The sequence below is a fragment of the Mesorhizobium sp. YR577 genome (assembly GCF_900116595.1).
Classification (GTDB): domain Bacteria; phylum Pseudomonadota; class Alphaproteobacteria; order Rhizobiales; family Rhizobiaceae; genus Mesorhizobium_M.
In genome coordinates this window covers 57,672-173,014 of record NZ_FPBI01000004.1, presented here as the reverse complement: position 1 = coordinate 173,014, position 115,343 = coordinate 57,672, and the positions used below count along the sequence as shown (strand labels likewise).

Below are 115,343 nucleotides of genomic sequence, written 5' to 3'. Positions count from 1 at the left end.
TGCCGACGGCGATGTGCTGGATGCCTTCGCCCTTGTATTTGCGCAGATACTCTTCGATCTGGCTCTTGTCGTCGGTGGATTCGTTCAGCGGGATGCGAATCTTGCCGCAGGGCGAGGTGATGGCGCGGCTGATCAGCCCGGTCATCTTGCCGGCAATGTCGAAGAAATGGATCTGCTTGAAGCCGAACAGTTCGCGGTAGAAGGCCCACCATTTGTCCATCTGGCCGCGATAGACATTGTGGGTGAGGTGGTCGAGATAATAGAAGCCGACGCCCTCCGGCCGAGGGTCGCGCTCGCCGAGCCATTCGAATTCGGCATCATAGGCCGAACCCTTGGCGCCGTACTTCTCGATGAAATAGAGCAGCGAGCCGCCGATGCCGACGATGGCCGGCACGTCCAGCGTCTTGTCGTCGCCGTCATAGGGCGTCGCGCCCTTGGCGACGGCGTGGTCATAGGCATGCTTTGCATTCACCACCCGCCAGGCCATGGAAGGTGCGCAGGGGCCGTGTTTCTCCACGAACTTCATGCCGTAGGAGCCGGGTTCGGCATTGAGCACGTAATTGATGTCGCCCTGACGCCAGATGGTGATGTTTTTCGTCCGGTGGCGGGCGACCGGCTTGTAGCCCATGCGCTCGAACAGTTCGGAAAGCTTTTCAGGCTCCTGATGGGCGAATTCGACGAATTCGAAACCGTCGGTGCCGGCCGGATTGGCCTCGCTGATGGTGGCGGGCGGTGCGTCGTGCGGGAAGGGACCCATGATTGCCTCCTGTCGGCTCAAGAGCCGGAATCTCAGTGTTCATGCATGATAATCCCGATGGCGTGCATTGTGCTTGCATTCGGGTGCCCGAAATGATGAAAATGTGCGTACATCATGCAAGAATGATCGGAAAGTTATGGATAGTACGCGTCTTGATCAGTTTGATCGCAAGATATTGTCATTGCTGCAGGCCGATGGCAGGCTCACCAACAACGACCTTTCGGAGCGCGTGAACCTGTCGCCGTCGCAATGTTCGCGGCGGCGTCAGAGGCTGGAGGATGATGGGTTCATCCAGGGTTACCGCGCCGTGCTTGACCGCGACAAGCTCGGTTTTTCGCTGGTCAACGTCATCTCGGTGACACTGGCCACGCACAATCGCGACAACGCGCAGCGTTTCTCCGATCTGCTTTCAAGGCTTCCCGAGGTGCAGGAGGCGCATGCGCTGACCGGCGAGATGGATTACATCCTGAAGGTGGTGACGCCGGACCTGAAATCGCTGGCCGATTTCGTCAACGGCGTGCTTCTGCCGCACGAATCCGTGCAGCATGTGAAGACGGCTATCGTCTTGCAGACTTTGAAAGAGACTTCGGCCCTGCCGCTTTGAGGGCAGGGCGCGCGAGCCTCAGCCTCTGAACGGCTGGGCGGCCATGAACAGATTGGTCGAGCGTGCGCCCGAGCGGCAATAGGCGAAGACCGGGCCTTCCAGTTCGTCCAATGCCTTGGCCATGGCTTCGGCATCGGCAGGCGTCACCGGCTGGCCGCTGACGAGCGGGATATGACGAAAGGGCAGGCCCGCAGCCTCGGCGGCCTTGCCGATTTCGGATGCGGAAGGCTGGCCCGGCTGTTCATCGTCTGGGCGATTGCAGATGATGCTCTTGAAGCCGGCGGCCTTGATGGTGGCGATTTCGTCGGTGCTGATCTGCCCCGACACCGAGTAGTCGTCGGAGATCTGGCGATATTCCATGGTCGTCCCTCGTCAACGCTTGTTTGCATGCAGCATATAGGCTGCGCTGCCTTTTCGCGACACTCCTGCGATTGCATTTTTTCGGTTGCAACCGCTCCACGGTTTCATCCGCCGGGTTGATTGAAGAAAATCCTTCGAAGACAGCTGGTTGGCGACGAAACCGGAATCAGTTTGCTAATTGATTTCGAGCAGCCCGGCAGCTCCCATGCCGCCACCGACACACATGGTGACGACCGCATAGCGCACGCCGCGACGCTTGCCCTCGATCAGCGCGTGGCCGGCAAGCCGCGCACCGCTCATGCCGTAGGGGTGGCCGACCGCGATGGCGCCGCCATCCACGTTCAGCTTGTCGGGGTCGATGCCGAGCTTGTCGCGGCAGTATATGACCTGCACGGCAAAAGCCTCGTTGAGTTCCCAGAGCCCGATGTCATCGATTTTCAGGCCGTGGCGCTGGAGGAGGCGCGGCACCGCGAAAACCGGGCCGATGCCCATTTCGTCCGGCTCGCAGCCGGCGGCAACGAAGCCGCGCAATGTGCCGAGCGGCGTCAGGCCGCGCCTTTCCGCTTCCTTGTCGCTCATCATCACGCAGGCCGAAGCACCGTCGGAAAGCTGGCTGGCATTGCCGGCGGTGATGACGTGGCCTTCGCCGCGGACAGGCTTCAGACCGGCCAGTCCTTCGGCAGTCGTGTCGGCGCGCGGACCTTCGTCATGGGCAAGCTCGACCTCGCGGTGGGAGACTTCCTTGGTCTCCTTGTCGACCACGGCCATCGTCGTCCTGATCGGCGCGATCTCCTTGTCGAAACGCCCGGCTTCACGGGCGGCGGCCACGCGACGCTGGCTTTCCAGCGCATATTCATCCTGCGCCTCGCGCGAAATGCCGTAGCGCTTGGCGACGATCTCGGCCGTGTCGATCATCTGCATGTAGATGTCCGGCTTGATTGCCATCAGTTTCTCGTCGATCAGGCGGAAATTGTTCATCTTTTCGTTCTGGACGAGGCTGATAGATTCCAGTCCGCCGGCGATGCCCGCCGTGACGCCATCGTTGCGGATGGCATTGGCGAGAACGGCCATCGCCTGAAGCCCGGAAGCGCATTGGCGATCGATGGTAGTGCCGGCAACGCTGACCGGCAGGCCGGCGGTAACCAGGGCGCGGCGGGCGATGTTCAGCCCGGTCGTGCCCTGCTGCAAGGCGCAGCCCATCACCACATCCTCTATCTCGCCACCTTCGATCCCGGCACGGGCGAGGGCGGCGGCGATTGCATGGGCGCCAAGCGTGGCGCCGGGCGTGTCGTTGAGCGCGCCACGATAGGCCTTGCCGATCGGCGTGCGCGCGGTGGATACGATGACGGCGTCTGCCATTTCTTTCTCCTTGAGTTCTGGGTCGCGCCGATCAAGCGTCGTCGGAAAATTTGCCGATCTCGGCCGCTTTTTTCAGCAACGGCGAGGGCTTGAACGCATCGTCACCATTGCGGGCATACCAATATTCGAGACGATCGACGATTTTCGAGATGCCTTCCAGCCCGGCCCAGAACATCGGGCCGCCTTTGCCGATCGGGAAGCCGTAGCCGTTGACCCAGACGATATCGATGTCGGATGCGCGCGCGGCGATGCCTTCCTCGAGGATTTTCGCGCCCTCATTGATCATCGGATAGAGCGTACGCTCGTTGATCTCCTCGGCCGAAATCGTCCGGCGCTCGATGCCACGTTCCCTGGCCTTGCTCTCGATGAGCGCCTGGACTTCAGGATCGGGTATCGGCGTGCGCGAGCCGCTTTCGTAGAGATAGACGCCTTTGCCCGTTTTCTGGCCGAAGCGTCCCTGTTCGCAAAGCGCGTCTGCGATGATCGCGGTCTTGCCGGTCGCCTTGCGGTTGCGCCAGCCGATGTCGAGGCCGGCAAGGTCCCACATCTGGAACGGCCCCATCGGCCAGCCGAAATCGGCAAACACCTTGTCGATCTGTTCCGCAGAAGCGCCTTCGAGCAGCAGATTTTCCATATCCTGACCGCGCGCGGCAAGCATGCGGTTGCCGACGAAGCCGTGGCAGACGCCGACGACCACCGGCACCTTGGCTATCTTGCGGCCCACGGCAAGAGCGGTCGCCAGAACGTCCGGAGCCGTTTTTGCGCCGCGCACGATTTCGAGCAGCTTCATGACATTGGCCGGCGAGAAGAAATGCAGGCCGAGGAAATCCTGTGGCCGGCTGGTGGAGGCCGCGATCTCGTTGACGTCGAGATAGGAGGTGTTGGTGGCCAGGATCGCGCCGGGCTTTGCCACCGCATCGATCTTGCCGAACACTTCCTTCTTGACCGACATTTCCTCGAACACGGCCTCAATGATCAGGTCGCAATCGCCAAGGTCGGCGTAGTCCGTGGTGGTGGAAAAGGCGGCAAGGCGCTTGGCCTTGGCTTCTTCCGTCAGCGAACCGCGCGATACCGAGATGGAATAATTCTTGTCGATCATGCCGAGGCCGCGCTGAAGCGCTTCCTGGCTCATTTCGAGCAATGTTACCGGAATGCCGCCATTGACGAAGGCCATGGCGATGCCGCCGCCCATCGTGCCGGCCCCGATGACGCCGACGCGCTTGACGTCGCGCGGCTTCACGTCCTTGCCGACGCCCGGAACCTTGGCCGCCTCGCGCTCGGCGAAGAACAGATGCCGCTGGGCGCGCGACTGGTCGCTGGAAATGAGTTTCGTGATGAACTCGCGCTCCCGGGCATAGGCCTCGTCGAAGGGCAGGGTGACGGCGTTGCGGACGGACTGGGCGCAAGCGATCGGGGCTTCCAGCCCGCGTGCCTTCTTGGCGAGTTCGGCAGCCTGGCTGTCGAAGGCAGCGAGATCGACGTTTTCGATCTTGTCGTTGCGGTCGCGCACGGCCAGCAGTGAGCCGCCTTCGGCCACTTTCTGCCGCGCGAAGGCGACGGCATTGGCAACCAGATCACCCTCGATGACAGCGTCGATGAGGCCGCTTGCCAGCGCGTCCTTCGCGCCGATCGGCGTGCCGGAAACGATCATGGAAAGCGCCTTTGACGCGCCGACGAGACGCGGCAGTCGAACCGTGCCGCCACCGCCTGGAATAATGCCGAGCTTCACTTCAGGCAGGCCAAGCTTCGCGCCGGCATCGGCGACGCGGAAATGGCAGCCGAGCGCCAGTTCCAGCCCGCCGCCGAGCGCCGTGCCATGAATGGCGGCAACTGTCGGCTTTTCGATGGTTTCAAGGTTGGCGATCAGGTCGCGCAGTTCCGGCTTCTGCATCGGCTTGCCGAATTCCGTAATGTCGGCACCAGCAATGAAGGTGCGCCCCGCGCAGGCAAGAACGATCGCTGCGACCGAACTATCCTCCTGCAGCGCGTTGAACGCTGCGAACAGAGGCTCGCGAACGTGAAAACTCAGCGCATTCACCGGCGGATTGTCGATGGTCACGATGGCAATCTCGCCGTCGCGGGCGATGGTCACGGCATTCGTCATGCAAAGAAACTCCCTGGCGGCGCAGCAAGCGCCTCATCCTCAAACCGATCGCGTTTTGCGGGAGTTTTTGCGAGCGCACAAGATGCGTGACCTCCCATCAGCGACATACTACCGAGTATGTTGAAGACGGGAGGCCCGGTCAATCGCCTTGGGAGGGCGAAGGCGTAATTCAGCCGGCGGAAGTTTTCAGCGAGCGCTCATGCCGCCCCTGCCCAGCTCGGAAAGGCGTCGGGCAGGGCCAATCCATCAGTGCGTTTCGCCGGAACCGCCGACCGCGACGATGTTGAAGGGCTTGCCTTCGACGGCGATATCCTTCGTCTTCGCGAAGTTTTTCGCGTCGATGACGTGGAGCGTGCTCTTCAGCGGGTCGGTGACGAAGATGGCATCGCCGGCAACCGCGATGCGCGGACGCGGATCGCTCCAGTGGCCGTCCATGCTGTAAGGCTCGGTCAGGGGTAGCGACTTGGTGATCGCGCCCGAAACCACATCGAGTTGGTGGAGCATGCCGTCCTCGGTGAAGACATAGGCGAATTTCGGCCGCACAGGATCGACGGCGAAATGCACGCGCCGCGTCGGAAGTTCGATCCGCCGGAAGGCGTCCTTGCTGGTCGGATCGATCAGCACTACGGCGCTCGGGCCGTAATTGCCGAGGAAATATTGCAGGCCCCGGCCGCCGACCAGCGTCGTTGATTTCCCCTCGGGCAGCGTTTCCGAATAGGGCAGGAACCCGATGGAGGGCTCCTTGTCGCCGCTGGTTGCGATCAGCAGGCCCTTGGCGCAGGCGATGGCGAGGATATTGCCGGAGGCGGCTTCGCCATGAAGGTCCGGGCAGGCATGCACGTCACCGACCTGTTTGCCCGAAGCATCGACGACGCGGATGCCGACCGGCAGTTCGTCGGGCTTGTCCTTGTTGGGTTCGGTCAGCAGAACGTGGCCGTCGAACGCCACCGCAAGGCCGTGATGCGGCGCGTCGGTTTTTGTTTCGCGAGTATTCGCCTTGCCGTCGAGAACATCCTTCTCGCTGGTCACGCGGGCAGTGCCTTCGCCATCGAAGAACAGCGCGATATCGCCGCCATGATCGACAAAATGCGAGGGCTTCTTGCCGGCAAACTCAACGTCCAGCAGTTTCGCATCCTCGACCTTCAGGTCGCCATGGTCGCCGTGATCGCCGATGGAAATGCCGCTGGAGATCGCCTGCACGACGTCGCCCTTGCCCTGCACGGCAAAGATCGTTTTGCCGCTATCGCTGCGGGCGAGGCTGGCAGGAACCTTGGTCGCGAGTTTGTCGAGCTCCTTGCCGCTCGTTACATCGAGCACGCGCACGATAGGCTCGCCATGATCGGAGATGAACAGCCGCCATGCGGTGTTTTCCTCGGCGAAGGATGCAGTGGCTGCGATGCCAACGAGGAGAGCGGCGACTGATGCCGTCTTGAGCAGATGAAGCATGGTCTTCCTTTCATAATGTAATAACATAACAATAATGCTTCCGAGAAAGGCGGGAGCGCGTCCCGCCTGTCAGGGGATTGTTGCGAGGCCGTCGTTCAACCGCGATCGTGAGAAAAGATCGTTACTTATCAGTCGGTTGGAGAACGAACCTGATTCAATTTATGTGGATCGGCTCTCAGCTCCCGAGGATCGCGCCTTTGATGGTCGTGATGTTGTTGCGCATCATGTCGATATAGGTCGAGGCTGGGCCGTCCTTGGGCGACAGCGCGTCGGAGTACAGAGTACCCCCGACCTTGAGGCCGGTTTCGGATGCGATCTGCTCGATCAGCCGCGTGTTGGTGATGTTTTCCACGAACACCGCCGAGGCCCTGTCGTCCCGAACCTGCCTGATCAGCGCGGCAACGTCGGCAGCCGAAGGTTCGGCTTCGGTGGAAATGCCTTCGGGCGCCAGGAAGGTCAGGCCGTATTCATGCTCGAAATAGCCGAAGGCGTCGTGCGAGGTGATGATCGTGCGCTTGCTCTCGGGTATCGAGGCGATAGCCGCTTTTACCTCTCCTTCGGTTTCCGTCAGCTTCTGCGTATAGGCGTCCGCGTTGGCCTTGTAGGTGTCGCAGCCAGCCGCGTCGGCGGTGCAGAAGGCGTCGGCGATGTTCTTCACATAGATCTTGGCATTGGCGATCGACTGGAAGGCATGCGGGTCGGTATCGCCGTGATGGTGGGCGTGACCGGCGGCTTCGCCTTCTTCCTCTTCCTCGAATTCCTCCTTCATCTTGATCGGTTCAACGCCCTTGGTCAGTTCGACGACGGTCGCCCTGGTGGCGCTGGCCTCGATTAGGCGCTGAAGGAAGCCCTCGAAATGCAGGCCATTGACGAGAACGACGTCTGCCTTGGACATCGCCACAGCGTCTGCCGGCTTCGGCTCATAGACATGGGCGTCGCCGTCGGGGCCGACGATCGTGGTCAGTTCGATGCGGTCGCCGCCGACATTTTTCGCAAAGTCCTCGATGACGGAGAAGCTGGCAACGACCTTCAGCGGTTCGGCGAAGGCGGAAGCCAGGCCGAAAGGAGTTAATGTTATAACGCTCATGAGGGCGGCAAGCCGGATGGTCTTGAGCATGGATAGATCTCCTTGATGTTGATCAGGCGGTTCTGTGGCGGTGGTGGCGCAGGCGCGTGTTGAAGACGCCGCGCGTGCCGAAGATGGTCGAGAAGAAATAGACCACGCCGGCGGAAAGTATGATGGCCGGACCCGAGGGCAGGGACTGGTGATAGGAAATCAGCAGTCCGGCGATGCAGGACGCAAAGCCTATGAGGATCGCCAGCGCACACATGCGCTCGACGCGCGCCGTCCAGAAGCGGGCGGCTGCGGCCGGCAGCATCATCAGCCCGACCGAAAGCAGCGTGCCGAGCGCCTGGAACCCGCCGACCAGATTGAGCACCACCAGGCCGAGAAAGATGAAGTGCACCGGCGTGCCGAGGCGGCTGACTGAGCGCAGGAACAGGGGGTCGAGGCATTCGGCGATGATGGCGCGCCAGAAGATCGCCAGCGTCAGCAAGGTTGTTCCGCAAATCATGGCGATCAGCGTCAGCGCCTCGTTGTTGAGGGCAAGCACGGTGCCGAACAGCACATGCATGAGATCGACGCTCGAACCCTTGATCGAAACCATCAGAACGCCGAGCGCCAGCGATACCAGATAGAAGGCGGCCATAGAGGCGTCCTCCTTCTGAATGGTGAAGCGCGAGACGACGCCTGCACCCAGTGCGACGACGACGCCGGCGATAAGGCCGCCAATCGTCATCGGCAGGATTTGCAGGCCGAACATATAGAAGCCGACGGCCGCACCCGGCAGGATGGCATGGGCCATGGCGTCGCCGGTCAGGCTCATGCGCCGCAGCATCAGGAAGACGCCGACCGGGCAGGCCCCGAGCGAGAGCATCAGCGAGCCGGCAAGCGCGCGCTGCATGAAGCCAAATTCGACGAAGGGGGCGATCAGGAAATCATACATGGTGTTGCTCAGGCCGCCCTTGGACCGGATTCGTGGTCATGTTCGCGGCTCTCGCCATGGTCGTGATGATGGTGGCTGTGATTGTGGGAATGCACGTGGTCATGATCGTGCGCTTGGCCGTCCGGCTCGCACCAGGGCGCGTTGTCGTGCCAGGCTTCGTCGAAGCGGCGCGCCCGCAACAGGTTTTCCGGGCGCAAGGTCTCCTTCGTTGCGCCCCAGGCAACAGGCTGGCGCGCCAGAAGCAGCGTTTCGGGGAAATGCTCCCGCACAAGCTCAAGGTCGTGAACGACGACCATCACCGTGCGGTTTTCGCCATGCCAGCGTTTGATGAGCAGGATCAGGTCGCCGACGGTCTTGGCGTCCACCGCGTTGAAAGGCTCATCGAGCAGGATCAGGTCGGCGTCCTGCACCAGCACGCGGGCAAACAGCGTGCGTTGAAGCTGGCCGCCGGAAAGCGTGTCGATCGGCCGCTTTTCGAAACCTTCGAGCCCGACCGCCATCAATGCCTTGGCAACGTCGTCGCGGTCGTCCTTGGTGAAGCGCCCGAGCAATCCCCGGCGCGGCCACAGGCCCATGGAAACGAGATCGACGACACGGGCAGGGAAGGAGCGGTCGAGTTCCGATTGCTGCGGCAGATAGGCGATACGCGCGCCCTTGGTGTTGAGGCAGGTTCCGGCCATCGGCTTCAGCACGCCGACGATACCCTTCATCAGCGTCGATTTGCCGGAGCCATTGGCGCCGACGACAGCGGTCAGCGAACCGGTCTTCACCGCTCCGCTCAGATGGTGGACCGCCGGGTGGCTGTTATAGCCAAGCGTCAGGTCGCGAAATGTCAGGCAGGCGTCGGTCATGGAACCATCTGGAACTGGTGCGATCTTGCGATCGATGGCCTTGGATATGTGATGTTATTACATTAGTCAACGATAGGCCGGGCAAATGCGGTGGATTCATGGCGCGCCCGCTCGCCGTCCACAGTGGACAGGCATATCTCACTGATTTGCCGTGGCTGGCTCTTGCCGCGCGGCGGGCCGAAACTTAAGAGGCTGTTCGAACTCGCCCTTATGGGCAAGACGAAGTTGGCGGGCTGCCTTTGGAGAGGCGCGCGGCAACGAACCAAGGAAGGAAGAAAGTCCATGACCATCCGCCGCATCGATGTCGGTCCGCGCATGAGCGACATCGTCATTCACAACAACACGATTTATCTGGCGGGCCAGGTCGGCAAGCCCGGCACCAGCGTCACCGAGCAGACCAAGGATATCCTGGCCTCGATCGACGAGCTGCTCGCCAAGGCCGGCTCGGACAAGACGAAGATCCTTCAGGCGATCATCTGGCTCGCCGACATGAGCACCTTCGCCGAAATGAACGCCGTGTGGGATGGCTGGGTGCCGCAGGGCAACACGCCTGCTCGTGCTACCGGCGAGGCCAAGCTGGCTGCCCCGGAATACAAGGTCGAGATCATCATCACGGCCGCTGCCTGATCAGGCTGACAGGCACGTCTCGCGCCGCTGCGGTAGCGCGAGACGTGCCTGAAACCTCTTTGCCGAAATTACGGCGTCCGCCGAGCGGCATCGCGTCCTGGACTGGGTTCATGAGCGTGCTCAACTGCGGACCGCGAACCGCAAAAAAAGCCAGGATTCGCATCCTGTCATTATCGGTTGATCCAATTGACATTTTTTTGACAGGGAAATGTCCGACACATTTCCACGAAGGCCCATATTGCAAGGCAAAATAATATTTTAGCCGACGTGTGATGCAACCAATCGTATTCCGAATGGTTCTGGCCATATAATGGCTGCGTTGCGAGACGCGGCACCCTTTTTGTTGAGCGGATTTAATATTGATGAACGTTCAGACTGATCCTGCCGCGTTGGAGGAAAAGACAGTTGCAATTTTTCCGGCGGTTGCCGAGCAACCCATACGTTCGAACTACCTTCCAGAAGACCGCCTGAGGGCATTGGGCGAAAGCCTCGCCCGAAATGAAGTGACCGACTTCTACGGTCTCAAGCCTTTCGACTTCCAGGCCCGCAACCGCGAGAACGCGGAGAAGATCCTCGCCGTTTACCGCGCCACCAATGCAGCGCAGGCCAAGGGCGACGCCATAACGCCGGCCGGCCAGTGGCTTCTGGATAACAATTATCTGGTCGAGGAAACGATCTTCCAGATCAAGCGCGACCTGCCGCGCCGTTTCTACCGCGAACTGCCGACGATGACGCTTTCCAACGGCGTGGTCGTGCCGCGCGCGCTCGTGCTGGCGTGGGTCTATGTCGCGCATTCCGACAGCACCGTTCTGGCCGACATGTTCAAGGCGCTCGTCGACGGCTATCAGTCGGTCGAGCCGATGCATATCGGCGAATTATGGGCGCTGCCCTCGCTGCTGCGCTTCGTGCTGATCGAGAATTTGCGCCGGCTTGCCGTGCGCGTGAACAGGGCGCACGAGATGCGCCAGATCGCAAACGACGTCGCCGACCGGGTGCTCGCTTTCGTCGATGGCGACGATCGCAAGACGATCCTGTCGAGCTACACCGAGCACGCCCGCGACACCACCTTCGCCACGCAGCTTCTCCACCGTCTGCGCGACGGTTCGCAGAATTCGGGCAGGGCGCTTGTCTGGCTCGAGGACCAGCTCGAAAAATCCGGCTCCGACGCCGAAGAGATCATCATCAAGGAACACCAGACGCTGTCGAGCGGCAACGTCACCACCGGCAATATCATCAAGGGCCTGCGGCTGCTCAACGATGTCGACTGGACGATATGGTTCGAGTCGGTCAGCCCGGTCGACGGGTTGCTGCGCGAGCGCAGCAATTTCGGCGAACTCGATTTCCAGTCCCGCGACCAGTATCGCCAGGCAATCGAGGATCTGGCGCGGCGGTCCAAGCGCAGCGAATATGATGTCGCCGAGAAGGCGATCGACATGGCCGAGCAGGCCGGTGAGCCGGGCGATCCCAAGGCTGCCAACTGCAACGATGTCGGATTTTTCCTTGTCGGCCCGCGGCGGCTCGAACTGGAGAAGGAAATCGGCTTCAGGCCGGACTTCGGCCTGAGGCTTCTGCGTGCTTTCAAGAGCACCGGCTGGGCGGGCATCGTCGTGCCGGTTTTCGCGCTGACCGTCCTGCTTCTGACGATGTCGGGCTTTGCGCTGGCGGGGATCGGCCTTTCGACCCCTGCGATCATCCTGATGCTGGTCCTGTTCTGCGTGCCGGCGAGCGAAGGCGCGATGGCGTTCTTCAACACCATCGTTCTGCTGTTCCTGAAGCCGACGCGGCTGGTCGGCTACGAATTCAAGGAGGGCGTGCCGGCCGAGGCGCGCACGCTGGTGGTTGTGCCGTCCCTGATCGGCTCGCGCGACGATGTCGAGGAAAACATTCGGCAGCTCGAAGTGCATCACCTGGCCAACATGGAAGGCGAGATACATTACGCGCTGCTGTCGGATTGGCCCGACAGCGAAAGCGAGCAGACCTCCGGCGATCTCGAAATCCTCAACTATGCCCGCGCCGAGATCACCAAGCTCAACCAGCGCTATCCCGTCGAAGGCGCGCCGCTGTTTCATCTGTTGCATCGGCGCCGGCTCTACAACCCGTCGCAAAAAACGTGGATGGGCTGGGAGCGCAAGCGCGGCAAGCTGCACGAGTTGAACCTCCTGCTGCGCGGCGATGGTGACACGACGTTCCTGCCGCCGGACGCTCCGCTGCCGGAAGGCGTCGTCCATGTCATGACGCTCGATGCCGACACCAAGATGACCCGCGATGCGGTGAAGCGTCTGGTCGGCAAGCTTTGCCACCCGCTGAACCGGCCGGAATTCGATGCCGACCATCGTCTCATCACAGCCGGCTACGCAATCCTGCAGCCGCGCGTGACGCCGTCGCTGACCAGCGGCGACGAGGCTTCGTTCTTCCAGCGCGTATTCTCGGCCAATCGCGGCCTGGATCCTTACGTTTTTGCCGTGTCGGACCTCTATCAGGACGTATTCGGCGACGGAACCTTCACGGGCAAGGGCCTCTACCATATCGACGCGATGGAAGCGGCGCTGCGAGAGCGTATCGCTGAGAATTCCATCCTCAGCCACGATCTGCTCGAAGGCGCGCTGACACGTTCGGCGCTGGTTACCGACGTCGAGGTGGTCGAGGACTATCCGACGCGCTACTCGGTCGATGCTTCGCGCCAGCATCGCTGGGCGCGGGGCGACTGGCAGCTTCTTGGCTTCATCTTCGATCCGAAGTCCGGTGTGCCCGCGCTTTCCCGCTGGAAGATGGTCGACAATCTGCGCCGCACGCTGACACCGATCTTCTGGGTCATGTCGTCGATCGGCGGCTGGACGTTGCTGCCCTTCACGCAGGCTGCTCAATGGCAGGCGCTGCTCATTCTCAGCCTGTTCATGGCACCGACCTTCGACATCGTAAACTCGCTGATGCCGAAGAGCCGCGATGCGACCGCACGCGGCCATTTCAGCGCGATTTCCCGCGACGTCGCCTTCGGCACTGCCATGGTGGCGCTGCGTGTGGTGTTGATGGCCCACAGCGCCTGGATGATGGGCGATGCGATCGTTCGCACGCTTTACCGGCTGTTTGTCAGCCGGCAAAACCTTCTTGAATGGCGCACCGCCTCGCAGGCGCACAAGACCGGCGGCAACGATCTCCTGTCTTATTACAGGATGATGCGTGGCGCGGTAGTCATCGCCATTGCCGGCCTGGCCATTCCGGTGGCCGCGGATTCGACCGGCAGCTTCGTCGCCTTCTTCTTTGCAATCTTCTGGGCCGGCTCGCCGGCTTTCGCCTGGCTTATCAGCCGGTCGGCCGAAACCGAGGACAGGCTTCGCATTTCCAGGCACGATGTCGACCGGCTGCGCATCGTCGCGCGGCGCACATGGGCGTATTTCGAAACCTATGTGAATGCCGACAACAACATGCTGCCGCCTGACAATTTCCAGGAAACGCCGCATCCCGTCGTCGCCAACCGGACGTCGCCGACCAATATCGGCGTCTATCTCCTGTCGGTGGTTTCAGCGCGCGATTTCGGCTGGATCAGCCTTGCCGATGCCGCCGAGCGCATCGACCAGACGATGAGCACCATCGAGCGCATGGGCCGCTATCAGGGCCATCTCTTCAACTGGTACGACACCACGACGCTGCGTCCGCTTTATCCGCTCTATGTGTCGAGCGTCGACAGCGGCAATCTCGCCGGCCATCTGGTCGCCGTCGCTGCCGCCTGCGCCGAATGGGCGGAAGCGCCTTCCGTGCACCTTCAGGGCGATTTCGACGGCCTGCTCGACGCGGTCGCGGTTCTCGACGAGAGCCTCGACGAACTGCCAGACGATCGCCGCCAGCTGCGGCCGCTGCGCCAGCGGCTGCGCGACCGCATCGACGGCATGCGCCGCGCGGTCGAGACGATCAAGCAGCAGCCCGAAATGGCGTCGATCCGCACCATCAACCTGGCAGTGCTGTCCGGCGAGTTCCGCAAGCTGGCAAGCGCCATCCATACGGAAGTCGGTTCCTCGAAAAGCGAAGTGCTGACCGAATGGGCGGCCAAGCTGGAAGCTGCCTGCGAAGCGCATGTCCATGATGCCCACAGTGACGAGAAGTCGATCGAGGCCCTGCGCGCCAAGCTGAAGAACCTTCAGGAACGTGCGCGCCGCTTTGCCTTCGAGATGGATTTTTCCTTCCTGCTCCGCAAGGACCGCAAGCTGCTGTCGATCGGCTACCGCGTCGAGGAACATCAGCTCGACGAAAGCTGCTACGATCTTCTTGCATCCGAAGCACGCCTGACCAGCCTGTTCGCCATAGCCAAGGGCGACATCCCGACCGAGCATTGGTTCAGGCTTGGCCGGCCGCTGGTCGAGATCGGCTTCAAGGGAGCCCTGATCTCCTGGTCGGGCTCGATGTTCGAGTATCTGATGCCGCCACTGGTGATGAAGGAGCCGCAGGGCGGCCTTCTCAACCAGACCAGCAAGCTGGTGATCCGCCGCCAGATGCAATATGGCCGCTCGAAGCACATTCCGTGGGGCATTTCGGAAGCCGCCTATAACGGCCGCGACCGCGAGATGACCTATCAGTACACCAATTTCGGCGTGCCGGGCCTCGGCCTGAAGCGCGGTCTGTCGCACAACACGGTGATCGCGCCCTACGCAACGGTGCTGGCCGCACAGTTCATGCCGCATGAGGCGGTGCAGAACCTCGAGCGCCTGCGCAAGATCGGCGCGCTTGGCCGTTACGGCTACTACGATGCCGTCGACTTCACGCCGCAGCGCGTGCCGGAAGGCACCGACCATGCCGTCGTCTACAACTACATGGCGCACCATCAGGGCATGTCGATCGTGTCGGTCGCCAACGCCATTTTCGAAGGCCGCATGCGTGACCGCTTCCACAGCGATCCGGTGATCGAGGCTGCCGAACTGCTGCTCCAGGAAAAGGCACCGCGCGACATCCCGGTGACCACGGTGCGCACCGAGGCCGACGAGCGCGGCAAGGCCGAAACGGTCGAGCACAGCGCCGACACGCGGCTGGTGATCGAGCCTGCGCGTGCACTGCGTTCGACCAATCTCATGTCCAATGGCCGCTATTTGGTAATGGTGACGGCGACCGGCTCGGGCTACAGCCGCTGGAACGATCTCGCCATCACCAGATGGCAGGCCGACCCGACCGAGGACCGGTTCGGCACCTATCTCTTCCTTCGCGACATCGATACGGGGGAGTGGTGGTCGGCGACGACGGAGCCGAAACGCGCCGAATCCGAGCACGCCCAGACGCTTTTCTGCGACGACAAGGCGACCTTCATAAAGTCGGTCGGCACGCTGCGCTCCGAGGTCGAATGCATCGTCGTCTCCGAAGGCAACGGCGATGGCCGGCGCATAACGATTGCCAATGACGGCAATGTCGACCGCCACATCGAAGTCACGTCGTATGCCGAATGGGTGCTGGCGCCCGAAGCCAACGACAGCGCGCATCCCGTATTCTCGAAGATGTTCGTCGAGACCGAGATATCGGATAACAACAGCGCCATCTTCGCCACGCGGCGCAAGCGCGAGGCCAGCGAGCCCGATGTAGCGGCGGCGCATTTCATCACCGATGCCTCGGGCCTGACCCGCGACACGGAAGCCGAAACCGACCGCCGCGCCTTCATCGGCCGCGGGCGCAGCATCGCCGATGCCGCTGCCTTCGATCCCGGCGCAAAGCTTGGCGGGCATTCCGGCTTCGTGCTTGATCCTGTCATGGCCTTGCGCCGCCGCGTGCGCGTGCCGGCCAACAAGAAGGTCTCGCTCACCTTCTGGACCATCGTCGGCGCCAATCGCGAAGAGATCGACGGCACGATGACCCGGCTCGATCACGCCGAAAGTTTTTCGCGCCAGGCTATGCTGGCATGGACGCGCTCGCAGGTGCAGACGCGCCATCTCGGCCTCAGCCTTGCGGATGCTGCCAATGTCCAGAAGCTTGCCCGCTATCTGCTCTATCCCGATCCCTTCCTGCGCGTGCCGGCCGAAACCGTGGCCTCGGGCCTAGGGCGGCAGTCGGCCCTGTGGCCAATGGCGATTTCGGGCGACTACCCCATCTTTGCTGTCAGGATCGGCGATGTCGCCGATCTCGAGATCGTCGCGCAGGCTCTGCGCTTCCAGGAATATATGCGCACGCGCGGCCTCGTTGCCGATCTGGTGATCGTCAACGAACAGGCGTCTTCCTACGTGCAGGACCTGCAGCAGTCGATCGAATGGCTCTGCGACAACAGCCGCATGCGCGGCAAGGAACTCGGGCCGCGCCAGCATATCTTTGCGGTGCGCCGCGACCTCATGGACGAGACGTCCTACAAGACGCTGCTGGCTTCGGCGCGCGTAGCGCTCCACACCCGCAACGGCACGATCTTCGACCAGATCGAGCGAGCGGAAGCCGCCGCATTGCAGGCGCGCGATGCGCTGATGGCAACAGAAGCTCTGGCTCTGACCGACGCTTCCGCAGAAGCGCAGTCGACGGCACCGTCGCGCAAGCCTGTCGTTGCTGACGGCAAGGGCCTCGCTCTCTGGAACGGCTTTGGCGGCTTCGACCGCGACGGCCGCGACTATGTCGTGCGGCTTGGCGGCCAGAAGTCGACACCGCAGCCGTGGATCAACGTCATTTCCAACGCGTCGTTCGGCTTCCACACCTCAGCCGAAGGCGCATCCTTCACCTGGAGCCGCAACAGCCGAGACTTCCAGCTCACGCCCTGGTCCAACGACCCGGTCAGCAACCGTCCCGGCGAGGCGATTTACATCCACGACCTTGCCAGCGGCAAGGCGTTCTCGCCCTTTGCCGGCGTGCTGCGCGATCCGTCGATCGTCTACGAGGCCCGCCACGGGCAGGGCTTCTCAGTCTTCAGCGCGACCCGCGGCTCGCTTTTCGCCGAAGTCACGCAGATCGTCGATCCGGCGGACCCGGTCAAGATTTCACGGCTGCGCCTCCGCAACTCCGGTGCGGTGCCGGCCCGGCTGCGCATCTATGCCTATGCCGAGTGGGTGCTCGGCACCAACCGCGCGAAATCCGCCCCGACGATCGTACCATCGCAGGATGCGGCGACCGGCGCGCTTCTGGCGAAGAACGCCTACAGCCTGGATTTCGGTGACCGTGTCGCCTTCCTGGCGAGCGACGGCGATGCGCAATCGGTGACGACCGATCGCAGCGAGTTCATCGGCCGAAACGGCACCGCCGAGGCGCCGCATGTCGTAACCGGCGGGCTGGCGCTGTCCGGCAAGGTCGAGGCCGGCACGGACCCGTGCGCGGCGATCGCGCGCGATATCGAAATACCTGCGGGCGGCGAGGTCACCATCCTCTTCCTGCTCGGCGATGCCGGTTCGCCGGAAGAGGCCAGCACCTTCGTCGCCAAGCATCGCAAGCGCGATTTCGACAAGCGCTTGGCCGAGAACGACAAGGAGTGGCGCGGCTTCCTCGACACCATCCAGGTCGAGACGCCCGACGCGGCGCTGAACGCCATGGTCAACCATTGGCTGCCTTACCAGAGCGTAGCCTGCCGCATTCGCGCACGCTCTGCATTCTACCAGGCAAGCGGTGCATTCGGCTTCCGCGATCAGCTGCAGGACACGCTGGCGCTGCTGATGCACGATCCGCAGCTGGCATATGACCAGATCCTGAATGCCGCGCGCCGGCAGTTCGTGGAAGGCGACGTCCAGCATTGGTGGCTGCCGCGCACGGATGCGGGCGTCCGCACCCGGATTTCCGACGATGTGGTCTGGCTGGGCTATGCGACGGCGCATTATGTCAATGTCACCGGCAACACATCCATCCTCAAGGAGAGCATTCCCTTCATCGAAGGGCCGGCCTTGCACGACGGCGAGCACGATGCGTTCTTCACGCCCGAGAAGTCGAAGAAATCGGCTACGCTTTATGAGCACTGCGCCCGCGCGCTCGATCTCGCCATCCAGCGCACCGGAGCCGACGGCCTGCCGTTGATCCTGGGCGGCGACTGGAACGACGGCATGAACCGCGTCGGCGAGGAGGGCAGGGGCGAGAGTGTGTGGCTCGGCTGGTTCCTGTTGAGAACGATCGGCGATTTCGCGCCGATCGCCCGCGAACAGGGCGACACCAAGCGCGCCAACAAGTGGGAAAAGCACGCCCGCAGCCTGAAGCAGGCGCTGGAGACGGCTGGCTGGGACGGCGAGTGGTATCGCCGCGGCTCGTTTGACGACGGCTCTCCGCTCGGTTCGCGCAGTTCCGAGGAATGCCAGATCGATTCGATCGCCCAGTCCTGGAGCGTGCTTTCGGGCGAAGGCGACCCCGTGCGATCGAAGACGGCCATGGACTCGGCGATCAAGCAACTGGTCGATGACGAGCTCCAGATCGTCAAACTCTTCACCCCGCCCTTCTCGAAAACCGAAAAGAATCCCGGTTACATAAAAAGTTATCCGCCGGGCGTGCGCGAAAATGGCGGCCAATATACCCATGCCGCCACCTGGTTTGTCATCGCACTGGCCGAAATGAGGCGGGCAGACGACGCCTGGCGCTGCTTCAGCATGCTCAATCCGGTCAACCACGCGCAGGATGAGGATGGCGCCGAACGCTACCGCGTCGAGCCCTATGTGGTCGCCGCCGATGTCTATTCGGAAGGCGAGAAAGGCGGCCGTGGCGGCTGGACCTGGTACACCGGGTCGGCGGGCTGGCTATACCGCGCGGCGGTGGAAAACATCCTCGGAATCCGCAAACGTGGCTCGCACCTTACGATTGATCCTGTTTTGCCGAGTGAATGGGATGGTTATTCAGCTACCGTTCATATTGGGGGCTGTAATTATCGCATCCGTGTGACGCGCGACAAAGCCGTGAAAGCGGTGACGGTCGACGTCAATGGAAAGCGATCGAAAGGTGCCTCGTTCGAGTTGCGAACGACTGGCGAAAATGAGGTGACTGTTCGGATTCCGTCCTGAAGAAAAGAATATTTCCAGGTCGGAACCAAGGTTAAATCATCTGCCATGATTTTGCCGCAACGGTGCCATTTTTCATTAAAACTCAATTCCTTAGGCGATCACGGCAGATTACGGGGCGTTGCCCGATGTTGTTTCGAAAAAACGGAACTGAGGCTGTATGTGAACATTGTCTTGCGGTGCAGCAGACAATGTTGGGACGAGCAATGGAGCGCTGCACGGTTTTTGTTCTCACGGAGTGAGTTTCGTGTCATTGCTTGAAATCTACTTTCGCGCACTTCGGTATCTTTCTACCGAAAAAAAGCGTGTATTTTTCATCTGCGCGGCCAATGTCGTCCTGGCCATCGTAACCATTGCCGAACCAATCATGTTCGGCCGTGTCATCGATGCCATCTCCGACAAGCGCGAGGTTTTCTCAACGCTGATGCTCTGGGCCGGGCTCGGGGCATTCAACATTCTCGCCTATGTGCTCGTCGCTCGTGGCGCTGATCGGCTGGCGCATGCCCGCCGTGCCGGAGTGCTTTGCGAGTCCTTCGAACGCGTCATCACCATGCCGCTGTCGTGGCATCAGGTGCGGGGAACGTCCAACGCCCTGCACACGATGCTTCGTGCGGTAGAAACGCTGTTCAGCCTCTGGCTTGAATTCATGCGCACGCATCTGACCACAGCCGTGGCGCTGCTGCTGCTGATCCCCACCGCCGTTTCGCTTGACCTGCGCATGTCGCTGGTGCTGCTGGTGCTCGGTACGCTGTACCTCATCATCGGCCGCGTCGTCATGCACAAGACCAAGGACGGGCAGGCCAAGGTGGAACGTCACTATCACGAGGTGTTCTCGCATGTGACGGACTCGGTCAACAACGTTGCTGTGCTGCAGAGCTACAATCGCTTCAACGAGGAAGCCCAGCGGCTGCGCAAGCATGTCGGCGATCTGATCCAGGCACAGTATCCGGTGCTCGACTGGTGGGCGCTTGCAAGCGCGCTCAACCGCCTTGCCTCGACGATCTCGATGATGGTCGTGCTGATGATCGGTGCCTTGCTGGTTTCCCGCGGCGAGCTGCGCATCGGCGATATCGTTGCCTTCATCGGCTTTGCGACGCTGCTGATCAGCCGTCTCGACCAGATCTCGCAGTTCGCCAACCAGATCTTCGACTCCCGCGCCAAGCTGGAAGCCTTCTATGAACTGGAAGACTCCGTGGCTGACCGCAAGGAGCCGGAAGGCCTGCGCGACATGAACAACATCACCGGCCACATCCGCTTCGAGGATGTCAGCTTCGAGTTCCCGAATTCGGGGCAGGGCCTGCAGGACGTTTCCTTTGAGGTCCAGGCCGGTCAGACGGTTGCCATCGTCGGCCCGACCGGTGCTGGCAAGACCACGCTGATCAATATGCTCCAGCGTGTTCACACGCCGCAGGAAGGCCGCATCCTGATCGACGGTATCGACGTCAAGACTGTCACCAAGAAGTCGCTGCGTCAGTCGATCGCGACGGTGTTCCAGGATGCCGGCCTGTTCAACCGGTCGATCGAGGAGAACATCCGCATCGGCCGCGAGGAAGCGACCTACGCCGAGGTTCATGCCGCAGCCGAAGCCGCTGCCGCGCAGGATTTCATCCTGTCGAAGAGCGAAGGCTACGACACCAAGGTTGGTGAGCGTGGCGGCCAGCTCTCCGGCGGTGAACGCCAGCGTATCGCGATTGCCCGCGCCATCCTCAAGAACGCGCCGATCCTGGTGCTCGACGAGGCAACCAGCGCGCTCGATGTCGAGACGGAATCGCGGGTCAAGGAAGCCATCGACGGCGTTCGTCAGGGCCGGACCACCTTCATCATCGCGCACCGGCTCACCACCGTTCGCGATGCCGACCTGGTCCTCTTCATGGACAAGGGACGGATCGTGGAGATGGGTGGCTTCGCCGAACTGTCGGCCACCAACGGCCGCTTCGCCAGCCTGCTTCGCGCCGGCGGCCTGCTGACCGACGAGGACGTGCGCGCCCTCAGCCACGTCTCGCAGGCTGCTGCCGCGGCCTGATTGGTCGGATAGAACTATGGGAGGTCGTCCTGCGGCGACCTCCCGCATTGCCCGGACGCTCGGACCGGGCTAATTAGTTCCCATGAGTGAAACGAGCGCGCGGCCCGGCCGCTTCATCGATCTTGCCAATCCAACCCGCTTCTTGGCGCTTGCCGACCGGCTCGTGCCCTGGCTGGCGGGTCTTTCGATTCTTCTGCTGGCGTTCGGCCTCTATCTGGGCTTCGCGGCGCCCGAGGATTACCAGCAGGGCACCACCGTCCGCATCATGTATATCCACGTGCCTTTCGCCTGGATCGCGATGATGTGCTACTCGCTGATGGCGTTGGCTGCACTCGGCACGCTGGTCTGGCGCCATCCGCTAGCCGACGTCTCGCTCAAGGCCGCTGCACCCATTGGCGCGGCCTTTACCGCGCTGGCGCTGATCACCGGCTCCATCTGGGGCAAGCCGATGTGGGGCACCTGGTGGGTGTGGGACGCGCGTCTGACCTCGGTCTTCATCCTGTTCCTGATGTATCTCGGCATCATCGCGCTGACTCGCGCTTTAGATGACCCCGCACGATCGGCGCGCGCCGCCGCCATCATCACGCTGGTCGGCTTCATCAACATCCCGATCATCAAATTCTCGGTCGACTGGTGGAACACGCTGCATCAGCCGGCGTCGGTTTTCCGCCTCGGCGGCCCGACCATCCATCCGAGCCTGCTCTGGCCGCTGATGATCATGGCGCTCGGCTTCACGGTGCTGTTCTTCACGCTGCACCTGATGGCGATGCGCACCGAGATCATGCGCCGCCGCGTAACCGCGATGCGCTACATCGCAGCGCGCCGCGCCGACCGGAAACCTGCCTGAATTTCAGTCTGGGTTGTGCGTCCTTCGAGGCTCGCTGCGCTCGCACCTCAGGATGAGGGAGGTTGGTGCTATGATGATGATTAGGAAGGCCGGCGCTATTCTTCGCTCAGATTCCGCTGCCATCCTACCGGATGAGCCAGCTTTTCAGAAATTGGTCTGAAACGCACCGACCTCCCTCATCCTGAGGTGCGAGCGTAGCGAGCCTCGAAGGACGCACCCCGATCAGATAGCTAAAACGCCTTGAACGTCAGCGTCGTCAGCGAGCGCACGATGCCCGGTACGTTGGCGACGTTCTCGTTGATGAATTTGCCGATATCGACATCGTCCTCGATATAGATTTTCATCAGCAGATCGTAGTCGCCGCTGGTCGAATAGAGTTCGGAAGCCACCTCGCGCTCGTAAAGCTGGTCGGCCACGGCATAGGTCTGGCCGGGCGTGCATTGCAGCTGGACGAATACGGTTTGCATGGAACCTCCGGATACTTCGTATGATGGGGCAATGCCCGCGAGCCTTCTTTACACGCCGAGCAGGGTCCGCACCAGCCTGTGGTCAGGATCGGCAAGCCCATCGATGACATCGAAATGATGCTTGCCGGCGTCTTCCACGCTCGACACGCTAACGTCGAAACCACTCCAGAGATTTTCCAGAAGCGCATTCTGCCGCCGGAATTCCGGGCGCTCGGCCGAGCCGACCCAGCAGGTGATGTCGATGCCGTCGAGCGGTTCGAGTAGGGCAGCACTTTCCGCCCGCGCTTCGGCAAGGTCCAGGCGCTGGGTCTCGTTCATCTTGGTTTTCATCAGCGGCCGCAGATCATGCAGGCCGGAAATCGATACCGTCTTCTTGAGCCGCGCAAGCACGTCGGCGCCGAGCGGAGAGGTCGAGGTGTTCATGCGGCTGACCAGATGGCCACCGGCGGAATGTCCGGTGAGATGGATCGGCCCTGCCACTTCGCTTGCCGCCGCAGTTATCGCCGCACCGACCTGCCTCGTGATGTCGGATATCCGCGCTTCGGGGCATAGCACATAGGACGGCATTGCCAGCGCAAAACCATGGGCAAGCGTCCCTTGCGCGAGGTGCGACCAGGCCGATTTGTCGAACGACATCCAGTAACCGCCATGGACGAAGACGACGAGCCCCTTGGGCGTGCCCTCCGGCAGGAACAGGTCGAAACGGTTGCGTAGATGCGGGCCGTAGGAAATGTCTTCGCGCAGGCGGTTTGCCGCGCGCAGATCATCACGGAATGCCGACGCCATCACCTGCCATTTGCCGGGAAACGCACTGGCGTCGGGGATGTAAGCGCCGTTGGAATAGGCGTCGCTCCAGTCCGTGATCGAATTTGCCGACATTCCCTGCCTCGCTGCGCTGGCGCCTTCAGCGGCGCACCATCCCGTTATTGACCATCTTGCCCGACCGTCCCGCAAGAGCGGAAACCTGCCGGCTTGTTGATCTAGCCAGAAGCAGCTTCTGCGAACCACCGATTAATTTCAAGCATGAAATTTCATGCTTGAAATTATCGGGACAGGGTGCCATCCTCTCATGGTCAATCGGAGTTGGTGCTGATGAAGATCGCCTGTCTCGGGGGAGGGCCAGCCGGCCTCTACTTCGCAATCAGCATGAAGTTGCGCGATCCGGATTCCGAGGTCGTCGTCATCGAGCGCAACAAGCCGGACGACACCTTCGGCTGGGGTGTCGTGCTTTCCGACGAGACCTTGACCAACCTCGCCGCCAACGACCCCGTCAGTGCCGCCGCCATCCGCTCGCATTTCGCTTATTGGGACGACATCGCCGTCCATTTCAAGGGCACGAAAACCGTCTCGACCGGCCACGGCTTCTGCGGCATCGGCCGCAAGCAGCTTCTGATGCTGCTCCAGGAGCGGGCGCGCGAACTCGGCGTTGAGCTGCGCTTCCAGGCCAATGTCGAAAGCGTCGCTGCCTATGCCGCCGAATACGATCTCGTCGTCGCTGCCGACGGCCTGAACTCAAAGGCGCGAAGCGAATTCGCCGCCGAGTTCGAGCCGGATATTGACGTGCGCGCCTGCAAATTCGTCTGGCTCGGCACGCATCAGAAATTCGGCGATGCCTTCACCTTCATCTTCGAGGAGACCGAGCACGGCTGGGTCTGGGCGCACGCCTACCAGTTCGACAACGACACCGCGACCTTCATCGTCGAATGCAGCGCCGAGACCTGGGAAAAGTTCGGCTTCGGCGAGATGAGCCAGCAGGAGAGCATCGAGGTTTGCCAGCGCATCTTTGCAAAGCATCTCGACGGTCACGTGCTGATGACCAACGCGAACCATATTCGCGGTTCGGCCTGGCTAAGTTTCCCGCGCGTCCTGTGCAAGCGCTGGTCCTACAAGAACATCGCGCTGTTGGGCGATGCGGCGGCGACCGCGCATTTCTCGATCGGATCGGGAACCAAGCTGGCGCTTGAAAGCGCTGCCGCCCTTGCCGAATTGGTGCACACGGAAAAGACGCTCGAGCAGGCTTTCGCGCGCTACGAGGACGAGCGCCGCATCCAGGTGCTGCGCCTGCAGTCGGCAGCGCGCAACTCGCTGGAATGGTTCGAGGAGGTCGAGCGTTATTTCGATCTCGATCCCGTCCAGTTCAACTATTCGCTGCTGACCCGCTCGCAGCGCATTAGCCACGAAAACCTGCGCCTGCGCGACAAAGCCTGGCTGGAAAGTGCCGAAGGCTGGTTCCAGGAAACGGCCGGCGCGCCGCAAGGCACGCGCCGTGCGCCGATGTTCGCGCCGTTCAAGTTGCGCGACATGGAGCTGAAAAACCGCGTCGTCGTCTCGCCGATGGCGCAGTACAAGGCTGTCGACGGCACGCCGACCGACTGGCATCTGGTGCATTACGGCGAGCGCGCCAAGGGCGGGGCAGGGCTGCTCTATATAGAGATGACCTGCGTCAGCGCCGAAGGCCGCATCACGCCCGGCTGCCCCGGCTTCTACGCGCCCGAGCACGAGGTCGCGTGGAAGCGCATCGTTGATTTCGTGCATGCCGAGACCGAAGCGAAGATCTGCGCCCAGATCGGCCACTCCGGCCGCAAGGGTTCCACTCGCGTCGGCTGGGAAGGCACCGACAAGCCGTTGAAGGACGGCAACTGGCCGCTGATGTCGGTTTCGGAATTGCCTTGGTCTTCGGAAAACCAGACGCCGAAGACCATGACGCGCGCCGACATGGATCTTGTCCGCGACCAGTTCGTGGCCGCGGCCGAAATGGCAGACCGCTGCGGCTTCGACATGCTCGAAATCCACGCAGCACACGGCTATCTGCTGTCATCCTTCATCACGCCGGTGACCAACAACCGCACCGACGAATATGGCGGCTCGCTGGAAAACCGGATGCGCTATCCGCTGGAAATCTATCACGCCGTCCGCGAAGTCTGGCCGCGCGAAAAGCCGATCTCTGTGCGCATCTCGGCCAATGACTGGGTCGGCGAAAAGGGCGTGACGCCGCAGGAAGCCGTTGAGGTCGCAAAAATGTTCCAGCAGGCTGGCGTCGACATCTGCGACGTATCCGCCGGCCAGACAACCGAGCTTGCCCGCCCGGTCTATGGCCGCATGTTCCAGACGCCGTTCTCCGACCGCATCCGCAACGAAACCGGCATGGCGACCATGGCTGTCGGCAACATCTACGAGCCCGACCACGTCAACTCGATCCTGCTTGCCGGCCGTGCCGATCTCGTCTGCCTCGCCCGCCCGCATCTGACCGATCCCTATTGGACACTGCGCGCCGCCGCCTCGCTCGGCGACACCGTCGAGGCCTGGCCCGACCCCTATCAGCCCGGTGGCGACCAGATTCGCCGCCTGGCCGAACGCGCCGCCGAGATGGCGGCACAGGATCGCGCCGTATGACCGACCTCACGGGAAAGCGCGCATTGGTGACGGGTGGCGGCTCGGGAATGGGCGCTACGATCGCCCGGGCGCTTGCCGATGCCGGCGCAACGGTCGTGATATCCGGTCGCCGCATGGAGCCGCTTGCCGATGTCGCGGCATCATCGCAACGCATCGTCGCCATGACCGCCGATGTAACCGACGAGGCGTCCGTGAAGGCACTGTTCGAGCGCATCGCCCGTGAAGTCGGCGAACTGGACATCGTCGTCGCCAATGCCGGTGCCGCCGAAAGCGCGCCCTTCCACCGCACCAGCCTCGATCTGTGGCGGCAGATGCTGGACGTCAATTTGACCAGCGTTTTCCTGACCTTCCAGCAGGCGCTTGCCGGCATGATGAAGCGCAGGGAGGGTCGGCTGATCGCAATCGCCTCGACCTCCAGCCTGAAGGGCTACCCCTATGTTTCGGCCTATAGCGCCGCCAAGCATGGCGTCCTCGGGTTGACGCGCTCGCTCGCGCTGGAACTCGCTGACACCGGCATCACCGTCAACGCCGTCTGCCCCGGCTTCACGCTGACGCCGATGCTCGAACGCTCGATCGAGACCATCGTCGAAAAGACCGGTAAGGGCCGCGACGAGGCCATTGCCACGCTGACGAAGACCAATCCGCAGCGCCGTTTCGTGTTGCCGGAAGAGGTGGCGCAGAGCGTGCTTTATCTCTGCGGGCCGCATTCGGCCTCGGTAACGGGGCAGGCCCTGTCCATTTCGGGAGGCGAAGTATGAGCATGCCGCAACCGGACGAAGCGCCCGATATGGCGAGGCAGCGCCTGCGCGTCTGGCTGAGACTGCTCAAGGCGACCAGGCTGGTCGAGGCCACCGTGCGCGAGAACCTGCGCGTTGAATTCGATACGACCTTGCCGCGCTTCGATGTGCTGGCAGCGCTCTATCGTTTCGAGTACGGCTTGAAGATGAGCGAGCTTTCGGCCGCCCTTCGCGTGTCCAACGGCAATGTCACTGGCATCATCGAGCGCCTGGTGACCGACGGGCTGGTGCTGCGCGTGCCGGTGGCCGGTGACAAGCGCGCGACGCTGGTTCGGCTGACCAAGAAGGGCAACGAAGAGTTTTCGAAAATGGCGGCGGCGCATGCGACGTGGGTCAGCGCCATTCTGGAAGAGCTGCCACCGGAAGCCTGCGAGCAGATGATCGGCCATCTCGATACCATCGGCAATTCGCCGAAACTGACAGCAAAGGTGAATGGCGATGACTGATATGGCGGGCTACGTCGCGAAACATTTCCGCTGGCGCGTCGAGGACGGCGTCGCCGTCATCACGCTCGACCGGCCGGAGCGCAAGAACCCGCTGACCTTCGACAGCTATGCCGAACTGCGCGATGCGTTCCGCGCGCTCGCCTATGCCGACGACATCAAGGCCGTGGTTTTCGGCTCCAATGGCGGCAATTTCTGCTCGGGCGGCGATGTCCACGAGATCATCGGCCCGCTGCTCGACATGGACATGAAGGGCCTGCTGCGCTTCACCCGCATGACCGGCGACCTGATCAAGGCGATGGTCAATTGCGGCAAGCCGATCATCGCGGCCGTCGACGGCGTCTGTGTCGGCGCCGGCGCCATCATTGCCATGGCTTCCGACATTCGCCTAGCCACGCCGGAAGCCAAGACGGCGTTCCTGTTCACCCGCGTCGGCCTTGCCGGCTGCGACATGGGCGCCTGCGCGATCCTGCCCCGCATCATCGGGCAGGGCCGTGCATCGGAACTGCTCTACACCGGCCGCGCCATGAGTGCGGAGGAAGGCGAGCGCTGGGGCTTTTACAACCGCATCGTCGAGCCTGCATCGCTCGACGCCGAGGCTCTGGCATTGGCGAAACGCCTCGCGGATGGCCCGAATTTCGGTCACATGATGACCAAGACCATGCTCAATCAGGAATGGTCGATGTCGATCGAGCAGGCGATCGAGGCCGAAGCGCAGGCGCAGGCGATCTGCATGCAGACACTGGACTTCAAGCGCGCCTACGACGCCTTCGTCGCGCACCAGAAACCCGTTTTCCAGGGCGATTGAGATGCCGGATCGCAGCTTTCTCGACTGGCCGTTTTTCGAAGACCGTCACCGGGCGCTGGCTGATGCGCTCGAGGCGTGGGCCGCCGCCAACATCAGGCATGGCGACCACGGCGATGTCGATGCCGCCTGCCGCGAACTGGTGGCAAAACTGGGCGAAGGCGGCTGGCTGACCCACTCGGCCGTCGATCCGGAAAACGCCGAAAGCGGGCTCGATGTCCGCAGCCTCTGCATCATCCGCGAGACGTTGGCTCGTCACGATGGGCTTGCCGATTTCTCCTTCGCCATGCAGGGGCTCGGCACCGGAGCGATCTCGCTGTTCGGCACGCCCGGGCAGAAACGCGAATGGCTGACGAAAACCCGCGCCGGCAAGGCGCTGTCGGCCTTTGCGCTTAGCGAGCCGAAATCCGGCTCCGACGTCGCCAATCTCGATCTCGCCGCGCGCGAGGATGGCGACTCTTACGCGCTCGACGGCGAAAAAACCTGGATCTCCAACGGCGGCATCGCCGATGTCTATACGGTGTTCGCCCGCACCGGTGAGGGGGCGGGCGCCAAGGGCATTTCGGCGTTTATCGTGCCTGCCGATACGCCCGGTCTGTCGATTGCCGAGCGGCTGGAAGTGATCGCGCCGCATCCGCTGGCGCGGCTGTCCTTCCAGAACTGCCGCGTACCGAAGTCCGCCATGCTCGGCAGACCGGGGGAGGGGTTCCGCATCGCCATGTCGGTGCTCGACGTGTTCCGCTCGACGGTCGCTGCCGCCGCACTCGGCTTTGCCCGCAGGGCACTGGATGAATCGATCGCGCGTTCGACCTCGCGCGAATTGTTCGGTGCGCCGATGTCCGAATTGCAGATGGTGCAGGGTCACATCGCCGACATGGCGCTCGACATCGATGCGTCAGCCCTTCTCGTCTACCGCGCCGCATGGCTGAAGGATTCCGGCGCTGCCCGCGTCAGCCGCGAAGCGGCAATGGCCAAGCTCTATGCCACCGACCGCGCCCAGAGCGTGATCGACAAGGCCGTGCAGATCCATGGCGGCGATGGCGTGCGCAAGGGCAGTGTCGTCGAAAGCCTCTACCGCGAAATTCGGGCGCTGCGCATCTATGAGGGCGCCTCGGACGTGCAGAAAATCATAATAGCCAGGCAAACACTGGCGAGGGGATAATATCAAATGCTGGGACCATCGGCGCATACCGACACTTTCACACGTGACAACCTGCCGCCCGATGATGAGTGGCCGGATCTATTGCTCGACGGCTTCGACTATCCGGAGGTGCTGAATGCCGGTGTCGAATTCACCGATGCGATGGTCGCCAAGGGTTTTGGCGACAATACCGCGCTGATCGGCAATGGCCGCCGTCGCACCTACAAGGAACTGACCGACTGGTCGAACCGCATCGCCCATGCGCTGGTCGAGAATTACGGCGTAAAGCCCGGAAATCGTGTGCTGATCCGCTCGGCCAACAACCCGGCCATGGTCGCCTGCTGGCTCGCCGCCACCAAGGCAGGTGCCGTCGTCGTCAACACCATGCCGATGCTGCGCGCCGGCGAACTCGGCCAGATCATCGACAAGGCCGAGGTCGAGTTTGCGCTCTGCGACACGCGCATCAAGGACGAACTCGTCGCCTGCGGCAAGGACAGCCGCTTCCTGAAAAAGGTCATCGGCTTCGACGGCACCGCCAATCATGATGCCGAGCTCGACCGCATCGCGCTCGACAAGCCGGTGAAATTCTCAGCCGTGCCGACGGGCCGCGACGATGTCGCGCTGCTCGGCTTCACCTCGGGCACGACCGGCGAACCCAAGGCGACGATGCATTTCCATCGCGACCTGCTGATCATCGCCGACGCCTATGCCAAGGAAGTCCTGGATGTGCAGCCGGACGACGTCTTCGTCGGTTCCCCGCCACTCGCATTCACATTCGGCCTTGGTGGATTGGCGATCTTCCCGCTGCGTTTCGGCGCTGCCGCAACCTTGCTCGAACAGGCGACGCCGCCGAAGATGATCGAGATCATCGAGACCTACAAGGCGACGATCAGCTTCACCGCGCCGACCGCCTACCGCGTCATGCTGGCGGCGATGGAGGAGGGCGCCGATCTGAGCTCTCTGCGCATTGCGGTTTCCGCCGGCGAAACGCTGCCCGCGCCAATTTACGACGCCTGGATGAAGAAGACCGGCAAGCCGATGCTCGACGGCATAGGCGCGACCGAGATGCTGCACATCTTCATTTCCAACCGCCTCGGCGATTCCGCGCCCGGCTCCACCGGCAAGCCGGTCGGCGGCTATCAGGCGAAGATCGTCGATGACGAGATGAACGAGATGCCGCGCGGCGAGATCGGCAGGCTTGCGGTGCGCGGGCCGACCGGTTGCCGCTATCTCGCCGACAAGCGGCAGGCGAAATATGTCCGCGATGGCTGGAACCTGACCGGCGATTCTTTCTACCAGGACGAGGCCGGCTATTTCCATTTCGCCGCCCGCTCCGACGACATGATCATCTCGGCCGGCTACAACATCGCGGGGCCGGAAGTGGAGGCAGCGCTCCTCAGCCACGATTTCGTCTCCGAATGCGCGGTCGTCGGTGCCGATGACGAGGAGCGCGGCCAGATCGTGCAGGCGCATATCGTGTTGGCGGCTGATGTGCCGGCGGATGCCGCGACGATCAAGGCGTTGCAGGATCATGTCAAGCAGGTGATCGCGCCTTACAAATATCCGCGCTCGGTCAAGTTCGTCGACGCCCTTCCCAAGACGGCGACAGGCAAGATCCAGCGCTTTGCACTGCGCGGCAGGACCGTCAACTGAGCGGAAGAGGAGTAGGTGCCATCACCGATCAGCTTCCCTTTCGTCAACGGCTCTCGTGGCTCGAAAGACGCAAAAGCCTGTTGATTTCTGTGCCTGTCTGAGGCTGGTTGTTTAGAGATGCCGGAAATAAGGGTTAAACCCGTTGCCCGGCGAATATCGGCAAAGGAGGATTGCCGAAAACGGGGCGCAGTTCGTTTCAAGCTGGGAGGCTTGTCGGGATTGGCGCTCTTCTGTAGGACCGGACCAGGGCTGGAAAATGGGCGGCGGGCATGTCTTCAAGGCGTGACGTCGGGTTGACCGGCCGGTTCATATTCCCGGTTTGGCGCATCAAAGTGTCAAGACGGCAAGTCTCATACGCAACATTCGGAGGAAACTATCATGAAACGTATCACCAAACGGCTTCTGGCAACCGCCATGGTCAGCACCGCCATTCTGGCAGGCGCAGCATCGGCCCATGCCGATGTGAAGATCGGCTTTCTCGGCGGCTTCACCGGCCCGATCGAAAGCATGCTGCCGCCGATCTTCGAGGCGGCCAAGCTGGCGGTCAAGGATGTGAACGACCAGGGCGGCATTCTCGACGGGCAGAAGCTCGAGATCATCTCCGGCGACTCGACCTGCGCCGACGCCACGGCTGCATCGAACGCCGCCGACCGCATGGTCAATTCCGAGAAGGTGACGGCTCTCGTCGGCCCGCTCTGCTCGGGCGAGACCATCGCTGCCGCCAACAATGCTGCCATTCCCGGCGGCGTGCTGCTGATTTCGCCGGCTGCCACGTCTCCGGCGCTGACCACGCTCGACGACAAGGATCTGGTGTTCCGCACCACCTCGTCCGACGCTTACAGCGGCGAAGTGCTGGCCAAGATCCTGAAGGACAAGGGCACCGACAACATCGCCATCACCTATGTCAACAACGACTACGGCAAGGGTTTTGCCGACGCGCTGGAAGGCGCGTTCAAGACGCTCGGCGGCACCGTCTCGGCCAAGGAAGCGCATGAAGACGGCAAGGCCGACTACCGCGCCGAAGTCGGCTCGCTGGCGGCTTCCGGCGCGGACACGCTGGTCGTGCTCGCCTATGTCGACGGCTCCGGCTCGACCATCATCCGCCAGGCTCTCGAAGGCGGCGACTTCTCCAAGTTCGCCGGCGGCGACGGCATGGTCAGCGACGCGCTGGTCAAGAATGTCGGCGAAGGCAAGGTCGACGGCATGGTCGCGACCCGCATCGGCAACTCGGTCAGCCCCGGCACGGAAGTCTATGCCAAGATCGCCAAGGATGCCGGCCTCGACCCGAACGCCAATTTCGGCGCGCAGTCCTATGACGCTGCCTTCCTGATCTCGCTGGCGATCCAGAAGCTCGGCAAGGATTCGCGCGAAGGCTTGAGCGCAGCGCTGCGCGAAGTCTCCTCGGCTCCAGGCGAGGTGATCCTTCCCGGCGAATGGGAGAAGGCCAAGAAGCTGATCGCCGAAGGCAAGGACATCAACTATGAAGGCGCTGCCGGCAGCCACGAGTTCGACAAGAACGGCGACGTGCCGGGCAATGTCATCGAGATGGTCGTCGACGGCAAGGGCTTCAAGGAAGCGGCCAAGTAAGCCTTTCGAGGCGCGAGGTCCGGGCTCGCCCGGACCTCCTTTAAAAAATCGATGCGCGAGACTGCCGGCTATGGGGATAGCGGGGGAACGGTCTCGACGGCGTCCAAGAATGAAAAATGTAGTCTAGTGGGGGTGGCGTGAGCTCGCTCATCGAAGTCAGGAACGTCAGCAAACGCTTTGGCGGTGTGCTGGCCGTCGATAATTGTTCGCTCAAGGTCGAGCGCGGCACGATCACCGGCCTGATCGGCCCCAACGGCGCCGGCAAGACCACCATGTTCAACATGGTGGCGGGTGCGTTCGCGCCGACCTCCGGCTCGATCTGGCTGGACGGCAAGGACGTGACCGGCATGCCGGCGCACGAACTGTTCGAGCACGGCCTGTCGCGCACATTCCAGATCGCACAGGAATTCTCGCATCTCACATCACTGGAAAACCTGATGGTGGTGACTGCCGGCAAATCCGGCGAGTCCTTCTTCGATGCCTGTTTCCGGCGCGGCAAGGTGGTGCGCGACGAACTGGAAACCCGGCGCAAGGCGGAGGAAATCCTGCAGGTCCTGCGGCTCACCCATGTCAAGAACGAGAGCGCCGGCAATCTTTCCGGCGGCCAGAAGAAGCTTCTGGAACTTGGCCGCGTAATGATGGCCGACCCGCAGGTGGTGCTGCTCGATGAGGTGGCTGCCGGCGTCAACCGCACGCTGCTCAACGATCTGGCCTCCGTGGTCGAGACGCTCAACCGCGACAAGGGGCTGACCTTCTTCGTCATCGAGCACGACATGGACCTGATCGCGCGGCTTTGCGATCCCGTCATCGTCATGGCGGCTGGCTCCGTCATGGTGCAGGGGCCGATGGCCGAAATCCGCAAGAACCCGGAGGTCATCGAGGCCTATTTCGGTGGCGCGCCGGTGGGGGATGCCGCATGAGCATTCTGAAGATGACGGATGTCCACGCCGGCTATGGCGGGGCGAATATCCTGAACGGCGTCAATATGGAGATCGGCGCCAACGAGATCGGCGTCATCGTCGGCCCCAATGGTGCAGGCAAATCGACGTCACTCAAGGCCCTTTTCGGCCTCCTGACCATTTCGGAAGGCAGCGTGATCTTCGACGGCAAGGACGTGACCAACGCAAAGCCCGAAAATCTCGTGCGCGGCGGCCTGTCCTTCGTGCCGCAGGAGTTCAACGTCTTTCCGGCGATGACGGTGCGCGAAAACCTCGAAATGGGCGCTTATGTCCGCAAGGACGATTACCGCCATCTCATCGAAAAGATGTTCGAATACTTCCCGCCTTTGCGCGACAAGCAGAAGCAGCCGGCAGGCGAGCTTTCCGGCGGCCAGCGCCAGATGGTGGCGATAGGTCGGGCGCTGATGATGGAGCCCAAGCTGCTTTTGCTCGACGAGCCGACGGCCGGTCTTTCGCCCCGCTACATGGGCGAGATTTTCGAGCGCGTCATCGCCATAAATGCTTCGGGCGTCGGTATCCTGATGGTCGAACAGAACGCGCGCCAGGCGCTCGCCATTGCGCACAAGGGTTTTGTGCTCGCAGGCGGCAGGAATTCTTTCACCGACACGGGGCAGGCGCTGCTCGACAATCCGGAAGTGGCCGAAAGCTTCCTCGGCGGGGGAGCAAAACACTGATGGAACAGGTTGGTTTTCTCTCCGCCATGCCGATCAACGAGATCGTCTTCTTCATCAACAAGGTCGTGATCGCGGGGCTGATCATCGGCTCGGTCTACGCGCTTGGCGCGGTCGGGCTGACGCTGGTCTGGGGCATATTGCGCTTCGCCAACTTCGCCCATGGCGACCTGATGACGCTCGGCGCCTTCATTGCTTTTGTGCTGACCATGGCCATGCCCGGTCTGGGCGCGGCGGTCGGCCTGCCCACCGCCTTCGTCGTCATGCCGATCGCCATGGCGATCACAGCGCTCATAACCATCGGCCTCGACAAGGCCTTTTATCAGCCACTGCGCAAGACCAACCCCAAGCCGATCACGCTGGTCATCGCCTCCTTCGGCGTCATGCTGATGCTGCAGGGGCTCATCCGCCTCATCTGGGGCACCGCACCGCGCAACATGTATGTCACGCCAAAGGAAATCTACCGCATTCCCTTTGCCGGCAAGGACATCATCGTCACCGAACCGCAGCTTCTGCTGATCGTCTTCACGGTCGTCGCCATTGTCGCGCTACACCTGTTCCTGACGCGCTCGCGCACCGGCAAGGCCATGCGCGCCATGTCCGACAATGCCGATCTGGCGCGCATTTCGGGCATCAGCACGGACAAGGTGGTGCGCACGACATGGATCATCGCCGGCAGCCTGGCTGCCGCAGCCGGCACGCTTCTTGCCATGGATGTCAGCCTGAAGCCTGATCTCAGTTTCAACATCCTCATCCCGATCGTGGCCGCCATGATCGTCGGCGGCATCGGCCAGCCTTACGGCGCAATCAGCGGCGGGCTGCTGGTCGGCTTCACGGAAACGGTGGCGGTGTTCAACTGGTCGATCCTGCTGCGGCCGTTGAAACCGCATCTGCCTGACTGGATCGAACTCCCGGCAAGCATCGCCTTCGTGCCGACCGAGTACAAGATCGTCGTGCCCTTCGTCATTCTCGTCGCGGTGCTGATCTGGCGGCCCAACGGCATCTTCAAGGGAAAGGTGCTGTGATGAAGTCGATCGATCTGCGCACCATCACCCTGCTGGGCGGCCTTGCCGTCATCGTCGCGCTCGTCTTCATCTGGCAGGGCAATGCCTATGGCCTGCGCATGCTGGTCGAGGCGAGTTGCCTGGCGATCGTCGCCCTCGGCCTCAACATACAGTGGGGCTATGCCGGTCTGTTCAACGCCGGCGTCATGGGCTTCATCGCCATTGCCGCCTTCGGCACGATGCTGATCTCCTATCCGCTCAATCCGGTCTTCTGGCAGTCGGAAGCACCGGGCCTGCTTGGGCGCATGGGGCTGATCATCGTCATCGGCGGGGCCATCACCTTCCTGCTCAGCCGGTCGAACCGCTACGGCGTGCCGAAGAAGCTGCGCACCGTTCTGACGATCATCGCTGCCGCCACCACCTATCTGATGGCCGAAAGCGCGCTGGAACCGGCGGCTGCGATCATCGAGCAGAATTCCGGCTTCGTCGGCGGTTTCGGCCTGCCGGTATGGCTGGGCTGGCTGGTTGGCGGTCTGTTTGCCGCCGTGCTTGCATGGTTTATCGGCCGCATCACGCTCGGCCTGCGTTCCGACTACCTGGCAATCGCTACGCTCGGCATTGCCGAGATCGTCAGGGCATTCCTGAAAAATGCCGACTGGCTGACCCGCGGCACGCTCACCGTCTCGCCGCTGCCGTCGCCTGTGCCGACTGCCACCGAGATCGGCTTCATTGCCGCGCGCTCGGCCTATCTTTGCGTTACGGCTGCGATGATCGTCGTCATCTTCGTGCTGCTGCAGCGCGGCTGGGCCTCGCCTTGGGGCCGCATGATGCGCGCCATTCGCGACAACGAACTCGCCGCCGAAGCCGTCGGCAAGGATGTGAACCGGCGCAGGCTGGAGATGTTCGTGCTCGGCAATTTCATCGTCGGCATCGGCGGCGCGGCACTCGTCACCTTCGGCGGCATCTTCGATCCGAGCGGCTTCTCGCCCATCAACCACACCTTCCTGGTGCTGATCATGGTCGTGCTTGGCGGCTCGGGAAACAATCTCGGCGCGATCTTCGGTGCTCTTCTGGTCTACATCATCTGGACTATGTCCGAGCCGGCAGCACTCTTCCTGTTCCAGCATGGCGCGAACCTCATCCAGCAACTGTTCGATATCGCGCCGCCTGCCGACCTGCCGACGCGAGCGCTTCAGATGCGGGTTTTCGTCATCGGCCTGACGATCATTCTGGTGCTGCGTTTTGCGCCGAAAGGGCTTCTCCCCGAAAAAGTCACAAAATACGAGTGAGTGCTGGCGGGCCGGACCCGCACGCACCGAATTTCCGGATTGGCAGCGCCGCATATGGCGCTGCGGCGCGCGGCGTTTGACGACATTTGATCGTTTCGCAAAGGCGTGCCTGCCGTGGCCATCACCTCCGTAACCACTTCCCACCACAATCGTACTCTGTCTGATCTCTGGAACACGTTGCCGATGCTCTATGGCATCTCGGCTTTCGCAATCTTTCTGGCGACAAGGCTGGCTTTGACCATCTTTACCGGCTTCGACAATGTGCCTGTGTCGTCCTGGCCCTACATCTTCCTGCGCGGCCTGTGGTTCGATCTGGCGACGCTCGGCTTTATCCTCATCCCGTTCCTGTTTGCAGCAGCCGTAATACCGGAGAAATGGCGGCACACCCGGTTTCACGCCTATTTCGGGCGCTTCATTGCATGGTTGCTGATAGCCGTGCTTCTGTTCACCGCGATCGGTGAATTCTTCTTCTGGCTGGAGTTCTCCAACCGCTTCAACTTCATTGCGCTGGATTACCTGATCTACACCCAGGAAGTGATCGGAAACATCCAGCAGTCCTATCCGGTCAAGACGCTGGTGGCCGCCATCGGCTTGCTGGCCGCAGGTGCTGTCTGGCTGATGCGCGGCTGGTTCCGGCAGATCGAGATCGGCGAGTACACCAGGAAAACCCGCGTCATCCTTGCCGCTCTCATGGTGCTGTGGCCGGCCTCGGCCTACACTTTCGCCAATCTCGACCAGATGTATGCCTCGGCCAACAACTACGCCAACGAACTGTCCGGCAACGGGCTTTTCAGCCTCGTGGCAGCCTTTCGCCGTAATGAGCTCGACTACGACCGCTTCTATGCGACCATCCCCGATGGTCAGGCAAAGGCGATCCTGAAAGATCTCGGCGTGAAGAAGTCAGGCCCGGCGTCGGAAGCGGCATTGGCCAACGATGCCTCGGGACCCATGCCCAACTTCCTGCTGAAGCGTCCGAAAAACATCGTCATGATCACGGTCGAGAGCCTTTCGGGCGAATATGTCGGCGCGCTCGGTGACAAGCGTGGCTGGACGCCAAACATGGATCGCATTGCCGGCCAGGGGCTGCTTTTCGACCGCATGTTCGCCACCGGAACGCGCACCGTGCGCGGCCTCGAAGCGACGACGCTCGGCACCCCGCCGGTGCCGGGGCAGGCGATCGTGCGCCGTCCCAACAACGAGCATCTGACGACGGTCGGCGGCATTCTCGCGCATGACGGCTATGCCTCTACCTTCGCCTATGGCGGTTACAGCTATTTCGACAATATGGCCGCCTATTATTCCGGCAACGACTATGCCGTCTTCGACCGCACCGAATTTCCTGCCGAGACCATCCCGGCGGCGAACGTCTGGGGCGTCGCCGACGAGGCGCTGTTCTCCAATGTCGACGCCATGCTGTCGAAGCCTGAGGCGGCGGACAAGCCGTTCTTCGTGCAGATCATGACCACCACCAATCACCGGCCCTACACCTATCCGGACGGGCGCATCGACGTGCCGTCGCCGGGCGGGCATGAAGGCGGCGTCAAATATACCGACTATGCGATCGGCCATTTCATCGACGAAGCATCGAAGAAGCCGTGGTTCAAGGACACGATGTTCGTCATCATCGCCGACCATTGCGCTTCGGTGGCCGGAAAGGTCGAGCTTCCCGTCGAGAGCTATCACATCCCGATGATCTTCTACGGTCCCGGCATCGTGAAACCCGGTCATTTCACCGACAACATCAGCCAGATCGACGTGCCGCCGACCCTGCTCGACGTACTCGGCAAGCCGGGCGAATCCTATTTCTATGGCCGCTCGGCGCGTGAGTTGAAAGCCGATCCGCAAGGCGTGTTCATCAGTAACTATCAATCGCTGGGCTACTACAAGAACAACAGGCTGACAGTGCTCAAGCCGGGCAAAGTGGTCGAGAGCTTTACGGTTGATCCGATCACGTTCGAGACGACGCCGGGGCCGGTCGATGCGACGCTGGAGAAGGAAGCTATCGCTTATTATCAAACGGCTTCGCGCGCGTTCAAGACGGGTGAACTGACTGCGCCGTGGTACGCCAAGACCAACTGACGCGCACCGCCGTCACCGCATGAAAAAGGCCGGAAGCCACGTTCTTCCGGCCTTTTCGCATTCTGGCGCAAAGCTCTCGGAAATTGCAGACATTTATTGATTGCCCGCTGTCGGCTATTGGTTTGCCCATTCGTCTTTAGGGAAGGAGACCCCAATGCAATATGCCATCCTGTGCTACAATTCCGAAGATGTCGTCGGTTCCTGGACCAAGGAGGAAGACGACAAGGTGATGGCCGATCTCGCGGTAGTGCAGGAAAAGCTTGCCAAAGCCGGCAAACTTGGCCCGGTCGCACGCCTGATGCCGACCACTGCCGCAACGACCCTGCGCAAGACCCGCGACGAGCCCTTCGTCATCGACGGACCCTTTGCCGAGACCAAGGAACAGTTTCTTGGCTTCTATGTCGTCGATTGCGCATCGCTCGACGAGGCCGTCGAGGTGGCGCGCGAACTGGCCGTCGCTAATCCCGGCACGGGCTCCTATGAAATCCGCCCCATTTCCATTTTCAGACCTGGACCGACACCCGCATGACCGACCCCCACTGGATAGAAGCGGCATTGACGGCGGCCCGCCCGCAGGCGGTGGGTGCGTTGCTGCGCTATTTTCGCGACCTGGATACGGCTGAAGAGGCTTTTCAGGAAGCCTGCCTGCGCGCCCTGAAAACCTGGCCGAAGAACGGCCCGCCGCGCGATCCCGCCGCATGGCTTATCTTCGTCGGGCGCAACACCGGCATCGATGCCGCGCGGCGTAGAGCCAAGCAGCAGCCGCTGCCGCCTGAAGAACTGGTGTCGGATCTGGAAGACGCCGAGACCCATATGGCTGAGCGGCTGGATGGGGCGGATTACCGCGACGACATCCTGCGGCTTCTGTTCATCTGCTGCCATCCCGATTTGCCGGCTGCACAGCAGATCGCGCTCGCGCTGCGCATCGTCTCGGGCCTCTCGGTCAAGCAGATCGCCAAGGCCTTTCTGGTCGGCGAAAGCGCGATGGAACAGCGTATCACCCGCGCCAAGGGCCGCATCCAGGGTGCCGACGTGCCGTTCGAGACACCCGGCGCCATAGAGCGCTCCGAACGGCTGGCGGCCGTCGCGGCGATGGTCTACCTGATCTTCAATGAGGGCTATTCCGCCGGTCCCGGCAAAGCGCATGCCCGCGCACCGCTTTGCGACGAGGCGATCCGGCTGGCGCGGCTGCTGCTCAGGCTTTTCCAGACCGAGCCCGAGATCATGGGACTGACGGCACTGCTTCTTTTGCAGCATGCACGCACAGCCGCCCGTTTCGATGACAACGGCGAGATCGTGCTGCTCGAAGATCAGGACCGAAGCCTCTGGAATCGCAAGATGATCGACGAGGGTCTGGCCCTGATCGACAAGGCGATGCGGCACCGTCGCGTCGGGCCTTATCTGGTGCAGGCCGCCATTGCCGCGCTGCATGCCCGCGCTGCTCGGCCTGAGGATACCGACTGGGCCGAAATCGACCTGCTCTATGCGACGCTCGAGCGCTTGCAGCCATCGCCGGTCGTCACGCTCAACCGCGCCGTTGCCGTTTCGAAAGTAAAAGGCCCTGCCGCTGCGCTTGAAATGATCGAGCCGCTGGAAGAGCGGCTGTCCGGTTATTTCCATTTCCATGGCCTGAAAGGCGGCCTGCTGATGCAGCTTGGCCGCAACGAAGAGGCCCGCGTCGCCTTCGACTGCGCGATCGCGCGGGCCAACACCGCCGCCGAAGCCGCGCATATCAGAATGCATATCGATCGCCTGATGAAAGACGCGACCCCGCGCGCCGGCAAACGGGCCTGAGCCTTCGGTCAAATCGCGAGAACGCCCGTGCACTATTTCGGCTTCGAGGCCTTCGCGTAGGCGTCGGCGAAATAGGTCAGGAACACATCCAGCATGCCGTTCTCATGCGGCTTTTCCTTGGCTTCCCATGTCGCAACGAATGTGTCCCAGGCGCGGCTCTTCCTGGAAGCGAAGGCGGATGCGGGCACTTTCTTCTCGATCGCCTCGGGCGACAAATCCTCGAGCAGCCGCGACAGCGCCGTCTGCATCGCGGCAAAGGTCGCGAATTCGTGGGTCTTGAGATCGCGAAACGCCTCGTCGATGCTGTGCTTGGCGTCGAGATAGCCGGCCCGGCGCCGGGTGAACATGATTTCCAGCATTTCCTCGGGACGCGGCACGAATTTCAGCGGGTTGTTGTCGACCGCGCCGATCATCGTGCGGCTGTTGCTGCGGGCAAGCACCTTGGCGGATGCGCGCGCCTTCAGGAGCAAAGCGAGTTCCTCCACTGCCGTGCGCAGCACCAGCCCGATTTCGGCGGCGACATCCGAGGGGTCGCGCTGCATGAAAATATCCGGCGAGACGCCGGCGCCAACAGCTATCGCCCGCAACAGCGCTTCCGCACTGCCGGACTGCGCCGCACCCATGGGAGCGTGGGCCGGTGAGGACGGTGGCGTAGCCTGCGGCTGAAATGGCTCCGGTGCCGCTTGCGCTGACGGTCGTGCTGGCGCGGCGGCAGCTTCGCCTTCGAATGAAAACGAAAAGTCATCCAGTGGCCGGGCAGGCGCTCCGTGGACGGGCTCGGCCCTTGCCGGCTGGACCGAGCGCGATGGGGTCCCCGGTGCGTCGGTTCCCCAGACATTTTCCGGCCCCCACGGCGCTTGCGACGGTTGAACGCCGGCGTCGGCGGTGATGGAAACCGAAACGAGATAGTGGCCGATCTGGAGCCGGTCGCCATTGTTCAGCTGATAAGGGCTTTTGACGCGCTGGGTCGCCCCGTTGACGAAGGTTCCGTTGCGCGAGACATCATGCAGCCAATAGCTGCCGTTCTCATACCGGACCTCGCAGTGCCGGCCGGAAATGAACATGTTCGGATCCGGCAGCACCCAATCGCAATTTTCCCGCCCGATTTCGAAGCCGCGATCATGCGACCGGAATCGTGTGGGCCCGCCGGTCGGCAGTTCGGTCAGGTTCTCGATCGTCAGGTTGATCGTCATCAGGAAAAGTCCGTCGCGAGTGGCCAGCGGCTTGGGGCGCGCGATCCCGATAGCTAACGTCACAGTCTAACCGCCGCGACAGATGGATGGCAATTGCGACGGCCCGGTGTCTATCGCCCTTGTCGGTCCCATACGGGGGAAAGCGTCATGGATTTTTGGGCGACAAAGGGTGGAGGCAAACCCGTTTTATACATCTTAAGGTGGAATATAATCAGGCTATATTTATACAACAAATGCTCTATGGAAAGTTGACAGCGATATTCCGTAATTTTATTCTTGCAACGATTTCCTTCCACGAAGGAGAATTCCGATGAATGGAAAGTATTTAGCCGCCGTCTTGTTCGGCGCGGTATCGCTTGCTGCTCCGTCTGCTTTCGCGGACTCGCAGGTGAAAGCCAACGAGATTATTGATTTCTTCGCGAAATCCGCCAATCAGGGCGCAACGCGTGGCATCTGCATTGGCACGACCGCCGAATGCGAGCAGAGCAAGCCCAAGCCTGCCGGCTTCGACATGCTCATCAATTTCGAGCTCAATTCAACGCAGTTCACCAGCCAGGCCCAGCAAAACCTGAAGGAGTTCGCCAAGGCGCTTTCCGACAGGCGCTTGTCGACGGCGCACTTCGTCGTCGAGGGTCATACGGATGCGCGGGGAACGGACGAGTATAATTTCGGCCTGTCGGAGCGGCGCGCGCAGGCCGTGACCGCCTTCCTCCTGAAGAACGGAATTGCCGGAGACCGGGTAACCGCGGTCGGCATGGGCAAGACCAAGCCGCGCACCGCCGATCCGATGGACGCGATCAACCGGCGCGTGGAACTGAGACTGCAGGTTCAGTAGCGCGCGAATAATTGACGTCGAAGAAGGGGATGCGCCGGCGCATCCCCATTTCTGTTTTCGATCTATCGGCGCTCACAGGGTCGTTTCGATCGTCTCCACCACTTTCTGCATCGCCTCGCGATAGCGCACGAACTCCGGCGAGGTCCTGACCACGGTCTGCGCCACTGTCGGGCCGTCGGTTGTCGCGCGCACGGCCCTTCCGGTCATCTTCTTTTCGGCCCATGCAACGACGTAAGCCGCGTTCTTGCCGGTCAGGAACGGGTTCGCGCTGATGACCTGACTGCCGAGGATGGCGGCAAGTGACGCATCGCCCGACGCGGCCAGCACGATATGGGCGCCTTCCGGTCCGAGGAAATGCGCGAGGTAGAGCCGGCCGGCGGTGATGCCATGGCCATGCGAGCGCAACCGCGCCTCATTTTCCCGCGCCAGATGCTCGACCATTTCACGCGAGATGGTCGGGTCGAAGCGCAGCGCGAGCAGGGCCGAGCTGGACATCGACTGGAACAGGTCGGGCCGATAGGTCCGCATCATGCGGATCCATGTCGAGTTGATGAACTGGCCGAGCCCGGTCGCCGAGGATCGCGAATTCTTCGCCCTGGCGTTGCCCGCACTTTCAACATGGATGATGCGGTTCACCAGAATCTCGACCGCCGCACCATCGGGATCGGTGGAGGGCGTTGCCTGCGCGACTGCAGTCTCCAGCGGGTTTATGGGAACGCCGTTCATGTAGAGTTCGAAGTGAAGATGCGGGCCGGTGGAAAGGCCGGTCGTACCGACAAAGCCGATGGTGTCGCCGGCCTTGACCGCGAGCCCCGGCTGCACCCCATTCTCGAACCGGCTCAGATGGGCATAGGCAGTGGTTTTCCCGTTGCCATGCGCGATGCGTATGACATTGCCGTAGCCCTTGCCGTCGCCCGCATATTCGATCGTGCCGTCGAAGGCTGCCATTACCGGTGTTCCGATCGGCGCCTTCCAGTCCACCCCCTTGTGCAACAGAACCCGCCCGAGGATCGGATGCCGGCGTGGCCCGAAGGTCGAGGTCAGGACGCCGTTGACCGGGTTGACCATGCCGTTGGTGGTAGTGACGCTGTGGGTCGCATCCTTTTCGGTCATGCAGGAAAAATCCGCACCCGGAGCCGGCTGGTAGACGAAGCATTCCAGATTCCGGTCCGGTCCGCGGATGGCGGCGTAGAGCACGCGGCCGGTGTTGCGGCCCGTATCGCGGCCGGATTTGGCGAAAATGATGACCAGCCTGTCGTCCTTCGTTGTCATCGCCTGCAGGTCGAAGGATCGCGACATCAGCATGATCGCTTCGCCGGTAACGCCGCTCGGCACCTGGTTGCGTGTCGCCGTGCTGTAGACCGCGTCGAGCAGGCGGTAGCTGAGGTTCTGTGCTTCCGGCGTGACGGTCTGCGAATAGCTGGACAGGTCTTCGTCTATCCACGGGTCTGCTCCAGCGACGAACTGGCCGTCATCGCCCAGCGCGATGGTTCCGATGTATTTTTCCGGCGCATTCACCGAAAGCTGGGCGAGGCCGTATCTGCCTTGACGGGCGTCAGGCCGAAAGCCGCGCAAACCGACGATGTAGCGATCGCCAAGCATATCCACCCCGATGATCGTCTTGGCGGCCTCGGCGGCCTTTTTGGCGTCGTCGGCGCTGAAGCCATATTCGGCGATGATGCTTTCCAGCGAGCGCTCGCCCTTGATCGAGACGGTGAAGTCTTCCGTCGTGCGGAAACGGTCGGCCTCGCGATTGACGAGGCCGACGGTTGTGGTGTCCTCGATCGCCGTCGGCTTGATCGCCGGAAGCGCTTCCTTCGGCTGCCCCGCCGTCTCGCTCCAGCCGGCATCGGCATCGGCCCCGTCTTCGCCGATCATGCCGCCCGGCTCCGACGAGGGGGTGGCCTGCATATCTTCAGCTGGAACTTCTTCGTCCGTGGCTATCGAGCCGTCTTCTTCGAGGTCATCCTGGCCTGCGACAGGCACAAGCACCTCGTCGGATGCTTCATCGCCGCCGGCGGCGTCCGGTGTTGCTGCCGCATCGTCGTTCGTGGTTTCCTCCACCGGCGCAGTGTTTGTCTGGTCCGGCAGTGCCGAAAGGTCGGTCGGCGGCTGGTTACGTCCGCTCTGCGATTGGAAGAAGGCGAAATCCTCGGGACTGGACGGCAGCGCCATGATGCGCTGGCTGGAAGAAAGCATCGTGTCCGACAGAACCTGCACCGTCTCGGGGATTTGGGGCTGGTTGAGGTCCGGCGGCACCGGAAGTTCATGCAGCTTCTGAGACGCGCCGCCGCCCGCCGAGCCGAGCCGGATGATCAGCGGGTCGCCGGCCAGATCGACGATCGCATTGACGAAAACCGGACGTTGCGGCTTCTCGGGAGCCGCGGCCTGCGGTCTTGTCTCGGTTGTTTCGATTGCCTGCGGCCGCCAGTAGCCGGAAAGGAAGTAGGTGCCGGCAGAGACCGCAAGAACGAGCCCAGCCGAGACGGCAAGCGCGATCTGGCGGCGCAGCGTGCGCTTGCGCTCTACCTCCTGCTGCTTCCGCTTCTTGCGGAAGCTGTCGTCCAACTGGTGCATCGGAAATGGGCCTGGATGCCGCTGACGAAGAATACGCCACAAGTGATGACGACAAAACAGCCGCCGGAAAAGCTTAGTGACATTGCTAGATTACAATGAATGGAGGTGTTGTGATGAGATCAACATCACAGATGCCCAAGTTATTTTGCGCGTTGTTTGTATTCAGTTCGCCTCGGGATCTTTCAGGAAAAAAGTCCAGCGAGACATTTCCTTGGTGTCGACCAGCCTGAAGCGGGCGGATTGGTAGCCGCGCTGCCAGCAGGAATCGGTGCCCTGAATGGAAAAGCGCCGGGTGCCGATGCACATGTCGTGACCTTCATAGTCGCCGGTCAGGATCGGCTGGCCAAAGACGTCGGTGGCATAGACATAGACGTAGCGGCCGGTGAGTTCCTCCTTGATCACGTCGACGCAACGATTGGCGCCAATGGTCCACCACCCTTCGGTGCCGAAAGTGCCGCTGGTTTCCTTGGCGACAGAGACGTTGATCGCGTCGATCGTCTGGTTGCAGATGGCGAACTGGGCATGAGCAGCACCGGCAAACCCGGCATAGAAGATGGCGAAAGCGGGCAGGGCGCACCCTTTCCAAAAAGCATTGGCCAACAGGGCGGAAGCGGAGTTCCTCATGGGTTCGACATCGCCAACCTTCGAAGTGCAGTTGATACAGACTATTTTGCAAGCCGTCGATTACTACGGATTTGGTACTGCCGGGGACGCTCGAAACCCGCTTTTACAATAGAATCCCACGCGCTTTTGCGCTATCCAAAAGAACTGGATTGAATCCGCGAACAATTGGACTCCTGGAAACATGACACGGGAACGTTCCTTGTTTCGACGGGCGAAAATTTGCTTCGCCATACTTGTCGTATTTCTCGTGCAGATTTTTGCGAGCGCGGCTCAGGCTGAGCGCCGTGCAGCCATCGTGGTCGGCAACGGCGAGTACAAATTCGCACCCCTGACCAATCCGAAGAATGACGCCAAGCTGATTGCCTCTACGCTGACCGAACTCGGTTTCGACGTCCTGCTTTTCTACGACGTGAACAAGGCGGCGGGGAAGGACTTGCAGGATGCGATCCGCAAGCATCTTGTGGGAGCCGATATGGCGGTGCTGTACTATGCCGGGCATGCCGTGCAGTATAAAGGCCAGAACCTGCTTCTGCCGGTCGACGTGCGCACCGGCTCGGTCAAGCAGGTCGTTGACGACGCGATTGCGCTCAACACGCTCATCGACATCGTCAAGGACGATCCGGTCGGCATAAAGCTCATCATCCTCGATGCCTGCCGCACCAACCCGGTCGCGACAGAGGAGGGGTTGCAACAGGGCCTGGCAAACACCGAGTCCGGTACCGGGCAGGTACTGATTGCCTTTGCGACCAGCGCCGGCGAGGTCGCCTATGACGGCACCGGCGTCAACAGCCCGTATTCATCCGCACTGGCCAATGCGTTCCTGCAGCCCAATCTCGACATCTACGACACCTTCCGCACCGTGCGCGGCGACGTGCGCATGGCGACCGGCGGATCGCAGATCCCCTGGATCACAGGCTCCATCGAAACGAAATTCATTTTTAGGACAGGCGATGCGAGTGCGGCCCAGGAGCCGGCAGCGCCGCAAGCGGGCAGCGAACTGACCGTCGATGAGGTGCTCTGGGCCTTCATTCGCGAAAGCCCGGACCCGGAAGATTTCGCCCGCTTCGCCAGCGTGTTTCCAAACAGCAAATACGCACCGGAAGCCAAAAGCCGCAGCAGCGTCAAGGTCGCGGAATTGAACCAGCGCGGCCTCTACATAAACGGCGCGCTGGCTTCCACGGCGATTTCCGCCCCGCCGCCGGCAGACGCCAACACCGAGGCCGCCGGCGAGGAATTCGTCTTCCAGCAGGCGGGTGAGCGCGCGGTAAGCGAGACGTTCCGTGTCTGGCCGCGCAAGCTGCCGGACACGGCGCATGGCATGAAGGCGATGGTATCGGATTGCGATCTCTACGCCGCCGATCCCAACGATCCACAACGCGCGGTTCCCGGCGTGACCAACGGCATGGTCAATGTCCGCGACGGCCTGCGGGCCTGCGCCTTCGCACTCGCTGCCGATCTGACCAACCCGCGCCTGCAGTTCCAGCTCGGCCGCGTGCTCGAGATCGCGGGCCGCTATGACTGGGCCGAGCATTTCTACGCCCTGGCCGGCCGCCAGCAATACAGCGCGGCACTCGTCAATCTTGGCTATTTGGCCCGCGTCGGCCTGGGCCGCGAGGTCGATTACGATCGCGCGCTCGATTTTTACATGCAGGCGTCGGCACTCGGAAATCTGCGGGCACGCACCAATGTCGGCTCGGCCTATATCAAGGGGCAGGGCGTGCCGAAAAATCCCGAAGAGGGCATCCTCTGGTACCGGCTTGCCGCATCGAGCGGCTGGACGAACGCCATCACCGCATTGGGCGATTCCTACAATCGAGGCGTCGGTGTCGGAAAAGACCCCGTTGAAGCGGCAAAGCTCTATGCGGCGGCATCCGATGCCGGGCAGATCGACGCCATGGCCAATCTCGGCCGGGCCTATGTCGGTGGCTCGGGCGTCGACAAGGATGTCCGGCGCGGCCTCGACCTGATGCTGCGCGCGACCGACATGGGCAATCAATACGCCCCATATTTCGCGGCGCGCGTCTTCCTCAAGGGCGACGATGGCGTGCCGGTCGACTCCGTGCGCGCGCTGAGCTTGCTGGAACTCTCGGCCCGACGCGGCTTCGAGGACGCCTATCTCGACCTCGCCAAAGGCTATCGGGATGGAAGCCTCTCCGGCGGAAAACCTGATCTGCGCCTTGCCTATTTCAATGCAGCACTGGCGGTGCGCTTCAAGGCCGACAACGCCGAGGAGATCAAGAACGCGATAGGCGACCGCCTGAAAGCGGACGCACGCAAGAAGATCGATGCGGATGTCGAGTTGTTCATCCAGCAGAACGGAAAGTAGTGGCGAGCTTCGCCGGAATGAAAAGTTTGGTTGTCATCGCAGTTGGTTAGGGTCTTTTTCTTGCGCCGTTGGTTCGATCATATCCGCACGACCATCCCCTGGCTGAGCCATGGCAATGCCGCTTCGCCAGCGGATCTGCCTGCCGCTGACGGGCAGGAAGGAATTCGCTATGTGCTGGTCGATGGGGAGAAGGAGGCCAGGCCGCGCATCCTGATATCGCTGCTTGGAGATACGCCGCCCAACATTGCGGAAATCCTCGACGCCGTCGCGGCCGCCTGTCGCGAGGCGCAGGAATTTCCGGTGATCGTCATGTCGGAGCTGCGCCCGGATCTCATAGCCGTCACGGCCGCCCCGATCGAGTTCATGCCCTCGCGCCGTCACCTTCGGCTGTTGCGGGATGACGAGTACCAGCGCTATGTGCGGCGGCGGTGGGCTCTCATCATGGCCAAGTGGAATTTTGCCAGCGAGATCGAGCTTTCCCTGACCTTCGACGAATTCCTGGCAACGCAGATGGCCGCGCCGGCGCAAGATATTGCCGAAACGAATGCTTCACCTAGACCCGTGCAAGAGCGGCATGAAGCGGCGCGTCGGCTCGAACCGAAAACACAAGCTGCTCGATAAGACGGGCCGCCTCGTGGCCGCCGTTGATAAATTCGAGGCGGGCAGAGCGGCGGCGCAATTCTTCGCGAAAATCCTGCGACAGCGCGATATCGATCGTCTGTGACACGCGGCCGAGTTCGGACGCGCGCAGGCGCAGCCCGACATGGGTGGAGTGGGCATAGGTCGCGCGCAGATGCTGGTCGTCCATTTCCGGCGCTTCATTCGGAACGAAGATCGCCGGGATGCCGCCGAAGACGCATTCGTGAAAGCTGTTGTAGCTCGCATTGGTGATCATCAGATCGATCGCGCTCAGGCAATCCGAGAGCGGATAGAGGATGCGGCGCACGATACCTGGTATCTCGTCGCCGATGGGAGGGGCGAGCGGATGGTTGATCCGCACCACCTGAATGTCCCGGCGGATCAGGTCCTTGATGATCAGCTCCGGCAAATCCTCGAAATCGAAATTGCGTTGCGAACCAAGCTGAATGGCGACGGTGAAGCGCTTGTGGTCGACGCCTAGCCGTGCCGCCGCGTCGGCGCGGCAAAGGCCGGAGCCGGGATCGTTGAGAAGGATCGGAGAGACGGCGGCGACCTGACCGGGCATGTCCGTGGTCGGCCCCCGGTCTTCGTCCTGCGCATATTCGCCCGGCTCGATAATCATGTCGAAGCAGGATTGAAGGTGGGCCGACAGCGCCTGGCCGCGAACCCACAAAGCGCGCCGCACCCAGACCCAGGAAAGGTCGGGCCGCGCCGACGCGACGTTGACGAGACCGGGAAAGGGATAGGTGCCATCGAAGACGACCGCCGCAATGTCCATGCTTTCGATCGCGGCGAGCAACTCCTGCGCGTAGGCGATGTTCCAGCTGTCGTCCGTGACGCCCACTTTCACCGCCCAGGGAATGTAGTCCACCGCGTGGCCGCGCATCGCGATCAATGCCGATCCCGCTGAGCGGGTGAAGAATATGGGCTCGATGTCCGGCGACATGCGTTCGGCAATCGCCATCAGCCGGGTGATGTGCCCAAGGCCGATGCCGTTGGTCGCGACGAACAGGACACGTTTTTTCGATGCATGGCGCGGGGCTCCCGCCGGCTGCTCGGGTACTGACGCACTTGCGGCCGTCTGGCGCCTGAGCTTGGCTATCCGCGCGGCGTTCAGCGCAGGCAAGCTTGGCAGTTCAAGGTCGTCATAGAGTTCGGCCATGCGTGCCGGATAGGTTTCTATCGAAAATCGCTCCGCAGCCACTTTTCGAGCCAGCGCCGATTGTTCTGCGTAGGACGCCGGCGATGAAATCAGCCGATCGATTTCCGCCGCGACATCCCTGACGTCGGTATATATCGCGCCTTCCCCGAATAGATCGGCGTGGCAGGGGTCGATAATCGTCACCAGTCCGCTTGCCATGGCCTCGGTAATGCCGAGCCCAAATGCCTCGACCCAGCGGCGGCTGTGAAAATAAACATAGAAGTCGAGCCGGCTAAGGAATTCACAAACACCGTCATCCGCATAGGGAAGGATGTTCCAGTTGGCTCCGATCCAGGGTCGGATCGCTTCGGGAACACCGCCCAGCACTTCGATCGACAGATGCTTCGCATCCGGATAGGCAGCCAGAAGATCGTCCTGCGTGTCCGGCCATTTGAGCGGATCGGCACGGGAGTGACGGCCCAGTACTGCGCTGCGTTCGGGCGGCGGTCTGCGGCGATCCTGCCAGTCCGCCATGTCGATCATGTTCCACAGGTCGTGGCGCAGCAGCCGGGGTTTTTCTCCGACCAGTTTCTCAAACTGTTGGCGAACCTTGGGGCCGACCGGCGCGAACGACACCGGAGCGCCGAACAGCCGCTCGAGATTGCGCTGCACGATCGCTGTCTCATACTGAGGCGCCCATGCACCGTCGAAGGGCGGGTGATGGGCAATGCAGACGACATGGCGCGGGCGAATGTTCACCGAAGCGGCAGGCATGTGCTCGAAGACCTGCGGATGATGGGCAAAAAGAACGTCGCAGGTGACGATTTCCTCGCCCGTCAGCCAGGGCACGCCCAGCTCGTCGATCAGCTTTGCCGTGCGCCTTTCGAAGCCGCCGATGAGAGGGCCGCGCCTGCCGACAAACGGAATGAAGGCGCAACTCAGTCCGAACCGATGCGCAGCTTTCAGTTCCGCCCGCAAGGCGGAGGACGTTCCTCCGGGGAACCTGGGGTCGGCGGCATGGACGATGTCAAAATGCATGAACCGGACTTGCCAGCATTGTTGTCGGTGTCTTGAGCGGGCAGTTCAAGGGTATGCCGCTCTGCGGGGTGCTGGGGATTTCGGGCGCGGTGCCTTGGGTATGTTCCGCATCGTCACAGGCTTGGCAACGACCGCTCTGCTCATCTTGGCTTTCGCCCTGGGCACGTAGCAACTGCGCGGATGGTTCTTGATGAAGCTGCGATAGGCTGCCGACGTGTTCTGCTTCAGGGCGGCATGCCAGGCGAGTTTTTCCGCGAGATTGAACGGCACCGGATTGCAGGTATCGACCCTGGAAACCGGGGTGGGTGCCGCCATGCGCTGAAACGGCACACACGCCGCAAGCAACACCGATCCAAGAACAGAAAAGCGCTTGAGCATGTGCCAACGCCCCCTCTTCAATTAGAAGACAAGTAGAACTCTGCAAGACAAGTGCGTCAAATCAATTGATCTTCGGTCGATTGTAAAGTTTCGGAAGAAAACTGATATACCCATTTCGAATAAAGGGCGGATGCAAATCGAGGTAATATAAACGCTTGGTTGCCGAATATAGATGGCTGCACCATGGGGTGTGGGACAACCGCGCGCGGTTATTCGGTCACGAGAAAATAGCCGAAGTCGACGCCGAAGCTTCCGTTCATGCCGTCGATCTTTCGCGCGAGTTTGGGAAACAGGTCGGCTGCTCGCGAGACCGTCCTTCCCGCCGGCAGACCGAGGTCCTGATCGCTGGCAAGCGCGATGACCATTTCAGGAGACACATCCCGAAGCCGCGCGCTCTGGAATTTCAGCTCGAAGGTCTCCTTGTCGCCTTCGGTGACCTTGGTGGCGAAGCTGCCCATGTTGTAGACGAAGCCGTCGCTATCGACCAACAGAAGGTCGAGATTTCTCGTTCCCTTCTTGCCGACGGTGGCGACAAGATTTTCACCGGGCTTCAGCCTGTCGGCAAGCAAGGTAAGCGACGGGCTGTCCTTTGCCGTTGGCTGGACGGCATTCAGAAACTCGGTCACGGCGCACTGCGCATCCGTTATCAACTGCCCGTTGACCTCCGGCTCCTTGGTGCTTTTCTGCTTCAGCGTGTTGTAGAGCCGCTCGAATGGCTCTTTCGTCAGACCGAAACCCTTAATGTCGATCGACTGATCCGAGACCGTGGTAACGGCTGCGAAGAAACAGCGGCCGCCATCGTAGTTTCGCAGCCATGAGACGCTCTGCTCGGCGGTTTCCACCATGTCGAGTGCTGCTTCCTTCGTTTCGGTCGGCGTGCGCTGGGGCAATGTCGGCTCAGCCTCTGCCGGCTGGCCTTGCGGCGGGGTGGCCGGTCCGGTTTCGGGCGGCGTCGCAGCACCGGGCTCGGTGCTCGGCTCGCTTTCAGTTGGAGTCGGAGTAATAGCGACCGGAGGCGAGGCGGGCGTAGACTCAGCCGGCTTTTCCTCGGGCGTGGTCTTTGCCTCCTCTTGCGGCTTTGGCTCGACATTCTGCGGCGGCGTTTTCGACTCTGCTTCCTTCAATATGTCATCGAGGCTGGGCCCCGCCGGCTGCTTTTCCGGTTCCTGTTTCACGACAATTTGCGGCACAGATGGCTGGCTCGTGGTTTCGCTTGTCGTGGACTGCCCGAACAGCCCGAGATAATAGGCGCCTCCCGCACCGCCTGCCAGAAGCAGCACCAGCAGGCCGCCTACCAGGGCAGTTCTGGACGCTCTTGGCGCGGTGCTGCTGCCGGCCAGGTTCAGACGGCCGGTGGCGTGCGCTGGGGCAGATGACGGTGGCGGCCCCAAGCCGGATGATGCGATAGGCCCTTCCAACGCGGCTGCGTGCCGGCCAAGCGAGCCGGAAGAGGGCGCAGAGTTTCCAAAAGGCGAATGCGAGCCCAGCGTATCGGGCGGCTGCGTGGCTGCCTCCGCTGATCCACCGCCGGTTGATGCCGGCTTGGCCGATCCGATCCTCGCCGAGCGAAGCCAAGCTGCCACCTGTTCGGCGTTGTCGGGCCGGTCGTTCTCCTCCGGTTGCAGCATCGCCTGCACGAGTGGCCGCAGGCCGGCATCGATATCCGTCAGGTCAGGAACCGTGCGGCGCTTGTCGATAACTTCGACGTGGGAGCCGCCCATATCGAGCGGCGCACCGCGAAGGGCGGCGGCAATCACCAGGCCGAGGCTGTAGAGGTCCGATCGCGCCGTGACTTCAAGGTTCTTGATGCCCAGTTGCTCGGGCGAGACGAAATTGTATTTGCCGGCGAAATTGCCGCCGATCAGCGTGCCGCCGCCGACATTGGCCGAGCGTGCGATGCCGAAGTCGATGATCTTGGGCTGACTGACGTCGCCATGCTGCAGGATGATATTGTCGGGCGAAAGATCGCGGTGGATCACGCCAGCCTTATGGGCCAGCGCCAGCCCGTCCGCCACCCGGATGAACAGCAGCCGTGCCTCGTTCGCATCCAGCGGGCTGATGGCGATGCGTTCGGCCAACGATTGCCCGTCGACGAATTCCATCGCCAGATAGGGCCGTCCAAGACGAGGATCGCGCGAGAAGGAATAGTAGCGCACGATGGTTTCATGATGCAGGCGGCCAAGAATGGTCGCCTCCTTCTTGAACAGCGCGAATATCGCCTCATCGTCTGCAAGTTCGGGCAGGATGGTCTTGATCGCGACCGGCTCGCCCGTCTGGATATTATGCCCGCGATAGACCTCGCCCATCCCGCCCGAGGCGATGCGGGCGTCGATCTCATAGGTGTCGTTCAGCTGCGTGCCCGGCTCAAGGGTCGTTCTGTTGACGGCGATGCGGGTTTTTCCATCCGAAGTCATGGCAACTCACATCTGGCTCGGCCATTCGCCCGGTCGCCCGCGCGTGATATTGGCCGGAGAATTGCGGAACTGGACAACGACGACGGTGACATTGTCGACCGCGCCGCGGTCGAGCGTCAACCTGAGAAGGATGGCGCAGGCTTCGCGTGCGCTATGACGGCTGAGCACCCGCCGCATCTCGTCGTCGGAAACATGGGCGGTCAGGCCGTCGCTGCAGATCAGGAACTTGTCCTGCGCGCGGATTCTTCCATAGGTGAAATCAAGTGTCGGGTTGTCGAACGTGCCGATGGCGCGGGTAATCACGTTGCGCCGTGGCGATACCGCCGCCTCCTCGGGCGTAAGCAGGCCGCGGTCGAGAAGGTCCTGCACTTCGGTGTGATCGCGCGACAGCTGCGACAGGTTTCCGTCGCGCAGCATGTAGATGCGGCTGTCGCCGGCCCAAAGGCAGGCATATTGATGCTCGAAGGTCAGAAGTGCCGCCAGCGTCGAGCCGATCATGCCGGCATTGCGCCGCAAGGCGATTTCCCGGATTTCGCGATTGGCCGTCGTCACCCGGTCTTCGAAGCGTGCGCGCAGATCCCGTGCGGAGCTTGGAACGCCGATCGACTTCAGGTTCTCGACGATGCTGTTGCTGGCAAGCTCGCCCCCGTCATGCCCACCCATGCCGTCGGCCACCGCAAACAGGCCGCTGTCGGACTGGACCAGAAAGCGGTCCTCGTTAAGCTCGCGAATGCAGCCGGTGTGGGTGGCGCCGTCGCTGTCGATGTCGAAGACATGCTTCATCATGACGGTTCCTAAAAGCCGGCGGGGCAGTTGAAATCGCGAAGCGCCGGCAAAAACAACGGGTTGTAGGAAGATCCGGTTCGTATGCTGTAGGAAACTTCGCGGCCGCCGACGACGAACCGCACCACCAGGTCGTCGCCTTCCTGGGCGATGGAGCCAGTGTCGATCAGGCGCATCAGCGCCCAGGGGCCGTTCTTGTCGATACTCGAATCCCGCCCGGCTATTTCGGGGAAGATGCTGAGCTTGGCGCTGCTCGAGGCGTCGTCTCCGGGCCATGCAATCGTCTGCGGCGTATTTCCGGCCATCGAGGTCTGGATGACGATCTGGTTGACCACCAGCAGCGCTTCTGCGTCCTTGGAGATGGTGTGCGGGGCAATCGTCACCTTCACGGCAGGTGTCGGGCTGCCATCGGCAAAGAAGGCGTTGCGGATTTCGGCAGCGCGCTGGAACTGGCGAAGCGTATCGCTGGAGAGCTCGCGCCCAAGCCGCGTGTCCTTCTGCCAGTCCCAGGCATCGCCGGTGATGTTTGCCAGCGGCGCTAGATGCTCGTCGAAGAACTTGTCCATCAGGCCATTGGGACCGAACAGCTGCGTGAATTCACCGATCTGGACGTCGCCATCGGCGTCGCGGGCGAAGGGATATTTGCCGGAGACGATCCGTTGGCACGACTTGGTGATATTGGCCGCAAGCGCCTGGTTGAGCTGGGATTTCGAACTGCTGGCCTCCGCGCCCTCGAACTCCTCGACGACTTCCGAGATCATCGTGGCGAAAGGCTTGGGAAGGCGCGACATGGTCCCGCGCAGATTGACGACCTGCAGCCGCAGCTTCTCGTTCGCCGGTCCCGATTGCGATGGATAGTCGGTTATGACCTTCAGGCTCTCCCGGACTTCGCCGAGGTTTTTCAGAAGGATGTCGACCGGGCGGCTGCCGGGGGTTCCCTCGATCCAGTTCTGGTAAAGCCTGAAATAGGCCTCGATATTGGCGCCGGGATTGGCCGCGCCCGCAGCACTGCCTGCGGCTTCGCCGGCTCTCAGCTGCGACTTCCGATGAATGAGCCCGATGCGGGCAAGGCCGTCGATCTGTGCGCTGTCCATGTCGAGGCTGCCGTCGCCCCGGCTGAGCGCTGTCTCGTTGCCGACGGTTTCAAGCAGCTTGAGCAGCGGCGACGTCTCGGACGATGCCGCTGCCAGAACGCCATAGTCGGGCTGATCCTGCGTGATGGACTTCAGCTTGAGATTGGACAGCACCTTTTCCCACGCTTCGATGAAGTCCTTGCTGTAGCGGTCGACGAGTTCGGGGCCGAGCGCTTCGAGCCCGCTGACCTGCTCGGCATTCTGCCCGGCATCGCCCATGACCCATTGCTCGGCGGCGAGCCGGTCGGCCACGCTTGCGAGCTGCATGAGGAAGAATTTGTGGAAACCGGCATTGGTGTAGAGGCCGGGGATATTCAACTGGTCGAGCTGGGTGCCGTCGCGCGTCTCAAACACCTTGGCGGCATCTTCCCCGCTCAGGAGCGGCAGGTCGCGCAAGCCCTTGGCATAGGCCGAGGAACTCATGACGAGCCCGGCGCGATCCGCGAGCTTCATGCCGGCGAGCGATTGCTGCGCCTGCGCGATCAGCTTGCCGTCGAGTTCGATTGCCGGCACATGCGACCGCCCGAGTTCCAGCATGTCGCGCAGGTCGGTGGAAAGCTCCTGTCGGGCGGCTTCGTTGCCGGCGCCGGGCAGGAGGTTGGCTTCCCAATCCCGCGCCATCCAGCCAGTGATAAAGTCGTCCTCGACGCCGGGTGCCTTGCCACCGAGCATCAGATAGGTCTTCAGCGCCGGATAGGCGACCGTCGGTTGGTTGATGCTTGCAGCCAGTTGCTGTTCCGTCCGCAGGACGAGGCGCGGGCGCAGCATACGTTCCAGTGCGTTGCGATAGGTCTCTTCCGTTGCAGATGACAACGTCTCGCGCTGCGTCAGGCCAAACGTCTCGCTCACCGGCGTCGGCTCGTTGCGATGCGCATAACCCGCCGGCATCTCGCGCAACTGGTTGAGCAGGGCAGCAATTGCGGAGAGGTCCGCTCCCGTGACCGGTTCGGACGCCGGCATGTCCTGTCTGGTCAGTTCCTGGCCGGCGTCCGCGCTGTAGGACTCGATGGAATTTCCGGCCGCCGTGATCAGCGATTTGTTGGCTGCAAAGCTCCAGCCCAGAGTGCCGAGAACCAATGCCGAAACGCCGGCAATTGCCGCCATGCCGCCATAGCGCAGCATGGCGCTGCGTCGGGCAATGCCCTTGTCGAGAGAGCCCCATCCTGCCTCGGCAAATATCAAATCCTGCAGCAGATCGTGGATGAAAAAACTCTTGCCGCGTCCGGAGAGATTTTCGCTCGCCTGCCTGACCGCAAGGTTCCTGCCCATCGCGCCGATAAGCTGGTCGATCGGCGTGCCTTCCTGCGTGCCCGAGGAGAAATAGAAGCCGCGCAGGCTGGCGCTGCTTTCAGGCCGTGCCGGGTCGAATATCTGGTTGAGGAAGTCGGCGACGCGATCCCGTAACGCGCCGACCTGCGCCGGAAAGCCGAAGATGGCGATGCGCGCGGTCGCGTCCGGTTCTTCCTGCAGGCGATCCGGAAGCTCCTCCGTAAGGCGGCTGACCAGCGCGTCGAACTCGACCGGAACTTGCGATACGAGATTTTGCTTCCGCTTCTCGGTCTGGAAGGTCGCGCCCCACACCTTGCGACGGCGCGCTTCGGTGAAGCTGCCAAAATACTCGCGAAAGCCTTCGATCAGGTCGGCCTTGGTGAAGAGAGCATAGACCGGGAAATCGACCTTCAACTCCTGAAGAAGCTCGAACAGGCGCTTTCGGATGGCGTTGGCGTGAGAAGCCAGCTCCCATTCCGGCAAGGTCAGCAAATCCTCCACGCTGATGGCGACAATGACGCCATTGATCGGCTGTTTCGTCCGGTTTGCCTTGAGCAGCGAAAGGAACGACAGCCAGCTTTTCTTGTCGGTCTCGGCGTCGGATTCGTGGGTCGTGTAACGGCCCGCAGTATCGATCAGCACGGCGTCGTCGGTGAACCAGAAGTCGCAATTGCGGGTGCCGCCGACGCCCTCGACGGGTGCCGCCCCTTCTTTTTCGGCGAGCGGAAATTTCAGTCCCGAATTGACCAGCGCGGTGGTCTTGCCTGCGCCGGGCGGCCCGATGACGACATACCACGGCATTTCGTAGAGGAACGAGCTTTTGCCGCTCGCGCGTTTGAGCACCTCGATGGCATCGGCCATCCGCTTGGCGAGCAGCGGGCCGTCGCTGCCTTGATCGTCATTCGAAAGAAGCGCCGCCTCGATGGCCTTCTGTGCGCCGCGCGCCCTCAATGCGCGGACGGCGTAAGCGCCGGCGACCAGAACGGTCGCGGCCGCTATCACGCCGGTCCGAATCCAAACTGAATCGAGTGGTTGCGAGCCGTTGAACGTTATCAGCGGGCCGGCAAACCAGACGACCAGCCCGAAGCAAACGAGGCCCAGCAGGGCGAGAAGTGCCCCGAGCCAGGCGAATATCGGTTGCTTGCGGTCCATGCGTTCCTACTGCAGCGTTTCTTCCTTCGGGATCATGATTTCCACGCGCCGGTTCGCCGCGCGCCCTTCCTGCGTGCCGTTGTCTGCGATCGGTTCGAGATCGCCCTTACCGTCGACCTTGATCCGCGCCGCGTCGGACAGCGATTTTGCCAGCACGGCCTGCACGGATGCGGCGCGCGCCAGCGACAGGTCGTGGTTCGACTTGTATCGGCTCGAAACCTTGGGCTTCACATTGTCGGTGTGGCCGATGACGCTGATCGGGCCGGGCTCCTTGTCCAGCGCCTCGGCGATCTTCTTGCCGATCGGCTCGAATTCCTTCCTGGCGTCGACTTTGCCGGAAGCAAACAGCACGGCGTTGCTGACGCTCACCACGATCTGGTCGCCTGATGGCTCGACCGTCATCGTGCCGGCGGCGATCTCGTCGGCCAGCGCTGTACGAACACGCTGCAGCTGCGTGCTTTCCTGCGGCGGCGGTGGCGTGTAGGCAACAGCCTCGACCCGATCGATCTTTATCGCGGTCGTTGGGCTCAATCCCGCAAGCCGCGTCTCCAGCGCATCGGCCTCGTTGCCGATCAGGAAGCGCAAAAGGAAAAACGCACCGACAAGAATGGCGCCGGCAAAGCTTGCGATTGCCCACAGCGGCGCGCGCGGACCAAAGGTTGCCCGGCCCAACGCCATGCCCCGCCAGCGCGGCGAAATCTCCTCGTCGGGCAGCGCCTTGATCTGCCGCATCCTCTGGTGAAGGTTGCCGGTCACGCGCTGCAACAGCGCGCTTCCGCCCGGTGTGCCGCGATACTGGCCCTGAAAGCCGAGCAGCAGGCAGGCGTGCATCAGTTCAAGCAGATCGTATCGCTGCGCGGGGTCGGCGAGCGCCTTGTCCAGTTCCTCGAAGAACCCGATGCTGGCGGAGCGGACCTGGAAGAATTTCACCAGCAGGCTGTGCAGCGTCCAGGCATCGCGATCGACACCCGGCAGGTTCTGCACGACTTCGTCGGCAGTGCCGCACAGCACATATTTGGCGACCGATGCCTCTTCCTGCGCAACGCCCGCCTCAGTGGCCTTCTGCTCGAACTCGGTCAACAGCCGGGAAAGCTGGTTCATCAGCGGCGCCAGCTGGATTTCGGTGCTGTGCAGGCGCAGCCTGCCGAGCAGGATCAGCAAGGATGCCGCCGCCGCAATCAGCGGATTGGACGATGGAAATTTTATGCCGCTTGCTGCATTCAGCGCGACGTCGAGAGCAAAGCGCGGGGCCGCCTGTTCGGGCTGTCGCACACCCGTTTCAGGAGTGGCGATGGGGAATGCGGGGCTGAGTATCGTGCCGGTGACCGGCGGCCGTGCCGAAGCTTGCAGACCCGGTGCCGGAGGTGCGGCGTCGCGAAAATCACGCCTCGACACTCCGCCCGGGGAGGGGGCGATGACGGTTTTTCCTTCTCTTCCGAACGGATCATTCTTTCCGCTCATCTTCGGCTTTCCATGATGGCCTTAAGATCTGGATGATCCTCCATAAATATTCGGTCATCGCCAACGGCCCGAACAAATTCTGGTCACAAGCAACAATACTTGTCGAGGTGAAAATAGGCGTAGGCTGAACCCATTCTTATCTTTGCCGGGTTGCGCGGTAACAGGCGGGATCATCTATTGATGATCCAAGGGCTTGCATCAGATTTTCGCGAGACCGGTGGTAAATCCGGCCAGCGACAACTGAAAGATGATGTCGCCGCCCGTGTAGGAACTGACGCCGACATTCAGCAGGGTTCCCTGCTTCAATCCGTCGATCATTCCGGCATCGAGCGGGATGACCGCGTAGCTGCCGCGCTGGTCGGCGGTGACGATCGGATAGGTCGTCTGTGTTTTCTCGTCGATCCAGACCTTGACGCCATTGGTCAGCAGCAAGCCGTGCGGCAGGTTCAACCGCATCGTGTAGGGCGCACCTTTGTCTTTCCTGAAGATGGAAACGGCAAGCAGGCGCTTGCCAGTCTGCTTCTCCCTCAATAGTTGCCCGAGCGTGCATGAAAGGTTCTTTGATGCGGCATCGCCCTGACAGCTTATCCGCCAGCCTGGCTGCGGCTTTTCATCGGCGGTGGGCTTGGCTTGCGTCTTCGTCTGCGCCGTCGCGAAAGACAGGCTTGCGCAAATGCAAAGGACGGCAGCGGCGCCGATTGCCGCAAACCTGCTTGCCCGGATTCGCGCCAAATCTTGTCCCCCTCGCAATTGAACGCCGCCGCAATGGCTTAGAACTTCGCCTTGATGCCGATCTTGCCGGCCAGCGACTGGCTGTCGGATGAGAACTTGGTCTTCAACTCGCCGCTGAGCGTCGTCGTCTTGGAGAGCTGGAGGTTGAGGCCGCTCGACAGGGCTACGGAAAAATCAGCATCGTCGAACTCGAAGTCCAGGCCGGCGATGCTTCCGGTGTTGCGGTAGCCGATGCGCTGCTGCAGCTCCAGCCGGGCATAGGGGCTGATCGCCATGCCGTTGTCGAGGGCGAAGTCGCCATAGAAACCGGGCTCGAATTTGAGCGCGCCGAAGGACACTTTCGACTTGCCGAACTCATTGCCCTGGCTGTCGGTGAAAGCGTCACCTTCGAACGTTGCCCAGAGCGCGCCGCCGCGAAGATCGAACTTCCATTTGTCGCCAAGCGGGAAGATATGCCCGACCGAGCCGGTGAGGGCATAGCCGACCGTGTCATAGTTGCCCGTCGAGGCGAGGATGTCGTTGTTGATATCCGTCTGGCCGATGAAGGTGGTGGCCGAAACCAGCCCGTAGCTCATGCCGGTGCGGAACAGGCCATAGGTGCCGATCATTCCGCTCTTGTTGTCGGCGTTGCCGATGCTCCCCAACCCTTGAATGGAATCCATCGTCACGTCGGACGAGGCGTAGCCGCCGAAGAGGCCGACATTCAGCCCGTAGGTCTGGTCGAAGCCGTAATATTTCGCCAAGTCCAGTTCGACGCTGCCGGCAAGGGAAAAGTCGTGCGCGGTGAACGGCGGGCCCTGAAGGCTGTTGGTGCCGTCGGACACGGTGAAGCCGTCATGGCTCACTGCCGCGAATTGCCCGGACGCATAGACGCCGAAGCCCGGCGCTGCATCCGAACGGCCGGAGCCTTTCGGAAAATCGAGCGCAAAGGCGAGCGCGTCATCAGTGATCTGCTCGATGGCCGCGGTCACCGTTTCGATCGGCTGCGAGTCGATCGCAACGCGCGTTGCCTGCGGCGAAACCAGATCCGAGGGCAGCGCGCGCAGATAGATGCCGCCATTGCTGCCTGTGATCACGTCATAGGCAAACAGCGAGCCGGGCGTGTTCGGTATTCCCCCAACCAGAAAGATCGGCGAAGGCGCGCCAGCGGTGGGCACGACCTCTCCGGCCACCGGCGCAATCGGGATGATGCTGACGCCGGTGAAGACCGGCGTGCCCAGGAGATTGACGAGAACGGTGTTTGTACCGCTCGCCTGGAATTGCCCGGCCGGGATGAAGCGGTCGCCCAGCCCGTCCCGCTGATTGATGTCGATGCCCAGCGTCGCCCCGTTGAGCGTCAGATTGCCGACACTGAAGCGGTCCGTCGGGTCGTTGTTGATCATGGATATGGTGGAGTTGGTCGCCGACACATTGCCCGTGCCGGTCACCAGCGCTGCCAGAGCGGCCCCGTCGACTGGTGCGAGCAAACTGACATCGCCTGCGACATACAGGGTCGAACCGTTCAGCAGCGCCAGATTGCCGATTGTCTGTACGCTGTCCCTGAAACCGATGCTGGAACCGCTTAGAGTAAGGCTCGAAAATCCATCGAAGTTCTGGCTTCGGAAAGTGTTTCCGCTGGCGCGCGCAAGGTCGGTACCAGTGATCGTTCCGACAACGTTTGTGCCCTGGAACAGCACCCCGTCGCGAAGATTGAGATTTGTCCCGGCATTCTCAATCGTCAGCGTATCGCTGGAGATGCCGGTAATGTCGCCGCCGATCGTGCCGCCGCTGAGATTGACCGTTTCGCCCTGCACGCCACCGGCAATGGTTCCGCCGCTGATCGTGACGACATCGGTTCCTGCGCCGCCGATCACCGAGCCGTTTATCGCGCCGCCTGAAACGTTGACGGCATCGTCGCCGTCGCCGCCAAGAACATCGCCGCCGACCGTGCCGCCGCTTACCGTCATCGTGTCGTTTCCGGCATTGCCATCGACCGACCCGGTGAGCGTCCCGCCGCTCATATTGAATGTGTCGTCACCGGCGCCGAGATCGACGGAGGTGGCATCCAGGGCGCCGATTTGTGCCGTGCCTGAGACGGTCACATTGTCGGTGCCATTGCCGGCAACAACGCCACCGGTGATCGAGCCGCCCGAGATTGCAAACGTGTTGTTGCCTGTGCCTTCGCCGCCGTCGCCGAAAACGGTTCCGCCGATCGTCCCACCGGAAATGTTTAGCGTGTCGTTCCCGTCATTGCCGTAAATGTCGCCTCCGACGGAGCCACCGCTGACGGTGATGCGGTCATCGCCGCTTTCGCCATTGATGAAAGTCGTCACCGTGCCGCCGCGTACGGTCACGATGTCGTTGCCTTCGCCGGCAGTTATGTGCTCGCCGATGATCGCCGTGCCCGATATGTCGATCGTATCGACGCCTTCATTGCCGGCGACGAAGGTGCCGACGCTGCCGCCCGATATCGTGATTGAATCATTGCCGGCATTGCCGCTGACTGAGCCGGCCAACGTGCCGCCGGTCATTCGGAAAATGTCGTTGCCGTCTTCGAGGCCAACGGAATCCGGGCCATCGCCCGCCACGCCGATTTGAGCGTCGCCGGAGACGACAACCGTGTCATCGCCGCCGCCGGCGAATACGCTGCCGACGATCGTGCCGCCTGAGACGGTTATGGCATCGTTTCCGATGGATTCCGCGTCGTCGCCGAAGACCGACCCACCGACCAGTCCTCCGGAGACGTCTATCGTGTCGTCGCCTGCGCCGCCGAAGACGCCGCCGTCTGTGGCGACTGCGGCCTCGCCGAATACAACGCCTTCGACCTCGCCGCCTGAGACGGTTATCTTGTCGTTGCCGGCATCGCCAAACACACTGCCCCCGACCGTGCCGTCGGAAACGGTTATGGTGTCAACACCGTCGTCGCCAAAGACGTTGCCGTCGACCGTGCCGCCGGACACCTCTATCGTGTCGTCACCATCATCGCCGAAGACGCTGCTCTCAACCACTCCGCCGGACACGGTTATGGTGTCGTCGCCAGTGTCACCAAAAATACTGCCTTGGACCGTGCCGCCGGATACGGTGATTGTATCGTTGCCGGTCGCTTCCGCATCGTCGCCGAAGATCGAACCGCTGACCGTGCCGCCTGAAACCTCTATAATGTCGTCGTCGTCACCGCCAAAGATGCTGCCGTCTACCGCTCCGGCGGAAACGGTTATGGTGTCAACGTCAGCGTTGCCGAAGATGTCGCCGTTCACCGTGCCGCCCGAAACGTCTATCGTGTCGTTTCCCGATCCGGCAAAGATGCTGCCGCCAAATGTACCGGCTCCGATGGTGATGATGTCGTCACCTGCGCCGGTCTGAAGCTGGATGATCGGGGCGTCTCCCGCTTCGGTGTCCCTACCGATGAAGCTTCCGCCCTTCATGCTGAAATTGTCGGTGCCGGCACCCATGTCGATCGAAAAGTCCGAAAACGGCTCGCCTTCGCTGTTGTCGTCCTGCTGGATGTCCACGTCGCCGGTCACCGTGAAGGTGTCGTTGCCGGCGCCGTCATATTCCGTGCCCAGCTGCCTGAGCAGAAACGTCGGATAGTCGGTGGTGATGGTTTCGGTCTCGGCATCGTCGCAAACGACGGCGATCGAATTGATCGGACCGTCGGCAGGTTGCCGGGTGGCTTCGCACGCCTGGGCGCTGGAAGGGTAGATCGTATAGCCTATGGCAAGCGCTAAAATGGAAACGCCGGCGAGGTGAGCGGCTCTTGTGTCCCTGGTCATTGGCCCATCCCGGCCGGCCCGACACGCGGAGCGGCCACACTGAAAATGGATTCTTTGAACGCTCCCGGGCTTATCTATTTTTTGTTAGGCTTATGGTCGAAATGCTAGGCGAGCATCTCATTGCTTACAACACCTCATCCGCAGGTAGAGAAGATAATCGATTTAATGTTGCAATAAAGACACGAACAATTCTAGGTTGCTTCGTGTCAAAATCTCTTTGAAAATTGATGCTTTACAGTAATCATTCATCATCTTTGACGGACATTTAGCCGGCGGATACCTCAATTGGCCGATGCTGAGCATCGGTTCAGTACCAAATTCGGGAGTTGAGCATTTTGACGCCGGGGATAACCTTCCCACGAGTAGAGGTGGTGAAAGGTCGCCTGTTGCATTTCTGGCTGACCGATGCCGGTCAATGCAAATTGTTTCTGTAGAAAATCGAACGATTTAGTGCCATCATCTTCAAGCAGCGGAAGTTACGCTGTTTTGAAGGAATTAACTGCAGAGACATCAAAGCGGTTATTGATATGAAACCTTCCAGGAAATTCTTGGTCTTGCTGTCTTTCCTGGCGCTTTGCCTTGTGATTCCGCTTCCGGTGTTCGCTGCCGCGGAAAACCAGAACACGCCCGCACAGCCCAAGCGTCTCGCTATCGTCATCGGCAATTCGAACTATCAAAGCGACCGCTATGAGGACCTGCCCAACGCGGCCAACGACGCCACCAAACTCTCGGAAAGCCTGCGTCGGCTGAATTTTGAAGTCGTGGTCGGAACCGATGAAACATCGGACCAATTCGAAAAGATTTTCGAACGCTTCGACGGCAAGCTGGACGGCTACACCGCCGTCCTGATCTTCTATGCCGGTCACGGCGTGCAGGTCGATGGCCAGAACTTTCTGCTGCCGGTGGATTCGCTCAATCCGACCGACGTCGGCAACCTGACGGCCAAGGCGGTGAAACTGAACGACGTGATTGCGCGCTTCGCCAGCCGCGACCGGCCGACATTCATATTCCTCGACGCTTGCCGCAACACCCCGCTGGGGCTGGATTCGGCCGGCGTCGGCCGCGGTCTTGCGCAGGTCGAAGTCGGCGAGAACACCTTCATCGCCTTTGCGACCCAACCCGGCAATGTCACCGTCGATGGCGCTGGCCAGAACAGCCCGTTCACCAAGGCCCTGCTTGAAAACATCGAGTTTCCGGGCCTCAGCATTTCCGACATGATGATCCGGGTGCGCAACGCGACGGAAGCGAGCACGCTCGGCAACCAGGTGCCCTGGGACCAGTCGAACCTGCGCGAGCAGTTCTACTTCACCGAGTTGCAGGTCATCGACCCGCAGGAACTCGGCGCGACCCTCAACAGGATCCTCCAGATTCCGAGCGCCAAGGCAAAGCTGATGACCCAGCTGGCATCGGCCGACAGCGACCTGCAAAGCACGGTCCTGCTTCTGGGCCGGCAATTGCCTGAAATTGTCCGTTCTGCCGATCCTGCCAGCCAGAACGATGCCGGCCAGCAGCAGATGGCGAGCCTGGCTCCGGCGGATTTGGAAAAGAACGTGGCGTCCGCCCTGGGATCGGTCGTATCGGGCAGCGACCAGACCGGCAGTGACATTGCAAACCCGCACGCTTCCGACGTCAGCCGCCGCGTGCAGGCCGAACTGTCGAGGCTCGGTTGCTATCGAAAGCCGATCGATGGCGTCTGGGGGCAGGGCTCCCAGAAAGCGCTTTCCGATTACTACCGGCAGACAAAGCAGGCGAATGCAGTGCCCGAACCCAATCTCGATCTTCTCGGCGACCTGTTCCTTCGCTCCGGCCGGGTCTGCCGGCAGCCGGTCGCGGCACCGAAGCCGGTGAAGACCGCCACCATGGACCGCGCTCGCGACGGCACGAAAGCCAGCCGGTCTTCGGGGCGTGCGCCCCAGCGCGAAAAGGTTCAGCGGCAGCAGAAGGCCAGGCCCGCAGCGCCGCCACCGGATATCGGCGCGGGCATCGGCATTGGCGGCATTTTTTGACGAATTGATTTCGAATGGCAGCGGGGCTGTGTGACATGCTTCATATCGGAGGTCGGGTGCGATTTCGTATGTCAGACGTGTCGTCGGCATGGTGCGGTCAGACGCGGTTCGCCGAATTCGCCGCCGCCATGCCTTTGCCGCAGATAGCGGCTGACGCTCACGGCAGGCTCTAGAAAGGCGCACCCAAAAATGCCCGAAGCCACTGTCGTTCGAACACCGCTCGGCGGGGACAAGCTGATCTTCACCTATCTCGTCGGGCGCGACGAGGTCAGCCGCTGCTTTGCCTTCACGGTCGGTTTCGTCAGCAAGGACCCCGATATCGATCCCCTGAAGATGCTCGGCGGAGTCTTGTCCGTTGAGGGCGAATCCGGCGGCCCGAAACGCTGGTTCAGCGGCATCGTCTCGGAATTCCGGCTCACCCGCATCGAGGATCGCCTTGCGCATTATGAAGCCACGGTGCGACCGTGGCTCTGGTTCCTCGGCCATACATTCGACTGCCGCATTTTCCAGGGCTTGAGCGTTGTCGAGATAGCCGAGAAGATTTTTGCCAAGCATGCGCCGGGAAAGTTCGAGAAGCGGCTGCAGGGGTCCTATCCGGCGCGCGAATACTGCGTGCAATACGACGAGAGCGACCTGGATTTCGTGCAGCGCCTGCTCGAGCACGAAGGCATCATGTATTTCTTCGAATACGCCGACGGCGACCACACGCTGATCCTTGTCGACGCGATGAGCAAGCTGAAGCCGGCGCCCGGCGCCGAAACGGTTCCCTACCACTTCGAGGGCGAGGCGACGCGCCGCGACGTGGAATACATAACCGAGTGGATCCCCGGCCGCTCGGTCTTGCCCGGAACCTATGCGCATACCGACTACGACTTCACCAAGCCGTCTGCCGACCTGAAGACGAAATCGGCGCAGCCCTTTTCCCATGAAAGGGCGAAGGGCGAGCACTATCGCCAGCCTGGCGCTCATCTGGAACTCGGCCGTGGCGACGCGATAGCCGCGATCCGGCGCGAGGAGCTTCAGGCGGCGCATCAGCGCATTGCCGCAGCCGGCACGGTTCGCGGCCTGTTTTCAGGATCCACGTTCAAGCTCGACGGCTTTCCGCGCAAGGACCAGAACCAGGAATATGTCGTATTGCGCGCCGACTACAGCATGTACGACCCGAGTTATCATTCCGGCACCGACAGCAAGGGCGAGAGCTACCAGGTCGTGATGGAGGTGGCGCCAACCGCGGTGACCTATCGTCCGCCCCGCATAACCCCGCGCCCGATCATGCGCGGTCCGCAGACCGCGACGGTTGTCGGGCCCAAGGGCGAGGAAATCTTCACCGACAAATATGCCCGCGTAAAAGTCCAGTTCCATTGGGACCGCGAAGGCAAGAAGGACCAGAACAGCTCCTGCTTCGTGCGCGTTTCGCAGAGCTGGGGCGGCGGCGGCTGGGGCTTCATCCAGATACCGCGCATCGGCCAGGAGGTGATCGTCGATTTCCTCGAAGGCGATCCCGACCTCCCGGTCATAACCGGCAGGGTCTACAACGCCAACGAGATGCCGCCCTACGGGCTTCCCGGCAATGCGACGCAATCCGGCTTGAAGACCAACTCGTCGCCTGGCGGCGGCGGCTACAACGAGATGATGTTCGAGGACAAGGCCGGCTCCGAATTGGTCAATTTCCAGGCCCAGAAGGACCACAAGCTGCTGGTCAAGAACGATCGCAATAAGCTGGTACAGCACGATCAGTCAGACCGCATCGACAACAATGCCAAGCACTCAGTTGGCGTCAATCTCGACGAGGACGTCGGCAAGAACAAGACGACCAAGGTCGGCGTCGACCGCAAGGTGGACATCGGCTCCAACGACACCGAGACCGTCGGCATCAATCGCTCGCTCACCGTGGGCGCTGACGAGAAGATCCACGTCAAGGCGAACTCGACCGAAAACATCGATTCCAACCACACCCAGACCGTCGGCGCGATCCAGACCGTCACGATCAAGGCGGCGCGCATCGATTCCGTCATGGCCACCGAGACGCGCAGCGTGGCGCTCGCCCAGACCAATACGATTGGCGCGACGCGGAGCATGACGGTGAAGGCGGCGCAAAGTCACGACATCGGCGCCACCGACGATTGGAAGGTCAAATCCAACCAGACAGTCGATATCGGCGGCGACCAGACCTTCAAGGTCAAGGGCCAGCACAGCACCAACGTCAGCAAGGGCAGGGACGCCAAGATCAAGGAAGACGATATAGCCGAGATAAGTGGCTCACGCGTAGTCAAGGTCAAAAAAGGCAGTGCGGTCGAGATCACTGAAGATGGGCTGATCAAGATCGGCAAGGATTTGATCATCGAAGCTGGTGACTCCATCATCATCAAATGCGGCTCTGCAGCGATCGGCCTAAAGAAAGACGGAACGATCTCGATAGAGGGCAAGGACATTACGACAACCGCTTCCGGCAAGATCAACGGCAAGGCCTCAAGCGAGATCACCTGGAAGGGCAGCAAGATCAATCACAACTGACAGGATGTGGCGATGACCGACGTTCTGGAACGTATAGAAGGCGTAGTTATTGGCGTGTTCCTCGGTTTCGATGGGGAGGCACCACTTGTCGTCTTTCCCGGCAATCCGGAAGAGACGGCAATTCCGGCGCGCAGCCTCACCGAACTTACCTCGACAATGATCGGTACCGAAGTGGCGCTGCTCTTCCAGGAAGGTGATCCAGGCCGACCGCTGATCGTCGGTCGAATCGTGGAACCGTTGCGCAGATCATCGGCGCCTCATGTCGTGCGCGACGGCGAGACGGTCAGGATCGTCGCTGAAGAACGCATCGAACTTCGCTGCGGCAAGGCGACTATCATCATGGAGAAAGACGGTCACATCACCATTCGCGGTACCTATCTGACCAGCCAAGCCAGCGCCGCCAACCGCATTCGCGGCGGCTCGATCAACCTGAACTGATGCCGGCCCCGATCCTCAAAGAGATCGTCCGCCAGCATGCTGAACAGGCGGCATTCCTGTGGACGGTTTATGACCGTGCGTTGCTGTATCCGGATGAAAACCCGGAAATGGATGAGGTGCGCCTTGCCCGACTGGTGGAACGGCTGGAAGCGCATTTGGATGGGTTGAGGGTGGCCGGCGAGGAGGGGTTAAGGATAGCAGGCGAACGCTACCAAGAGTACCCGGAAGCAGGAGAGCTATTTGTCATCCGGATGCTTCAGCCCAGGGCTAAATCTATGCGCATTGAGAATCTTAATTTGGTGCAGGTTCGCGAGTATCTCGCCGCTAACAAGCCCTAGTTGTCGAAACGATATCCCGCCCAGGTCTCGCCATCATAGCGAATGGTGATCTTGTCTCCGAAACTAACCAAATATTTGTCATCCGCCACGACGCCGTAGCTGATGACCGTTGATTTTATCAGCTCAAGTCCGTCTTCCTTGTACACATAGACGCCCACAGTACTGCCGGCTATGTAGATGTTTTTCTTGAAATAACAAAGCCCGTGAAGGTCAGCTTCTGTAAGCCGTAAGTCCTCCCACTCTTCGTCGCTGCCCCGAAAAAGCGTGCCTGCCTCGCCGCAGACCCAGATTGTTGAGTCAGGCAATGCGAGCACTGAAGTCAGGCGACGGTTGGTCGGTAGTTCGAGGCGCTGCCATGTGGGCGCGACATAGCGCCAGAGGGAGCCTCTATTGCCGCAAGCATAGAGAGTTCCGTTGGCAGCGCGTACCACTCCGAAAAGCTTTTGACCGAGCGGTTCCGAAACTGCGGTCCAATCCGCGCCGTTCCATAGGTAAACGATTCCAGCGTCGCCGACGGCATATACCTCTTGGTCTGAAACACCCCAGACATATGTGATTGCACGTTCTGATACCGTGCGAGAGACCAAGCCGGCGTTGCTTTGTTGGTGCACTTCGCCAGTGTCATCCGAGATATGGAGGACGCCAGCGGGACTTCTCCAGAAGCTCGTGAGCCAAGAGTGTATTTCCGAAATCACGGTGAGCGTTAAGCTCTGCGGTGTTTCGCGCAAACCGGAAATTCGAATTATCCGTGACCAGTAGTCCTCCGAGTCCGTTTGAACGAGAAGCGTGAGAACAGAGTTTTCATATTCGGGAGACGCGCAGTCGCAACTGGGAATGAACTTGGGCATAGATCACCTCTAGCTTACCGGGGCGCCACTGGGTACGGCGGGGGCGGGGTACGACTTGTGAGGGATTTTCACGGGCGTATCATCCGTCATCCCCAACTCCTCCTTGAAATAGTCGTCGCAAGCAGTTCTCAAGCATCCTACCGCAGGATGCTCTTCGCCATTCGGACCATCGTTGATCTGAGGATCAAGGGCGTCCTTCATTGCGTCGAGATTATCTTCCCGCGCATCCTTGTAAGTTGGCTGCCAGGACGCGTCGTTCTTTTTCTTTGCCACCCAATCGCGCTTCGATTGCCGCTGCGTGGCCGACTTTTCGCCGTGCTGTGTCTCGCGCTTGCTGGCGTCCTTTAGACAAACGCAGGGGGCCTTGTTTATGTCATATTTTGCTTTCGGCCCAGCCGTGGGTATCGGAGGCCCATCGCGTCCCTCAGTGAAGCAGGCGGTTTGGACAATGTGGTCGGATTGCTCGAATGTATCCTTGTTTGTTTTGCCAAGGCGGTCTTCCGGCTCACAAGGGCTGTCCTCGTGCCGATGAAGCCGAAGATTGAGAGCACCTAAAATCTCAGCACACGACGCGGTTGCCGGGTTGACCCCTGCAATATGTGGCCATGGAGGGGCATTGGGTGGGTCAGACGCGTGATTGTTGGTGGCAAGATCGCTCATGCGGATAACCGGCTCGCCGTCGAATTTCACGTCTGGTGACCACGATTTGAAGAATTCCTTGCCGGTGTTCTTTGAGGTGACGACACCCTTCTTGGCAGCGCAGCCAGCTTCCGTACCGCTGGTTTTGGTCAAGTCCGACTTGTTCTTGATGTTGACCGTCTTGCCGCCGATCGTGACCGTCCCGGTTCCTTGTTCTGTGTCGGAGGCAAAGCCGAAACTGGGATAGGGGATCGGAACACCGGGTGGAGTGGCTGGATTTTCAGGCGGCGTGAAGCACACATCAGGAAGAGCCGCTATTGTCTTGGCCCCGACGGCTTTGCCCGAAATCTCGAGGCCATTTGCGAAAACGCCAGACATCAGGCAGCTCTTGCCAGGAAAACCGCCGCTCCGCAGGCGCCTGAGTCATTCGAAGCATCAACGAGGACAGGGTTGCCCGCAGCGTAACCCTTCAATGCCGCTGTATGTGCAATCCCCAGCATGACCGGTACAACCGCCGCGCCAACATTCCCCAGAGATTCGCTTGGCGACCAAATGTCCTGGAACTCGTTGCGGACCCGCTGGACGCGCAATACTGCAAGGGCGTTCTGCTTGAACCAATATTGCTCTCCAATCAGGTCGGAGATGCGATATCCGATAGCACCGAGATCTGTCTGCTGCAGTGCTGCCTTGTAGGCTTCGGCAAGACCATCGCCACGCAAGGGCAGGTCTTGTTTGTTGTAGATTGACGCCGTTTCCCGGGAAAGCCCTAGTCCCCCAAGCCTAAAACCACCGCTCGTACTACGCGAGCATAAAACGGCGGCTGCCGCTTCTCCAGGTATGAACCCGTTCGGATTGCTCTGATTGAGCAGTCTGGACTGTCCAACATAATGAGAAACCGTGTTCGTGGTCAGGTAACTGTCCACTCCCGCGATCATGACATAAGGCGTCTCGCCCGAGGCGAGGAGCTTCCGCGCCTGGTCGAGCGCTACATGTCCGGAAGGACGGCCGTGCGCCACGATACGCGATGGCGCATGCGGCTCGACTTCGACGATCTCGGCTATGCTGCGCAGCAGGCGTGAAGCATCAAGCACCGGACGTCCTGGCCGATCTTCCTCGGCCAGGCACAGAATCAATGCCGTCTGGCCACGCGCCTCAGGAACTTTTTCAAAAGCCTCACAAATCGCGCCCGCCGCCATATGCGCGAGACGTTTCTCTCCAATCCAGTTACGCGGCAGCGGCACGGGTGCTCCGATCAGCCACTCTCCGGCGGGGCCGATAAAGCGCGTTTCCTGGAAACCGTCCAGCCGCGCCCGCATCGCGGCACATGAGGACGGCGCATCGAGGCCGACTGCGGTCACCATGCCAATCGAGACGATATCGAGGGAAGCGCTCAAGCGTCTTCCTCCTTCTGTGCCCCTGCCTGCGCGCGAATGTAACGGCGCCCCATCGCACGCGCTCTCAGCATCGATTCCGTGGGTGGGCCAACCCAACATTCCGAAAAATCAAGAATGGTGCGGTGAATGCGCTGCGATACTCTCCAGATCAGGGAGAAACGCCGGTTGTCCGGATCGAACAGGATTGTGTCGGGATAGACATTGCCCTCGAAAGATTTGGCGCGTCCCTTGAACAGCGTCATCGGCAGCGCCGTCGGCGGCAGGCGAAAGCTTACGCGCCCCTCTGGCGTCAGATTGACCAGTTGCACCTCTTCGCCGCCGCGCGGCATGTCGATCTGCTGGTCGGCCGGCGCCATCTGATAATAGCGATCATCGAAATCCGGCGGCAGGAACGGGAAGATGTTGTCGATCCAGTTCTGATCGTAGGTGCCGCCATATTCGATGCGGCCGGGCCAGCCGCGCCCCATCGGGCCGAAACTCATCGGCGAGTAATCGCCAAAGGGCGAGCGGATCTCCTCGCCGACAGCCTGGGTGTTGGGCAGTCGAAGCCCTGGAATGAAACGCTGGTTTTTCGTCTGCGCCCAGCCGATGCCGACGGGGTTGCGCAGATAGGCCCCTGGAAGCTGTTCTTCGGGATTGAGCCTGTCGACGCCGCCCCAGGCATTGTCATAGGTGATCGGCATCTTGAGGAAAGGCCGTGGCGCGGTGGAGGTAAATACAGCGCCGATCGCGCGCCATTCGCGGTGGCCGACGACCTCGAACAGCTTCGACCAGTTCCCGACCTTGATGCCCACCGGCACGCGCTCGGCAGGACGCCCGCCCGGAGCATAGGCGCAGCCATTGGCAACCACGTCGCATCGCGGTTTGCGGAAGGCGAAATCGGTTTCCCACAGAGTGGCCGAATAACCGGGCTCGCCGGTCTGCGTATCGGCCATGACCAGCGGCACCTGTTCGGCCGACTTGCGCACCGGGCCGCCGGGTGTGCTGGGAAAGTCGAATGTACCCTTCACCACGACGACGATGTATTCGTGTCCGGCCTTGTCCATCCCCATCGTGAATTCGTGTGGATAGCCCTTCTGGTTCCATACCTGCATCAGCCCGCCTCCCGGCATTCGACCAGCAGATAATCGAGTGCCGCGCGCGGGCCCTCGGGGTCGACGTCGATGAGGTCTGACGACGGCGTCCAGAATGCCATGCGCCGAACCGGCTCGCCTTCAGCAGTCGCCGCCGGGAAGGGCAGGGTCGCCAGATTTGCCGCGAGCGCATTGGCATCGATTTCGCCGCTTCGTGCCAGGTCTCCGATTTCTTCGAGTGCCTCGAACCAGTCTTCGGCGGCAATCGTCATGCCGGTGATAGCTTCCGGCACGGCTGCTGCAAGCGTCAGCGGAAAGCGACGGCCGATGCGGTCAGTGCTCGGCATCACGACCCCGGCCATCGGCCCGAAGGCGTCCGGGCCAAGCAGAAACCGCAACGGCGGATGCGGCGGCTCGAAGTGCCTTGCCAGATGCCGGGATAGCCAGCGATCCCAGGGCTGAACGAAGCCGCTCGCGAGCCCTCCGGTAACGAAGTCGCCGGCGGTCGGCAGCTTGCCGAAATAGCCCGGAAGGATCAGATCTTCGTCGGGCATGTGAACCTCGCGAACATCTGAAGATTGTAGGGATTCTCGACACTTGCCGCCTTGAGCTCGAAGTCGGCGTAAAAGCCGTGGGTGGTGAGCCGAAGCTTGTAGGCTTCCGGCAGGCCCGTCGGGCTGAACTGGCCGCCGCGCAGCATTCTCAGCCACGCCCAGGCGCCGGTTTCGCTCACCATGATTTCGGGTGAACCGTCCATCGGCTGGAAGGCGAGCGTGATGACGCCGGTGCCGTCCTTGCCCGGCCACGTCATCGGCTGCGGGCGCGTGGCGTTGTTGAAGTAGATCAGGCTCTGCCCGTCGACATTCAGCGTCACGCGCATCACCGTCGGCGACAGGTCCTTGGGCTCCAGCGTAAAATTCATCACCGGCCCTGTGCCGCCGGGAAACAGGTCGTCGCGGATATGCCGGGCCTGCTCGAAAGCGGCAAGCGCGGAGGCATCGAGACCGAAGTCGGCACGCCACTTCCACGGCTTGGCGGTGGTGTCGACATAGCTGACGAGATGCGTGTTGATGAAGGCGTCGATCAGCCCGCCAGGGGCGAACAGGCGCTGGAAGTCGGCAACATTGACGTCGATCGTGCTCGCGGGGTCGAACGGGTAGCGGTTGGTGAGCGCTGCCTGGCAGAAAGGCATGACGTCGGCGCGCCAGATGGCGTTGAGCTCGGACGTCACTGCCTTTTCGGTCAGGCCGGTGGTGTCGCTGGCGATGCCGGACAGCCATTCGTCGACGGGTGGCGGCAGTATCATCGCCTGCTTGGCCACTGCACCGGTCAACTCGGCAAGCCCGCCCTGCTTCTTGACGGCATCCTGCGGGTTGGGACTGGCGGTGATGGTCTGCAGCACGTTGGACAGTGCCGTCATCGCCGCGGTCGCCGCATCCAGTGCCGGCGGCTTGCCATCCACTTCGGCGACCGCGCCCTTCAGCGGCTTGAAATGCTCGGCCACCGGCGCGCCGGTTATGTCGACCTTGGACGATGCACCGAGGCTCGGCAGCAGCTTTGCGCCGCTGGAGGCGAGCTTGCCGATCTTCCCCAACTTGGAGAGGATTTTCGATGCACCTTTAGGCGGAACCGCCGGGCCGCCATCATCCTCGGGCCGGTTGAGCTCGGTCTCGCGCACGACCGCGTTGAGCAGGCGGCGCAGGGCGGAATCGGCGCTGGAAAGATCCTTGAGATTGTCGTTGGCGGTCTGGAGATCAGGCAGCGGCGAAAGCCGGATGTCGCGCAGCAGGCCGTCCCATTTGGCGATGAAATCCTCATAATAGAGCTTGAGAATATCCTCCGAGAGTGCGGCCACCGAGGTTTCGGAGTTTTCGGTGCAGCCGCCGGCAAACACCGCTCGGTCGAGTGCGGCCTGTGCTGCCGTATCCTGCAGCCGGTCCAACACCACATCGTGGAAGCCGGCATAGGTGAAGACGCCGGGCAGGCCGATGCGCAGCGTCTTGTCCGAACGGCGGGTGAACACCTTGGCGCCGTTGGGGCCGGCAAAGTTGGCCGGTATCCAGTCCTTCAGCGACGTGACGGCCGGATCGGCCAGCAGTGCGTTGTAGGCGCGCTGCGGCAGCGAGATCGAGCAGATGCTCTTCAGCGATTCACCCACCAGCGCGTCGTCGGGCTTGATGTAGCTGTCCTGGGTTGCCATGGCGGCGATCGCCGCGACCTGGTGGTCGGCAGCGGGTTGGTTGGGGAAGGGCGGTATGGGCGCGAATTTCGGCAGCTGCTCCACCCACCATTGCTGCGCGAAGTCGGTATCCATCTGCGCCAGGCCGGTCATCATGCGGTAGGTCTTCAGCGCCCCGAGCTGGAATTCCGGATCGCGGATTTGCCGCCACATCGTCGCCTCGAGCAACGCCACCATGCGCGGTTCGAGGATGTTCTGCAGCGTGTGATCATAGGCGTCGGTCTGAGCGCGTGTGAGTTCGACCGCTGCTGTCGGTCCGATCAGTTCCTGCACACCGCCGGGCACTTCGGTTCGCGCATCGGCAACCCGGTTCACTGCCGTGAGCGCGTCGTTCAGATCGAGAGGGTCCACAGGTGCCGGCTGCGTCGCAATCTGGGTCAACAGCGGTTGCAGCCCTTCAAGCTGGTTTGCCTGAGCGGCAATCGCCACGCTGTTGTTGCGATAGGAGAAGATGGAGAAGGCCCCGGCGATCAGCACGGCTGCCGTGGCAGCGGCCGCTGCTCCGCGCCATATCCAGGCGCGCCGCCGTATGGCCGCCGGATCGAATATACCGAGCCCGGCCTCCTTGAAGATCACTTCGGTCAGCAGGTTCTTCAGGAAAAAACTGCGTCGGTCGATACGCTGAGCTTGCGCCATTCTCGGCGCAGGCAGGCCAAACGAGGATGTCAGCGCTGCCGTCAGCCGGTCGATCGGCGCGCCTTCCTGGGTGGCCGAGGTAAAGTAGATGCCGCGCAGCCAGGCGCTGTCCTCGTAGCGGCTTTCGCCAAAGATGGTCTCGACAAGCACGCGGATCGGCTCCGACAGGCTTTCCACCTGTGCCGGAAAGCGGAATATCTCGGCACGTGTGGCGAGGCTTTCCTCGCTTTCCATGCGCGGGATCATGCGGCGTTCGAGCTCGGTCGAAAGCGCCGAGAGTTCCTTGGCCACCTCGTTGCCATCGACGCGCACGCCCGGCGCGAAGGTCGCACCCCACACCTGCTCACGGTCGGCGGTCGACATGCCGCCGAAGAAGGCCTCGAAACCCTTGATGAGATCGGCCTTGGTCAGCATCAGATAGACCGGCAGGCGGATTTGCAGCCGCTCCTGCAACTCCATCAGCCGCTTGCGTAGCTTGCGTCCATGCGCCTTCAGCGCCGCATCGTCCTCCGAGAGCGCATCGACCGAAAGCGCCAGTATGACGCCGTTCAGCGCGCGCTGCCCGCGATGCTTTTTCAGGAGATCGAGGAAGCCGAGCCATTCGGTGGCATCGACATCGGGCTGGCTTTCCTGCTGGACATAGCGTCCGGCGGTGTCGATCAGCACCGAGTTCTCGGCAAAGAACCAGTCGCAATTGCGCGTGCCGCCAACGCCCTGCAGATCGTCGGTCAGGTCGATCGGGAAGTTCAGCCCGGATTGGCGCAGCGCCGTGGTCTTGCCGGTCGCGGGCGGCCCGATGATGACATACCACGGCATTTCGCGCAGGAACTTTCGCCCGCCGAGCTTGCGCCGCTTCAGCTCGTTCATGATGTCCTGGAATTTCGCGCCGACCGCAGCGACGCTTTGGTCTCCGGCGCTGAGCGGTTTTTCCACGGGCGCGGCGATCTCGGCCACGAACAGGCGGTTGGCCCGGATGGCGCGGCGCTGCGCGAGGATGAGCCAGACGAGCCACAGGATCACCAGCAGCGCGATCAAAGCCATCCGCACGGTCTCGGACGCGAAAGGCGCGCTGTCGCCGATGCTGACGATCGGGCCGAAAACCCAGATCAGCAGCGACAGCAGCGACAGGCCGATCAGGGTCCAGAGCCAACGGGAGGTGAGGACAGCCCAGAGGAGGCGCAATATGAACATGCTACATCCTCTTCTCGATCAGCACTTCGACGCGCCGGTTCGCCGCGCGGCCGGCGCGCGTCTTGTTGTCGGCAACGGGTTTGGTCGCGGCGCGGCCCTCGGCGCGGATGCGTTCGCGCGGCACGCCGTTCTCGATCAGAATGTTGGCGATCGTCACGGCGCGCGCCTCGGACAGGCGCTGGTTCGTCGAAAGCGGATTGCTCGACTGGAGCGGCACGCTGTCGGTATGGCCGACGACGAGGATATCGCCGACCAGTTCCTGATTGTCCTGGATCACGCGGGCGAGCGAGGCGATCAGCGGCTCGAACCCGTCGGTGAGCTGCGCGCGGGACGACTGGAACACTTCCGGGTTGGTGCTCTGGATGATGAGCGTGGTCAGCGAAACATTTTCGCGCCCCTTCAGCGCCTGAGCCAGATTGGCGGGTGCTGCCGCCTGGAATTCCGGCAGCAGCCCGACACCGACCGGCTCGGCGGCGGGTGCTGGTTGTTCGCGCGGCGCCCGCACGATTGCCGCGCGCTCGAAAGGAGGCAGGGCATCGACAAGCGTGGTGAGCTTTTCGGCTTCACCGCTCAATCGCATCGAAAGCCCGATATGCATCGCTGTGGCAAGCACCACCGCGATTGCCCCCAGCACCCAGATCGGCACGATGAAGCGCGACGGTTCGTCCGCCGCGATCACGCCTCTCCAGTGCGGCGAAAGCGGCGCGGTCTCGGCATCCGCGTTGCGCAGGAAGCGCGCGGCCGATGCGCGCACGGCGCTGATCGAGCGGTCGCCGGCACGGCCCGGCACGCGATACTTGCCGCGAAAGCCGAGCGACAGGCATTGATATTGCAATTCAAGCAGTTCGCGGTCGCGGTTGGGATGGCGCTCGAGCTCTTCCAGCCGCGCAAAGAACTGCGTGCCGGCATCGACATCGCCGCGCAGCATCACGACGAGCGGCTGGCGCGGCCAGGCACTGGCGCCGCCCCAGGGGGTGTTGAGCGCAAGATCGTCGAGCAGTGCGGCGACAGACCATGCTGCGGCATCCGCCCGCGCCAGCGAGGAGCCGCCGGCAATTGCCGCGTCGCGCGCCGTCACGAGTTCTTCCAGCAGCCGCGTGCGCAACGCCTCCGGGTTTTCCGGCGGCAGCGCGTTTTCCATTTCAGGCGCGAATTCCAGCAGTGGCGCGAACGCGTTGATGAGCGCATTGGGATGCGCCCTTGTCCGCTTCAGCGGCGCGCCGGGCGGTGGAACCGGGTATTGTCGCACGGGCGGCGGTGCCGCGACAAGGCGGATGCGGGTGCGATCGCGATCGTCAGAGAGGCCGAATGGATCGTCCCTGCTCATCGCCTCACCTGTTCACCGAATAGCAGTCGACCTGCGGCTCGCTTGGCAGCACGCCGGAAACGCCGATGACGAAGCCCGGCGCGTCGAGAAGCGAGGCCCAGTGTTCGCTGCGCTGGTCGAGTTCCAGGCAAAGCCGGTCGCCGTCATAGGGAATTTCGCGCGGCTGCGAATGCAGGGGTTTGAGCGGGATACCCGGCAGGCGCGATTTCCACAGCGCCTCGAATTCGTCGGCCGAACCCACCGTCACCTGATTGACGAAAATCTTGCGCAACTGCTCGTCCGACAGTTCCGAACCCACCCGCACCACGATGCGGCTGGCGGTCAGCACTTTCGGATTGTCGATGCGGATCTTCCAGACGTTGGTCGCGTGCCGCATGACTGGCAAGGCCCGCGACTTCGGCTCGACATAACGCAGGCTGAGGATGAGCGAGCGCAGCGTATCGGCAAGCGCGGAGAAGGCGGGGCCGGGCGCCATATGATCGTAGATCGGCAGTTCGGTCAGCCGCCGCGAGCCCGAACCATAGGTCGCCATGCGTCCGGCCAGCCCGGCGAGTTCCAGAAACAGCTCGGCCGGGTGAAAAAGCTCCTGCGCCAGCATATGCGCGAGCCGAGGCCGCGCCTCGTTGGCGAGGTTGAGCACCAGCAAATTCTCGACACTGCGTCCCGGCCCGCCAAGCACCATCTTGCCATGCGCGTCGGCGATGCGGTCGAGACCGGTGATGACTTCCTGAAGCAGTTGCGAATACCAGGGCACCGCGTCGGTCACCAATGCAGGCGGCAGGAAATTTTCGACCAGCGATATCCCGCCATCGGCGCGCAGACCCTGTATTTCGGCGACCGGCATCGCCGTATAGCCGCCGACTGCCGAGGTCGGGGCGAGCAGCAGCGATTGCGGCCGGGCGATCTCGACTTCCTCGGCATCCGCACCGCCATGCACGGCATCGCGCACCCACTCGATACGCCCGCGATAGCGCGCGCCGGTGGGTTCTGCATGGGCAGGATCGAAGCTCGCCCCGCCCGGCGGTTCCAGCGGCAGGGCAAGCAGAACCGCGCCTGCGCCCGTTTCGGGCGTGATTGCCAGCGGCGTCGGCGCGTCCATCGTCTCGGGAATGGCGAAGGGCGTGCCGTCGGGCAGTATCCCGCGCGCCGACAGGATCGCGATCCGCCCGGCCTCCAGCATCGACTCGTCAAGCGTCAACGACCGGAAGCCGTATGTCTGCAGCCTGCCGGCTTGCAACGCGCCACGCAGCATGTCCTCGGTGTGGCGGTCCTGCTGCTGGAAGTGCTGCGTCCGAAGAAACAGACCCTCGGACCAAAGCACCCTGTTGGAATCGCTCATGCGTTCTCTCCGTCAGCCGAGCGACAGGCCGCCCGGGCCGAGCGTCACATTCTTGGTTACCTTGGATTTCGGATTGACCGGCGACGAGGCGCGCCAGTTGCGGCCGTCCGGTTCTCGCACAAGGGCGACGACGCCCATGTAAGGCGCTTCCGGCTCGAAGCCGATTGTCTTGGAAGTGCTTGCGCCGGGAGCAACCGCAATCCGGTCTAGCCCGACGAGATCGGCACCAAGGGCAGCAGACGGATCGCCCTGCAGGGCGAAATAGTCGGCCGAGTTGAACGCTCCGAGGCTCTTCAGCCGCAGGATCAGCACGGTGACCGGGCGGTCGGTGCCGTCAGGCCCTTTGTTCATGCCCGCTTCGCCCTTCAGGGCGACGGTGACCATGGCTGGTTTGGGTGCGCCGACGCAGGCTGAAAGGCCTGTCGCGCCAATTGCGATGAGAAAACCGCGTCGGTGGATCATGCACTACTCCTGTTCGTAAGCGTTGCGGAAATCGGCGCCGATCTCGCCCATGAAACGCGTCTCGGCGTTCGTGGCGATCTCGCGGTGGCGTTGCAGGTAGAGGTCCCAGAGCTTGGCGCGGCGTCCGCCGGCCAGAAGCACGTCCGCCTTCGAATGCGATTTGAGTTCGGCCTCGATGGTGGCCGGATCGAAGCGGTCGATCATGTGCCGCAGCGCGCCCTGAATGCCGCGCCAGGCGCTGACGTGGTGATGGGCGAGATCGCGCACGGCATCCTTGATCGCGGCATCGGCGGGCAGAAATCCCGGGCTGCTTTCGGCGACCAGGGTTTCCAGCGCGTCTTCCACGGTCGGCAGGAATTTGAGCGGGTTGACGCCGGACGCCTGCACCACGGTCTGGGCGATACGGGCATTGCCCTTTTCCTCGGCGCGCTTGCGCAGAAGCTGCATCAGCCCGTCCATCATCAGCCGGTATTCGCGGCCGAACTCTTCCATCTCGGCAATGGCGTCATTCGTCGGCAGTGCGGCAGCGTTCAGCCCCATGCCGCGCAGGAAAGCGTCGCGAAGCGCGCTGTCGGATGGAGTAGCCGCCGGCTTCTGGGCTGGTGCGGGCCTGGGCGCTGGCTGCCGCTCGGCCGGTGTGCTCTGCGGCTCAAGCCTCGTTCCCGAAACCGGCCCTCCGAAAAACGAACTGTTTCCGTCGAAACCGTCGCCCTTTTCCTCTTCGGGTTTCGGCGTCGCGACAGGATCCATGCTGAACGGGTCGTCGAAAGCCGGCGAAGACCGCAGCCTGACTTCCGAACGTTCCGACGCATGGTATGCGCCCGGCTCTGGATGCTCGAACGGGTTCGGCAGATCGGCCGGCCTTTGCCGCTTAGGCTCTTCCTCCACGCGGGCGGAAAAGAAGTCATCGCGGTCGATGGCCACCGGCGCCCGCGAGACGCCTGCGGGGGAGGCGAAGGGAGAAGGCTGGGCCGTGGCTGCATCCTGAAGGTCGACACGCAGCACATAATCACCCAGCCGAAGGCGCATGCCATGGCGCAAGGCTGTCGAATTGCCGGCACCCAGCGGGCCGTGGGCGTCGTCGACGAAAAGACCGCTGCTCGACGTGTCGGTCACGGTATAGCCGTCCGGGCCGCTCGCAATCGTGCAATGGGCGCGCGAAACGAACATGTCGGGATCGTCCAGGCGCCAGTCCGCCTCGGCACTGCGGCCGATCACCAGTTCGCCGTCCTGCAGGCTGGCCTGGCGCATTGCCTGGGGCCGCGGTCCTTGCTCAAGTGTGAGAATGAGGCTCATGCCGCCTCCGCCATTTCCGGCCGCCAGCCGACAGCGACCCGCATCAGCAGGTCTTCGGCGTCAGCGCGCTCGCTCTTTTGCGGCAGCCATGTGGTGCGCGCGAGCCGCGCCGTTCCGAGCTTGGCCGCGGGGATTTCCTGGCGGGCGAGAACGATGCGCACATCGACATCGAGCACGTCGCCGACCAGTTCGCGAACGGCCGTCCGCAGAAGCTCCAGCCGTTTGCCGCCGGGCAGGAACGCCTCGTAATCCGCCAATGCGACCGGTCCGACGCGAAGCTCGATACGGCTTTGCCGCTGGAATATCCGTGGCCCGATTGTCGCCCCACGGCAGAGAGCGGCATAGGCGCTGCCAAGCCGGGTCTGCAACTTGGCAGGAACAGCGGTCCAGACGCCGACGAATTCCTTGAGCTGGACCGATACGTTAAGCGCCTCGGCCAGGAACCGCGTCAGGCGCTCCGGACCTTCCACCTGATGGGCAAGGGCAGGGGCCTGGCGCAGCTTGACCGCATAGAGTTCCGAAGATTTTGGCCCCAACATGCCGGGGAGACCGATGCCGGACAGCGTCTCCAGCATGGAACGCACGCGGCCGCCGACCTTGCGCTCGACCTGTACCGCGGGATGCGCATCCGCCCACGCCCGGTAGAACAGCGCGATCATCCGGTGCTGCAGGATGTTGGCGAAATCGACGAAGGTCGTGTCGCTGGTTTCGCGCGCCGCAGCACCCGCGAACCAGCGCTGCGACAGCCGGTCGAGCACCCAGCGCGTCAGGTGGATCGGCAGCGGGCCTTCCGGCCCCATCAATCCCAGATTGGCGACCGTGACGCGTGCCGGGGAATTGTCCACCGGCTGGCGAACCGCCACCACATCGCTCAACGCAAAATCGAGGCGCACATGCTGGCCGAGCCGCGCCGGTTCATGATCCGGCCTGCCGGAGTGACCGAACAACCGGCCATCGCCCTCAAGCTGCCGCAGCAGTTCGAAGAAATCGTAGGTCTCATCGGGGGGCGTGATCGTGCCTAGATCAGGCAGCGACTGCCGGGCGTCATCGGCCATGGCACATCCTCCTGTTTCCGGGTCAGCCGTGTGCGGGTGCGCACGAATGCGTTGATCGCGGCATGGCGGGCGAATAGCTGGGAAAGCAGTGCCGAAAGCAGCAGCGCGCTTTGTCCCGCCAGCACGGATTGATCGATATGAAGCGTCACCTCCGTGCCGCGGCCGAAGCACATCGGCCCGTCGATCGGTAGCCGCTCGACCACGGGGCGCGTTTCGACGCGGGTGATCGAGCGCACATGCCGCGCCAGTCCCGGATCGCCGCGATCGGCATAGAGATCGAGCAAAGCGTGCAGCGGCTCGGCGCCACGGCCTTCTTCGGCAAGACTGAGGAAGTTGAGCGAAAGCTGCGCGACCAGCCGCCACGCCAGATCGTCTGCACGGGATTCGCCCGCCGCACCTGCCGGCAGTGTGGCGGGAATGGCGGCGCGCGGCGGACGCATCGAGCCGAGAAGCTTCACCGCCTCGACCGGATCGCCGCTTTCAAGCGTGAGCGTCGGAGTGTCGTCAAGGATCGGCAGGTCGCGGTTGGTGCACAGTGCCGCGATATCGACGCGCTTCAGCGGCCGGCCCGGCTCGGTGCCGGCAGGCCGCGAAATCGCCAGGAATACATCGTCGCCGGCGTAGGAGGTGCGGGTCTGGCCCTGGCGTCTTTCGTCTTCGGTCGCGCGTCGCGGACGCCGCTCGGTCGAGTAGACCCAGCCGCTGCCACGGTTCTGTCCCAGGCTGAACAGCGCCGGGATGTCCGCGTCAGGGCCCTCGACATCGGCATCCTCGACCCGGATCGGGCGGTATATCTCGAAATCGCGCGGCCGCGTGCGGTCGGCGTGCAGCACCTGCCGCGTGCGGCGCTTGTCGAGCTCGATCACATTGCACTCGCGCTCGAAGAGATTGATGATCGGTGTCGCGAAAAGCTCGAAATCTCCGGGCGTCAGATCGGCAAGTTCCGGCACCGGCCGCCGCAGCAGGAAAATGACTTCAAGCCCGGCCTCGCATTGCCGCACGACGCGTTGCAGCCCGTCAATGCGCGCGAAATGGAACCGCTCGGGCATGACGAAATATTCCCGCAGCAGCCGATAACCCTCGAAGGTCGGGCGCGTGCGCGGCATCAGCGCCTCGTCATCGCGAATGCCGATCATTTCCAACGCCGGCAAGGGCGAGGGCCGGTGGTCCCGGCCTTCAGGGCGGGCCGCGACGCCAACGCAGCTGCCGAACAGCGTATCGAAGAGAAGCGGCGCTTTCGTGCGTTCGGAAAAGTAGAGGTCGAGCCGGTCGAGCGCGAGTTCGGCGAGCTTGCCCTTGCCTGTGCGCGCAAAGGTCAGCCGCAGTGCTGCTTCGCCGCCGACGCCGTTGACCGGCGCGATGCCAGCCGCCGCCAGCGCGCTTCGATCCTGAATATAGCCGATCGAGGTGATCGCCAGCGGCCACAGCGTCACATCCTGCGCGGTCGTGTAGGTGCAGCGCGTCGACAGGCCGGGTTGCAAGCCCGATACCAGCCGCGTGCCGCGTTTCACGACATGGCCGGCGAGCATGGTCTGGACCTGCTGGCCCGGCTTCAGCACCACGATCGCTGTCGCAGGCGTTGAGGCAACCAGATCGGGATACAGCACCTCGAGCACGCTGCGGGAAAACCGCGCGCGCTCCGCATCGACCTTCAGCCTGGTGCGTGCCGCGAGAAAGGCGACACCATCAAGCAGCCGTTCCACATAAGGGTCGGGGCAGGGCACCGTATCGAGCGACAGGTTGCGGGCAACAGCCGGATGCATGTCCGCGAACTCGGTTGCGAGCGCGCGGATGTGGGTCAGTTCCTCCTCGTAATATTCCAGGAAGACCCTGTCCATTGTCAGACATCCTTCAAATCGGTCCGTGCCGAGCCATTGTCGAGGTCGATCATTGTTCGCAGGCGCATCCGTTCGGGCGTCGGCGACATCATCAGCACCGCGTCGATTTCGATGGAGAGCCCCACGCTCTTGTCGCCGCTGTTGACGGTGACCTTCGTTGCGCTTTCCTTCAGCCGCGGCTCGAATGCCGCAAGCACGCTGCGGATTTCCCGCGCCAGCGCCTCACGGTCGAAATCTCGGGCGGAACGGCCCGAAAAGGACGGCACGCCGTAATTGACCACGCTGCGCCGCACTTCGGGAAAGTCGTCCAGCGACGGCGGATCGTCGCCGAGCTGGTCGCCCTCGAAAGCGGTGAGCAGCGGCGTTGCCTCGAAGCGCTCGGTGTTGAACAGCGCCTCGATGTCGCGCCGCACCGCCTCGCGCAGAACCTCCGCCGAAACCACGATGCCGCGGGTTTCCAGTTCCATGCGCCGCTGGTTCTGGAAGATCAGGCGATGCAGGCTGCGCTTCTGGTCCTTCGTCAGCGCGGCGTCCGCCTCGATCGTCCGCGCTCCGCCTTCGAGCAGAACATCAACCCGATCCGATCCGATCTCGGTCCGAACGGCTTGCTGAAGCCCGTCGATGTCGGAGTTCACGCCCGGCAAATCATTGACGAGGCGGTCCCAAAGTGAAGGTTGGACCGCCTCGCGTCTTGCCTGAGTAGGGCTGCTGCTCTTGCTCATCTCGCTACCGGAAAGTCGTCGTGGAGATCAAACGCCGACACTGACGTCCATTTCGGCCGAGTGCTTGCCTTCCTCGTATTCGAACTTGATCTTCTTGTAGGCAAAACCGACGATTTCCTCGAGCAGGTCGGGCTCAAGCTCGCTCGGCTTCATGTCGTATGCGATCACCGAGGCATCGGTCAGCGTGATCACCAGATAGTCGCTGCTCTTTTCCTCGATGGTCCGGCGGGCCGAGAATTTCACCTCGTCCAGCTTCTTGTTCTTGAACAGCGCCTGCTTGAGATAGGGCGAGGACTGGTCGTAATGCTTGATGAACTTGATGACGCCGAGGGCCACGCGGCCACGGCGCGATAGCGAGTTGGGATCATGCGGCGCGACCATGCCGTATTCCATCCCGTGTATTTCTATTTCGTCGCTGTGCCCCTCGCGGCCACTGGGGCCTTTGATGTCGGGAACCTTGAGAAAACCATCCAGTTTCATTTCCGTTCTCCATCGTGCTCAAATGATTACTGCTTGACGGAAGGCAGCTCGGAGACGAGCCGGAGCGAGGCGTTGATGCCTTCCAACTGATAGTGCGGGCGTAGATAGAAGCGGGCGGCGTAGTAGCCCGGTCGGCCTTCGACGCTGTCCACCTGCACCTCGGCGGCGGCGAGCGGGCGCTTGGCGCGGGCCTTGTCGTCAGCGAAGGCGGGGTTGGCCAGCACATAGCGGTTGATCCACTCGGTCAGCCATATCTGCATATCGGACCGTTCCTTGAACGAGCCGACCTTGTCGCGCGCGATCGCCTTGAGGTAGTGCGCGAAGCGCGAAACCGGGAACAGATAGGGCAGGTTGGCGCTCAGCCGCTCGTTGGACTGGGCGTCCGGATCGACCAGCCGGCCGGCCCGCGTTTCGTCGTCCTGCAGCGAATGCGCACCGATGAATGAGGCGAGGTCGGTGTTCTTGCGGTGCAGGATCGGCATCAGGCCGAGCTTGGCGAGTTCGGCCTCGCGCCGGTCGTCAATGGCGACCTCGGTCGGGCATTTCATAGCGACCGAGCCGTCGTCAGTGGGGAAGGTGTGCACCGGCAGGTTGATCACCGTGCCGCCGTTTTCCACGCCGCGTATCTGCGTGCCCCAGCCGAAGAGTTTGTGGCTGCGGTTGATGTTGACGCTCATCGGGAAGGCGGCGTTCATCCAGACATATTTGTTGTGGTCCTTCTCGACCTCCTCCTCGAAGGAGAAGCCCTTCACCGGCACCGTCTCTGCGCCATAGGGCAGGCGCGCCAGCACGCGCGGCATGGTCAGCCCGATGTATCGCGAATCCTCGCTCTCGCGCAGCGACTGCCACGACGCATAAGCCGGATTGGAGACGATCATCTGGAGGTCCTGCGGATTGGGCAGTTCCTGCCAGCTGTCCATGCGGAACAGGCGGGGCGAGGCAGCTGCAATGAAAGGCGTATGCGCAGACGCGCAGATGCCCGACAGATTGCGCAGCAGCCCGACATCCTGCGGATGGTTCGAGAACTCGTAGGCCCCCATCAGGTAGGTATAGGGCGCGCCACCGAGCATCGAATATTCTTCGGTGTAGATCTTCTTGAAGATCGGGCTCTGGTCCCACATCTGGCCTTCGTAGTCTTCGAGCGTTTCGGCCAGTTGCTGCTTGGAGATATTCATCACCCGGATCTTCAGTTTCTGATCCGTCTCGGTGTTGTTGATCAGATACCAGAGGCCGCGCCAGGTCCCCTCCATTTCGCGCACTTCCGGCGCGTGGAGGATTTCGTTCATCTGGATCGTCAGCATCTTGTCGATGCCGGCGATGAGCGACTTGATCGACTTGATCGCATTGGACGAGATCGCGGTCGTCTCGGAGCGCGAGCGGGCGGCAAGCGCCAGGTTGCGAACCAGCCCCTGCAGTTTCTCGCTGTCGTCCTTCTTGACGCGAAAATCCTTTTCCAGAAGTTCGCTGAACTCACCCAGGTCTACGGCTTCCGCCTCGGCTGCGCCGTTCGCGGCGACTTTTTCCTGCTCGGCCATGGCTCAGCCCTCCGCCTTGTCGCTGTCGCTCAGCGCCTGTTCGGCGATCTGTCCGAGCAGCGGTTCGTTGTTCAGCATCTGGGCGATGCGTTTTTCAGCGTCGACACGCCCGTCCATGAAGCCCAGAAGCTCCTCGAGCTGGCGCCGCATCTTCAGGATTTCAGCCAGTTGCGGAACCTGCTCGGCGATCTTGTCGGGAGCAAAGTCGCCCATGCTGGTGAAGGTGAGATCGATCGGCAGTTCCTCGTCGCGCTCCTGGCCTTCGGGCTGGGGCAGCTTGTTTGGAACCCGCGCTTTCACCCTGGGTCCGAGCGCTTCCATGAAGCGCTTGAAGCGGTTTGCATCGGTCTCGACGAAGGTGCGGTCCAGAACCGATTTCTGCGCTTCCGGCGTTTGCGATGCGCCGGAAAGATCGGCCATCACACCCATGACCACCGGCAGTTCGACGGTTGTCGGGCTTCCATATGTTTCGACATCATAGGAAATCTGGACGCGGGGCGCCCGATTTCGTTCGATCACCTTGGCTTTGCTTTCGCTCATCGTCGGTCACCTTTCGTCCTTTTGGGCGGTTTTTCTGTTTTCAGGTTCGCCGGCGAGAAGCCGGAATTCCTTGAGGCCGGAGGGGGCGAGGTCCTCCATCAGTTCCACGAAATCCATCGGCACCATCCGCCGGACCCGTCGTGCCAGATGCGGGATCGGGCTCGATGGCTCGGTGCGGTCGTAGAAGGCGACGATGAGATCGAGGCACTTCAGCACGTCTTCTCGCGACGTGAGGCGATCGGGAAAGACGCCCATGGTTCCGGTGCTCGTTGTTCCGTTGTAAATCGGCGCAGCATGCCCGTTGGTGACCGGCTGCTGGATCTCGGGTGCCGCCTCGGCGGGGTTGCTCGCGCCTGTCGCCGTCTGGCCGGTCGCGCCGCGCTCCAGCGTGGCAAGAACGCGCTCGAGGAACTTTTTCAGATCGGCAATGGCGACATTGCCGTCACCCAGGCGTGCATTGAGCGCCACTTCGACGGCATAGAGTGCGGCCACCGCCTCGCGGGCGTTGCCGAGCATCTCCGTCATTTCGGCAGGCGCATTGTCGAACTGCGTCAGGCATCCCTTGCGCACGCGGTCCACGAGCTGGTCGTGCCTGTTGGCAAGCTCGGTCTTCTCCGCGTCGTTCAATCCGGAGGCGGCTTCCTTCAGCATCGCCCGGCCGTCCAGCGTGCCTAGCTCGAGGTCACGGCCCGTAATCGGGCCGAGGCCGCCGCGCGGCTCGAACATCGTCATCCGCCGCAGGTCGCCCAGCGGCCCGTCCTGGTCGTTCTGCAACTGCATGAGGGCGTTGATGCGCCTGAGTGCTGCATCGCGCGGAGGCGCATCCGGCCGCAATTCGGGGTGCATCGTCTCCCAATGAGCGTCGAAGGTGCCGGCAATCAGCGTCAGGCCGTCCTTCAGCCCGGCCAGCCCGTAAAGATTGGTCAGCGCCCGTGTAACAAAGACCAGAAGCCGCAGATCACGTCCCTGCGTGCGCAGTTCTTCTGCCTTCTCAAGTACTGCCGACCAGTCAGGTGGAATTTCTGTTCGTGATGACGGGTTGTTGCGTTCATCGCGCGCCACTTCGATTTGCGGCTGCATGAGACGTTCCAGTTCATGGAAGTCCCTGTTATTGCGCAGACTCTCCCCGGAAGGACTTTCTCCGTCCAGCGGACTCAACCAGGAAGATAAATCAATCATCTTCACCACCATCGGTGGATTCCGTCACCGAACGGAGCCTAGATTTACCACAAATCAGGCAGTTATCCTACAAAGCTTTCAGCATCTTGATTTCATGACTAAGGAAATTTACTTTTCCTATGTTTGCATGAATATGACAAATATCACACTTGCCACAACAGATATGCAATTATGGCTATCGGCTTCAGTTTTGAGGCGTTGATTGGGAAGTCACGATTTTCCCAAAGCTTTGTAAACTCGCACAATCAGGGGAAACGTACTTCTTATTCATGTGATGACGTTTTGAAGAGACGCACAAACGATAGGAACCAGTCGTATCGGAGCCGTCATGCAGCAACGCAAGTCATCGCAAGGTTTCAAGCGCAAGGAATTGGTCGGAAAACTCAATCCGACCTGTGTGCGCGCCTTCAAGGCAGCGGCGGATGCAGCAAAGCTCCGCGGCAATCCTTATGTGGAACTTGTTCACTGGATCGAGCAACTTGTGCTGTCGGACCGGGCGGACGTACAACTCATCCTTGCCGACGCCGGCGTCGATGCGAGCCGCCTGGCCGCCGACATGTCTCGTGCCATCGACAAGCTGCCCTATGGCGCAACCTCGATCGAGGAGTTCTCCGACCACATCTTCCACGCCATCCAGGAGGCCTGGAACCTGGCGTCGATCGAGTTCGGCGCGGATGAGGTTCGCGGCGCCTATGTGATCCTGGCCGCGCTGAAGACACCCGTTCTCGACGGGCTTCTGTCCAAGATCAGCCCGGAGTTCGACAAGATCGATGCCGACGGCGTCATCGCGCGCCTGGACGATGTGGTGTCCGGCTCGCTCGAGGCGGCTGGTCCCGCACCGGTCGCCGAGGCCGCACCTCTTCGGCGCGCGCCGGGGGGCGATTCAGCACTTGCCAAATATTCGACCGACCTGACCGCAAGGGCGCGCGAAGGCAAGCTCGATGCCGTGGTCGGCCGTGATCCCGAGATCCGCCAGATCGTCGACATCCTGATGCGCCGCCGCCAGAACAACCCGATCCTGACTGGCGAGGCCGGCGTCGGCAAGACGGCGGTGGTCGAGGGCTTTGCGCTGCGCATCGCCGAGGGCGACGTGCCGCCGATGCTGCAGAATGTCAGCCTGCGCATGCTCGATATCGGCCTGATGCAGGCCGGCGCCAGCGTCAAGGGCGAGTTCGAGAAACGGCTCAAGGCTGTCATTGACGAAGTACAGTCCTCCGAGACGCCGGTGATCCTGTTCATCGACGAGGCCCACACGCTGATCGGGGCAGGCGGTGCCGCCGGCACCGGCGATGCCGCGAACCTGCTGAAGCCCGCACTGGCGCGCGGCGAGCTGCGTACCATCGCCGCGACCACCTGGGCCGAATACAAGCAGCATATCGAGAAGGATCCGGCGCTGACCCGCCGCTTCCAGACAGTGAAGGTCGACGAGCCGGACGAAGCCGCCGCCATCCTGATGCTGCGCGGCGTTGCCGGCACGCTGGAAAAGCACCATCAGGTGCAGATACTCGACGAGGCGATCGAGACGGCGGTGCAGCTTTCGCATCGCTACATCCCGGCTCGCCAGCTTCCCGACAAGGCGGTGAGCCTGCTCGATACGGCCTGCGCCCGCGTCGCGATCTCGCAGCATTCGCGGCCTGCCGAGGTGGAAGACTTGATGCGCCGCCGGCAGGCGCTGGAGGTGGAAAAAGGCATCATTGGCCGCGAAACTGCGATCGGCATTGATGCCGTCGAAAGGCAGGCCCGCGTCGACACCGGCATCGAGGAAACCGACGCCGCCCTGGCCGCCGCCGAGGCGCGTTGGGAGCGCGAAAAGACCGTCGTCGCCGACATTCTCGAGGTTCGCGCAAAGCTGCGCGGCGAGGGCGTTCCGCTCGACGCCGTCACGACGGGGCAGGAGGCTCCTGCCGAAGAGGAAACGGCAAAGCAGCCCGTCGCCGAACTGGTCGGCGCTGAAGCTCCGGTAGACGGGGAGGACGCTCCGATCGTCGCGGAACTGCCGCCGGAAGCCGCTGCACCGGACAACACCGCCGATCTGGCTCGCCTTAAGGGCCTTATGGCCGAACTCGCCGAGATGCAGGGCGAGACCCCGCTGATCCTGCTCTCCGTCGACCGCAATGCGGTTGCCTCGGTCGTGCAGGACTGGACCGGCATCCCGACCGGGCGGATGCTGACCAGCCAGACCGAGAAGGCGCTGCGTCTGGCCGGCGTGCTGGCCGAGCGCGTCGTTGGGCAGGATCATGCCATGGAGATGATCGCCAAGCGCGTGCAGATCAGCCGCGCCGGCCTCGGAGCGCCGGAAAAGCCGGTCGGCGTCTTCCTGTTGTGCGGCCCCTCCGGCGTCGGCAAGACCGAGACTGCGTTGGCCCTTGCCGAGACACTCTATGGCGGCGAGCAGAACCTCATTTCCATCAACATGTCGGAGTTTCAGGAAGCGCATACCGTCTCGACGCTCAAGGGGGCGCCTCCGGGCTATGTCGGCTACGGCAAGGGTGGCATCCTCACTGAGGCCGTGCGGCGCCGGCCCTATTCGGTGATCCTGCTCGACGAGGTCGAGAAGGCGCATCCGGACGTCCACGAAATCTTCTTCCAGGTCTTCGACAAGGGCATGATGGACGACAGCGAGGGGCGGCGCATCGACTTCCGCAACACGCTGATCCTGCTGACCTCCAATGTCGGCTCGGAAGTCATCATGCATAAGACGGAAGGCGGCCAGAAGCGCGAGGCCATCGAAGACCTCGACGCATCGCTGCGCGCACCGCTGCTGAAAGTCTTTCCGGCGGCATTCCTGGGCCGTGTCGTCACCATTCCCTATTATCCGCTGTCCGGCTCGATGATCGAGGCGATAACCCGTATCCAGTTCGCCAAGATCGCCCGACGGCTGCGCGCCAGCCACGACGCCGAACTGGTCATCGGCGACGGCGTGATGGAAATGATCAAGGCGCGTTGCACCGAGATCGAATCGGGCGGCCGCATGATCGATGCGATCCTGACCAACACGCTTTTGCCAAGCATGAGCCGTGGTGTGCTGAACCGGTCGATCGACGGCGAAAAGCTGGCCAAGGTCACCGTCGGCGCATCCGACGAGGGCTTCACCTACGCGTTCGAATAGCTCTCGGCTTTTCCCGCCGCTCGATAATGATGTGCAATGCACAATCTTTGGCCTTGCCTGTTTCCTGATGCGAAAATAGGCTTCCTCGCCATGCGGTGCGGCTGTAGAAACAGCCGGGATCAAAACAACAAGAGGCGTCAAAGTGAAAAGAGTTCAAACCATCGTCATGGCTGCTGCGGCTTGCCTGGCGGCATCGATTGCCAGTGCGCCGGCCTGGGCGCAGTCCAAGACGCTGACGATTTCCTGGTGGGGCTTCAACGGCGACAAGCTGGATGAGTACATCATCAAGCCGTTCAAGGAGAAATGCGGCTGCGAGATCGTGTTCGAGACCGGCAACAACGCCGACCGTCTCAACAAGATCAAGATCCGTGGCGGCGAGGGCGTCGATGTCGCCTATTTCACCGACGCCTATTCGCAGATCGGCATTGCCGAAGGCCTTTTCCAGCCGGTCGACAAGGCTAAGCTGCCCAATCTCGCAGGCATCTACGACATGGCCAAGGCGCCGCAAGGCGACTTCGGCCCGGCCTACACGATCGGCCGCGTCGGCGTGATCTACGATTCGGCCAAGGTGAAGACGCCGATCACCTCGTGGAATGATCTGTGGAAGGAAGACTTCAAGAGCCAGCTGTCGCTGCCCGGCATCACCACCACCGCCGGCCCGATGGCCGTGATGATTGCCGGCGCCCATGCCGGTGTCGATCCCTTCGCCGACAGCGACGCCGCCTTCAAGGCCGTCGAGGAGCTGAAGCCCAATGTGGTAAAGAACTACAACACCGGTTCCGAACTGGTGAACCTGTTCTCGACCGGCGAGATCAGCGCCGCAGTCGCCCAGGACTTTACCCTCGCGCAGATCCAGGCAGCCGTCCCGACTGCCGTGTGGGCCGATCTGTCAGATGGTGCAATCGCGACGCTTAACACGGTCAACATCCCCAAGGGTGCTGCCAATGTCGATCTGGCGCATGAGTTCATCAACTTCATCCTGTCGCCGGAAGTGCAGCAAAAGACTGCCGAAAACGGCGTCGATGCGCCGGTCGTTACCTCGGTCAAACTGACCCCGGAACAGGCCAAGCTCTGGACCTACGGTGCCGACATGATCGCCTCATTGAAGCCGGTCGACTACGAAAAGCTCAACGCCGCCAAGACCGATTGGGTCGACCGCTGGAACGAAGTCTTCGGCATGTAAGTGCCGGCCCAAGGCGGTCGCATATGAAATTCGACCCCCACTCCGTCTCGGCTTCGCCGAGCCACCTCTCCCCCGATCGACGGGGGAGAGGAAATGCCGTCCGCAAGGCTGGCTCCCTTCCTCTCCCCTTTTGAGGGGGAGAGGTGGCTCGGCGAAGCCGAGACGGAGTGGGGGTTGGCTGCGCCACATACGATTGCCCTGCTCAATATGCTGCACCAAGCCTTTTGCGGCGTTTTGCCCCTTTCTTGGCGGATCAAGGAAGGGTAGCAGACCTTATGCAATCGGTTTTCGAGCCCAAGTGCTGCTCGACAATGACGAAAGAGACCTGACTTCCATGCTGAAACGCTATGCCGGATGGTGGCTCGCCGCGCCCGCGACGCTGGTCGTTCTGGTTTTCCTCGTGCTGCCGGTGATCGCCACCATCGGCACGACATTCGGCGAGACGGCCGGAATCTTCTCGCCTTACACATCCTTCTTCGGCAGCGGTTTCCGCCGCAGCGTCCTGTGGCGCACGCTCGAAATATCGCTGGCCACCACCGCTATTTCGCTGGTCGTCGGTTTCCTCACCGCCTATGTCGTGTCGAAATCACCCGGCAGGCTGAAAAGCCTGCTCATCATCGCCGCGGTCTTTCCGCTGCTCACCGGCGTCGTCGTGCGTTCCTTCGCCTGGCTGATCATCCTCGGCAAGAACGGCATCCTCAACAGCTTCCTGATCGGCATCGGCGTCACCTCCGAGCCGTTCGCGATGCTCTACACCCAAGGCTCGGTCATCGTCGCCATGGTCTACCTCTTCGTGCCGCTGATGATCCTGACGCTGGTCGGTGTTCTCGAAAACATTCCCGAGGATGTCGTGCAGGCTTCCGCCTCGCTGGGTGCGACGCCGGCCGGCACGTTCCGGCAGGTCATCCTGCCCCTGGCTGTGCCCGGCCTGATCGTCGGCGCGGTGTTGGTCTTCACCGGCTCCTTCACCTCCTACGCAACGCCGCAACTGCTCGGCGGCGAGCGCCAGATGGTCATGGGTACGCTGATGTACCAGCGCGCCATGGTCTCCTTCGACTGGGTCGGCGCCTCCACCATCGCCGCGATCATGGTGGTGATAACGGTCACCGTCGTGCTGGCCATGAGCCGCGTTGCGCGGCGTCTCAACCCGATGGCGACATGATGACCACACGCATCAATCCACTGCTCATCCTGTTCACGATCCTGGTCTACATCTTCCTGACCGGGCCGCTGATCATCGTGCTCGGCGCCTCCGTCAGCGACACCACATACCTGACCTTTCCGCCGCAGGGCCTGTCGCTGCGCTGGTTCGAGAACATCTTTGAAATCAGTGCCTTCCGGCGCACCATTGTCACCAGCCTTCAGCTTGCCATTCTGGCCACCGGACTGGCCCTCCTGATCGGCATTCCGGCTGCCTATGCGCTCAACCGCTACCGCATCCAGCTCCCGACATGGCTCTCCACCGTCTTCGTGCTGCCCATTCTGGTGCCGGAAATCGTCCTCGGTTTCTCGCTGCTCAAGTCGGTCGCGGTCGGTGCCAGCGCGCCGATTTTCCTGACGCTGCTTATCGGCCACACGCTGCTGGTGCTGCCCTATTGCGTCCGCGTCATCTCCGCGAGCCTCGCGTCCTTCGATTTCTCGATCGAGGAAGCGGCGATCAGCCTTGGCAGCCGGCCGCTGAAAACCTTCTTTACCATCGTGCTGCCCAATGTCCGCTCGGGCGTGATCGCAGCCTTCATCCTCGCCTTCATCACCTCGATCAACGACGTCTCGACGTCGCTTTTCCTGACCGGCCCCGGCATCTCGACGCTGCCGATCCAGATCCTCGCCCATGTCGAGCAGTTCTTCGACCCGACCATCGCGTCGGTGTCGGTGCTGCTGATGTTCCTCACCGTCGCCGTCATGGCGATCGTCGAGCGCACGCTCGGCCTTACCTTCCTTGCGAAATGAAACCATGACCCAGGCTCTGACCGTACAAAACCTCACCGCCCACTACGGCACGACTAAGGTGCTGGAGGACCTGTCGCTGTCCGTCGGCAGCGGCGAGCTCGTCTCGCTGCTCGGCGCGTCCGGCTGTGGCAAGACGACGACCCTGCGCCTCGTCGCCGGCTTCCTCCAGCCCACCTCCGGCACAATCACGCTCGGCGGCAAGGATCTGACGCGGCTGCCTGCCTACAAGCGCGACATCGGCCTCGTCTTCCAGAACTACGCGCTGTTCCCGCATCTGTCGGTGCTCGACAATGTCGGCTTCGGGCTAAAGCAGCGCGGCGTGGCATCGTCCGAGCGCGAGAAGCGCGCCAAGGCGATGCTGGAGCGCGTCGGGCTTTCCCAGCTCGCAGACCGGCTTCCCGGCGCATTGTCGGGCGGGCAGAAACAGCGCGTCGCACTTGCCCGCGCGCTGGTCATAGAGCCGCCGCTGCTGATGTTCGACGAGCCGTTGTCCAACCTCGACGCCAAGCTGCGCGTCGACATGCGTGTCGAGATACGCCAGCTGCAGCGCGCCAACGGCACCACCTCGGTCTATGTCACGCACGATCAGGAAGAGGCGTTCTCGATCTCCGATCGCGTCGCCATTATGAATGCCGGCCGTATCATGCAGCTCGACACGCCCGAGACGCTCTACCAGCGCCCGGCCAACGCTTTCGTCGCCCGCTTCGTCGGCTTCGAGAATCTCGTGCCGCTGAAGGTCACCAAGCGGGAAGGGGCGAATGTCACCGCGCAGACCCGCGACGGCTCGACGCTCACGCTGTCGCAGGACCGCTTCGGCGTTATCCCCGACGATTTCGTCCTAGCCGCCCGCGCCGATGGGCTTGCCGTCACCACCGATCCCAAGGCGCAAGGCATTCCCGCGACGCTTGGCTTGAGAACCTATCTCGGCCGCGCCTATCAGTACCAAAGCGAAACCGCCGCCGGCACGCTCATCGCCAATGGCGCGCTTTCCACGCCGCAGGAACCCGGCAGCGCTGCCAAGCTGGTGCCGGTGCCGGACCAGTGCTGCGTGCTGAAGCCGGAATAATCTGAGGACGTTTCATGTCTGTCCTCCTCACCAACGCCCTAATCCTCCCTTGCTCCCCGGACATGCCCGTCATCGAGCGCGGCTATGTCCACATCGAGGGCGACGCAATCAAGGCCGTCGGGTCCGGCCCGGCACCGCAAATCCCCGGCGCCGAAATCATCGACGCCGACGGCGACCTGATCATGCCCGGCATGGTCAACCCGCACTGCCACATGGCCATGAGCCTGTTCCGCGGGCTGGGTGAGGACGTCGACGACCGGCTCTACCGCTACATCCTGCCCCTGGAGCGCAAATTCGTGCGACCGGAGGCGGTGCGTGCCGGCACCGCGCTCGCAGCACTCGAACTGATCGAGGGCGGCGTCACCACCGTTGCCGACATGTACTACTTCGAGACCGAGGTTGGCCGTGTGGTCGATCATGCCGGCATTCGCGGCGTGCTCGGCCAGACGCTCGCCGATTTCGATCCGCCCGACCACGAGAGCTTTGACGAAGGTTTTGCCCTTGTCGAGCAACTGGTGGCGGAATTCTCCGGCCACGACCGCATCATTCCCTCCATCGCGCCGCATGCGCCTTATTCCACCGGCGTGGCGGTCATGGAGCGCGTCGCGCGCTGGGCCGACGATCATCCCGGTGTCCCGGTGCAGATGCATCTGGCCGAGACTGATGCCGAGATGGAATGGGCCGCGAAGCTCGGTGGCCTGCGCCCGGTCGAAGCGGTCGAGAAGGCCGGTCTTCTGCGCAAGGGCCTGATCTGCGCGCACTGCCTCTATGTCAACGACAGCGACATGGAAAAGATGGCGCACGCGCAGGTCTGCGTTGCCCACAATGCGCGCTCCAACGGCAAGGCGGGCAGGGGCATCGCGCCGGTCGAGGCGATGCGCAAGGCAGGCATTCCCGTCGGCATCGCCACCGACGGCCCGATGAGCGGCAACACGCTCGACCTGTTTTCGCAGTTCGCCCCGGTTTCGATGTTCCAGAAACTGCTCGGCCACAGCCGCAAGCCGATGCCCTCCGTCGAGGTCATCCGCATGGCGACCATCGAAGGCGCGAAGGTGCTCGGGCTGGACGAGAAAATCGGCTCGCTGGAACCCGGCAAGAAGGCCGATCTCATCCGCGTCGATCTCTCGGCCCCCCGCATGCAGCCGATCTACGACATCTATTCGACGCTGGTCTTCGCCACCATGCCGACCGACGTGCGCGACGTGATGGTGGCCGGCCAATGGCTGATGCGCGACCGCGAAGTGCTGAGCCTTGAGCGCAAGAAGGTGCTGCGCGACGCGCTTCAGGTCGCCAGCGCCTTCAAGGCCGAGATGGCCCGTATTGATGCTGCCGGCTGAGCCGCAGCGAAGCAACGACAGGACAAAGCTGTGAGCAAGAACGACGCTGAAAACCATCTCGACAAGGTGCTCGAAACCATCGACGCCAATATCGACGCCAGCCTTGAGCGGCTGTTCGAATTGATCCGCATTCCCTCCGTCTCGACGGACCCGGCCTACGCTGCCGATTGCCGCCGCGCTGCCGATTGGCTGGCGAAAGAACTCTCCGGCCTTGGCTTCGACGCCTCCGTGCGCGACACCGCGCGCCATCCGATGGTTGTCGGGCATGATCGCTCGGGCGAGGGGCCGCATGTCCTGTTCTACGGCCACTACGACGTGCAGCCGGTCGATCCGCTGTCGCTTTGGAATTCCGACCCGTTCGAGCCGAAGCTGGTACCGCAGCCCAATGGCGACACCCACATCGTCGCGCGCGGCGCTTCCGACGACAAGGGCCAGTTGCTGACCTTCGTCGAGGCATGCCGCGCATGGAAGGCGGTTACCGGCAAGCTGCCGATCCGGGTTTCGACGCTGTTCGAAGGCGAGGAGGAGATTTCGAGCCCGAGCCTCGCGCCCTTCCTCGAAAAGACCGGCGAGGAACTCAAGGCCGATGTCGTGCTGGTCTGCGACACCGACATGTGGGACGCTGAAACCCCGGCCGTCACCACCATGCTGCGCGGCGTGTTGAAGGAAGAGATCGAAATCACCTGCGCCGACCGCGACCTCCATTCCGGCATCTACGGCAACGCCGCCCGCAATGCGCTGCAGGTCCTGTCCGACATCATCTCCAGCCTGCGCACGCCAGACGGCGGCGTCGCCGTCGAAGGCTTTTATGACGGCGTCGAAGAACTGCCGGCAGCCGTGAAGGCGCAGTGGCAGCGCCTGCCTTTCGACGAAAAGGGCTTTCTCGGCGATGTCGGCCTCAGCATCCCCGCCGGCGAAAAGGGCCGTTCGATTCTCGAGCAGGTCTGGGCCCGGCCGACCTGCGAAATCCACGGCATCATCGGCGGCTACACCGACGAAGGTTTTAAGACCGTCATCCCGGCAAGCGCAAAGGCAAAGCTGTCGTTCCGTCTGGTGGCGGGCCAGGACCCCGAGAAAATCCGCGCTGCCTTCCACGCCCATGTCCGGGCGCGCGTGCCGGAAGACTGCAAGGTCGAATTCCTCGACCACGGCGCCAGCCCCGCCACCGTCATGCCGATCAACGGCGCGTTGCTGCAAAAGGCGCTGGGTGCGCTCACAGTGGAATGGGAGCGCGAGGCGGCAATCGCCGGCACCGGCGGCTCGATCCCGATCCTCGGCGAATTCAAGCGCAAGCTCGGCATGGATTCGCTGCTCATCGGCTTCGCCCGCTTCGACAACCGCATCCACAGCCCGAACGAGAAATACGACCTGTCGAGCTATCGCAAGGGCATCAGGTCCTGGGCGCGGATACTGGCAACGTTCGCCGAGCGGGATTGATGCTAAAGAGGTGCGTCCTTCGAGGCTCGCCCATCCAACGCACGACCAACAGACAACGCTGTGCGGGCTCGCACCTCAGGATGAGGGAGGTCGCGCTATTCACCTGCCAGATTCTGCTGATGCTTCGATAGTGTTAGGCGAAGTTCGCCAACGCGCTTGAACGTGAGGATGTCGGCAGGAGGGCCAACACCCACCGCCCTCATCCTGAGGTGCGAGGCCGCAAAACCGTGAAGGTGTGCCACCAACCTCAACGGGCGAGCCTCGAAGGACGCACCCCGAAACCAAACCTCACCACACAACCTTGTGGCTCTGTCCCGTCTGCACGTTGACAAACCCCTGCGGCACCGCATCCGTCGGCGCGACAAGCACCCAGCGCCAGGGCGCGCAGGTCAGCGTCGCAAACTGCAGCCGCTCGGGAAAGCCGGGGAACCAGCGCGGCGAAAACGTCGGCTCATAGAGCCATTCGATCTTCTCCGCTTCTACATAAAGAGCCTGCATCTCGGCATCGAGTGCTTCAGCCGTGCGATTCGTCATCAACCCGCCGACCTCGTAACGCACATCGGCCACCACCTTGCCGCCCGTCACCAGCGCCCAGCCGCCCTGGTTGTCGCGGATGCGATTGACGACTTCCGCCATCGCCGCATCCGACGAGCCGACGACCCAGATATTGTGTTTGTCATGGGCCACCGTGCAGCCGACGGCTGTGTCCGGCGTCTTCGGCCCGCAGCCCAGCCAGAACATCTTTGCCACCTTGCCCTCGCCGGAAAAGCGGTCGACGACGGAGAACTTGGTGATGTTGCGCGCAGTGTCGCGCTGCACCGCGCCATTGGCCACCGGCAGTTCGGTGGTGATGAAATTGTCGTCCCAGTGGAAGGGCCGCAGCAGCGCCGCCTGCATCGTGTCGCGACCAGCCTCTGCCGGAATGGCAAAATCATCCGCCGTCATCTGCCGCTCGATATTGACCGTCTTCGTCGCCCAGTCCGGCCAATCGATAGCCGGCAAATGACCAGTAAAATTCTTTGCCTGCGATACCTGATCGCCATCCGCCCAGACCTCGGCAATCGAAACGGTCGCCGCATCGTCCAGCAGCACCATATCGGCGAACCGCCCCGGCGCGATGCTGCCCACGAAGGGCGTCAGCCGCATGTGCCGTGCCGGATTGATCGACACGCATTGATAGGCGATCTCGGGCGTCAGCCCGCTTTCGATGGCAAGGCGCACATTGTGGTCGGTCGCGCCCATCTTCAGCGTGTCGGAGGCGCTGCGGTCGTCGGTGGCGAAAGCCACCTGGCTCCAGTCGCGCAAGCCGCGCTCCAGAAGCCCGCCGATGATGTCAGGCATGGAATGCGGGCGTATCTCGATGAAAATGCCGCGCCGCAGCTTGTCCCACGCCTCCTGCGGCGTCCACGCTTCGTGGTCGGAGGACAGGCCGGCGGCGGCAAAGGCGTTGATCTCGGGCAGGTCGCGCAGGCCCGCGCCATGGCCCTCGACCACGCCGCGCTGCTCGAAGGTGGCCTGTATCATGCCCCACAGCCGCTCATAGGAAGGGTTCTGCGGGTTCCAGACCGCCGGCCAGTCCATCACCTCGTCCAGCCCGGCGACCATGGCGCTTTGCGCGAGAAAGCCGGCCTGCTCGGCATAGCCGAAATGGCCGCCGCCCCATTCGTAAGCCGTGGGCGGCACGGCTGACCCGGGCAGCGGGAAAATCTTCATCGGCGAACCGGCGAGCCGTGCGGTCAGCCAGAATTCCAGGTTCTTCGGCCCGTTGACGTTGGAGAATTCGTGGCTCGCCTCGCAGGTCCATGTGTTGCCGCGCGGCATGACGAGTGCTGCCTCATGCTCGGGCGTCAGATGCGAGCTTTCGATATGCTTGTGGATTTCGCCGAAGCCGGGAACAGCCGAAAGATGCGTCCGGTCGATCATCTCGCGCGCCGTGCCGGCAAAGGTGCCTGCCGGCCCGACATAGGCGATGCGGCGGCCACGGATCGCAACCTCGCAATCCTCCATCCACGTTCCGGTATGGACATCGAGCAGTCGCCCGACACGCACCACGCGGTCGGCCTCGCGCTTGCCCAGCGCCACCAGTACGAGCTCCTGCCGGATGCGGATTTCATCGGCGGCATTGATCAGCAGGTCGTCGGGAAGGCGGGTGGTCTCGGACAATTTCAAACTCGCTCGATATGTCTGGGTCAAGCATTTCAGCTTGCTTTACCTGACCCGAAAATGGGAAGCGAAGCCATATTCGAATCGACCCTGAAACGAAAGGCCGCGCCCTTATGCCAACCGCTCCCGCCCGCACCGTCGTCATCGACACCGACCCCGGCATAGACGACGCGGTGGCGATCCTGCTTGCGCTGAAATCGGCGGAATTCGACGTCAGGGGCATCACCACGGTGGCCGGCAATATCGGCATCGCCACCACGACGCGCAATGCCGGCCGCATCCTGGCGCTTGAAAGCCGCGCCGATATTCCCGTGGTTTCGGGCGCTGCCGGGCCGCTGTCGCGAAAAGGTTTCGACACCACCGAAATCCACGGCAATGACGGCCTCGGCGGCGTGGCGTTTCCTGAGCCACTGGCACGGGTGGCAGGCAACGATGCGGCGGCATGGCTGGCGAAACTGCTGGACGAGTTGCCCGCCGGTTCGCTCGACATCCTCGCGCTCGGCCCGCTCACCAACATCGCGCGCCTGGTGCAGGATCACCCGGCATCGGCAAAGCGCATCGGCCGCGTCATCGCCATGGGCGGGGCGGTGCATGAGCCCGGCAATATCGGCCCGCGCGCCGAGTTCAACATTGCCGCCGACCCGGAAGCGGCGGAAATCGTCTTCGGTGCCGGCCTGAATTTCACGCTGATCCCGCTCGACGTGACGCGCAAAGTGCGCGCCACGCGCGATTACACCGCAGCCCTTCAGGCCGCCGGCGTGCCGGCTGCAAAGTCCTCCGGCGAACTCATCGATGCCTATTTCCAGTCGACCACCGGCGGCGAAAGCCGTCCGCTGCATGATCCCTGCGTGATGCTTCTGGCGCTGGATGAAAGCCTGTTCGGCTGCGAGACGCTGAAAATCTCGGTCGATACGGGGGCGACGCGCGACGCCGGCGCGCTGACGATCGATGACGAGAAGGGCGCCGCGATTTCCGTCGCTATGAAGGTTGATGGGGAAGGGGGGTTGAAGTTGCTGTTTGAGAGGCTGGTAGGCTGAGCGAGTAATGGGCTAACGGCGCGCTCCCCCTCTCCGTCTCGGCTTCGCCGAGCCACCTCTCCCCCGCTTTGCGGGGGCGAGGAACCTAAGTTCTGTGAGGCCGAGACTTCCCAGGACTTGGGTTCCTCGCCCCATGAAATGGGGAGAGGTGGCTCGGCGAAGCCGAGACGGAGAGGGGACTATTCTTGCGGACGGATAGGGCTACTCTTGCTCAAGAGCGCCACCTCCGCCAACACCCCTACACCCCCGCCAACTCCTGCTCCACCAGCGTCGTCCAGAACCGCACCCCCGCCGGTATCGCCGCATCGTTGAAATCGTACCGGCTGTTATGGTGCAGCGCGCCATCCTCCGCCGGGCCGTTGCCGAGCCAGACATAGGCGCCCGGCACCTCCTGGCTGAACATGGCAAAATCGTCGCCGGCGGTGGAGGGCGGGAACTCGGTCATCACCTTCTCGGCTCCAAGCGCGCTTTGCGCCGCCGCCAGCGCCCGCCGTGTCGCATCGCGGTCGTTCACCACCGGCGGCATCTGGCGGATGTAGCGATAGTCGGCCTCGATGCCGAAAAGCTGCGCCGAACCCTGTGCCAGCGCGCCGATTTCCGCTTCGATCTGGTCGCGCACCGCAGCCGAATAGGCGCGCGAGGTGCCGCCGATTTTCACCGTGTCGGGAATGACGTTCAGCGCCTCGAAGCTGCCGCCCTCGATCGCGCAGGCGCTGACCACTGCCGGCTGCAGCGGGTCGACGCGACGCGCTACGATCGTGTGCAGCGCCGTCAGGAACTGGCCCGCCGCCGTCATCGCGTCGCGGCCGAGATGCGGCTTCGCGCCATGCGTGCCGACACCGCGAAACGTCACGATCCAGCGGTCGGACGAGGCAAGCTGCGGCCCGGCCACCACGGCCATGCTGTCGGTGGCGATGCCGGGCATGTTGTGCAGCCCATAGACAGCATCGACCGGAAACTTCTTGAAGAACCCATCCTCGATCATCGCCTTCGCCCCGCCGCGCCCTTCTTCGGCAGGCTGGAAGACAAAATGCACGGTGCCGGAAAAGCTCTTGCGCCGCGCCAGCTCGCGCGCCGCCCCCAGCAGCATCACCGTGTGGCCGTCATGGCCGCAGGCATGCATCTTGCCGGGCGTGGTCGACTTGTAATCGCGCTCCTCGGCGGTCTCTAGCATGGCCAGCGCATCCATGTCGGCGCGCAGCGCGATCCGCCGCGAGCCGTCGCCAAGCTTCAGCGTGCCGACGACCCCGGTCTTGCCGAGACCTGCATGAACCGCGATGCCGGCCTCGGCCAGCATCTTCTCGACGATGCCGCTGGTGCGGACTTCCTCGAAGCCAAGCTCGGGATTGGCATGGATGTCGCGCCGCAAGGCTGACAGCATCTCGAATTCGGCATGATCGTCTTGGCTGCCCGCTGTCTTCACCGTAAAACTCCGTCCGGCCCGCCTTTGCGAATCCTCGCGGCGCGCAGGGCCAGCTTCGCCGCCCCTTCCTTCTGCAACAGAAAGACCCATTTTGCCACTTGCCCCGCATGAATTCTGGCAGACCGTCTATCCCGCCGGGACTTTCGAAACGAACCCGCAAGACGGCTTCGCGGACCTTTATCCCGCCACGCTGCCCGACGGCCGCCAGATCGCGCTGCCCATCCGGGTGCTGCCCGGCGGCGAGGACAAGGCGGTGGCCTCGCTCATCGTCAACCAGGCGAGCTTTGCCGTGGAGGACGCGCTTGCCGACGCGATGACGGCACTTGCGTCCACCTATGCGCCGGAAGCCGTCATCGGCGTGCCGACCCTCGGCCTGCCGCTGGCCAATGGCGTCGCGCGGCGGCTCGGCCACGCCCGCATGGTCGCCTTGGGAACCTCGCGAAAATTCTGGTACGACGACGCGCTGTCCGAGCCGATGAGCTCGATCACCAGCCCGGCCCATGCCAAGCGCATCTATGTCGATCCGCGCATGCTGCCGCTGCTGCAGGGCAGGCGGGTGGTCGTGGTCGACGATGTGGTGAGTTCCGGCACGTCAATGCTGGCCGTGCTGCGCCTGTTGCGAAAGGCCGGCATCGAGCCGGTGGCAGCAAGCGTCGCCATGCTTCAGGGCAACAACTGGCGCGCCGCCCTTGGCCAGCACGACGCATCCGTCGTCGCGCATATCCACGGCGCGATCGCGTCGCCGCGCCTGAAACGCACGGCGCAAGGCACATGGCTGGCCGAGAAAGCATAGGCTGGAACGCTGGCATCCAGGCGCTTGCGGCGAGCCACATCATTCTTTCGATGCAGCGCATTCGAGGGCTTGATAGATGAGGCGAATGTGCTAAAAGGCGCCACCGAAAGGGAGCGGGTTTTGCCTGACCGGGGCAAAACGGTGCGTTTGCACCAAACCGGCTCTTTCAGCCAAGCGATTGAAATACCTCGCTTTTGGGGAATAGGTTAACGGTAGACCCACGGACTCTGACTCCGTTAGTCCTGGTTCGAATCCAGGTTCCCCAGCCATCCACCAAGCCATTGAAATCATTAAACAAATCGCGACACACCGATGTTACGGTGGTCAATTATTTGGGCGCATGTCGCGTTTATGTCGCGTCGGCGGTTTTGCTGACCGGCGTTAGAAGCGACCGTTCGGCCTGTGCAAGCGCGTCCGAATCGTCGGTGCTTGGGAACAGATGCCCATAGACGTCCATGGTCATCGTGATTGACGAATGGCCTAGCCGCTCCTGCACCATCTTACCCGGCAACTCCAAGCCGCCATCAGCGCGGCGGTTGATGCACCAGCTGGCGTAGAAATGCCGTAGGGCGTGCAGGCCGGTGTACTTGGCCCGCATAATTGGCGCGCCATCTTTGTCCTTTTCACCTGTTGGAACGACAACGCCAGCCGCAATTTCTGCAGGCCACAGGCCGCGTTTGATGATGTTGGCGTGATATTCAATGTTGCCTTTGCTGTTCGGGAACACGAGATCAAGCTTGCCCTTCGGACAGGACAGTTTCCACTCCCGAAGGGTGTTCACAACTAGCGGCGATAGCGGAACACTGCGCTGTCCAGCGTCGGACTTCGGCATTCCAATAGGATCATGGTCCACCCGATACTTCTCAGCGTGATACTTGTCCGCGCGCTGGCGGACATGCAGACGGGCGTCGGCTAGATCGACATCGCTCCAGCGGAGGCCACGAAGTTCCGATGCACGAAGGCCGGTGAAGATGGCCGTGATGAGCAGGGGCCGGTAACGGCCTTGGGTGTTTTCAATGATAAGGCGAACTTCGTCACGCGTTGGAATATCGACGCCATACTGCAGACGGGCCTTCTGTCGCCTCTCGCCTTTACGGACTTTGCCCTTCGTGCGTCGGCTCGTCATGTCCCGAATGGCATTCCGCGCGACAAGCCCGCGTTCCTGCGCATCAGCAATGATACTACCGAGACTTACCGTAACGCGCTTTATCATGTCGCCACTGCGTGACTTGCCGCGCAATCGAACTACCGGATAATCATCAGGGTAGGGCTCTGCCCGGAGCCTGTCTTGAAATGCACGCACAACAGGGACGCTCAGTTTCGACAGGCGAAGCTTTCCCAGAAACGGTTCGATGTGGAACGTCAGATGCTGGCGGCGCTGGTCGCGTGTGGTGCGCTCTAGCCCATCGGCCTTCCCGGACTCCAGCCACTTCCCACCTGCTTCCTTGACCGTAACCGTCTCACTATCCGCGATGTGCGTACCTTCGCGAACTTCGACGCGCACTGTCGCATGATAGGCGTCCGCATCCTTCTTCCGGTCGAACGTCTTTAGATGTCTGTCGCCCTTGCCATCGGTGTAATCAACAATCCAGGCCTCGCGCGGCTCTCCGTTTGCCGTGGTCCATTTGCGTTTGCGAACTGACATGACTGCCTCCCGTCAGGCTCCTAGAGCCGAAGGCTACCTATCATGTCGCAGATGACTCCGCTTGTCACTGGGGGTAATCCCAGTATTTATTCCAGCCCCACATATTCGCCGCAGGTACCATCCTCTACGCTGGGCTACTGCCACAGTGCACCCACCCCCTCCGGGCCAAGGGGCAGTGGGGGCCACGTTCCGATAGCTGGTTGAAGCCACTGGCCGGGGAATGGCAGCGCAACATGCCTGCGACATGCGGAAGATTAGTCTTTAATTTCAATGTCTTGTGAGATGACAGGCGGAGATTAAGTCCGCGAGTCTGTTAGGGTGAATAGCGAGGGCGCAATCCCCGTATTAGTCCATGCTGGATTGTAACAATTTGTTACAATCCAGCTTTGGCGCAATTTTCGTTAGTTGGGGGAATTTGATATCAGTAGAAATAAATACAACACGAGAGAAATAATCAAAAACACAAGGATCAATACTGGTTTTCACGATTTTGTTACGTTGGTTACCGTGTTGAATTGTTTCGCTTCATTGCCATAATCGGGACTGCTCATCCATAATAGCCAAATGGAACCCCATGGAACCCATTTGGAGCATTCGCAATGACCGCAACTGCAACAAACATCAGCGACGCTGAGCTTGAGGCAATGTCCAAGGACATTGTTTGGGGCGTATCTGAAATCGGCAAACTCATAAACCGGAGCGAGCGGCAGACATACTACCTGCTCGAACGCGGGCTTATTCCCACCGCTAAAAAGATCGGCTCCCAGTGGGTAGCATCGCGACGGGCACTGCTGCGGTTCATGCTCGAAGGAATTGCCGGCTGAAATCAGACGAAACGGAAGCGGGACCTATGACCGTTTCCTGACAAGCGAAACCGGCAAAAATAGCCCCGGCTTGGTGTGATCCAGACCGGGGCTTTTTTTCTGGAAATGCCAAGCCAGAAAGGGCGTGTGAGCGACACGCGGAAGTTCATGAATGATATGCGAAATCAGACAGAAAAGCACGCTTCCCGACCATCCGAACCCATCCAGCCTACCGGTAGGTCTACCGGTAGTCTACCGGATGACGGGTGTAAAAATAGCAATGAAATCAATGGCCTACCGGGTCTACCGGATGCGCGGGGGGTATACCCAAAAAGCCCATCCACAGATGGAATTTCTGACCTCCTAGACCTCGCAACAACAGCGCTCAAGCGTCACCTTACTTTGCCGCCTATGGCAGCCGAGGCGATAGCACTGTGGACCGTATTTACTCACTGTTTTGATGCCTTCGACACATCGCCTCGATTGGCCCTTATCAGTCCAATGCCAGGATGCGGGAAAACGGAGGCCTTCAAGATACTGCGGCACCTTACACATAATGCCTTGCTAGCCAGCAACACGTCATCGGCGGCTATATTCAGACTGATCGAACAGCAGCCGCGAACGCTGCTTCTGGATGAACTCGACACACAAGTGGAAGGTAATGAAGCCCTGAGGGGAATTCTAAATTCAGGCCATTCCCGCGAAGGCGCAACAGTCCTGCGAGCCGTCCGCAATGGAGAGAATGGCGACTGGGAAACCCACTCCTACTCAACGTGGGCACCTGTCGCGATGGCGAAGATTGGCAAACTGTTTCCGACATGGGCCAGCCGATCGATCATAATCTCCATGAGGCGAAAGCGGCCTGATGAAGATCGACCTCACCCTAATCAGCGGGACAAGCTCGCGTTCGATGCGATGAATGAGGAAGTCGCTATATGGGCAAAAGCAAACATCGAAAAGCTTCGCAACATTGATCCCGAAATGCCGAAGGGTCTTGCAAACCGAGATGCTGACAACTGGAAACCGTTGTTCGCAATCGCTGATCTGGCTGGAGGTCATTGGCCTAAGACCGCTCGCAAGGCAGCGGCAATGTTGCAAAGCACTGAAGACCCATCAAGGGGCGAAGCGCTACTGGCCGTCATAAAGCGTGTTTTCCATGGTGATAGTATGAGGTCCGAAGACCTATGCGATGCAATCAAGAAAGACCCTGACGATAGTGATATCTTCAAGGGCCTCAGTGCGCGTTCCCTCGCAAAGCAGCTACAGTCCTTCGACATAAAGCCAGATCAAATCTGGGCCGGCGAGAAGATCAGAGGCTACAAGAGGGAATGGTTTGAAGACGCATGGCTGCGATACACGTAAGTGACATATTGCTTTTTCCCATACCCCCATTTTATCCGGTAGATGTGGTAGAGCATTGAATTTAAAAGGATTTTCGCAATTGCCATCCGGTAGAATGCAGTAGGTCTACCGGTAGGCTCAATTTCCCATCATGCGCGGCGAGCGAGCGTTTTCCGGCGATGCCAATCGTCCGGCCCAAAGCGAGTCCGTGGTGCGTTTTCCCGTCCATCCGGTATTCGGCACCCATCCGAAAAATCGCCCGTCCACGCTCCCCGCAGGCCGCTTTCCTTAAATCCCCGTTTTGCCCCGACTTCCATCACTTCCGCCTTCGGACAATCAACGGACCACGCGGACCTGTCCGCCCCTTTCGTCTCATGGGCGAACGCTTTGACAAAATGCTCTGAGGCATGTCCCCCAGCGGAATGAAGCCCGCCAGTGCCCCGATCATGGCAACCAGTTCCGCCCATTGTCCCGGCTCCTGTGCTGCCCATCGGCGCACTTCCGCAGGGCTTCCAACATTGCCAGCGAGCCAAGCAGCAATCATATCGGCAGTTTCTCGCCGGAGCGCAGCATTCATCTCAGCCGGATCACTCGGCGGCAATTGGCTTGCATGTGTCACGGTCCACGTCCTCAAGCAAAGCCAGCACTTCCGCCCGATCTATACCGGAGGCAAGAAAACGAGCACGAGCCAAGGCATCTAGCCGCCTCACGACAGGGGCCATTTTCACTTCAGCCTGATGGCAATAGGGATCAACGGAGTTTCTTGCCCTGATCCAGTCTTCAATCAGACCCATCGTTGTGACCCATTCGCCAGTTGGAAGGCGAGCCATCGGGAAGTTCTGCGTCAGCCTCCAGCGGGCCACCGTCTGCCGCGATCGGCCAAACAGTTCTGCAATGGCATCAAGACCAAGGATGATAGGAGGCGCACTAGCATTTGAGGCAAGCGACCTGTTGAGAGGACGGCCCATTACTGAGTTCCATAATTGCTGCCCGATGGCACTTTGCGAATTACAAAGCCGCCTTCCGCGTCCATGTAGATGTCGTCAATGTCTATGGCGGCTTCGACGGCGTCGATGGGCAAGTCGGGGAGGGCTGCATGGAGTTCCGTGAGGTCGGCTACTTCCATGGCGATCCCCTGTCCAAGCTCGGATAGAACGGCACTTCCGGGTTCCCGAAGGCCAGAGAGGCGACGGCTATGCAGCTTGATGACTTCATACGGCATGGCTGGAAACTCTGGCTGGTTTAGGTCGGAGCACATAACCGTGGTCGCCTGGCACGAACAGCAGCCCGTAGCGTTCGATCGCATCTTGCACGGGGCGCAAATTATAGTCGGTCCACCAAGCCAGCTCAGCGAGATCGGTATCTTCCCAGAGGTGATCAAGATCGGCCTCCTGCCAGCGCGGATCATCAGCGGGTGCAAAGGTCAGCTTGCAGCCTTCGAAATAGGCCAAGAAGCCCTCAGACCGCTTGCCTACTGGGATTAGCTGGTAGGTGATGTCATCACGAAGCGGCAATGCTCCCTTGGTGAAATTTGCGTACTTTAACTCGTAAATGTTGGGGGGAAGTTTCAGTGCACTCATCGGTTCATATCCTCTTTGCCCTGTTTCGCCCGTCTGATGCGCAAAGCCAGATCGGGGAATTTCATCACAGTAGCGGTGCGAGCTAGATCCCTGCTTTTCCTAATCAGGTCGCCCATCGCCTCAGCCCTGACGTCATCGGGCAAGTCTGCCCATTGTGGTGAAGATGCCAGCGCATCGAGGCCCTGTTTCATTGTCCGTCCGGCTGCTTGGCTGTAAAAATCAAACTCCGCGTCCATCAGTTCGGCACTGCGAATGCGCCGTTGCAGGGGACCGGGCGACACACCAAGGCGAAGCATTTCCGCAATGGTCGGATCGTTGCGAGCCGCATTCCTGTAGATTGGACTGCCAAGGTCAGGGCCAAGGGCACCTTCACGGCTAATCGGTTCACCGAAGACATCTCGACGTACGAACAGCGTTTCCCGCTGTCCCGGAACGCGGCTCCTGATGGTATCCAGAACTGTTCTGGCTTCTCGCAACATCGGGTCGCGGGCATTTGCTATCTGTGAAAGGCCAGTTGGCACCACCGTGCCGACAAGGTTGCGAACATAGGCCGCACCATAGCGCTCTGGGTCCGTGAGGGCTTGAATGAGGTCAGACGGTCCACGTAGCCACGTCTTCTCCGTGAGGTTTTTCGCCACGGAGCCGAATATCAGCCCCGCCACGTTGTCAGCCTCGCTGTCGGTCATCGTCTCCCGAAGCTCCGCAAAGTCGGCCGCAACGCCTAGCAACATGCCCAGAGGCTCAACTCGGCCATAGCTGTAATAGGTGTCATCCACTTTGACGCTATAAGGCTGCCAGCCGTCCGCCCGCATTAGTGCCCGTTTTGCCGGATCATCTGGCCCACCTCCGGTAATGCTGCCCTCTGGAGCAAGACCTACCAAGGCGGTGCTAACTGCCGTGCCGAGTGTCATGCGGGCAATTGCCTGATCCCGAGCCACTGGCCCGTTTTTTCCCGTCAGGTTGTCGCGGAACTCTTTGAAGAATGGCGCAGCCGGGGTACGTTCCGCCGCATATTTGACGATGTTCGCAGGGGTGCGGACGAACGGCAGAACAATTCGACCGAAGGGCAGACGGCGAGCCGCCGACATGATGGCCTGACCACCCGGACCTAGCGGATTGGTGAACGTCTGACGGGCTGCGCTGTCCTTCGCGGCTCTCGTCATGTCCTCGGTCGGGTTCGCCCTTAGTTGCGAAACGCGCTCTGCAAACTCTCGGCCCTTCAAGCCCTCCCGGTTGGCCTGTCGATACGCCAAGGCGTTCAATTCCTGTCTGAAGCCGATGGCCTTGAAAAGCTCGTCCTCGGCCAGCAGCAGACGGCCAGGAATGCGAACTTGCTTCCCGCCCACCTCCATCTTTCCGACTTTCAAGCTCGGAATGGAACGCTGTCGCGACTGTTCCAGCTTCTGAAGACCGTCGCTCGGAATTTCGGAGCGGAAAGCGCGATAGCCAGCAACGACGCCTTCTTTCGCCCCTTCGACCATTCCGAACAGACGGGCCGTCGCTTCGCCGCCACGAATACCGCTTCCCGTCATACGGCTAATGCCACTCGCAAGGGCCGTCTCCGGCACTGACCAAAGGGCCGTCAGCGTATTGGACATAACGTTGACTGAATGTGTCGTCGGTCCACTCAGAAGGCCATTAATCCAGCCTTCGTAGAGCATGTCCCTGAAGGTGACCTTGCCAGCCTTGGCAGCAAATGCCGCCACCTGTGCCGGATCGTCCAGCTTGTTGATGCCCGCAATGATGTCGTCCAATCCGCCTTCTTTGGCGATGCTCGCCATGGCGGTGAGTTCGTCCTTCGTGGCTCCGGCCAACATACGGAACTGTTGCAAGGTCCGTCCGGCCTCTGCAGTAGCTCCGGCCACCTGTTCCTGAATTGCCTGAAGCCGCGTTAGCTCCTGCTGGAAGGTGAGTTTTTCCAGATCGCTGCCACCCTCCGCCTTGCGGGCCAAGTCGCGGACTTTCGTGGCCTGTTCCACCAACAGGTTACGGGCTGAGAACATTTCTTCCGCATTGAAGGCGGCTCCGGTCTTCCGGCTGGTTAGGCGTTCCGGCGTCATGCCTACTAGCTGCGACAGGTCGCGCGTCTGTTCCTGAGAAATGACGCCCCGTCGAGCCTCTAAGAAACCTTCACCATGTTCTGCCGCCTGCCGGATAGCAGCCTGCACATCATCAGGTGCCCAGATGCGATCTAGGCGAATGTTTCCCGCAAAGTTGCCAGCCGGAGAGGAAGAGGAGGAGACAACCCCTCCGGCTGGCTTCACCGAAGACCCAGAAGGAGTGACTGGTTTCTCTGGTGGTGTGCGTGTCGCAACAGGTGGAAAGTCCATGCCGAACTCGCGGCGATTGGCCTGTGTGGCCTGTTCCACTGCCCTTGTTCCCGTGCGTGAAATGGTTCCGCGTAGCCCTGCAGCTGGCGCGGCTAACGTCGCCAAGTTCATCGTTCGGTCGAAACCTTCGTCGCTCATGGGATCGACTTCGCCCCTCATGACCTCGCCGGGAAGCTGCACTGCGTCCACCAGACCAAGCAGGAGGTTCGGCACGGCCCAGCGCCATTCCCCTGTGTCGAGATCACGAATGATTGGCGCAAGGTCGCCTCGACGTTCACGCTTCGCTGGTGGCGTCGGCGTGCTGGCGGGTGAACCGGAAAGCAGATCACGCGGCTTACGTGGTTCGAGCAGATCGCGGGGAGCAAGCAGGTCACGGGGCATCATTGCAGCCTTTCCAGAACCTGTTCACGTGTCAGACCATGCTTCCGCATGGTGAACTGAATGTCTTCTTCGCTCGGTCCTGTCGCCGGAGCGGATGGGGCAGGGGGGGCCGGTTCGCCGCCCTCTGCACCAAGACCCGAAAGCAGTCGGGCGAGTGGGTCGGCTTTCAGGGCATCGTCATAGACGCGCTGTTCACCCGGCGTCAGTTGCTGCCCCCCAGCGATCTTGGCGCGAATGCTCTCCACCGTGTTTGGGATATTCCCTTCCATGGCACGGGCCAGACTAAGGGCCGCATTGCCGCCTTCCATGTCGCCATTCATGAATAACTGGCGAGCACCCTCCCGAAGCTGAGCCGGTGTTTTTCCGTTCGGAGCTTTGGTGGGCTGGGTCATACCGGGAATAGGGAGATTTCCGCCCGGTGCATCTCCCTGCCGGGCGATAGGCGTCGGGCTCATTAGTCGATTGGCAGGAACGGGCTGCTGGCTAGTGCCAAAACTCTGCTCTCGGGCACGCTGTTGGCGGGCCGTTTCGGCCATCTTCATCACGTCGCCCAGATCGAGCTTGCCGGACATAACGGCGGCAGCAAAACCTTGAATGGCTCCCGGCTTCGCTGAAGGCAGCATCACGCCGATGGCCTCCCGAATACCTGTCAGCGTGTCGCTATCTAGCTGGCCTACCATCGTGCTGAAATCACGAAACTCAGCGCTCGCCGGGTCGATACCCATGGCAGGGGCAAACTTTTTCAGCATCAGTTGGCGAACCGGTTTTGGCACCTGCGGATTTAGAAGGCCCATCATTTTATCAGCTACCTGCAGGTCTGCTCCGCGTTGCTGAAGCTGGAACTGCTTCTGCTGGAGGTCTTCCTGCACACGGCGATGGAACTCCAGTTGTTCGGCCTGATCCTCGCCAAGCTTCATGCGCCGGTCGAACTGCTGTTCTTGCCGCTGCTCCTGTCGTTTGGCTCGTTCCTGCTCCATGTTCATGACATCACGCATTCGGCGCTGTTCACGGCTACGTTGAAAGCCCTGAGCAAACCCGCCCGCGAAAGAGCCAATTCCGCCTATGTCCGCCATGTCAGACTCCTTGCGCCATCACGTTAGGTGACGGCTGCGATCATCACTTTTAGGTTCGTCGTGCCGTCGCCTGCCGTCACTACGGCGCGAATGAACAATGGGTTTTCTTCGATGAGAGCAGCGCCTGCTGTAGTGATCGCGATGGCAACGCCACGTGGATCATGGAGAGGGACGAAGGTCGATCCATCGTTGCTGCCCTGAATGGCGACACTGCCACCGGCGCCAAACGTGCCTGTAACGGTGACGGTCTTGTTGTTTGACCATCGCGTAATACTGGCGGAATTGCCCGTCTCGCCGTTCACGAGCGAGGTCCAGGTTGCGAGAGCAACATCTGCTTGCGGGAATGAGGTGATTACGGTCGTTGCCATCTGTTCAACTCCATCACGCAGTTCGTGACTTGTCAGAAGCGGCTTTGCTCTCTTGGGCATAGCGGTCTGTGGCTTTGGCCTGACCAACCCGCCGCGCTTCTTTGCGGGCGTTGATCCTGTCGCCAAGCGACACCAAATCGCTGGATTGCGAAGGCTGCATGGAAGTGCCTTCAAGGCCGGGGCCACCGACAAAGACCGCTGCTTCCCGCGCTTCGGCCCGATGCCGGCTTTCGTTTTTGATATACTGGCGAGTGAGGTCCGCGAGTTCGTTTCCGGCTGCCTCCACTGTCATAGGGGCGAGGTTAGCCATGTTTTTCGTCAGGATGGTTCGTACAGCATCGTGATCTGCCCGCAGGTCTGGATGATCATGGTAGAAGCCGTTCCAGAACTGTGCCTCGCCCTGAGCTTTATTGTATTCCTCACGAATATCCCGCTTCACCATCTCACCATGAAGCTCAAGAGCCTTTTCTGGATCGGTGTAGAACAGTTCAACAAGGTCAGATGGAGTTTTCATTTCAAGATTTCCTTTATTTTAACTTGTTAATACCATGATAATGCTTGATAAAATGCAATGCAACGCCCATCGAACCGAGCAATGAACACTCGTTCGTGAAAAGATGCGTCGATTGTACTTCGGTTGAAATAGGCGTAGGAAAAAAGACCTATCGCGATCAATGGACCGCAGGAGAAAACGATGTCGGTCTTGGAAAGAATGCTGGACGCGCTGAAATGGATCGCGGTCGCCGTGCTGGTGCTTGGCTTCTTTTACGGTGTCCAAAGCCGGGGCGGCCCCGGCAATGACAGGGATTGCGAATATGCCGAAGGCTGTGGCTACGGCTTGTTTTGATGTCTGATCGAGGGTCAGCCCTCAGCCACCGACATAGCAAGAACTTGGTGATGCCAAGCAGGGCAGGATGGCTAGCGCTGTATTATGCCGGCGCAGCGTGCAATTATCATATCTAACGGGGGGCTATAATATGCAGACGACAACGATTTCCGACACGGATTTCGCTGCAATTGCAGATCGCGACGAATCTCATTTCTTCGATCTGAAGCAATTTGCAGTAAGTGGAAAGTCTCTTCAAAAAACGGCAGTAGCCTTCTCCAACGCTGATGGAGGCGAAATAATTATTGGGATCAAGGATAAGAAAACAGGAGACAAGGTAGAAGAACGCTGGGAAGGAATTTCGGACATTGAACAGCTAAACGGACATCTTCAGAGTCTTTTTGAAGTAAAACCTGCTCTCGATATCCGATATGAGTTCCTGAAGAGAGAGGCTGCTCCTGGCTACGCTCTGCGAATCCTGATCGAGAAGGGATCACAGGTTTGTGTAACGGCTGACGGCACCGTATATCAACGGCAAGGCGCTCAGTCGCTTTCCGTGAAAGATCAAGAGCGCATCCTACAATTGAATTTTGCAAAGGGCGCATCTTCTTTCGAAGATACCCTGTTGGCAGATTTGGCGGCTGAGCAGGTCGTTGAAAGTCCGGAATTACAAAGCTTTCTGAAAGACTACTCTCCCAGTACAGACCCTCTTGAATTTTGCCTGAATCAGAATCTTCTTGATTTCAAGACGTGGCAACCAAGAACAGTTTCGGCATTGTTGTTTCATTCTAGCCCAAGTTCGGTGGTTCCACGGAAGTGTGCGGTTAAAATTACAAGGTACGAGACTAAGGAGGATGATCCAGAGCGAGATCATCTCGCTAGCCAATGGACATTGGAAGGACCTAGCTATCAGCTTATCCATAGCACGGTGGCGAAAATTACCGAGATTATGTCTTCTATTGAAGTATGGGCCACCGATGGGCT

General features: G+C 61.7%; 87 protein-coding genes and 1 tRNA gene (2 of these 88 cut by a window edge). 40 read left to right on the top strand and 48 right to left on the bottom strand.

From position 1 onward, the window contains the following. On the bottom strand, positions 1–757 hold the 5' portion of the coding sequence (hppD, locus tag BM413_RS07675) for a 4-hydroxyphenylpyruvate dioxygenase (RefSeq protein ID WP_091912008.1). Its footprint begins 356 nt before the window's first position; only the first 757 of its 1,113 coding nucleotides appear in the window; it begins with the start codon at positions 755–757; its stop codon lies off the left edge, out of view. A gap of 136 nt (positions 758–893) precedes the next feature. Here hppD and BM413_RS07670 point away from each other — a divergent pair, with 136 nt between their 5' ends. Then, the gene (locus BM413_RS07670; RefSeq protein ID WP_091912006.1) at positions 894–1,361 is read left to right on the top strand and encodes an Lrp/AsnC family transcriptional regulator; all 468 of its coding nucleotides are present in this window, start codon (positions 894–896) and stop codon (positions 1,359–1,361) included. An 18-nt stretch (positions 1,362–1,379) separates the two neighbouring features. Here the strand turns inward: BM413_RS07670 and BM413_RS07665 are convergent, their stop codons facing one another. The 7 genes from BM413_RS07665 to aztA all read right to left on the bottom strand — a co-directional run bounded on the left by BM413_RS07665 (position 1,380) and on the right by aztA (position 9,487). Beyond that, positions 1,380–1,721, bottom strand: coding sequence for a protein tyrosine phosphatase family protein (locus tag BM413_RS07665; protein WP_091912004.1), 342 nt, complete (start codon positions 1,719–1,721; stop codon positions 1,380–1,382). A 174-nt stretch (positions 1,722–1,895) separates the two neighbouring features. Next, on the bottom strand, positions 1,896–3,080 hold the full coding sequence (locus tag BM413_RS07660; RefSeq protein ID WP_091912002.1) for an acetyl-CoA C-acyltransferase: 1,185 nt from the start codon (positions 3,078–3,080) through the stop codon (positions 1,896–1,898). A gap of 31 nt (positions 3,081–3,111) precedes the next feature. Then, positions 3,112–5,184, bottom strand: coding sequence for a 3-hydroxyacyl-CoA dehydrogenase NAD-binding domain-containing protein (locus BM413_RS07655; protein WP_091911999.1), 2,073 nt, complete (start codon positions 5,182–5,184; stop codon positions 3,112–3,114). 246 nt (positions 5,185–5,430) lie between these two features. Further along, positions 5,431–6,630 carry a zinc metallochaperone AztD gene (gene aztD, locus BM413_RS07650; protein WP_091911997.1) on the bottom strand — a complete coding sequence of 400 codons (1,200 nt, stop codon included), beginning with the start codon at positions 6,628–6,630 and terminating at the stop codon, positions 5,431–5,433. A 175-nt stretch (positions 6,631–6,805) separates the two neighbouring features. After that, on the bottom strand, positions 6,806–7,747 hold the full coding sequence (aztC, locus tag BM413_RS07645; RefSeq protein WP_091911996.1) for a zinc ABC transporter substrate-binding protein AztC: 942 nt from the start codon (positions 7,745–7,747) through the stop codon (positions 6,806–6,808). A 22-nt stretch (positions 7,748–7,769) separates the two neighbouring features. Beyond that, complete coding sequence (gene aztB / locus BM413_RS07640) at positions 7,770–8,636, bottom strand: zinc ABC transporter permease AztB (protein ID WP_091911994.1); 867 nt, start codon at positions 8,634–8,636, stop codon at positions 7,770–7,772. A gap of 8 nt (positions 8,637–8,644) precedes the next feature. After that, a complete protein-coding gene (gene aztA / locus BM413_RS07635) occupies positions 8,645–9,487 on the bottom strand; it encodes a zinc ABC transporter ATP-binding protein AztA (RefSeq protein WP_091911993.1) in 843 nt (280 codons plus the stop codon). Positions 9,488–9,769: 282 nt separating this feature from the next. On the opposite strand from aztA, the gene BM413_RS07630 reads away from it, so the two are divergent. The 4 genes from BM413_RS07630 to BM413_RS07610 all read left to right on the top strand — a co-directional run bounded on the left by BM413_RS07630 (position 9,770) and on the right by BM413_RS07610 (position 21,896). After that, positions 9,770–10,114, top strand: coding sequence for a RidA family protein (locus BM413_RS07630; RefSeq protein ID WP_091911991.1), 345 nt, complete (start codon positions 9,770–9,772; stop codon positions 10,112–10,114). Positions 10,115–10,476: 362 nt separating this feature from the next. After that, positions 10,477–19,029: a glycoside hydrolase family 94 protein gene (locus BM413_RS07620; protein ID WP_091911988.1), complete on the top strand. Its 8,553-nt coding sequence runs from the start codon at positions 10,477–10,479 to the stop codon at positions 19,027–19,029. Positions 19,030–19,273: 244 nt separating this feature from the next. Then, entirely contained in the window at positions 19,274–21,049 is a 1,776-nt protein-coding gene (locus BM413_RS07615; protein WP_091911986.1) for a glucan ABC transporter ATP-binding protein/ permease, read from the top strand. 82 nt (positions 21,050–21,131) lie between these two features. Then, positions 21,132–21,896, top strand: coding sequence for a heme ABC transporter permease (locus BM413_RS07610; RefSeq protein WP_091911985.1), 765 nt, complete (start codon positions 21,132–21,134; stop codon positions 21,894–21,896). 230 nt (positions 21,897–22,126) lie between these two features. Here the strand turns inward: BM413_RS07610 and BM413_RS07605 are convergent, their stop codons facing one another. Continuing rightward, positions 22,127–22,363 (bottom strand): Lrp/AsnC ligand binding domain-containing protein, encoded by a 237-nt coding sequence (locus BM413_RS07605; protein ID WP_091911983.1) that lies wholly within the window; start codon positions 22,361–22,363, stop codon positions 22,127–22,129. Between the two features lie 48 nt (positions 22,364–22,411). Beyond that, positions 22,412–23,242 (bottom strand): alpha/beta hydrolase, encoded by an 831-nt coding sequence (locus BM413_RS07600; RefSeq protein ID WP_091911982.1) that lies wholly within the window; start codon positions 23,240–23,242, stop codon positions 22,412–22,414. Positions 23,243–23,455: 213 nt separating this feature from the next. On the opposite strand from BM413_RS07600, the gene BM413_RS07595 reads away from it, so the two are divergent. The 14 genes from BM413_RS07595 (at position 23,456) to BM413_RS07530 (ending at position 39,978) form a co-directional block, all read left to right on the top strand. Beyond that, positions 23,456–25,756 (top strand): bifunctional salicylyl-CoA 5-hydroxylase/oxidoreductase, encoded by a 2,301-nt coding sequence (locus tag BM413_RS07595; protein ID WP_091911980.1) that lies wholly within the window; start codon positions 23,456–23,458, stop codon positions 25,754–25,756. Continuing rightward, entirely contained in the window at positions 25,753–26,514 is a 762-nt protein-coding gene (locus BM413_RS07590) for an SDR family NAD(P)-dependent oxidoreductase (RefSeq protein WP_091911979.1), read from the top strand. The genes BM413_RS07595 and BM413_RS07590 overlap by 4 nt, the downstream gene beginning before the upstream one ends. Next, on the top strand, positions 26,511–26,999 hold the full coding sequence (locus BM413_RS07585; protein WP_091911977.1) for a MarR family winged helix-turn-helix transcriptional regulator: 489 nt from the start codon (positions 26,511–26,513) through the stop codon (positions 26,997–26,999). Before BM413_RS07590 ends, BM413_RS07585 begins: the two co-directional genes overlap by 4 nt. Beyond that, positions 26,992–27,804: an enoyl-CoA hydratase family protein gene (locus BM413_RS07580; protein ID WP_091912271.1), complete on the top strand. Its 813-nt coding sequence runs from the start codon at positions 26,992–26,994 to the stop codon at positions 27,802–27,804. The genes BM413_RS07585 and BM413_RS07580 overlap by 8 nt, the downstream gene beginning before the upstream one ends. Position 27,805: 1 nt before the next feature. Continuing rightward, complete coding sequence (locus BM413_RS07575; protein WP_091911976.1) at positions 27,806–28,963, top strand: acyl-CoA dehydrogenase family protein; 1,158 nt, start codon at positions 27,806–27,808, stop codon at positions 28,961–28,963. Positions 28,964–28,969: 6 nt separating this feature from the next. Then, a complete protein-coding gene (locus BM413_RS07570) occupies positions 28,970–30,595 on the top strand; it encodes an AMP-binding protein (RefSeq protein WP_091911974.1) in 1,626 nt (541 codons plus the stop codon). Between the two features lie 378 nt (positions 30,596–30,973). After that, positions 30,974–32,182: an ABC transporter substrate-binding protein gene (locus BM413_RS07565; protein WP_091911972.1), complete on the top strand. Its 1,209-nt coding sequence runs from the start codon at positions 30,974–30,976 to the stop codon at positions 32,180–32,182. A gap of 137 nt (positions 32,183–32,319) precedes the next feature. After that, the gene (locus tag BM413_RS07560; protein ID WP_091911970.1) at positions 32,320–33,102 is read left to right on the top strand and encodes an ABC transporter ATP-binding protein; all 783 of its coding nucleotides are present in this window, start codon (positions 32,320–32,322) and stop codon (positions 33,100–33,102) included. Further along, complete coding sequence (locus tag BM413_RS07555) at positions 33,099–33,815, top strand: ABC transporter ATP-binding protein (protein WP_091911968.1); 717 nt, start codon at positions 33,099–33,101, stop codon at positions 33,813–33,815. The genes BM413_RS07560 and BM413_RS07555 overlap by 4 nt, the downstream gene beginning before the upstream one ends. Beyond that, entirely contained in the window at positions 33,815–34,837 is a 1,023-nt protein-coding gene (locus BM413_RS07550; protein ID WP_210188920.1) for a branched-chain amino acid ABC transporter permease, read from the top strand. The genes BM413_RS07555 and BM413_RS07550 overlap by 1 nt, the downstream gene beginning before the upstream one ends. Next, the gene (locus BM413_RS07545; RefSeq protein WP_175544273.1) at positions 34,837–36,105 is read left to right on the top strand and encodes a branched-chain amino acid ABC transporter permease; all 1,269 of its coding nucleotides are present in this window, start codon (positions 34,837–34,839) and stop codon (positions 36,103–36,105) included. Before BM413_RS07550 ends, BM413_RS07545 begins: the two co-directional genes overlap by 1 nt. A 114-nt stretch (positions 36,106–36,219) precedes the next feature. Next, the gene (locus BM413_RS07540) at positions 36,220–38,184 is read left to right on the top strand and encodes an LTA synthase family protein (protein WP_210188919.1); all 1,965 of its coding nucleotides are present in this window, start codon (positions 36,220–36,222) and stop codon (positions 38,182–38,184) included. Positions 38,185–38,338: 154 nt separating this feature from the next. Next, a complete protein-coding gene (locus BM413_RS07535) occupies positions 38,339–38,713 on the top strand; it encodes a YciI family protein (protein WP_091911962.1) in 375 nt (124 codons plus the stop codon). Further along, positions 38,710–39,978, top strand: coding sequence for an RNA polymerase sigma factor (locus tag BM413_RS07530; protein ID WP_091911960.1), 1,269 nt, complete (start codon positions 38,710–38,712; stop codon positions 39,976–39,978). The genes BM413_RS07535 and BM413_RS07530 overlap by 4 nt, the downstream gene beginning before the upstream one ends. Positions 39,979–40,010: 32 nt before the next feature. On the opposite strand, the gene tagH (BM413_RS07525) is transcribed toward BM413_RS07530, so the two are convergent. Further along, a complete protein-coding gene (tagH, locus tag BM413_RS07525; protein WP_348272893.1) occupies positions 40,011–41,234 on the bottom strand; it encodes a type VI secretion system-associated FHA domain protein TagH in 1,224 nt (407 codons plus the stop codon). Between the two features lie 247 nt (positions 41,235–41,481). Here tagH (BM413_RS07525) and BM413_RS07520 point away from each other — a divergent pair, with 247 nt between their 5' ends. Further along, complete coding sequence (locus BM413_RS07520; RefSeq protein ID WP_091911958.1) at positions 41,482–42,006, top strand: OmpA family protein; 525 nt, start codon at positions 41,482–41,484, stop codon at positions 42,004–42,006. Between the two features lie 72 nt (positions 42,007–42,078). Here BM413_RS07520 and BM413_RS07515 read toward each other — a convergent pair whose 3' ends face one another. Together BM413_RS07515 and BM413_RS07510 are read right to left on the bottom strand one after the other, a co-directional pair. After that, positions 42,079–44,583, bottom strand: coding sequence for a peptidoglycan DD-metalloendopeptidase family protein (locus BM413_RS07515; RefSeq protein ID WP_091911956.1), 2,505 nt, complete (start codon positions 44,581–44,583; stop codon positions 42,079–42,081). Between the two features lie 162 nt (positions 44,584–44,745). Then, positions 44,746–45,207 (bottom strand): DUF1036 domain-containing protein, encoded by a 462-nt coding sequence (locus BM413_RS07510; RefSeq protein WP_091911954.1) that lies wholly within the window; start codon positions 45,205–45,207, stop codon positions 44,746–44,748. Positions 45,208–45,454: 247 nt separating this feature from the next. On the opposite strand from BM413_RS07510, the gene BM413_RS07505 reads away from it, so the two are divergent. Together BM413_RS07505 and BM413_RS07500 are read left to right on the top strand one after the other, a co-directional pair. Next, entirely contained in the window at positions 45,455–47,533 is a 2,079-nt protein-coding gene (locus BM413_RS07505) for a caspase family protein (RefSeq protein ID WP_244537796.1), read from the top strand. Positions 47,534–47,593: 60 nt separating this feature from the next. Further along, positions 47,594–48,154: a hypothetical protein gene (locus BM413_RS07500; RefSeq protein WP_139238564.1), complete on the top strand. Its 561-nt coding sequence runs from the start codon at positions 47,594–47,596 to the stop codon at positions 48,152–48,154. Here BM413_RS07500 and BM413_RS07495 read toward each other — a convergent pair. The 8 genes from BM413_RS07495 to BM413_RS07460 all read right to left on the bottom strand — a co-directional run bounded on the left by BM413_RS07495 (position 48,087) and on the right by BM413_RS07460 (position 63,425). Beyond that, on the bottom strand, positions 48,087–50,351 hold the full coding sequence (locus tag BM413_RS07495) for a glycosyltransferase (RefSeq protein ID WP_091911949.1): 2,265 nt from the start codon (positions 50,349–50,351) through the stop codon (positions 48,087–48,089). The genes BM413_RS07500 and BM413_RS07495 overlap by 68 nt on opposite strands. Before the next feature lie 45 nt (positions 50,352–50,396). Then, the gene (locus tag BM413_RS07490; RefSeq protein WP_091911948.1) at positions 50,397–50,729 is read right to left on the bottom strand and encodes a hypothetical protein; all 333 of its coding nucleotides are present in this window, start codon (positions 50,727–50,729) and stop codon (positions 50,397–50,399) included. Positions 50,730–50,938: 209 nt separating this feature from the next. After that, positions 50,939–53,143 carry a serine/threonine protein kinase gene (locus tag BM413_RS07485; protein ID WP_091911946.1) on the bottom strand — a complete coding sequence of 735 codons (2,205 nt, stop codon included), beginning with the start codon at positions 53,141–53,143 and terminating at the stop codon, positions 50,939–50,941. A gap of 6 nt (positions 53,144–53,149) precedes the next feature. Next, positions 53,150–53,929: a PP2C family protein-serine/threonine phosphatase gene (locus tag BM413_RS07480; RefSeq protein WP_091911944.1), complete on the bottom strand. Its 780-nt coding sequence runs from the start codon at positions 53,927–53,929 to the stop codon at positions 53,150–53,152. 8 nt (positions 53,930–53,937) lie between these two features. Beyond that, entirely contained in the window at positions 53,938–57,480 is a 3,543-nt protein-coding gene (gene tssM / locus BM413_RS07475) for a type VI secretion system membrane subunit TssM (RefSeq protein WP_091911942.1), read from the bottom strand. Positions 57,481–57,486: 6 nt separating this feature from the next. After that, positions 57,487–58,941, bottom strand: coding sequence for a type VI secretion system protein TssL, long form (tssL, locus tag BM413_RS07470; RefSeq protein WP_091911940.1), 1,455 nt, complete (start codon positions 58,939–58,941; stop codon positions 57,487–57,489). A gap of 198 nt (positions 58,942–59,139) precedes the next feature. Beyond that, positions 59,140–59,673, bottom strand: a complete 534-nt coding sequence (locus BM413_RS07465) for an invasion associated locus B family protein (RefSeq protein WP_175544272.1) — start codon at positions 59,671–59,673, stop codon at positions 59,140–59,142. A gap of 38 nt (positions 59,674–59,711) precedes the next feature. Then, entirely contained in the window at positions 59,712–63,425 is a 3,714-nt protein-coding gene (locus BM413_RS07460; RefSeq protein WP_091911936.1) for a hypothetical protein, read from the bottom strand. Between the two features lie 554 nt (positions 63,426–63,979). On the opposite strand from BM413_RS07460, the gene BM413_RS07455 reads away from it, so the two are divergent. The 4 genes from BM413_RS07455 (at position 63,980) to BM413_RS07440 (ending at position 68,721) form a co-directional block, all read left to right on the top strand. After that, on the top strand, positions 63,980–65,431 hold the full coding sequence (locus BM413_RS07455; RefSeq protein ID WP_244537795.1) for a caspase family protein: 1,452 nt from the start codon (positions 63,980–63,982) through the stop codon (positions 65,429–65,431). 189 nt (positions 65,432–65,620) lie between these two features. Beyond that, positions 65,621–67,945 carry a type VI secretion system Vgr family protein gene (gene tssI / locus BM413_RS07450; protein ID WP_091911933.1) on the top strand — a complete coding sequence of 775 codons (2,325 nt, stop codon included), beginning with the start codon at positions 65,621–65,623 and terminating at the stop codon, positions 67,943–67,945. A 12-nt stretch (positions 67,946–67,957) separates the two neighbouring features. Next, complete coding sequence (locus BM413_RS07445) at positions 67,958–68,383, top strand: DUF6484 domain-containing protein (protein WP_091911932.1); 426 nt, start codon at positions 67,958–67,960, stop codon at positions 68,381–68,383. Next, positions 68,383–68,721, top strand: a complete 339-nt coding sequence (locus tag BM413_RS07440) for a hypothetical protein (protein WP_091911931.1) — start codon at positions 68,383–68,385, stop codon at positions 68,719–68,721. The genes BM413_RS07445 and BM413_RS07440 overlap by 1 nt, the downstream gene beginning before the upstream one ends. On the opposite strand, the gene BM413_RS07435 is transcribed toward BM413_RS07440, so the two are convergent. From BM413_RS07435 to tssA, 17 genes are read right to left on the bottom strand one after another with little or no spacing between them, the layout of a single operon-like run. Further along, complete coding sequence (locus BM413_RS07435; protein WP_139238563.1) at positions 68,718–69,569, bottom strand: WD40/YVTN/BNR-like repeat-containing protein; 852 nt, start codon at positions 69,567–69,569, stop codon at positions 68,718–68,720. The two genes, BM413_RS07440 and BM413_RS07435, sit on opposite strands and share 4 nt — an antisense overlap. Positions 69,570–69,578: 9 nt before the next feature. Then, positions 69,579–70,586: a PAAR-like domain-containing protein gene (locus tag BM413_RS33045; RefSeq protein ID WP_162931637.1), complete on the bottom strand. Its 1,008-nt coding sequence runs from the start codon at positions 70,584–70,586 to the stop codon at positions 69,579–69,581. Next, the gene (locus BM413_RS07425) at positions 70,586–71,602 is read right to left on the bottom strand and encodes a 3-oxoacyl-ACP synthase (RefSeq protein ID WP_091911928.1); all 1,017 of its coding nucleotides are present in this window, start codon (positions 71,600–71,602) and stop codon (positions 70,586–70,588) included. Before BM413_RS07425 ends, BM413_RS33045 begins: the two co-directional genes overlap by 1 nt. Beyond that, a complete protein-coding gene (locus BM413_RS07420) occupies positions 71,599–72,696 on the bottom strand; it encodes a DUF2169 family type VI secretion system accessory protein (protein WP_091911927.1) in 1,098 nt (365 codons plus the stop codon). Before BM413_RS07420 ends, BM413_RS07425 begins: the two co-directional genes overlap by 4 nt. Beyond that, a complete protein-coding gene (gene tagF / locus BM413_RS07415) occupies positions 72,696–73,229 on the bottom strand; it encodes a type VI secretion system-associated protein TagF (protein ID WP_091911925.1) in 534 nt (177 codons plus the stop codon). Before tagF ends, BM413_RS07420 begins: the two co-directional genes overlap by 1 nt. Continuing rightward, positions 73,211–76,741: a type VI secretion system membrane subunit TssM gene (gene tssM, locus BM413_RS07410; RefSeq protein WP_091911924.1), complete on the bottom strand. Its 3,531-nt coding sequence runs from the start codon at positions 76,739–76,741 to the stop codon at positions 73,211–73,213. Before tssM (BM413_RS07410) ends, tagF begins: the two co-directional genes overlap by 19 nt. 1 nt (position 76,742) lies before the next feature. Beyond that, positions 76,743–78,068, bottom strand: coding sequence for a type IVB secretion system protein IcmH/DotU (gene icmH, locus BM413_RS07405; protein ID WP_091911922.1), 1,326 nt, complete (start codon positions 78,066–78,068; stop codon positions 76,743–76,745). A 4-nt stretch (positions 78,069–78,072) separates the two neighbouring features. Next, complete coding sequence (gene tssK, locus BM413_RS07400) at positions 78,073–79,407, bottom strand: type VI secretion system baseplate subunit TssK (protein ID WP_091911920.1); 1,335 nt, start codon at positions 79,405–79,407, stop codon at positions 78,073–78,075. A gap of 12 nt (positions 79,408–79,419) precedes the next feature. After that, complete coding sequence (gene tssJ / locus BM413_RS07395; protein ID WP_091911918.1) at positions 79,420–79,869, bottom strand: type VI secretion system lipoprotein TssJ; 450 nt, start codon at positions 79,867–79,869, stop codon at positions 79,420–79,422. 3 nt (positions 79,870–79,872) lie between these two features. Further along, positions 79,873–81,165 carry a type VI secretion system-associated FHA domain protein TagH gene (gene tagH, locus BM413_RS07390; RefSeq protein ID WP_091911916.1) on the bottom strand — a complete coding sequence of 431 codons (1,293 nt, stop codon included), beginning with the start codon at positions 81,163–81,165 and terminating at the stop codon, positions 79,873–79,875. Further along, entirely contained in the window at positions 81,162–82,220 is a 1,059-nt protein-coding gene (gene tssG / locus BM413_RS07385) for a type VI secretion system baseplate subunit TssG (protein WP_091911915.1), read from the bottom strand. The genes tagH (BM413_RS07390) and tssG overlap by 4 nt, the downstream gene beginning before the upstream one ends. Further along, positions 82,184–84,058 carry a type VI secretion system baseplate subunit TssF gene (gene tssF, locus BM413_RS07380; protein WP_091911913.1) on the bottom strand — a complete coding sequence of 625 codons (1,875 nt, stop codon included), beginning with the start codon at positions 84,056–84,058 and terminating at the stop codon, positions 82,184–82,186. The genes tssG and tssF overlap by 37 nt, the downstream gene beginning before the upstream one ends. Positions 84,059–84,060: 2 nt before the next feature. After that, the gene (gene tssE / locus BM413_RS07375; protein WP_091911910.1) at positions 84,061–84,780 is read right to left on the bottom strand and encodes a type VI secretion system baseplate subunit TssE; all 720 of its coding nucleotides are present in this window, start codon (positions 84,778–84,780) and stop codon (positions 84,061–84,063) included. Positions 84,781–84,807: 27 nt separating this feature from the next. After that, positions 84,808–85,260 carry an Hcp family type VI secretion system effector gene (gene tssD / locus BM413_RS07370; RefSeq protein WP_091911908.1) on the bottom strand — a complete coding sequence of 151 codons (453 nt, stop codon included), beginning with the start codon at positions 85,258–85,260 and terminating at the stop codon, positions 84,808–84,810. Between the two features lie 26 nt (positions 85,261–85,286). Next, positions 85,287–86,795: a type VI secretion system contractile sheath large subunit gene (gene tssC / locus BM413_RS07365; protein WP_091911906.1), complete on the bottom strand. Its 1,509-nt coding sequence runs from the start codon at positions 86,793–86,795 to the stop codon at positions 85,287–85,289. 3 nt (positions 86,796–86,798) lie between these two features. Then, the gene (tssB, locus tag BM413_RS07360; protein ID WP_091911904.1) at positions 86,799–87,335 is read right to left on the bottom strand and encodes a type VI secretion system contractile sheath small subunit; all 537 of its coding nucleotides are present in this window, start codon (positions 87,333–87,335) and stop codon (positions 86,799–86,801) included. A gap of 6 nt (positions 87,336–87,341) precedes the next feature. Then, complete coding sequence (gene tssA, locus BM413_RS07355) at positions 87,342–88,514, bottom strand: type VI secretion system protein TssA (RefSeq protein WP_091912265.1); 1,173 nt, start codon at positions 88,512–88,514, stop codon at positions 87,342–87,344. A gap of 328 nt (positions 88,515–88,842) precedes the next feature. Between tssA and tssH the strand changes: the two genes are divergently transcribed. The 7 genes from tssH to BM413_RS07320 all read left to right on the top strand — a co-directional run bounded on the left by tssH (position 88,843) and on the right by BM413_RS07320 (position 98,596). After that, the gene (tssH, locus tag BM413_RS07350) at positions 88,843–91,623 is read left to right on the top strand and encodes a type VI secretion system ATPase TssH (protein WP_091911902.1); all 2,781 of its coding nucleotides are present in this window, start codon (positions 88,843–88,845) and stop codon (positions 91,621–91,623) included. A 166-nt stretch (positions 91,624–91,789) separates the two neighbouring features. Next, positions 91,790–92,806, top strand: a complete 1,017-nt coding sequence (locus BM413_RS07345; protein WP_091911900.1) for an ABC transporter substrate-binding protein — start codon at positions 91,790–91,792, stop codon at positions 92,804–92,806. Between the two features lie 337 nt (positions 92,807–93,143). Further along, a complete protein-coding gene (locus tag BM413_RS07340) occupies positions 93,144–93,968 on the top strand; it encodes an ABC transporter permease (RefSeq protein ID WP_091912264.1) in 825 nt (274 codons plus the stop codon). Next, on the top strand, positions 93,965–94,756 hold the full coding sequence (locus BM413_RS07335) for an ABC transporter permease (RefSeq protein ID WP_091911898.1): 792 nt from the start codon (positions 93,965–93,967) through the stop codon (positions 94,754–94,756). The genes BM413_RS07340 and BM413_RS07335 overlap by 4 nt, the downstream gene beginning before the upstream one ends. A 4-nt stretch (positions 94,757–94,760) precedes the next feature. After that, positions 94,761–95,822: an ABC transporter ATP-binding protein gene (locus tag BM413_RS07330; protein ID WP_091911896.1), complete on the top strand. Its 1,062-nt coding sequence runs from the start codon at positions 94,761–94,763 to the stop codon at positions 95,820–95,822. Positions 95,823–95,836: 14 nt separating this feature from the next. Continuing rightward, entirely contained in the window at positions 95,837–97,159 is a 1,323-nt protein-coding gene (locus BM413_RS07325; protein WP_091911894.1) for an amidohydrolase family protein, read from the top strand. A 30-nt stretch (positions 97,160–97,189) separates the two neighbouring features. Then, entirely contained in the window at positions 97,190–98,596 is a 1,407-nt protein-coding gene (locus BM413_RS07320; protein WP_091911891.1) for a M20/M25/M40 family metallo-hydrolase, read from the top strand. Between the two features lie 288 nt (positions 98,597–98,884). Here BM413_RS07320 and BM413_RS07315 read toward each other — a convergent pair whose 3' ends face one another. Beyond that, positions 98,885–100,759 carry an adenine deaminase gene (locus BM413_RS07315; RefSeq protein WP_091912262.1) on the bottom strand — a complete coding sequence of 625 codons (1,875 nt, stop codon included), beginning with the start codon at positions 100,757–100,759 and terminating at the stop codon, positions 98,885–98,887. A gap of 113 nt (positions 100,760–100,872) precedes the next feature. Here BM413_RS07315 and BM413_RS07310 point away from each other — a divergent pair, with 113 nt between their 5' ends. Further along, complete coding sequence (locus tag BM413_RS07310; protein WP_091911889.1) at positions 100,873–101,796, top strand: nucleoside hydrolase; 924 nt, start codon at positions 100,873–100,875, stop codon at positions 101,794–101,796. A 238-nt stretch (positions 101,797–102,034) separates the two neighbouring features. Here the strand turns inward: BM413_RS07310 and BM413_RS07305 are convergent, their stop codons facing one another. Next, the gene (locus tag BM413_RS07305; protein WP_091912260.1) at positions 102,035–103,177 is read right to left on the bottom strand and encodes a M20 aminoacylase family protein; all 1,143 of its coding nucleotides are present in this window, start codon (positions 103,175–103,177) and stop codon (positions 102,035–102,037) included. Positions 103,178–103,310: 133 nt separating this feature from the next. Between BM413_RS07305 and BM413_RS07300 the strand changes: the two genes are divergently transcribed. Both BM413_RS07300 and BM413_RS07295 read left to right on the top strand, forming a co-directional pair. After that, positions 103,311–104,012 (top strand): phosphoribosyltransferase, encoded by a 702-nt coding sequence (locus BM413_RS07300; RefSeq protein WP_091911887.1) that lies wholly within the window; start codon positions 103,311–103,313, stop codon positions 104,010–104,012. 195 nt (positions 104,013–104,207) lie between these two features. Beyond that, a tRNA-Gln gene (locus tag BM413_RS07295) sits at positions 104,208–104,281 on the top strand. 80 nt (positions 104,282–104,361) lie between these two features. On the opposite strand, the gene BM413_RS07290 is transcribed toward BM413_RS07295, so the two are convergent. Next, positions 104,362–105,657, bottom strand: a complete 1,296-nt coding sequence (locus BM413_RS07290; protein WP_091911885.1) for a tyrosine-type recombinase/integrase — start codon at positions 105,655–105,657, stop codon at positions 104,362–104,364. Between the two features lie 599 nt (positions 105,658–106,256). Here BM413_RS07290 and BM413_RS07285 point away from each other — a divergent pair. After that, positions 106,257–106,481 carry a hypothetical protein gene (locus BM413_RS07285; RefSeq protein ID WP_244537793.1) on the top strand — a complete coding sequence of 75 codons (225 nt, stop codon included), beginning with the start codon at positions 106,257–106,259 and terminating at the stop codon, positions 106,479–106,481. Positions 106,482–106,871: 390 nt separating this feature from the next. Beyond that, on the top strand, positions 106,872–107,822 hold the full coding sequence (locus tag BM413_RS07280; protein ID WP_175544271.1) for a DUF3631 domain-containing protein: 951 nt from the start codon (positions 106,872–106,874) through the stop codon (positions 107,820–107,822). 566 nt (positions 107,823–108,388) lie between these two features. Here BM413_RS07280 and BM413_RS07275 read toward each other — a convergent pair. From BM413_RS07275 to BM413_RS07240, 7 genes are all read right to left on the bottom strand, one after another. Then, complete coding sequence (locus BM413_RS07275) at positions 108,389–108,769, bottom strand: helix-turn-helix transcriptional regulator (RefSeq protein ID WP_091911881.1); 381 nt, start codon at positions 108,767–108,769, stop codon at positions 108,389–108,391. After that, positions 108,769–108,927: a hypothetical protein gene (locus BM413_RS33040; RefSeq protein ID WP_175544270.1), complete on the bottom strand. Its 159-nt coding sequence runs from the start codon at positions 108,925–108,927 to the stop codon at positions 108,769–108,771. Before BM413_RS33040 ends, BM413_RS07275 begins: the two co-directional genes overlap by 1 nt. Before the next feature lie 85 nt (positions 108,928–109,012). After that, entirely contained in the window at positions 109,013–109,381 is a 369-nt protein-coding gene (locus BM413_RS07265) for a hypothetical protein (RefSeq protein WP_091911877.1), read from the bottom strand. Continuing rightward, the gene (locus BM413_RS07260) at positions 109,378–112,095 is read right to left on the bottom strand and encodes a hypothetical protein (RefSeq protein WP_091911875.1); all 2,718 of its coding nucleotides are present in this window, start codon (positions 112,093–112,095) and stop codon (positions 109,378–109,380) included. The genes BM413_RS07265 and BM413_RS07260 overlap by 4 nt, the downstream gene beginning before the upstream one ends. After that, positions 112,092–113,165, bottom strand: a complete 1,074-nt coding sequence (locus BM413_RS07255; protein ID WP_139238562.1) for a hypothetical protein — start codon at positions 113,163–113,165, stop codon at positions 112,092–112,094. The genes BM413_RS07260 and BM413_RS07255 overlap by 4 nt, the downstream gene beginning before the upstream one ends. Before the next feature lie 23 nt (positions 113,166–113,188). Continuing rightward, positions 113,189–113,533 carry a hypothetical protein gene (locus tag BM413_RS07245; protein ID WP_091911870.1) on the bottom strand — a complete coding sequence of 115 codons (345 nt, stop codon included), beginning with the start codon at positions 113,531–113,533 and terminating at the stop codon, positions 113,189–113,191. A 13-nt stretch (positions 113,534–113,546) separates the two neighbouring features. Continuing rightward, complete coding sequence (locus tag BM413_RS07240; RefSeq protein ID WP_091911868.1) at positions 113,547–114,047, bottom strand: hypothetical protein; 501 nt, start codon at positions 114,045–114,047, stop codon at positions 113,547–113,549. Positions 114,048–114,227: 180 nt separating this feature from the next. Between BM413_RS07240 and BM413_RS33035 the strand changes: the two genes are divergently transcribed. Beyond that, positions 114,228–114,380 carry a hypothetical protein gene (locus BM413_RS33035; protein WP_175544269.1) on the top strand — a complete coding sequence of 51 codons (153 nt, stop codon included), beginning with the start codon at positions 114,228–114,230 and terminating at the stop codon, positions 114,378–114,380. 130 nt (positions 114,381–114,510) lie between these two features. After that, a protein-coding gene (locus BM413_RS07235; RefSeq protein ID WP_091911866.1) for an RNA-binding domain-containing protein crosses the window boundary here: on the top strand, positions 114,511–115,343 show its 5' portion. It continues 577 nt past the right edge of the window; only the first 833 of its 1,410 coding nucleotides appear in the window; it begins with the start codon at positions 114,511–114,513; its stop codon lies beyond the right edge, outside the window.

Bases quoted from the DNA above. Each gene is read 5' to 3' on its own strand.
- BM413_RS07670 (WP_091912006.1), top strand. From the start codon at position 894: ATGGATAGTACGCGTCTTGATCAGTTTGATCGCAAGATATTGTCATTG.
- BM413_RS07665 (WP_091912004.1), bottom strand. From the start codon at position 1,721: ATGGAATATCGCCAGATCTCCGACGACTACTCGGTGTCGGGGCAGATC.
- BM413_RS07660 (WP_091912002.1), bottom strand. From the start codon at position 3,080: ATGGCAGACGCCGTCATCGTATCCACCGCGCGCACGCCGATCGGCAAG.
- BM413_RS07655 (WP_091911999.1), bottom strand. From the start codon at position 5,184: ATGACGAATGCCGTGACCATCGCCCGCGACGGCGAGATTGCCATCGTG.
- aztD (WP_091911997.1), bottom strand. From the start codon at position 6,630: ATGCTTCATCTGCTCAAGACGGCATCAGTCGCCGCTCTCCTCGTTGGC.
- aztC (WP_091911996.1), bottom strand. From the start codon at position 7,747: ATGCTCAAGACCATCCGGCTTGCCGCCCTCATGAGCGTTATAACATTA.
- aztB (WP_091911994.1), bottom strand. From the start codon at position 8,636: ATGTATGATTTCCTGATCGCCCCCTTCGTCGAATTTGGCTTCATGCAG.
- aztA (WP_091911993.1), bottom strand. From the start codon at position 9,487: ATGACCGACGCCTGCCTGACATTTCGCGACCTGACGCTTGGCTATAAC.
- BM413_RS07630 (WP_091911991.1), top strand. From the start codon at position 9,770: ATGACCATCCGCCGCATCGATGTCGGTCCGCGCATGAGCGACATCGTC.
- BM413_RS07620 (WP_091911988.1), top strand. From the start codon at position 10,477: ATGAACGTTCAGACTGATCCTGCCGCGTTGGAGGAAAAGACAGTTGCA.
- BM413_RS07610 (WP_091911985.1), top strand. From the start codon at position 21,132: ATGAGTGAAACGAGCGCGCGGCCCGGCCGCTTCATCGATCTTGCCAAT.
- BM413_RS07605 (WP_091911983.1), bottom strand. From the start codon at position 22,363: ATGCAAACCGTATTCGTCCAGCTGCAATGCACGCCCGGCCAGACCTAT.
- BM413_RS07600 (WP_091911982.1), bottom strand. From the start codon at position 23,242: ATGTCGGCAAATTCGATCACGGACTGGAGCGACGCCTATTCCAACGGC.
- BM413_RS07595 (WP_091911980.1), top strand. From the start codon at position 23,456: ATGAAGATCGCCTGTCTCGGGGGAGGGCCAGCCGGCCTCTACTTCGCA.
- BM413_RS07590 (WP_091911979.1), top strand. From the start codon at position 25,753: ATGACCGACCTCACGGGAAAGCGCGCATTGGTGACGGGTGGCGGCTCG.
- BM413_RS07585 (WP_091911977.1), top strand. From the start codon at position 26,511: ATGAGCATGCCGCAACCGGACGAAGCGCCCGATATGGCGAGGCAGCGC.
- BM413_RS07580 (WP_091912271.1), top strand. From the start codon at position 26,992: ATGACTGATATGGCGGGCTACGTCGCGAAACATTTCCGCTGGCGCGTC.
- BM413_RS07575 (WP_091911976.1), top strand. From the start codon at position 27,806: ATGCCGGATCGCAGCTTTCTCGACTGGCCGTTTTTCGAAGACCGTCAC.
- BM413_RS07570 (WP_091911974.1), top strand. From the start codon at position 28,970: ATGCTGGGACCATCGGCGCATACCGACACTTTCACACGTGACAACCTG.
- BM413_RS07565 (WP_091911972.1), top strand. From the start codon at position 30,974: ATGAAACGTATCACCAAACGGCTTCTGGCAACCGCCATGGTCAGCACC.
- BM413_RS07555 (WP_091911968.1), top strand. From the start codon at position 33,099: ATGAGCATTCTGAAGATGACGGATGTCCACGCCGGCTATGGCGGGGCG.
- BM413_RS07550 (WP_210188920.1), top strand. From the start codon at position 33,815: ATGGAACAGGTTGGTTTTCTCTCCGCCATGCCGATCAACGAGATCGTC.
- BM413_RS07545 (WP_175544273.1), top strand. From the start codon at position 34,837: ATGAAGTCGATCGATCTGCGCACCATCACCCTGCTGGGCGGCCTTGCC.
- BM413_RS07535 (WP_091911962.1), top strand. From the start codon at position 38,339: ATGCAATATGCCATCCTGTGCTACAATTCCGAAGATGTCGTCGGTTCC.
- BM413_RS07530 (WP_091911960.1), top strand. From the start codon at position 38,710: ATGACCGACCCCCACTGGATAGAAGCGGCATTGACGGCGGCCCGCCCG.
- BM413_RS07520 (WP_091911958.1), top strand. From the start codon at position 41,482: ATGAATGGAAAGTATTTAGCCGCCGTCTTGTTCGGCGCGGTATCGCTT.
- BM413_RS07515 (WP_091911956.1), bottom strand. From the start codon at position 44,583: ATGCACCAGTTGGACGACAGCTTCCGCAAGAAGCGGAAGCAGCAGGAG.
- BM413_RS07510 (WP_091911954.1), bottom strand. From the start codon at position 45,207: ATGAGGAACTCCGCTTCCGCCCTGTTGGCCAATGCTTTTTGGAAAGGG.
- BM413_RS07495 (WP_091911949.1), bottom strand. From the start codon at position 50,351: ATGCATTTTGACATCGTCCATGCCGCCGACCCCAGGTTCCCCGGAGGA.
- BM413_RS07490 (WP_091911948.1), bottom strand. From the start codon at position 50,729: ATGCTCAAGCGCTTTTCTGTTCTTGGATCGGTGTTGCTTGCGGCGTGT.
- BM413_RS07485 (WP_091911946.1), bottom strand. From the start codon at position 53,143: ATGACTTCGGATGGAAAAACCCGCATCGCCGTCAACAGAACGACCCTT.
- BM413_RS07480 (WP_091911944.1), bottom strand. From the start codon at position 53,929: ATGATGAAGCATGTCTTCGACATCGACAGCGACGGCGCCACCCACACC.
- tssM (WP_091911942.1), bottom strand. From the start codon at position 57,480: ATGGACCGCAAGCAACCGATATTCGCCTGGCTCGGGGCACTTCTCGCC.
- tssL (WP_091911940.1), bottom strand. From the start codon at position 58,941: ATGAGCGGAAAGAATGATCCGTTCGGAAGAGAAGGAAAAACCGTCATC.
- BM413_RS07460 (WP_091911936.1), bottom strand. From the start codon at position 63,425: ATGACCAGGGACACAAGAGCCGCTCACCTCGCCGGCGTTTCCATTTTA.
- tssI (WP_091911933.1), top strand. From the start codon at position 65,621: ATGCCCGAAGCCACTGTCGTTCGAACACCGCTCGGCGGGGACAAGCTG.
- BM413_RS07445 (WP_091911932.1), top strand. From the start codon at position 67,958: ATGACCGACGTTCTGGAACGTATAGAAGGCGTAGTTATTGGCGTGTTC.
- BM413_RS07440 (WP_091911931.1), top strand. From the start codon at position 68,383: ATGCCGGCCCCGATCCTCAAAGAGATCGTCCGCCAGCATGCTGAACAG.
- BM413_RS07435 (WP_139238563.1), bottom strand. From the start codon at position 69,569: ATGCCCAAGTTCATTCCCAGTTGCGACTGCGCGTCTCCCGAATATGAA.
- BM413_RS33045 (WP_162931637.1), bottom strand. From the start codon at position 70,586: ATGTCTGGCGTTTTCGCAAATGGCCTCGAGATTTCGGGCAAAGCCGTC.
- BM413_RS07420 (WP_091911927.1), bottom strand. From the start codon at position 72,696: ATGCAGGTATGGAACCAGAAGGGCTATCCACACGAATTCACGATGGGG.
- tagF (WP_091911925.1), bottom strand. From the start codon at position 73,229: ATGCCCGACGAAGATCTGATCCTTCCGGGCTATTTCGGCAAGCTGCCG.
- tssM (WP_091911924.1), bottom strand. From the start codon at position 76,741: ATGTTCATATTGCGCCTCCTCTGGGCTGTCCTCACCTCCCGTTGGCTC.
- icmH (WP_091911922.1), bottom strand. From the start codon at position 78,068: ATGAGCAGGGACGATCCATTCGGCCTCTCTGACGATCGCGATCGCACC.
- tssK (WP_091911920.1), bottom strand. From the start codon at position 79,407: ATGAGCGATTCCAACAGGGTGCTTTGGTCCGAGGGTCTGTTTCTTCGG.
- tssJ (WP_091911918.1), bottom strand. From the start codon at position 79,869: ATGATCCACCGACGCGGTTTTCTCATCGCAATTGGCGCGACAGGCCTT.
- tagH (WP_091911916.1), bottom strand. From the start codon at position 81,165: ATGAGCCTCATTCTCACACTTGAGCAAGGACCGCGGCCCCAGGCAATG.
- tssG (WP_091911915.1), bottom strand. From the start codon at position 82,220: ATGGCCGATGACGCCCGGCAGTCGCTGCCTGATCTAGGCACGATCACG.
- tssF (WP_091911913.1), bottom strand. From the start codon at position 84,058: ATGGACAGGGTCTTCCTGGAATATTACGAGGAGGAACTGACCCACATC.
- tssE (WP_091911910.1), bottom strand. From the start codon at position 84,780: ATGAGCAAGAGCAGCAGCCCTACTCAGGCAAGACGCGAGGCGGTCCAA.
- tssD (WP_091911908.1), bottom strand. From the start codon at position 85,260: ATGAAACTGGATGGTTTTCTCAAGGTTCCCGACATCAAAGGCCCCAGT.
- tssC (WP_091911906.1), bottom strand. From the start codon at position 86,795: ATGGCCGAGCAGGAAAAAGTCGCCGCGAACGGCGCAGCCGAGGCGGAA.
- tssB (WP_091911904.1), bottom strand. From the start codon at position 87,335: ATGAGCGAAAGCAAAGCCAAGGTGATCGAACGAAATCGGGCGCCCCGC.
- tssA (WP_091912265.1), bottom strand. From the start codon at position 88,514: ATGATTGATTTATCTTCCTGGTTGAGTCCGCTGGACGGAGAAAGTCCT.
- tssH (WP_091911902.1), top strand. From the start codon at position 88,843: ATGCAGCAACGCAAGTCATCGCAAGGTTTCAAGCGCAAGGAATTGGTC.
- BM413_RS07345 (WP_091911900.1), top strand. From the start codon at position 91,790: ATGGCTGCTGCGGCTTGCCTGGCGGCATCGATTGCCAGTGCGCCGGCC.
- BM413_RS07335 (WP_091911898.1), top strand. From the start codon at position 93,965: ATGATGACCACACGCATCAATCCACTGCTCATCCTGTTCACGATCCTG.
- BM413_RS07330 (WP_091911896.1), top strand. From the start codon at position 94,761: ATGACCCAGGCTCTGACCGTACAAAACCTCACCGCCCACTACGGCACG.
- BM413_RS07325 (WP_091911894.1), top strand. From the start codon at position 95,837: ATGTCTGTCCTCCTCACCAACGCCCTAATCCTCCCTTGCTCCCCGGAC.
- BM413_RS07310 (WP_091911889.1), top strand. From the start codon at position 100,873: ATGCCAACCGCTCCCGCCCGCACCGTCGTCATCGACACCGACCCCGGC.
- BM413_RS07305 (WP_091912260.1), bottom strand. From the start codon at position 103,177: ATGCTGTCAGCCTTGCGGCGCGACATCCATGCCAATCCCGAGCTTGGC.
- BM413_RS07290 (WP_091911885.1), bottom strand. From the start codon at position 105,657: ATGTCAGTTCGCAAACGCAAATGGACCACGGCAAACGGAGAGCCGCGC.
- BM413_RS07285 (WP_244537793.1), top strand. From the start codon at position 106,257: ATGACCGCAACTGCAACAAACATCAGCGACGCTGAGCTTGAGGCAATG.
- BM413_RS07280 (WP_175544271.1), top strand. From the start codon at position 106,872: ATGGCAGCCGAGGCGATAGCACTGTGGACCGTATTTACTCACTGTTTT.
- BM413_RS07275 (WP_091911881.1), bottom strand. From the start codon at position 108,769: ATGGGCCGTCCTCTCAACAGGTCGCTTGCCTCAAATGCTAGTGCGCCT.
- BM413_RS33040 (WP_175544270.1), bottom strand. From the start codon at position 108,927: ATGGAAGTAGCCGACCTCACGGAACTCCATGCAGCCCTCCCCGACTTG.
- BM413_RS07265 (WP_091911877.1), bottom strand. From the start codon at position 109,381: ATGAGTGCACTGAAACTTCCCCCCAACATTTACGAGTTAAAGTACGCA.
- BM413_RS07260 (WP_091911875.1), bottom strand. From the start codon at position 112,095: ATGATGCCCCGTGACCTGCTTGCTCCCCGCGATCTGCTCGAACCACGT.
- BM413_RS07255 (WP_139238562.1), bottom strand. From the start codon at position 113,165: ATGGCGGACATAGGCGGAATTGGCTCTTTCGCGGGCGGGTTTGCTCAG.
- BM413_RS07245 (WP_091911870.1), bottom strand. From the start codon at position 113,533: ATGGCAACGACCGTAATCACCTCATTCCCGCAAGCAGATGTTGCTCTC.
- BM413_RS07240 (WP_091911868.1), bottom strand. From the start codon at position 114,047: ATGAAAACTCCATCTGACCTTGTTGAACTGTTCTACACCGATCCAGAA.
- BM413_RS33035 (WP_175544269.1), top strand. From the start codon at position 114,228: ATGTCGGTCTTGGAAAGAATGCTGGACGCGCTGAAATGGATCGCGGTC.